Raw genomic sequence first — 115,343 nt, 5'->3', positions numbered from 1 at the left:
ATATAATAATCATAGATAGTCCCGGTAACCAAGCCGGAAATGACGATTGAGTTTGTATCACTAGTGACAATCGTTCCTGTTCCTTGAGTAAATCCTGTCACACCATATTCAACTTGATAAGAAGCCGGATTACTTAGTGAGGCATCCCAATTTAAAGTAGCAGAAGTATCCGTTAAATTAGAAGGTTGATTGATAGTGTAAATCTTCAGGCAAGAAATAGGAGTAAAAGTAAAATCGAAGTCGGGGCCAGAATTATCCCAGTAACTATCCCATTGAATATAGTAAGTCACCCCTGCCAGTACCGGAAAGGTTAATGTAGACAAATAAACCGAAGTGGAAGTATCGTCATTACTTTTATAACAAACTAAATTGGAGCAATCACCGGTAAAAACCGAAAGCCTACTATCAATATTAAGTGTTACGTTTTGGGGTAAATTGGAATTAATTTTAACTTCGCCATTAGTATCCGGTGTGAAAGTATACCAAATTCCATAAATAGGATCTCCGTTACTGTCAACCGTATCGTTGAAACAACCTATGGCATAATTTCCGTCAATAGTATTTGGGGTAGAAATAATTCCGTTATCCATAATTTCAACAGCGTCGGTCGCACAGTCAAATTGAGCTTCGGCAGTAAAATACCCTAAAAAAAGAAATAAAAATAGTAATGTTTTTTTCATAAAATACCAACTTAATATTTTGCTATTGACGGCAAATTTAAAGTAGTATTTGAAATATCAAAATTTTTCAACTGTCTTTTTCCCAGCTACCTACAACCGAAGTGGCTAAAGCATTTCCTAAAACATTGGTCGCGCTTCGGAACATATCACAAAAATGATCTATCGGTAAAATCAAAGCAATACCCTCAATTGGGATTTTAAACATTCCACAAGTTGCTGCTACCACTACTAAACTGGCTCTTGGCACCCCTGCAATTCCTTTGCTGGTTAACATCAAAACAAATAACATGGTCATCTGTGTTCCGGTGTCTAAATGAACGCCATACACCTGCGCAATAAAAATACTGGCAAAGGTCATATACATCATACTGCCATCCAAATTGAAAGAATATCCTAGCGGTAACATAAAAGAAACTATTTTATCTTTCACCCCAAAACGTTCCAACTCTTCTGTCAATTTAGGGAATACGGCTTCGCTACTCGTAGTGCCAAATGCAATTACCAATGGACTGACGATTCTTTTGAGCAAAGTGGTCATATGGCTTTTCAGAAAAATATACCCAATCACTAATAAAAACAGCCATAACGAGCCAATTCCAACTAAGAAAGAACTGAAAAATTTAGCATACGTGACCAACAATTCATTAACATCTTTAATGGCAAAAACGCCGGCAATAGCACCAAAAACACCAATCGGAGCAAACTTCATCACGTAGTTTACCATTTTCAAAACAATGTGCGATGTTTTATCCAAAGCGTTTACCACCGGCTTGGCATTGGCTCCAATAGAAGCAGCCGCTAATCCGAAAAAGATAGAAAAAATAACAATTTGGAGGATTTCATTGGTGGCCATCGCCTCTACTATACTTTTTGGAATAATGTGCTCCACAAAGTTTTGTGCCGAAAAACCTTCTGTCTTTTGGGCAACTTCGGTAGCAGTGGTCAAATCAACATTACCTAATTTTAATCCGACACCGGGTTGCAATGTATTGACCCAAAACATTCCTATTAACAAGGAAACCAATGAGGCTGAAAAGAACCAAAGTAAAGCCTTCCCTCCTATTCGTCCGACCGCTTTTATATCGCCAAGCTTAGCAATACCGACCACTAACGTAGTAAACACTAAAGGCGAGATAATCATTTGTACCAATCGAATGAAAATAGTCGCCAGCATTTTTATTTTATCGCTAAAACTTTTGGCATCTTCTTCTATGTAATTGTTATGGATAAAAATTCCCAAAAAAGCCCCGCAGAGCATGGCAATTATAATTTGTACCGTAAGATTGGAAAGAAATGATTTTTTTTGGGTTTCAGTTGTACTCATTTAGTGTTGGTATGTTTTGTTGATCAAATAAAAATCGGCTAGTACTAAAGCTGCCATAGCTTCCACTATGGGAACCGCTCTCGGAACGACACAAGGATCATGGCGCCCTTTGCCTTGTTGCTCTATGATTGTATTTTGGTTGGTTAAAACTTCTTGCTTTTGAATTAAAGTGGCTACCGGTTTGAAAGCCACTCGGAAATAAATATCCATCCCATTAGAAATACCGCCTTGAATTCCTCCGGAAAGATTGGTTTGGGTAGTACCGTCTTCATTATACAAATCGTTATGCTCGCTTCCTTTCATTTTGGCTCCACAAAATCCGCTGCCCAATTCAAAACCTTTTACCGCATTAATGGATAACATGGCTTTTCCTAGCTCTGCATGGAGTTTATCAAAAACCGGTTCGCCTAATCCGATTGGCACATTTTGCAGTACACACGTAATAGTACCCCCAACAGTATCACCTTGTTTTCGAATTTCTTTAATGTAATCTTCCATTCTTTCGGCAGTAGCCAAGTCAGGGCAACGCACCGCATTGGTTTCAGTCAACGAAAAATCCAAAGCCTGATAAGGTTTATCAATAAAAATATCACCTACCGATGAAACAAAAGCATTGATTGTAATATTGGGCAAAACTTGTTTAGCTACCGCTCCGGCTACAACTCTACAGGCCGTTTCTCGGGCTGAACTCCTTCCGCCACCACGATAATCGCGAATGCCGTATTTTTTTTCATAAACATAATCGGCATGACTTGGTCGATAGCTATCCTTAATATGGGAGTAATCATCTGATTTTTGATTCGTATTCGGGATGATAAAGCCTATGGGAGTTCCGGTAGTTTTGCCTTCAAATATTCCGGAAAGAAACTGTACTTCATCTTCTTCCTTTCTTTGGGTAACTATGCTCGACTGTCCCGGTTTTCTGCGTTGCATTTCCTTTTGGATAGCTTGCATATCGATCGACAATCCGGCAGGACAACCATCAATAACTCCGCCCAATGCTTCTCCGTGAGATTCGCCAAAAGTGGTCAGTCTGAAAAGTGTTCCATAGCTATTTCCGGCCATTGTATATTGTTTTAAACAAATATAGTTTTTTGAAATTATTTAGCGAAATTTGTTTTGAGATTATTTATTTTGGGTAAAATTGAAATTCTGTAACTTTTAACAAAGATTATGTAAAAACCTATCAAAGTTATCACCTAACTTTGTTTTAATAAAATTGATACTACAAATTCAATTTTATAACATTCATTTTTAAACAAAAATTAATTCAAGAATTATGAAAAAATTATTTCTAAGTGCCTTTATGCTACTAGGATTAGCAACGGCAACACAAGCACAGGACATTTCAAAGAACGCTTTAGGTTTGCGTTTAGGGGACAATGATGGCTTTGGTGGAGAAATATCGTACCAAAGAGGATTGTCTAAAAACAACCGATTGGAATTTGATTTAGGGTGGAGAAACAGCAAGCACGTTGACGCGATGAAATTGGTTGGTTTGTACCAATGGGTTTGGGACATTGACAAAGGTTTCAATTGGTATGCCGGAGTAGGTGCCGGTATCGGAAGCTGGAGATATGACTACAACGGTGTTAACGAAAACGGTTCCATAATTCTGGCAGCAGGTGATATTGGAATTGAGTACAACTTTGCTGAAGCACCAATACAATTGTCATTAGATTTCAGACCTGAATTTTACTTAAACAACAGTGGTGATAATCAATTCCGTGAAGATAATTTCGGTCCGGACATCGCGTTGGGTATCCGTTACCGATTCTAATCTGAATACCTATAAAACTAAAAATCCCGTCATCAGACGGGATTTTTTTATTTAATAACAATGGGCTTCTTTGAATTGATTTTGACAATAGTATAAGGAAATAAAGTGTCATCATCAGAAAGATCAATAGCGGTATTTTTTTGAGAATCTTTAATATACAGCTCTATTTGCGTTGCCGTTTCTACTACTTTTTCAATCTTTATACGGTTGTACGTTTCCTTCGTTGGTCCGGCATTAAGGATAATAAAACTGCTGTTGGTCGTGTCTGAAGACTTTATTTTTTTCTTCAACGTTTCATCACCCAACAACATCATGATTTCTTTGGGTTCGGTCAGAATTTCATAAAACTTAATATTTGCTCCGCCATCATTATTTACAGTCAGCACTTCATACAAAGGCTTACTGGCTGCATGTTTAGTAGAAGAACAGGAGTATAAAAAAACTAAGGCTAGTACAGGGAGGATTCTTTTCATTTTTTGGCTTTTTGGTTGATGGCTTCATGATACAATTCTTCATAAAGCGGCAGTATATTTTTAATATCAAATTGTTTAGCAACAGTTAAAGCATTACTTTTAAATTCAGCCAATGTTGCTTCATCAGATAAAATTTTCAACGCATTTTGAGCCATACTGTCCACATCGCCTACATTGCTCAAATAGCCTGAAACGCCGTCAAAATTCACTTCGGGCAAACCACCTGAGTTGCTGGAAATCACCGGTACACTCCAAGCCATAGCTTCTAAAGCAGCCAATCCGAAACTTTCGGTTTCTGAAGGCAACAAGAACAAATCCGAGTAGGACAAAATTTGGTCTATTTCATGACTGTTACCAAAGAAAATGACTTTATCCTGAATGCCTAATTCAGCACACAATTGCTCCGCTTTAGCTTTTTCGGGCCCATCACCTACCATCATTAATTTGGCCGGAATATGCTCCTGAATTTTATAGAAAATCTTAATAATATCCGGAATGCGTTTTACCCTGCGGAAGTTACTGATGTGCGTAACAATGCGCTCTTCCCGCTTAGCCATAACCGAACGTTGACAGGAAATCAAAGTCTCATTGCGATGTTTATCTAACTCGATAAAGTTGGGAATTACATGAATATCCTTTTTTATATTGAAATGCTTATAAGTGTCGTCTTTTAAACTTTGGGAAACCGAAGTGACTATATCCGATTTGTTGATGCTGAAGGTAACGGCTGTTTTATAAACCGGATGATTCCCCACTAAGGTAATATCCGTTCCGTGAAGCGTTGTGACCATCGGAATATGGATACCTTCACTTTTCAACATTTGCTTGGCCATATACCCGGCATACGCATGAGGAATAGCATAATGCACATGCAACAATTCTATTTTATAGAGTTTTACCGTATCCACCAATTTACTGGACAAGGCCAACTCATAGGGTTGATAATGAAACAAAGGATATTCGGGAACATTAACCTCGTGGTAATGCACATTAGGATTCAATAGTGCTAAACGAACGGGCTGACGATAAGTAATAAAATGAATTTCGTGACCGCGATGGGCTAATTCGAGTCCCAACTCTGTGGCTACTACACCACTTCCCCCAAAGGTAGGATAGCAAACAATGGCTATTTTCATATTGCTTTTTTAGTGCTACGAATTTATAAAAAATAGGAACGCTAAATGGTAAAAAAGCGTTAAAGATTATTTGTCGATGATGGCATCCTGAATGACTTTCTGAATGTCTTCACGAATGTTTTCTTTGGAAAGGGTGTTAGGCAAATTCGAATCCGGATACGTTCGGTTGGATAAGAAAACATAAATAATACCGGTTGACGGGTCAGCCCACGCAATCGTTCCGGTAAATCCGGTATGCCCAAAACTCGACGACGATACACAACCACAAGTTGGCCCACCCCCACTAATTTGAGGTTTGTCAAATCCAAGGCCTCGGCGATTACCTTGTGTACAATACCAACAAGTATTGAAATCAGTAAAAGTAGCTTCTGAAAAATAATGTTGCCCACCGTAATTTCCTTTTTGAAGGTACATTTGCATCATCTTCGCTATATCCATCGCATTCGAAAAAATGCCGGCATGACCGCCAACGCCATCTTCCATAGCGGCTTCCATATCGTGTACATACCCTTGCACGGTGGTGTGACGGAAATACGTATCAATCTCAGTCGGAACAATTACACTTTTATCAAACTTTCGCAACGGATTGTATAGTGTATTGTTCATCCCTAATGTCTTGTAAAAATTGTCATCAGCCAATTCGTCTAACTTTTTACCGGTGATTTTCTCTAAGTATTGTTTCAAAATGATGAAAGTAAAATCGCTGTATCGGTATTCTTTTTTATCAATCAACGGGCTGTTGATGATTTGCTTCATGATGGTATCGTGGTAATCATCGCGAAGGAACAAACTGTCAGACACTCGTTTGGTAAAGCCTTCGGTGTATACCTTGCGATAGTATTTTTCCATTGGCATTTTAGCCGAATCTAAAGTGGCTTTATAAAACGGAATCCATGCCTGCATTCTGCCGTAATGCGACAACAATTCTTTGAAAGTCATTTGTTGTTTATTAGACCCTTTAAACATGGGCAACATTTCTCCTAAAGTAGTTTCGAGCGAAACTTTCTTTTGGTCGTAAACCTGCATTACGTTGGGCAAAGTCGCTACCATTTTGGTCAGGGAAGCCACATCGTATAAATCGGTATTCTTTACTTTATCAGTACTGCCATACGTTTTAGTCCCGAACGATTTTTGGTAAATCACTTTGCCTTTTCGGGCGACTAAAACTTGCATGCCCGGGGCCATCATTCTGTCGATAGCCTTCTGCGCATAGGTCTCAATCTGCTTTAGTTTTTCAGAACTCATCCCAACATTTTCGGGCTTGGCAAATCCTAATCGGTCTAATTTTTCTGTAGCTATACCGTCACCGGCTTTATAAGTACTGTTGATAGAAACCGGTAATTTTCCTTTGGCCGCAATAGCTCCGAATAATAATTCGGCTGAAACTTCCTGCGCGATATCACCGTTTTGATAGGAAACCACCATGCCTTCAATAGCATCAAAATTCAAAATTCGGGAAAGAGAATACGGCTTGGCAAAACAATCTAAAATAACTTTCTTTTTAGCGGCAACCGAATCTATCAACTGCAACTCCGAAACCATAAGCTCCGGTGCTTTCCACCAGCTTTTATCCGATTTGTGGTAACCAATGATTACCGTTTCATAATCGGCTAATTTGACTAACAAAGAATCAATATTAGCATCAGCAATTTCAGTTACTTCAGTGTATTTTTTTAAAGTCGAAACAAAAGTGCTGTTAATGTCATCGCCTATTTTGACATAGGCAATTTTTTGATTAAGGTTTTTAATCGGCAACACATTATCATTCTTGACCACCGTAAGGGCGTTTTCATACAACTCATATTGCAACGCTTCATTGCTGGCGGGGTTCAAATCGTTATACAAATTGATGCCTTCAATGGGTTGGTATTTATACAATCCGGCTTTGAATTTGTAGCGCAAAATTTTCTTTACCGACTCCGCTAATCGCTCATCAGAAATCAAACCGTCTTGATAGGCTACGCAAATTTTTTCGGCAGCCAACGGTACATTTTCAGCAAAAAGCAAAATATCATTTCCGGCTAAAAAGGCTTCTAAATCTATATCACCCGGTTTTTTAAAATTACTGGCACCTTTCATATTAAGGGCATCGGTAAAAATCAAACCGTCAAAGCCTAATTCATTTTTAAGCACATCGGTAACCACATGATGCGAAATTGAAGTGGGATACCCTTCTCTGGGTTCTAAACTCGGCACGCTCAAATGCGCCACCATTACTGAAACCAAGCCTTCGTCAAACATACGTTTATAAGGATACATTTCTACCTTTTCCAAATGGTCCAAAGAGGCTGTTACCAGAGGCAGTGTGCTGTGTGAGTCTGTTGAAGTATCACCATGACCCGGAAAATGCTTCCCGGTTGAAAAAACACCCTGACTTTGAACGCCATCCATTAAGGCAATGGCATGTTCAGTAACATTAACTTTATTTTCACCAAAAGAACGATAACCGATAATTGGATTTTTCGGGTTGGTATTAATATCTAAAACCGGAGCGAAATTGAAATGCACGCCCATTCTTTTGCTTTCTTTAGCCATGCTAGTGCCCACTTTTTCTATCAATTTTAAATCTCTGATAGCGCCCAAAGTCATATTAAAAGGATAGCGGAAAGTAGAATCTAAACGCATGCTCATCCCCCATTCGGCATCAATCCCAATAAACAAAGGCACTTTAGCTTTTGATTGGTATAAATTGGTTAAACGTGCCTGACGCATAGGCCCTCCTTGAAAGAAAATTAAGCCTCCAATTTTGTAATCGCGTACCAATTTTTGAATCGCGTTGGTGTGAATGGTATCTTTATTGGAATAAGCAGCCACCATGAATAGTTGCCCTACTTTTTCATCAAAAGTCATTTGGTTGTAAATACTGTCTACCCAGCGGGTTTCGGTAGTGGTTTCCGGGAAAAAGTTTTTTCTTTCGGATTTGATAAGAGGCACATACATTTCCTCCTCTGCTGCAATTTCAGCTTTGGGTAAAATTACATTGTATGACGTATTCTTGACTGACGAACAATTCGTCACCAAAACTATCAATGCTGTGAATAATCCTATTCTGAATAAAAAACTTTTCATTTACTGTAAATTAAAAGAAACGACTGTGCAAGCTTTCTCCGGCAGGTACTTCCCAGTTTTCGTTAAACTCTTCGATGGTATTTACCAAGTTATTGAAAACTATGGTGTTGGCCGTTACCGCTTTTTCTTTAGCCATACGTTTAAAATCAATCAACGATTTATGGGCTATGTGCTCGCCATTTTTGAAAGTAACATTCATTTTATCCAATAAATCAACTTGGTATTTTTGTTCCAAATCTTGAATAAACGCCACCGAGGAATCGATAGAACACCCGGTTGCTTGTTGCACTTCTTGATTTACGGCCAAGATGATAAACCGACTGTATTTCAACAAGTAAGAAGCTTCTAATCCGGTACCGTGTGCTGACCAATTTTCGATAAACACTTTTAAATCATTTTCAATTTCGGCCAGTTCATCATCAGAAAACTTGCGATTGGATTGGTAGATCCAAATTTTGGAATCTTCGGGTAAATTTTCAAAAGGAACAAACATTTTTATTTTATTTTCAGTTATTATTAAAAAAACACTTAACGGCTTAATAGCCTCTCGTTAGTAATGTGTTGGTACAATTCTTCAGATACCAAGGCTGTTGCATTCGAATTCCAATGCGTATCGTCTAAATGATATAAATAGTGCGTATGCTTTTTACGGTATTCATTGTACAGTTTTACCGTATTGATTGCATCAATATTTTTGGCTTTCAAAACAGTGTCCAATTTAGCTAAATAATTTGGTTGTTTTGCAAAAGGAACCTTTTCAAAATAAATTGTTTCCTTATTGGGCATCGGCAAAAACAAAAACCGTATCCCACGTTTCTCACAATATTTTTTATACGAAAGAATAATATCAGCTTCGTTGTTCAAATCTTCGGGCTTATGTCCGTCTTTAACACCATTAAAAAAGAACATATTTGAGTCATCAACCGCAGGAATGCCTTGGCCCTTTGCATGACTGATACGGGATTGAATCCACTTGATAGAATACTGCTTGAAAGCTTTATCTAAATAGACATTGATATTACCCCAACCACAGATTGACTTTATGATATGCTTCAACTTTGTATTTTTTTTAGGGTCAAACGGTTCAATTTTGGGCGGAATGTTTCGCTCTACAACAGAAAAAATAAGAAGTTTTGGTTTTTTGATGATGCCTAAGGCAAGATAACGGTCAAGCTCTGACATCGAACTGGGAGCCATATTGTATACTTTTATGCTATCGCCAAATTTTGCCTTCAGCTTATTGGTAATGGTTTGATTTTGGCTCAAACTGGTGCCCTGAGTAAACGAATCACCTATAATCAAGATATCGGGATTGGCTATGAATTCATTGTTACGGAATCCTAAGTCATCGGTCTTCCAAATTTCTTCTTTATATACCTGATATTTTGTATGGTGACACATATCGCCTACAGCAATCATTTTTGAATCAATATTAGGGTAATAACTGGCTTCGTGTGGAATTTTGGTAACAAAACAAATGGCTTCACTAGTCCTGTGGGTAAAAGTCGTAATAGGCAGAACGGCTTCGATTATTCCCCATAAGAGTATGGGCAACAGCAAGAATAAAAATATTTTGGTTAAAAACTGCTTCATTCCTAAAATTGAAAATAAATAAACTGTTGACTATTCCCATTAAAAACAACAATCATCAAAATCAGCAAATAATAAAATGCATAACGCACTACTTTGGGTTTTTGATTGCCCAACGTTGCAATGGCATACTGGTTTTGCCTTCCCATCCACTCAATACCAATAAAAAATAGGAGTAACAGCAGCTGTAATTTTGGAAAAACCAAAGGAAAGGTAAACAGTGATTTTGAGAAAATGATTCCGATATATTCAAAAGCTCCGGCAACAGTTTCTGACCTGAAAAATATCCAAGCCAAAACCGTTAGACTAAACGTGAGTACCATTGAGGCAAAATCTTTAAGACTCGGCAGTAGTCTACCTGTTGCTACTATATCTAAATTATTACGGTTTGTATTGAAGAGTATAGATGGCATGATGTACAAGGCGTTTAAGAGTCCCCAAATGATGAATGTCCAGTTAGCCCCGTGCCAAAACCCACTGACCAAAAAAATGATAAATGTATTTCTAACTTTCATCCAGACTCCGCCTCTACTGCCTCCTAACGGCACATATAAATAATCTCTGAACCAGGTTGAAAGTGATATATGCCAACGACGCCAGAATTCGGCAATATCTCTGGAGAAGTAAGGAAAGGCAAAATTGCGGAGCAAGTCAATTCCAAACAAGCGTGCCGTTCCCAAAGCGATATCAGAGTAGCCTGAAAAATCACCATAAATCTGGAAAGCAAACAAAACAGCTCCAACGACTAAGGTACTTCCTGAGTAATCGGTGGCATGGTCAAAGATTAGGTTTACGTATTTGGCACACTGATCGGCAATGACAATTTTTTTGAACAATCCCCATAAAATTTGCTTAACACCATCAGCGGCTACAGCAAAATTAAATGTTCGCTTCTTTTGAATTTGAGGTAACAAATGGGTAGCTCTTTCTATCGGCCCAGCTACCAATAAAGGAAAAAAACTAACGAAAACGGAATAATCAATAAAGTTCTTTTCCGCTTTGATTTTGTCATTATAAATATCAATTACATAAGACAATCCGTGGAAAGTGTAAAATGAAATCCCTACCGGAAGAATTATCTTTAATGTCCAGGTATCGATATGAAACCCTAAATTGGAGACTCCTTCGGCAAACGATTCCGCAAAAAAGTTGTAGTATTTGAAGAATCCTAAAAAACCCAGATTGATGGAAACACTCAACCACAGCCAGAACTTTTTAGCCCCGCTGCTTTGGGCATCAGACATCTTCAAACCGGTATAATAGTCTAGTAAGGTGGAAAAAATCAGTAAAAACAGAAAACGCCAATCCCAACAAGCATAGAAAAAGTAACTCGAAAGCAGCAGTAAAATGTTTTGATTTCTGAGAGATTTATTGGTTACAAACCAATACAGAAAGAATACTATCGGTAAAAACAGGGCAAAACTAATCGAGTTAAAAAGCATTCTTAATTTATTTTTTTAGCATTTCAAAAACTACTTTGTCAAAACAGCTTTTAAACCCATTCTTATTTTTTACTACTCTTATACTTATACCTTTAATGGCAACCCTTACAAGGCTAAAAGGTTTTTATAAAACCAATTCCGGTGTTTCGTCCATCGTGAAACGGAGCCATAACCGTTTTTATTTTTGTTGCATTCTTTTTGGTAAACCACTTGCTCGCTATCGGGTACAACCAATAGCCTGCTTTGGCACTCAATATACCTATTCCTGCTCCGGCAACTACATCGGTAAACCAATGGCGATTGTTGTACATTCGGAATATTCCGGTTCCGGTGGCTACCAAATAACCTGATACGCCGTACCAAACCGATACGTCTTTGTATTCCTGATACATTAACTCTGCTCCCATAAAAGCGGTAGCAGTATGCCCTGATGGAAACGAATTATAACTTGTTCCGTCAGGCCGTTTAACGGAGGCTGTTTGCTTAAAAGCATTAACGGTCAGCCCCATTAAAAGATAAGACGTTGCCAGTATAATGGTTTTGTCTTTGGTATTGTTTTTACCTTTTACGCCCAATGCGGATAATCCGTATAGTGAAGCCATGGGGAGGTATTGGGAAAAATCATCTACTGTAATTTTTTTATCAATATGCTCTGTCACTTCTTCATTAATGCCCGCATTAAATCCTTTAATCTGACCGCTTTCTAATCCTATAATTCCGTAACCGATAAAAACAGTAGGAATAATGAATTGTTGGTATTTTAAATCTAATTTAATATTCGTCTTGGGTTGTATGGAATCTGCGCTGACAGCATTAGGTTGTTGTGCCTTCAGTTGAAAAACAAAAAAAAGAAAGCAAACAACCAGACGATTCATTTGAATTGATTATAAATCCTGTGCATTGGCAATTAACTCAGCCACGTCCATCACTTTTACAGCCCCTTCTTTTTCTTTGGCTTTGACTCCATCCGTCATCATGGTATTACAGAACGGACAACCGGCTGCAATGATTTCGGGTTGGGTTTCCAAAGCATCTTCGGTTCTTTCTACGTTGATGTCTTTGTTACCCGGCTCCGGCTCTTTGAACATTTGGGCTCCGCCGGCACCACAGCACAAACCATTAGCGCGCGAGCGTTTCATTTCTACTAACTCAGCATCCAATTTCTGAATCAACGCTCTTGGTGCTTCATAAACATTATTAGCTCTGCCTAAATAGCAAGGGTCATGAAATGTAATGCGTTTTCCTTTGAATTGTCCGCCTTCAATGGTTAGTCTTCCGGCATCCAACAGCGATTTCAAAAATTCTGTATGATGCACTACTTCATAGGTACCGCCCAATTCAGGGTATTCATTTTTCAGTGTATTAAAACAATGCGGGCAAGCGGTTACGATTTTTTTGGCTTCGTAGGCATTCAAAACTTCTATGTTCATCATGGCCTGCATTTGGAACAAAAATTCGTTACCGGCTCGTTTGGCCGGATCCCCGGTACAACTTTCTTCGGTACCCAATACGGCAAACTCTACATTGGCGCGATTTAAAATACGCACAAACGCTTTGGTAATTTTTTTTGCTCTGTCATCAAAACTGCCGGCACAGCCTACCCAAAATAACACTTCGGGTTGCTTGCCTTGGGCCATCATTTCTGCCATGGTTGGCACATTTAATACTTCTGACATATTTTTTATTTTTTATTGGTAACTCGTAATGACAACTCGCGAGTTGTCATTACTCGTGGTGCTCGTCGTCGAATACCTGAATGGTTACTTCTTTTTCCACTAAATCGGTGAACTTTCCTCTGTAACGGGTGGCTTTTACCAAGTGATTGTCAATCCAGTGGTAGTTTCCTCCTCGTGGTTTTCCAAAAAGGATTCCGTGGTATTTGAAACCGTGTTTTTTTAACCAAATCTCAGTATACTCTCTGTGTGCTTCTGTTCTTGATGTGAAGAAAAATATAATATGCCCTTCATCATACCATTTGTTTAAGGTTACTAATGCATCAGGGTAAACCTCAGCCGTTAGCATTCGTTCCGGTTCTTCATTGGGGATATCGTCACAAACGGTTCCGTCAATATCGATTAGATAATTCTTAATACCTTCCGGTAAAATCGGACTTAAATGCTGTCCGTTTTGCGTGATGCTTTGCAAGTTTTTGTCAATGTCTTCCGCTTTCATTTTGTTACTTTTTATAGTGTTCAAATTCATTCGACAAATCCTCAAGCCTCACAATTATGAGAATTTATCAGTTTATATACTTAGTTTTCGTCTTTCCAGTTTAATCGGTCTTGTTGGTTGTATTGCCAAGGGGCACCATTGTTTTCAATATTGGTCATCATCGCATTTAACGATTGTGGTGCGGCACTTTGTTCCATAACCAAATAACGTCTCATGTCCATAATGATGGATAACGGACTGATGTTTACCGGACATTCTTCTACACAAGCGTTGCACGAAGTACATGCCCAAAGCTCTTCAGCCGTGATGTAATCGTTTAGCAATGTTTTATTATCCGGTACAAAAACGCCTTTATTAGCATCTATATTTTTTCCCACTTCTTCTAAACGATCACGGGTGTCCATCATAATTTTACGAGGAGACAGTTTCTTACCGGTTTGATTGGCCGGACAAGAAGACGTACAACGACCACATTCGGTACAAGTGTAAGCGTTTAGTAATTGTACCCAATTTAAATCCTGCACATCGCTGGCGCCAAACTTGGCCGGAGCCGCCTCAGCATCTACCGGTGGAGCTGCAAACGGATCAGCATTAGGATCCATCATCAGTTTTACTTCTTTGGTAACACTTTCCAGATTATCAAATTTACCTTTGGCATTCAAATCGGCAAAATAAGTGTTTGGAAAGGCTAACAGAATATGTAAGTGCTTTGAATAATATAAATAATTCAAGAACAATAAGATTCCGATAATATGGAACCACCACGCTCCTCTTTCAATGATTTCAACGGTTGTGATGTCCATGTTGTAAAACAAAGGCGTAATGTATTGTGAAATCACATTTCCTGAATTCATCATTTGGAAATGCAAATCGGTAGCATTCATTACTAAGAATAAGGACATCAAGACCATTTCGAAATACAAAATCGTATCGGCGTCTTTCTTTGGAGCCCCTTTTAAATCGGAGCTGGCAAAACGTTTTAAGCGAATGACATTTCTTCTAATCCAAAAGACGATAACGGCAACTAAAACCAATACCGCTAATACCTCAAACGAACCGATTAAGAAGCTGTAAAAGCCCCCCAAGAAAGAAAAGATTCTGTGCGTTCCGAAAAGTCCATCAATGATAATTTCCAGTACTTCGAGGTTGATGATAATAAAACCGGCGTACACTATGATATGTAAAAAACCGGCAACAGGTCTTTTCACCATTTTAGACTGCCCTAAAGCAATCATCGCCATGTTTTTCCATCGGGCTGCGGAGTTATCAGAGCGGTTTACGTCATGCCCCAATTTGATGTTGCGCGTCAGCTTTCTGACGTTTTGGGCAAAGAAACCAATTCCCGCAAGGAGAAGGATAGCAAATAGTATGTTGTCGATATACATCATGGCTAAGATTTTACTTTTTTATGGAATCGTTTACAGGTGCTTTATAAGGTTTGTTCTTCTTTCCGAAAAGCGAAACGTTGATGTAACGTGTCGGATTCAGGCGTAAATCCTGTAACAGTAATTCTAATTCTTTAGACGTTTTAGTGAAATTGGTATAGAGCGCATCGTCTTTGGCCAATTTGCCTAAGGTTCCTTTACCGGCCTGTACATCGGCCATTATTTTATCCACGCTGGCTAATGTCTTTTCTAATTTCTTAACGGTAGCTCCGATATTTACTTTGGCAATTGAATCCGAGATTTTGGCAAAATTCCCTGAAGCTTTATCAAAGTTGGTCATCGTGTTATTGATTTTACCTTTGTTTTCTGCCAACATTACGTTAACGTTTTCAGAAGCTACTTTGAACTCAGCTAAAGTAGCGTCTAAATTGGTAATGCTGCTTTTCAAATGGTCTCTGGTTTTAGCATCTAAAACCGAGTTTACATTCTTCAATAAATTATCTGCAGACACTACCATCTTTTCTACTTTTTCCTGTAATGGCGTTAAGCGTTGTGCCACCAAAGCGGTTAGTCCCGGTATGTTGCCTCCTTTTAAGGTCATTCCTGATTCCGCTACCGATTTATCTTCAAAGTTAGGCGTAATCATAATCTGCTTGCCTCCAATTAAGCCCGGTTCGTAGATGTAAGCGACACTGGTTTTTGAAAAAGGGAAATCCGATTTGATTTGGAGTTCAACCTGAATTTTACCGGAATGGTTTAAGAAGTTAATCTTATTCACCTTGCCTACTACCAGTCCGTTAATGGTTATAGGGGCCGAGTTTTGCAACCCTTCTACATTGTCATATTGTACATAGAATGTTTTGTAGTCATTAAATAAGTCTCTTCCTTTTAAGAAGCTGTAACCCCAAATAAATAATAAAATAGAAGCAATAACTAGTATGGCCGTCTTAATTTCTCTAGTGATTTTCAATGGTTAATCGTTTTTTTGGCAAAGTTAAAATAAAATCCTATAACTCCTTGTTATTATTGCTTTAATGCTTCCTGAACCGAAACTTTCTTACCGTTTTTGAAAGCAATCACAAAAGCGGAAGCATATCCTTTAGCTTTGGCTTCAGCTAATAATCGTTTAGCTTCTTCATAATTAGACGTTTCGCCGTACATGTATTTGTATAAGGCTCCTTCTGATGCTATGGAGATATTGCCTAATCCTTTGAAGTTACTCGGAATCGGTTCCAGTTTGTTGCCACTGGCTGACAATTGCACTTTAAAGGTCGCTACGCCGCCGGTTACTTCAGATTTGATTTCTTCTTTGGGTTCCGGTTTCTTAGCCTCTGGCTTTTTCACTTCCGGTAGCTTAACGGTTGTTTTTGGAGTTGATGGGGTATCAATAACCTTAACACCACCGTCTTTTTCCATTTTTTGAGATGGTTTGACATCGTCATCACCGGCACCGGCACCAAAATATTCTTTTTTATAACTTAGGATAGCATTGGCAATCGCTTCGGCAATTCCCTGTTGCCCTTCTTCCGAATCTAACAAAGCACCTTCAGCAGGATTGGAAATGAAGCCCATTTCAATCAGCACTCTAGGCATATAGGCTTTGTGTAACACCATATAAGGCGCCTGTTTTACCCCTCGGCTTTTTCTATTTAAATCATCGATGAAGTGGTTTTGAATTTTCCCGGCTAATGCGATACTCTGATCAAGGTATAATTCCTGCGACATTACCATAGTCCCATAAGATTCAGGCGATTTTGGATCAAACCCTTCGTACTTTTGTTTATAATCTTTTTCGAGGGTGATTACCGAGTTCTCTCGTTTCGCCGCTTCCAGGTTAGAAGCGTTTTTAGACATACCCATTACATAGGTTTCTGAACCACAGGCGGCAGTATTGTTATTGGCATTACAGTGAATGGAAACAAATATATTGGCATCAGCTCTGTTGGCAATGTTGGCGCGTTCCACTAAGTCAATAAACTGATCTGATTTTCTGGTGTAAATGACTTCAACTCCGGAACTTTTCTCTAAAATTTTACCCACTTTTAAAACCACTGCCAAAGTAATATTCTTTTCGATATAAGGCATTCTGATGGCTCCATAATCATGGTCACCGTGCCCTGCATCGAGCGCTACTTTAAATTTCTGAGCATGAATTGTATTGGAAAACAATAAAGCAGCAAAGGCTATTATTGTTAGTACTCTTGTTTGTTGTATTACTTTCAAAATTTACTTAATTAATTATTTTATTGCAGAGGCTTTACCGTTAGAGAACTGTACCATAAATGCATCTGTAAAACCATGGCTTTTTGCTTCATTATTCAACTTTTTGGCACTATTTAAATCCGTCGCTTTTCCGTAATAATACCGGTAGAGATTGTTTTCAAAAGTAAATGAAATGTCCTTTAACCCCTTAAAATCGGCTGAATTGACATTTTTTTTCTTTGAACTGGCAAAAAGTTGAATTTTATAAAAATCCTGACCGGATTCATCAGTCATGGTACTGATAGAATTTATGGCATCATTAGATTTTGCAATGGTTGAATCTATAGGTTCTGTAGGCTCCGGTTTGTACTTTTTCTCAACCATTTTGACATCCTCATCATTCAGCGGTTCATTGAAATACATTTTCTTATAATGAATGATGGCATTGGCAATCTGTCTGGCCATTTCGGTTTGTCCTTCTTCAGAATTCAAGTATTCCCCTTCTTCCTTGTTGGATAAAAAGCCTAACTCTATCAGAACACCCGGCATTTTAGCGGCATCCAAAACCCATAAAGGCTGTTGTTTTACGCCTCTTGTTTTTCGATTCAACTTACCTGTAAAATTTTCCTGAATAGTGGTAGCCAAACTAATACTACTGTATAAATTTTCCTCCTGAATGATTTTTAAACCTATGAGGTTTTCAGGCTTATTCGGATCAAACCCCTGATAGTTCTTTTTGTAATTATCCTCCAGTAATATTACCGAGTTTTCGTTTTTGGCCACTTCCATATTCATATTAGCTCTTGAAAGCCCCATTACAAAGGTTTCTGTTCCTGACGGTTCAAAGTTTTTAACCGAATTACAATGTATGGAAACAAACAAATGAGCATCAATTTTATTGGCTATTTTAGGACGGTTCACCAATTCTATAAATTCATCCGTTTTACGCGTGAAAGTCACTTCAAAATCTTTTTCTTTTTCAAGAAATTTGCCCACTTTTAGAGTAGTTTTCAATGCAATATCCTTTTCAACATAGCCGTGATAGGAGTTCCCGGGATCTTTACCTCCATGCCCGGCATCTAAAACCAATACAAACCTATTTCCAGATGACTGCCCTGCGACATTAAGTATGTTTAGCAATAAAAGTATCGAAAAGCAGGTTTTTAAATTCGTTAAAAATCTCATTGCTCAAAAGTTAATTTTAATTAAAACCAAAAGGTTATAAATCTAATATTTCGTTATTTTTGACCGAAAATATTGTTTAAGTTTGCCACGTCAAAAATCAAGCCATACTTCTACAAAAATAGTATTAAACCTTTGCAAAGAAACTTATTTTATATCGTTTTTTAACAATCTTCCTAACACTGGGGAACGCAAAAACCTACGCACAAGAAGGCAAACCCAAAGAAAAATCCTTTCCTGCTAAAAATCAACCAGATACTGCTCAACCGGAACCTGAAGTAGTCATCAAAGTGAATGACACCAATCTTAAAAAGAAAAAACCTTTACTGGACGGCAAAGTAAAATACAAAGCCGAGAAGTATGCCAAAATTGACCAAAAGAAAAAACTGGTTACTTTATACGACAAAGCCGAATTGTATTATCAGGATATTGAACTGAAAGCGGGGATTATTGTTTTTGACTACCAAAAGAATGAAGTGTATGCCGGAAGAATAAAAGATTCTACCGGAGCCTATACCCAATCGCCTATTTTCAAACAGGGAGGCCAGCAAGTAGAACCGGATTCAATTCGCTTTAATTATAAAACCAAAAAGGCTTTAGTTTGGAACTCCAGAACCAAGCAGGGGGAGATGAATGTAAAAGCCGAAATCTCTAAGAAAGAAAACGACTCGGTGTATTTTTTAAAGAAAGCCCGTTTTACTACTGCTAAGGATGTAGATAATCCTGAATATTATTTTCAGGCCAGCCGTGTAAAGTTGGTCCCCGGTAAAAAAGTAGTCGTTGGACTAACCAATATGGTGATTGCCGATGTGCCTACCCCTTTGGCTTTGCCATTTGCTTTCTTTCCAATGACGGAGAAAAGTCGCTCCGGGTTAATCATTCCTTCCTATAACGACAGTAATACCCGTGGCTTTTCGTTGCAAAACGGAGGGTATTATTTTGCTTTGAGTGACAACTATGACCTAGCCGTTTTGGGTGATTATTATACCAACGGTAGTTATGCCATGCGCTTTGAATCGTCGTATGCCAAGCGGTATAAGTTTCAGGGGAATGTTAATGTGCGTTTTGAAAACCTCATCACCAGCGAACGCGGGTATCCTGATTATGCTCGAACCAATATTTACAACATCCAGTGGACCCACTCCAAAGACGGCAAATCGAACCCGAATTCTCGTTTCTCCGCTTCGGTCAATTTGGGAAGTAGTAAATACTATGTCAGCTCTATCAACCAGGTCAATGTAGGGTCAAGATTAAACAACACTTTGAGTTCTTCGATTTCGTATTCTAAGACCTTTAACTCGGTGCCGCAAGTGAACCTGTCGTTAACGGCTACCCATTCGCAGAACACCAATACCGAGGACATTAGCATGACCTTACCTACGCTTCAAGTGAGTGTAGACCGGATTTATCCGTTTGCCCCTAAGGATGGTATTAAAAAAGGGATGTTGAAAAACATTAACCTGCAATATACTGTCAGAGGAGAGAACCGCATCGCTACCAAAGATTCGCTATTCTTTAAACCTCAAATGTTCCGTGATGCCAAGATTGGTTTTCAACACACCATACCATTGAGCACCAACTTTAAAGTTTTTAAATACTTCAGTGCTACCACCTCGGTAAATTATAATGAAGTTTGGTATTTAAAAACTATCAAGAAACAATTTAATGTAGCGCAAAACAAAATAATTGATACCGACGTACAAGGTTTTGATGCCTTCAGAACTTACTCCTTCAACGCCAGTTTGGGGACTACTATTTACGGTACGTTTAATTTTGGCGACAAGAAACGAATTCAAGCCATACGTCATTTGGTTCGACCTACGGTTTCTTATAGCTACACTCCTAGTTTTGCTCAGTATTATGATACCTATGACCCTGACGGCAGTGGTACCATGCTAAAAGAATACACTCGCTTTGACAATGGTATTTTCGGGGCACCGGGGAAAACTATGTCAAACAATATCGGATTTAATTTGAGTAACTCCTTTGAAGCCAAAGTAACCGATAAAGATTCGACCAAAACCGAACCTAAAAAAGTCATGCTGCTCAACAGTTTGAACTTTGCTGCCAGCTACGATGTTACAGCCGATTCATTACGATGGTCGCCTATGCGTGTTAGTGGTGGAACGGCCTTTTTTAATCAAAAAATGAATGTCAATTTTGCTACGACACTCGACCCCTACGCCATCAATAATGCCGGAAAAAGAATTAATACCTGGAATATTGACAATGGTGGCAGTTTGTTTAGAATGACCAGTGCTAATATGACGGTGAACTATTCCTTCTCGAGCCGAGGGGTGAAGACAAAGAAAAAGCGAACACCCAAGGAAAAAGAAACGGAGGTCGTGAAGACGACTTGTTTGGTACTAATACCGATTTGAGTGACCGTCGTCAGAGTCAGTTTGGAGAAGACAAGGAAGGCGAAGAAGGAGCCACTGAAACCGCCTCGGAGTTTTTCAAATACAAGCTGCCTTTTGATATGACACTGGCTTACTCCCTAACCTATAGCAACAATAACCGCGAAAAGAAGGTTTCAGGCAACTCGTTGATGGTATCTATGAATACTGATTTGGCTCCCAAGTGGAAAGCCGGTGTTTCTACCGGGTATGACTTTGTGCAGAAGGGCGTCACCTTCACCCAGTTTAGGTTTGAACGGGATTTAGACAGTTGGCGTATGGACTTCAGCTGGGTGCCGTTTGGGCAATCGTATTGGAGTTTCTTTATCGGTATCAAATCGGGTGTGCTTAGTGATATTAAGTGGGATAAGCGCAGTCAGGCGGATAGAAGCCTTAGATAATTATGAATTATGAGTTATGAGTTATGAATTATGAATTATGAATTATGAGTTATGAGTGATAAAAAAATAATCTTTACAGAGAAGGCTCCGGCTCCTATTGGGCCTTATAATCAAGCGGTGTTGATTGGGGAAACCCTTTATACTTCGGGGCAAATTGCTTTGGATCCGGTTACTATGGCATTGGTTTTAGACGATATTGAAACTGAGACCCAACAAGTGATGGAAAACATGAAAGCCGTATTGGACGCGGCCGATATGACTTTTGAGCACGTGGTTAAAACCACCATCTTTATTATGGATATGGGTAATTTTGCTCGTATCAATGCTGTTTACGGGCGTTACTTTGATGAAAAAACAGCTCCGGCCCGTGAGACCGTGCAAGTAGCCGGTTTGCCTAAGGGCGTGAATGTTGAGATTTCGATGGTGGCGGTAAAGTAATTCCTCTTTTTATATAAAAGGTTCTGTAAGTCGGTATTTAAACGAAAACAGTACCAGACCTACTTTTGATTTAATGCCATAACGTTCAAAAAGGGTCGCTCGGTAGGCCTCTATCGACTTTACCGATAGGTTCATACTGTCAGCCATTTGCTCATACGTAAGTTCTCTTTCATCGCATACCAAGGTTAAAAAATGCATTTCGCGTTCTGACAGTACTATGTCGGTAGGCTTCTTCTCCCCGGTCATCTCGTAGTTTCGGATGCGTTTTAGGATTTCGGATACGTTATTGTAGCCAATTTTAATAATGTTATCTATGGCAAATTTTAAGTCATGCGCCGTACAGTTTTTATGCAAAAACCCTCTGGCTCCGTGGTGATATGCTTCGTTGATTATTTGTTCATCAAAATGTTGGGTCAGGAGTAGCACCTTAATTTCTTCTTCTCTGGCTTCAAGTGCTTTTAGTACTTCAATACCGTTCATATGGGGCATCGAATAATCTAAAATATACATTTGCGGGGCAGGTTCTAAAGGCAGTGCCGCCAAAAAATCTTCTCCGTTATCAAATTCCTGAATGACTTTATAGTTTCCCAGTTTGTGCAATAACTCTTTTAAACCGTGACGCACTATAGCGTGATCATCAATAATTCCTATAGTAATTTGTTCCATGATTAGTCCGTTTTGGTATTTTCGGTTAAGGTTATTGTAGTGCCCAGCCCCGGGTTAGAAGTTAGTACTAATTGGTAGTTAATACTTTGGGCTCTGGCTTTCATATTGGTTAAACCCAATGATGTTTTGACCGCTGTTTTATCCTGATTAAATCCCTGACCGTTATCTTCGATCTTCATCTCAAATTGTGGTCTGATGGAGATACTTATCTTTATTTCACTCGCTTTAGCGTGCTTAAAGCAATTGTTCATACACTCCTGAAAAATACGGTAAATAAATATTTTTTCATTGACCGTAAATTCCTTTTTTCCCAATTCCTCAAAAGAATAGCTTAAAGAAGTCTTAGTGTTTTTTTGTAAACGCTTAACTTCAGCAGCTATCGCTTTGATTACATCCTGTTGCATCACCAACTGATTGTTCAGCCCATGACTAATGCCTCTTATCGTTTGCGATAATTGGTTTACCGATTGCGATAAAGGCTCAAGCGTATTCTTCAATTCAGGCGAGTCGAGTTTGAGGTTCTCCAGTTGAAAATTAATGTAGGTCAATTGCTGCCCGGCATCGTCGTGCAAGTCTTGTGATATGTTTTGGAGTACCTGTTCTTGAGTTTCAATAATGGTTTGACTAACCGTTTTTTGAAAAGCTACTTCTTTAGCGTTATACTCTTTTATTTTTTTGATATAGAGTTTGATAAGAAGCACACAGAAAAGTACTGCCAGACAAATGAAAAGCAACCCAATTACAATACCTATGGCAATTCTATAATTTGTCATCTTTTCTTTTTTCAGTATAAATGTACAACAGTATAAGAAGATAGTATATAATATTAGAAAGATAGCTAACAAAATCATACAACAGTGTATCCCTAAACAGCACCTCTCCTGTTAAAACATGGTCTCCAAATCCGAACATTATACTATACCCAAAAAAGAAAATTAGAGGAGAGCACAACAGCAAATACCGGTTGGATTGAAAAAAAACAATATTCTCAGCTTTAAGTTCTTTAAAACTTAAGGTTAAGAATGTAAATAAATATATAAAAGCTCCAATAATAAAATTATCAGTATTCAATGGTGTATCTACCTCTTTATAAAGGAAATAGAACACGCAAAAAACGACATAAGCTATAATGATTTTTTTTAAGAACCGGGTGTTTTTAAAGAGAAACAGCATACTCAGCCAAAGCGTATTATGAACAATAAAAGCTATGGAATACAGCAGTGACAAGTTGGTTAAAATAGCCCCTCCCATTTCGGTTACCACGGAAACAAACAAAACACAAAGCAATACTTTATGCCTTGTGTTTTGTTTATTGAGGTATAAAAGTCCTAAAATGAAAGTCAACAAGACCAATATTTTAATAGGTGTGAAAATATGGGGTATCCATTCACTCATTACCAAGTATAATTAATTAGGGCTTTACTTATTTTTTGTTTTTGTTTTCATTACCAAATAAACCAAATCCCGGGCGGGTTGAGAAATCATAATATTTTTTTGATAGATCAAGACCCGGATAAGTTACATTAAAAGCATAAGCATCAACACCATCTATTCTAACTTTTACAAAGGTGAAAACTAAGTCATTGTAATTTGTTATCTTAAGGTCTTTAACAATACTAATAATGAAAGGAATAGAATAACATGTTTTATTTTCTTCAAATCCGTCTGAGACTTGTAATACTGCGGTACCGCTACTATCATCTATTTTTACGAATTGTCTGTAATTAGGTCTGTTTAAATCTAGACCTAAATCGATCATCTGTCGTAAAGTAAATGTTTTTTTTTGTTCTTCGGCAGCATCCCTAACATGATCATCAATTGTTGATCTTGGAATATTAATGAGCCTAGACTGCTCTAAAAAAGCATAGGATTCATCATAACAGATATAATCAGAATTCGTATTTAACCATGTAAATTCAGCTATTCTATCATCAAAAACTAACAGATTAACGGCTAAGCTTTCATACTCACATTTTGCAGATTTAAAATTACTGTTACAGATTAAATCTTGATTATTCCTTGTCCAAGTATCATAAACCCCATCTCTTTTGAGCTTTGATACATTAATGATAATGATATTAACCGGGCAATCAAAAACTGTTGTCAAGACAGGATTACCCAATACTTTCTTTGGAGTTTCGGTTTTGGCAAAACAGTGCAGACTACCTACAATAGCTGCTAATGCTAAAATTCTTTTCATGATTTCTAAATTTTAAGGTTAGTATTTATTGCTCCAAAGCTCTTAATAACCAAAACAGATAGACTGGGGTATAACACTAATCAGCTTAGGTATTTCCCCTAAGAACTAGTAGTTTAACGAAAATAACGATTTTTTTCTTACAGGTACTATTCTTGTTAACAACTAAAGCTATTAGGTAAAAAAACATTGTCACTTAGGGGTTTACCCCAGAGAGGGATAAATCATTGAAAGTAGTTTTGGAATAACAAACAGGGAAGCCGAAAACTGAACAGAGTAGGCAAAAAAATTAAAATAAGGAACAATTATGAATAAAACAGTTTCAATAAAAGTAAAAGTAGACACTATATACATAGCGCAAACTTTAGTATACAAAATCAAAGATGATGCCTACGAACTGTTAGCATCTTCCCCAAAAGTATTTGATGGCAATATTGATTTAGACCAATTCGGTAACCTAATTTTTAGAAAAATAGGTGATACCGATAGTTTAAAAGGATGGACTCTCTTAGTCGTGACATTCCTAAACCACCTACCCGATGATATAAAAACCGGGGAAGATTTAAAAACATTTGTTTTAGACCCCAATAATGCAACTTCGCTTGACTATTGGGTTAAGAAAGATGATGATATTATGAATTTTCAATTAACTGAAGATGATACATTTTCGATGAAAATTAACAACGAAGGTCGAATACTTAAAAAACTATTAATATGAAAACATTGTACTACCAAATAGGGCTACTGTTGATGCTCTCTGTAAATTCCTATTCTCAATTTTCAACTTCACTTGAACACCTGGAAATACCAAATACTCCTGCAACGGTACTTTTAGACCAAAGTATTTCTAATGTAGAAAACCCAAAAAGTGTAAAAGCTTTTACGTCAAACCTTATTAATACTTTCACAAAAGATTATAAAGTGCCTAATAACTATGCTGTAAGTTTCACCCCTTATTTTTTGTTTACTAAAAATAAAACTTTTGCGAAACATCACGGATACGATTTAGCCGGAAACTATAATCCATTCCATTCATTATACTCTAGTCTAAACCTGTCTTTTGCTTTGGTAAACAATGATACTTTGCGAAACATCTCTTTTGGTATAACCACTAGCATCCTAAAAATAAACGGGAAAAATAAAAACACAAAATATGGCTTGGCTAAACAAAGTTTTGCTGCAGTTGAAACATACAGAGTTAATAATTACAATCCATTAACCGATAATTTCAATAATGAAGGTACCTATAAGACTATGATATCCAATTTTGATAAAGAACTTGAAAATTTTGAAAATACCAAGTATTTATTTTCAATCGATCTTGCTGCAGGCTATAGTCAATTTGCAGATGAACAAACTAAATCAGGTAAGTTTGGCCGATTAGGCATTTGGTCAACCATGAATTATAATATTTTATTAAACCCTAATAAAACTACACCACAGTATATAAGTCTTTATTTCTACAACCGTTTTTTGGAAGATGAAACCCAATATGATGTTGCTAGTTCCGACTATATAAAAAACAGTTACTTTGATACAGGTGGTAAAATTGAACTCGATTTCAATAAAATATCATTTGCTTATGAATATATAAAAAGAACAGACAATGAAGAATACCGTTCAATTGGTTCTTTAAAATATAAAATCTCTAACAAAATTGCTTTGAATGGTGGATTTGGCAAAAATTTTGAGAAAAGCAATAATCAAATTGGATTTCTGGGAATAAACTGGGGGCTTGATTTTGGCACCACGCTACAACAATAACATGACTACCCTTTATGAAATAACCTCAAGCGAAACTTGAGGTTATTTTTTTTTATCAAGTTCCCTTTATGCACCAGAAGAAAATATTTTATAGAATCCTAATCTAATTTCTGTCATTTGGAGAGTCTTTATCGTTTCGGTATTCATAACGAAATCAATTAATCCAAGTCTCTAACCAAAATTAGCAAAGCTAATCGATAACCCACAAAAAAAAAGACCATCCCAACAGATAGTCTCTTTCACCTTATAAACCCAATCTTTATTTATCCCCTTTGAACCCATCCCAATTCCAAGACCTGAATTTCAGGTAACGCATACGTTCTTTTACCAGAGCTTCTATAACCGTTTTGGGATAAAAAAACTTGCCGCCAAACTTTAAAAAGGGCACTATATCCTTATGGCGCCAGCGTGACAAGGTTTTATCACATACTTTAAAAATGCGTTTCATATCCGCATTGTCATAATAGTGGTCTTCTATACGAAGGCCCTGAGTAAAATCTTCCATAATCTGTTTTTTAGGATGTTATCATATTTTTTAATTTTATAGGGTTAGTAAAGAGATAAAAAAAATGTAGCAAATTACGTGCCAAAATTTACGATAGCACCCTAAGGGTCAGCAGGCTGCGGGAACCACACCCTGCTCCTTCCCTTACCCTTAGGCCAACACCGTTACTGCTCCCATAGGAATGCTGGTGGCATTGCTCTTGTGGTCGGCTGCCGTTACGCCTATCCAACTTTGTACTTCCAACCCGTTAAAAAAAGCGGGTAAGGTTATCCCCAAAGTGTTGCCTGAACGGGTCGCCGTTTCCAATTGGGTGTAATACAAGCCTGCCGCCGGGGCATACACAACCACAATAACCGCATCGTCCGCTTTCGCTTCTCCTTGGCCACTATTGTCTTCCCAGGTAAATCCGAGCTTACCACCGGCTATAGCCACTACTTCCGGGTTTTGCAAGCCCGGCAAATCCCCTTTGCTAATGGTAACTTTGGTATAGTCTATCACAAAGTCGGGGTCCTGAAACACCACCGCTTCCTTCAAGTGGTAAGACATAGCCTGATTCAGGCGGGTTTTTTCTCCGCTTTTAGCCCCAAAATACTTACCCAATACCGGGTTAATAGGGGTTAAAAACTCGGTAGCCGTCAAAAAGCGCTCCCGTTGCAAACGTTGTGTTTCACTTGGAGTTCTTTTGGTTTTTTTGGGTAAAGAGCGTAAAACGTCTTTACCGCGCCAGTTAGCGCCAACCACCGTTCCTACTTTGCCCGTAAAAGGGCCTAAAATTCCTTTGTTGTACGTTGCCATAACAATAAAATTTAAAATTATTTTTTGATCCCCGGTGCCTCCTCCTGAAGCCCATCGTCACTACGAAGGTACCCCAACCAAACACCGGCCTGTCAGCCGTGTCCGTATTTGTCCGCCTTTGTCCGTAAATGTCCTGAATTGTCCTAAAATGTCCGGTTTGAAGTGTTTTTTAGGGGGTTTTGTTCGGTATTGGTTCGATAGCGCTTCGGTAACGCTTCGGTAAAGTACCCTATTTACCGAACAAACACCGAACAAAGACCGACTAAAACCCCTTGTAAAGCAATTTACGGTAAGCGTATAGCTTGCTAAAAGAATAAAAAATACCTATTGATGTGGGTAGTGTATGTGTTAAAAATTGGCTAAGTTTGTGTTAGCCAAAGACTTGTAACCCCATGAAACAAATCACAAAATTCTGGAATTGGTTTCACGCCAATGAGGAAGCTGTTAAAAATGCCTTGCTCTTAGGAATGAATACGGAAGAGGTATTCCTGGAATTGCATAGGCACTATCAAAGTATTTCCAAAAGAATTGGTTTTCAATTGATCGCTTCGTCAGCAGAGGAAGGGAAATTCATTTTCATTTTTTCGGCAGGAGGCTACCCCAAACTGTTTGCTAAAATCCTGGCCTTAGAAGCGCAAGCTCCTCCTTTGCAGTATTTTATACCTCAAGCCTTTATAAAGCCCATAGCTGATACCACACCGCATATTAAGGGGGAAGACAATGCTTATGGCTTTGAAGACTATGAAATCAAAATTAGTCAGGTGTATTTTTCTATAACCGATTATGATATCACTACCAAACGACTAAAAATCATGCTTCATGTTCCCCACTACGTTCCTCTTGAAGATCATGAAGCTGTAGTATTTAACATGGGTCACTTGGTCATAGATGTACTTGGCGAAATAGCGTTCCGAAAACATATTAGGTATTTTGAAGTAAGCCAATGGCCCGAAGACCGCAGTGGCCTTTTGAAACTAATCACCCTTCAAGAGCAGATTGATTATTTGTATAAAGTGAATACCAGAGGAAAAACGCGACTGATTTAGGCTTGTTATAGCCTAGCCAATATTATACCCTACTGCTCTTACTCTTGTAAGACTATTTCTTGCGATTAAACCGAAAAATACCCCTTGTTGGGGATTGCCTATGTGTGGGATTTTGTTTATGTTTGGTAACTCCTAGCTTATCAATAATTATGTCCTTATTTCAGAAGACCGTAGTACAAAAATATAGCAACACCCTTACCAAAAGTACTGTGGAGCAGCAATGGCAACTGTATAGTACCATCTTTCACAATGTCACTAAACAAGACAACATCAGGAACAGTAAGGAAGAACAATACCAGGAAGGTTTTCTGCGCGAGCTGTTTGTACAGGTGCTTGGGTATACACTAAACCCCGACCCTGACTATAACCTGATTACGGAACAGAAAAACGAAACCAACAGCAAGAAAGCGGATGGTGCTATTATTTTGAACGACAATGTGCACGCTGTGATAGAGCTTAAAGGTACTGACACTACAGACTTAGGAAAAATAGAGTCGCAGGCTTTCGGGTATAAAAACAATCAAAAGAATTGCACTTATGTGATTATATCCAACTTTGAAAAGTTGCGCTTTTATATTGATAACGCTACCGAGTTTTTAGAGTTTAACCTATTTAAGCTGAGCCGTGAGGAGTTTAATACGCTTTGGCTATGTCTTTCGTTGGAAAGCATACAAAACGACTTGCCTAAGAAGATAAAAAATGAAAGTGTATCAAATGAGGATAAGATAACGAAGGATTTGTATAAGGACTACTCCGCCTTTAGAACGGAGTTGTTTGCTGATATTGAACAATTGAACCCACAGTATGACCGGTTGGTATTGTTTAAAAAAACCCAGAAACTGCTCGACCGGTTTTTGTTTATCTTTTTTGCAGAAGACCGACAACTGTTGCCCACCAACCTTATTTTCAGTATTAATTTAGAATGGGAAAAACTGCGGGAGGCCCGTGTGACGGTATCGTTGTATGACCGTTACAAAATGTATTTTAATGATTTGAATACCGGAGCGCGTGTATCGTTGCCTGCTTTTGGAAAACACACCAACGAGATAGTCACAGCACAATACGATATTTATGCCTATAACGGTGGCTTGTTTCAAACGGATGCCCTACTTGATGCTATTGCCATTACTGACGACCTACTGTATAAACACACCCGAAAGCTGAGCGACTATGATTTTGAAAGCGAAGTGGATGTGAATATCTTAGGGCATATTTTTGAAAACTCACTCAACGAGATTGATGAAATTACCAATGCCGCCAAAGGAGAAGTTACCGACAAGACCAAAACCAAACGCAAAAAAGACGGAGTTTTTTATACGCCAAAGTATATTACCAAATACATTGTAGACAACACCATTGGCAAACTGTGTGAGGAGAAGAAAGCTGAAATAGCCCTTGACGAAACCAAATATACCACTGACAAGCGCATCACTGTTACTACCAAAAAGAAACTGATAGAAACGCTTGACCACTACCGAAAATGGTTGTTGCAATTGACTATTGTTGACCCGGCCTGTGGTAGTGGTGCTTTTTTGAACCAAGCCCTTGAGTTTCTTATAGCCGAACACCGCTATGTAGATGAACTGCAAGCTAAATTATTTGGTGACACCTTGGTATTGAGTGATGTAGAAGGCAGTATCTTAGAGAACAATCTTTTTGGCGTGGATTTGAATGAAGAGAGTGTAGAAATAGCCAAACTCTCGTTGTGGTTGCGTACCGCACAACGCCACAGAAAACTGAACAGCCTGAATAATAATATTAAGTGTGGTAACTCGCTGATAGAAGACCCTGCCGTTGCAGGAGACAAAGCTTTTAGTTGGGAAAAAGAATTTCCACAGGTATTTGCCAAAGGAGGCTTTGATGTAGTGATTGGGAATCCGCCTTATGTAAATGCAAATGATATTAAGAAGAATTCAACATCTGAAGAATATAAATATTTGAAATCTAAATTCAGAACAGCAAAAGGCACTGTTGATTTATATATATATTTTTTTGAAAAAGGATTGAAAATTACTAAGAAAAGTGGATTACTTGCTTATATAACTCCAAACAGATTTTTATCTGCTAGCTATGGCAAAGCTTTTAGAGAAATACTTTTAAAAGATTATAAACTAATTTCATTAATTGACTATAGTGATAAAAATGTTTTTATCGATGCAAGTACATATCCCGTGATTACTTTTATCAAAAATGATATAGCTTTAAAAAAGTACGATTTATTAACAGGTAAATTTGATGAAACCTCAAAAGAATTAATATCAAATTACTACCCCTCTGATAAATTAAATATTTTGGATGAATCAATTTTAGGTTTTCTATTAAATAATAAAATTAGCCTAACGTTGAAAGTATTTTCACAATCTGAACCTTTAGACAATTGTGGAAAAATAAACGCTACATCAACAGCAAGTGAAGCTGAATCATACTCTGAATTAATCAATGAAGAAATAGGTTATAAACTTATTAACACAGGAACAATTGATCCTTATTTTTCATTTTGGGGATTTAATTATTTGACTGATAAAGGTAAAAAGTATTTATTCCCATATTTACCGAAAGATTCTACAACTATATCTAAAAATAGACATAATCTTTATAGCTCAAAAAAAATAGTTATATCTAAAATTGGATTACAATGCGAAGCATTTTATGATAAAAATGGTGAATTTGCTTCAATAAACACAAATTGCATTTACAATTTTTCAGATTCATATTTACCCGAATATTTATTATGTTGGTTAAATTCAAAACTATATAATTTTACTTTTGAATGTCTATTCGACGGATTAAGGATGTCAGGAGGATACTTATTATTCTCTGCTCCAAACTTAAAAAACACAAAAATTAAGAAGATTTCTAAAACTGAACAACTCACCTTTATTGAGAAAGCTGATTTGATGTTGACCTTAAATAAATCGCTGCAGGAGGTAAGTGGTAAATTCAGTAAATACCTCAGCGGGCAGTTTAAATTGGAGAAGCTAAGCGGTAAGTTGGAGAAATGGTATGAGCAGTCGTTTGAAGACTTTATCAAAGAAATCAGTAAGGCAGTTAAAGCCAACGGAGGGACTCCTCTAACCAAGAAAGACGAATTTGAGTGGATGGAATTGTTTGAAGACAAAAAGAAAGAAGCACAAAGCCTCAAAACCCAAATAGACAAAACCGATAAGGAGATAGACCAAATGGTGTATGCGTTGTATGGGTTAACGGAGGAAGAAATTAAGATAGTGGAGCAAAGTTAGGCAACCTTCTTTCTTTGCTTATCACGGAGCTATGACCTAGCTAAAAGAATTATAATTTACTATATACCCATGGGCTGTAACATCTCCATACTAAGTCGGCATACCTTAGACCTGTCCAGTTTGGAGCGCTTGGCTATGGATTTGGCGGAGCGGTTGAATATCCATCGTCAGTCTGAGCCTGTCGAAGACCTTGGTTGGTGTTACCGGGTGAGAGAGCCCTTCGACAAGCTCAGGGTGACAGTTACTTGTTAATTGTATTTGTGATAAAATAGAAAGACTTCATACTTTAAGTAGCTTACAATTAAATATACTGTTGTCAGGCTGAGCTTGTCGAAGACCTTTTTTGGTGTGTCGGTTGAAAGAGGCCCTTCGACCCTTCGACAGGCTCAGGACAAGCTCGCTCAGGGTGACAGTGAGGTGTTGATTGTATTTGTGCAAGCTGACACTATTCGGCATATTACAGCCTTACCGATATTTTATTTTACCTCATCTAATCCTAACAATAACAACTGGGCGGTGGCTTCGTTAGTGGCCAATGGTACATTGTGTACGTCGCAGATGCGGATGAGCATATTGATATCGGGTTCGTGGGGATGGCTGGAGTTGGGGTCTTTGAAGAAAAGGACCATTTTGGTTTTGCCTTCGGCCACGCGAGCGGCTATTTGGGCATCCCCTCCCATTGGACCTGAGAGCATCTTTTTGACTTTGATGCCCACTGCCTCTACCTTCCCTCCTGTGGTTCCGGTGGCTATGAGTTTGATGTTCTCTTTCTCGAGTATGTGTTTGTTTTTATTGATAAACTGAACCATGTCAGCTTTCTTTCCGTCGTGAGCAATGATAGCAATTTCCATAAAATATATTTTGGTAAAAATAAAAAAATCCCGAGCAATCGGGACTTTATACTGTTATTTATTTAAAACGTGGTAAGCGATTAATCCGTCTATAGGTCTGCGAAGTACGTTACCTATAGTAATACCGTGTTTGACTAAAACCGCTTCGAGTTCTTCTTTCAGGTAAAAAGCAATGGAGCCTATAAAATGCACCGGAACTGTTTTGTAATTGTCAAATTGTTTAATATAGTTGTCTACAAACTCTTCCATTTCAAAGCGGATAAGTTCCTGGCAAAAAGGGTTGTCCTTGTGCTTGATGATGAACTTGGCAAACGTAGCCAAATAGGCATTAGGGTTGGGTTCTTTATACAGATTGTGTTTGATGTAATCGGGGTCTACATTGTACTCTTCTTCAAATTCTTTGGCCAACTCAGCCGGCATTTTACCAAAATAATACCCGCGCAATAAATGACGTCCAAAACGATTGCCCGAGCAGTCATCCATAGCAATATAACCTAAGGATTGTACTTTTTGGTGCAACACTTTACCGTCAAAATAACTGCAATTAGAACCCGTTCCTAAGATGCAAACGATGGCTTCTTCGTCTTTGGGTGTAGTGGCATAAACCGCGGCATAGGTATCTTCGTGTACCGAAACGGCGGCATGGGCAAAGTATTCTTTGAACACATCCGTCAGGAAGTTTTTCATACGGTCGGTTCCGCAGCCGGCACCGTAAAAGAACAAATGAGTGGCTTTGTCTTTGTTGTGTTCTATATCGAATTTGTCATTCAAGCGGTTGATGATTTCTTCTTTGTTCAGCACTTCAGGGTTCAATCCGAGGGTTTGCGTGGTAAAAAGCACTTTACCGTTATCATCAATGGCAATCCAATCGGCTTTGGTAGAACCACTGTCAACTAATAATTTCATGGTTAATTTGGAATTACGAATTAGGAATTACGAATTAAGCACCCCTATTTCTTTATTGTTTTGGTTTAGTTAGTTTGTTTGTAAAAATAAAATCCCGTCACAGTTCATGCAACGGGATTTTATTTCATTATTTTAAACCGGCGATGTGTACCGATAAATCAATTAATTTGCTGGAATAGCCGTATTCGTTGTCGTACCAAGAAACCAATTTGAAGAAGGTGGAGTTTAACCCGATTCCGGCTTTAGCATCAACAATAGAAGTTCTGGAATCGCCTACAAAATCTTGTGATACCACATCGTCTTCGGTGTAGCCCAAGATACCTTTCATTTCGTTCTCAGAAGCTTTTTTCAACACAGCCATGATTTCGTCATACGAAGTTTCTTTGGCCACTTTAACGGTTAAATCAACCACAGAAACGTCAACCGTTGGTACACGGAAAGACATCCCGGTTAATTTGCCGTTAAGCGAAGGGATAACTTTCCCCACCGCTTTGGCTGCACCTGTTGAAGAAGGTATGATATTTACGCTAGCAGCACGTCCGCCTCTCCAGTCTTTTCGAGATGGTCCGTCAGCCGTCATCTGCGTAGAGGTGGTAGCGTGAACGGTTGTCATTAACCCTTCTACTATACCGAAATTATCGTTGATTACTTTGGCTAAAGGCGCTAAACAGTTGGTCGTACAAGAAGCATTTGACACTACTAAATCGGTAGCTTTAGCCTCTAAGTGATTTACTCCCATTACGAACATCGGAGCGTCAGCAGACGGAGCTGAGATGATTACTTTTTTGGCACCACCGTCAATGTGTGCTTTAGCGGTTTCTATAGTGGTGAAGAACCCGGTACATTCGGCTACTACGTCAACATCAACCGTGGCGTCATCCCATTTTACTAATTTCGGGTCTCTTTCGGCGGTTACTCTGATGAACTTGTCGTTTACATATAACTTTCCTTCTTTTACTTCTACTTTTCCGTTGAAACGACCGTGTACCGAATCGTATTTTAATAAGTAAGCCAAGTGCTCTACATCTAACAAATCATTGATGGCTACTACTTCTACATTATCTCTGTTAAAGGTTTCTCTGAACACTATTCTTCCGATTCTTCCGAAACCGTTAATTCCTAATTTTACTTTTGACATTTTCTTTATTTTAAATTGCTGTATTTTATTTATAGGGCTTGCTTGGTATTATGTTGACATGATATCTGAAACGCGAAGTAATTCTCTATCAATTTCAGAATGGCCCTTGATGGCTTGTTCTAATGGGGTTAATTCGATTTTATCAGCTAATAAGCCTACCATAAAATTGGTTTTGCCTTCAATTAAAGACTCCACGGCTTTTACTCCCAATCGTGAGGCCAATACTCGGTCAAAGCAGGATGGTGATCCGCCGCGTTGCATGTGACCCAGTACCGAAACACGGATATCGTATTCGGGTAAATGTTCTTCAATATAATCTTTGAGTTGGAACACGTTCTTTCCCATTTTCTCGCCTTCGGCCACCACCACTATACTGGATGATTTTCCAGAAGCTTTACTTTTTTGCAGGGATTCTAATAATCGTTCTAATCCTAAATCTTCTTCGGGAATCAGGATTTCCTCTGCTCCTGCTCCGATACCGGCATTCAGGGCAATGTGACCGGCGTCTCTTCCCATCACCTCAACAAAGAACAATCGGTTGTGGGAGCTGGCGGTATCTCTGATTTTATCGATACATTCCACCACGGTATTCAAAGCAGTATCGTAACCCAAGGTGTGGCTGGTGCCAAAAATATCATTGTCGATAGTACCCGGAATTCCCATTACGGAAAAGCCATACTCTTCGTTAAAAACTTCAGCGCCTGTAAACGATCCGTCACCACCAATGACCACTAAGGCATCTACTCCGGCATTCACTAAGTTTTGATAGGCTTTTTGACGGCCTTCTTTGGTCATGAATTCTTTCGAACGGGCCGACTTTAAAATGGTACCGCCTTTGTTTACAATATTGTTTACGCTACGGGGACCCATCTCTTTGAAATCTCCTTCTATCATCCCTTGGTAGCCTCTGTAAATACCAATACATTCGATGTTATTATAGGCACACGTTCTGACTACGGCACGGATGGCTGCATTCATTCCCGGAGAATCGCCTCCGGAAGTTAAGACACCTATCTTTTTTATGTTTTTTGACATATTTTCAGGATTAAAATGTAAAATTAGCAAACCAAATGCATTATTACGCCCATATTTTTACTATATTAATAAAATAAGGGAAATTCAAACGTTTTCGTTGATAAGTTTTTAGTTTAGGAAAGGCAAAAAAGATTTTGAAGCTTAATCATCCGTCGGAATAGCTTCTTTATTTTGAGTAGGTTGTGGTTTTTTCTTGTCTTCCTTTTTGTCTACAATATGCAAGTAATCCGGAAGCGGACTGGAATCATGTATTTCTTCTGTCTTAGTCTTGATTTTGTTCAGCTTGGCATTTTTGAAAATTCGGTTCACCAATTCTTTGAAGGTATCAAAATCAACTTCATACGAAAGCCCTAATCCTTGTGTATAGCCAATACCCTGACCTATATAAGTAATATCGTTTTCTTTGTTAAACACTCTGAGATTCAACGTTCCGTCTTCGTTAACTCTGTATTGCACTTCTACATCTCCCACTACGGTAGATTCGTTAAGGCCTCCCACCGGAACCCCAACTTTTCCGTTAACGGTAATTCGGTCGTTTATTTTGGAAGAAACAGAAACCCCAAAGCGTCCGTCAGTCTCTAACCCCGGCGTTTTGTCTGCGGTCACATAGTCGATACCCAAATTAAGTTTGCCGTTTTCATCAGAGAAAATATCATTAAAAACGCTGCTCACCTTTTCAAAAGCAATGTTAGAGGTTTGGGATTGGTTTATCCCTTCCGGACTCAAGAAACCACCAAAGGCCAATAAGTACAACGCTTGCTTTTGACGGGTGTCCTTGTCATTTAGTTTGTATTGTATCTCCGATTTAAGGGTGCTTCCTACCGTAGGGAAGTTGATGTTGAAATCCGGTTCCGGGCTGGCTAAATTACCTCTGACTTCTATCGAAACTTCTACATCTACTTTCTTATTAAAAGATGGATTATCAATTAATACGGCCGGGTTTGCAGAGGTTTTATATATGGCTTCCAGGTTTAAAGTCGCTGCCATTGGGTCACCCGACCAAATGATGGAACCTCCTTTTTTTACATCAAACTTTTTATCAATTAAGCCCCCATATTTGAAATTATACGTCCCCGACATAGCGAGGAAATCGCCCCACATTTCAAACTTACCAAGCGTATTGATTCTGAAAAGTAAGGTACCGAAGCCTTTGCCCTTCATACCGTGTCCTGACTCTCGGTTCAGAATCACTTCGATGTTGGCGTTATCGGTAATCTCAAAATTGAATTCAAGCTCGAGGCCGTTGTAGTTTTTATTTTGTACTATACTTTCTTTATTCTTTTTCTTTTTCTCCTGTGGACTCAGGATGTGGATATAGCTGTTTTCTTCAACGGCTTCGGCATCATTAATCGGGACTTTAATATCGGTGCCTTTGGCTGATTCCGCATTTACCCGAATCATTAACCCACTGGTAGGTCCTTTGATGGTGGCCGAACCATCCATAAAAGCTTTTCCGTAATAAGCAGCGTCTTCGTGGTCTGTCGTATTGAGCGCCAAAAGCCTGTCAGAGTTAATGGCCAAATCCAATTGCCAATCGCCAAACTGCTTGTGCTTGATAAAACCGTTGATGGTACCTTTGGTATTAAACTTAGTGTCGGTAATATTGGTTTCCCGAATGATAAACTTGTTTTCGGTCACATCCACAATCGAATTATCGTCGAAAGCATAATCGGTGTTGAGATACGGAATCGTTAAGCCGGCATCCTTAACAAACAGCCTTCCGTTATAATCTAAATCATTAAAATTACCATCAATTCGGGCATTCCCTGAGGCAAATCCGCGGATATTGGTAATGACATCGCCGCCAATTTTTCCTAAGATGCCTAAATTGAATTTGTCAAAATTCAAGTCAATATCCAATAAGGTTTGATTGTCAACAATCTGAATGTCCCCATTGGCACTGAAGGCTTCCATGTTTTGGTTTTCTAAAGTAGAATTCAAGTAAAATTTACTAAGCGTTTCATCGCCTTTGATATCCAGATTCATTCGACCTAAATCAATCCCATTGACTTGTAAGCTATCTATACTCAAGGTGGATGTTGGTTGGAAAATCGTATTGGTTTGCTTGAAGTTGACCTTCCCATTGAGTTTTCCGTCAAAGCGGAATTTCTCGACATCGGGCGTGACTTTATTCAGGTTGACATTAGCAAAGGTGAGTTCTAAATCTTTTGTTTTTTTACCATTCCAAGAACCTATAAAGTTCATTTTTTGATCGCCGTGAGAGACTATTATATTGTCGAAGAAAAAATTACTCAGCTTCTTATCAAAGACGATTTTGCTGTTTTCAGGATCTTCATTTTCATTTAAAAACCACAGATAGTCTTTGAATTGCAACTCCGATTTGTTGAAACCAATTACGTTCTTGTTGTCGTTATTGATGGTGTGATAAAAATTCAGATTGTAAAAGTCATTACCCTCTTTGCCTCCTTTAAACTCGGTTCTGAACTGCAAGGTATCATTGGCAAAGGTGTTAATCATACTGAAATCCCTAACCTTATAATGCTTCGTTTTGATGGAATCCATTTGGATATAAGCATTGTACAGCGGATTTTTATTATCAACCTGAATCAACACCTTATCAAACGTATTGTTGTAAGCCGTGACTTGGGGCGAATCAAAACTCAGGTTGAAATTCTTGGTATCTGAGCCTATGTTCCCTTTCAAATTGGTGTTGGGTGCCAAGGAAATCTCCGGATTAAAAATCTCAATAATTTTACTGTGCAGGGCAAAGTTGAATTTCAGGTATTGATTCGGCAACACTTTATTTTGCTTGTAATTGGAGTAGAAACTACCCAGCGAGTTCTCTACTATTTTCTGCAGTTGGTTGAATTTGTATTTCCCCACCACTGATCCTTCTATAGCTTCGGGCGAATTGATGGTGATAGCACGCTCTCCGGCAGCATCAAATTTAGACGTAACGGTAAGTGTATCTAAGAAATACTGGTCTTTTTTATTTTGATAAGAAGCATTGGTCAACAACAAATCACCTTGCAGGTTGTCAAAGGAATTCCCATTAGCTTTCACCACTATATCCCCTTTAAATACCGCTATGGAGTCTTGAATGAAATTCAGCTTGGCTAAGTTGGCATAATCAATTTTGGAATGGAAATCGTAAACATTCTCCTTTTTGGATAAATCCACCGTTCCATTGAAATCCATGAACAAGTTAGGATCGTTTATATAGAATTTCCCTTTGAAAATAGGCTCCTTGAAGCTTCCGTCTACTATGATTTTGGTGTAAGTATAGCCGTTGTATCTCACTTCAGCAATATCACCGACAAAAGAAGTGTTCAAATATTTTCGGGTAAAGCCTTTGCCTTCCACATCAAGATTCAGCGACACTTTACCAATGGTTTTATCGTTAATCAAAGCACCAACATCAAAATGATCTAAAATAACATTTCCGCTGTATTTGGCGTTGTCAATGGTATTCAGATTCGACATGTGCAAATCGGATTCGACTAACCCTAAATCCGTATTCATTACAAAATCGGTATTGATATAGGTTTGGGTCACTTCGGCTTTCCCTACGTAATAAAACTGTCCTAATTTGGCCAAAGAAGAAGGCAGTTTTTTTCCTAAAATGTTAGGCAAAAGCTTAGTTAAATCGGAGTAATTAGACGATATTTTAGAAAAATCACCTTTCATGTAAAAGTCGCCCGGCGCTCGCGGAAACAGGTTTTTGAAATTGACGTCTCCTCTGATAATAGAATTCTTTTGATCGCGCAAATACAGTTTGGTCGCATAAAAATTGTTCAGCGTTCCTTTGATTTTAGAATTCAAATAAAACTTCTGGTTCTTATCCAATTCGATGTAAAAATGGCGGATATCGTTGGTAGATAAAGTGGCACTATCGACCGTCACGTCAAACTTAACTTTATTATTAAAATCGCTGAAATCGTGATTGTCTTTATTGTAATTTAAGACCACTTGTCCTTTCAAAAACGACTCAGCTGTTTTTACTGCCAGGTTTTCGAGCCTAATATTTTTTTTGGTATAGCTAAAATCAGCCACCAAATTATCTACCGTTACCCCCCGATGATCGTGGAAAGTCATCGAAGCTACTTGAGCCGTAACATCCGGCCCTTTGATTTTAAACTCTTTCAGATGAGCATTGAGTTTGGTGAAATCAACATCTTTAGGTTCTACACGATTTTCATCAATCATGGCAAACCGGCTATTTTTGAGATAAATGTTTTTGGAGGTCATCAAAAATTTACCGCTGCCTTTCTGCCCGTCATCAAAGGCATCAATAAACACATCTAAACTGGTGTCCTTTTCTTTTTTGTAAGTCTTAATCTGAAGGTAGAAATTATCGAAACGCAAATCGCCAAACAGCAACTTGCCATTCATTAGTTTCCCTAAATCCAAAATGCTGGTTTTAATACGTTGGGAATAAATCAGTGTATCGTTATGGTGATCTAAAATCAGTACCTGCTTGAGCTTAACACCGCCAAAAACGGTGATGGCTACCTGACCTACATTAATTTTGGTATGATAATCCTTGTTGATTCTATCGGTGGCATAATGGGCAATTTTGGTTTGCACCACCGGTAAGGAAAGCGCAATACTGGTAATCAGTAACAGGAGTAACAACGCCACTAGGGTGCGAATCACTATCTTCCTGAACTTTATTAAACCTGTATTTGTCTTATTTTTTTCCAACTTAGTATAATGACTTGGGAAAGAAAATTACCTTTGCAAAAATGTTTACATTTGATTTTCCTGATGGAATGTCAAATATAACTCAAATTTTGTGCCTTTTATGCATCCCAAAGAAGTTTTTATTCTGGCCATTGAAAGTTCGTGTGACGATACTGCTGCCGCTGTTTTGAGAAATGATAAAGTGCTTTCCAATGTAGTAGCCCGACAAAGTATTCATGAAGAGTATGGCGGAGTGGTTCCTGAATTGGCCTCGCGTGCCCACCAACAACATATTGTTCCGGTGATTGATGTAGCATTGAAAAAAGCTAATATTACCAAAGAAATGCTTTCAGCTATTGCTTTTACCCAAGGTCCCGGATTGATGGGGTCGCTTTTGGTAGGCACCTCATTTGCTAAATCACTGGCCATGGCTTTGGACATACCGTTGATTGCCGTGAATCACATGCATGCTCATATTTTGGCCCATTTTATAGATGAAGAAGGTTTTGATAAACCGACCTTTCCGTTTTTGGCCCTGACCATTTCGGGCGGACATACCCAAATTGTCAAAGTAAATGACTTTTTCAATATGGAAATCATTGGTGAAACTACTGATGATGCCGTGGGAGAAGCCTTTGATAAAACAGCCAAAATACTGGGGCTTCCCTACCCGGGTGGTCCTTTGATTGACCAGTTTGCCAAAGAAGGAAATCCGAAGAAATTCCCTTTTACCAAACCAAAAGTAGACGGATTGGATTTTAGTTTTTCAGGATTGAAAACACAAATTCTGTATTTTGTTCAAAAAAATGTAGTGGAGAATCCTAATTTCATTGAAGAAAACAAAGCCGACATCTGTGCCTCGGTACAACATACCATCATTGAAATTTTGATGGATAAAGTAAAAATGGCCGTAGCCGAAACGGGGATTCAACAAATTGCCATAGGCGGTGGCGTTTCAGCTAATTCCGGCATTCGTCAAACCTTAAAAGATGCCGAAGGAAAATACGGCTGGAAAACTTTTGTTCCAAAATTCGAATACACTACTGATAATGCCGCGATGATAGGTATTGTTGGGTATCAGAAGTTTTTACACGATAAATTCACCGATGCCGGTGTGGTTTCTAAAGCCCGAATTGAGTTTTAATATGAAGATGAAATTCTTTTTTTTACTGCTACCCTTAATCGCTTTTTCTCAAAAAACCCCGGAAGATTTTGGACTTCGACATTTGGTTTTTACCTATAAGAATGACACCGTTGATGTTATCATTGAATCAAAAAAAGGGGAAGAAACCAAAGCAAAGCCTTTATTTTTTTGGTGTCAAGGTAGCCTTCCGCAACCGATCATAAAATACGACGAGCGAGGATTGTTTCCTGTCTTTCCGTTTGACAGTAAGGATTTTTTAAACGATTTTCATTTGGTCATCATTGCAAAACCTGCTATTCCCGTAATTGCTGATGTAAAAAATCTTAAAAAAAACTACTGCGTTTTAGATGAAAAGGGAAATGTTCCTTTAGCTTATTCCGATAGAAATTACTTAGACTATTATGCTGATCGCAACAATTTTATCATTTCAAAATTGCTCTCCAATCCTATCTTCTTGAAGAAAAACCTCATCGTGGCCGGACATTCGGAAGGAAGTCATATAGCGGCAAGAATGGCTTGTACGAACAAAAAAATAGCTGGTTTAATTTATTCAGGTGGAAATCCCTATGGGCGTTTTTTGAACATAGTAGCTCAATCGAGAATGGAAGAAAACGACAATACAATATTTGACTATTGGAGCGATGTGGTGGTCAACAAAAATGACAAAACATACAATGGCGGCGACACCTACAATTGCACTTATGGGTTTTCAGAGCCATTGGTTGACAAAATAGAAAAACTAAAAATCCCGGTTTATGTTGCTTATGGCACCAAAGATTACAATGTTGCTTACATGGATTTATTTTATACTGATGTGTTGAGAAAAAATTAAATAACTTTACAGTCAATCCATACCTAGGCTTGGATCACAATTACTTTCCGCTTAACGAAAAACGTGAACCGAATTACGATAGTTACAACTGGGATAATGTGGGTAAAGACTGGATGAATTGGATACACCAAAATCTGAAATAAATGCAATTATTCTATACTGCTTTAATCACGCAAGCTGCTAGTTTCTTTGTTTTTGACAAAGAAGAGAGCAAACACATCATCAAAGTATTGCGCAAAAAAGAAGGTGATGTTTTGCATGTTACCAATGGTTTAGGCTATTTGTTTACTACCGAAATCACTGTGGCTTCGGATACTAAATGCACGGTTAAAATCAATGCGTTTGAAAAACAGGAAGCTCCATTGTTCCATTTGCATTTGGCGGTGGCACCTACTAAGATGAACGAACGCTTCGAATGGTTTTTGGAAAAAGCTACCGAAATCGGCATACAGGAAATCACGCCCATTATTTGTGAACATTCAGAACGCAAAGTGATTAAGACCGATAGGTTTCAAAAGATTTTGGAAAGTGCCATGAAGCAATCCCTACATTACTATTTGCCAAAACTTAACGAACCCATAGCTTTTAAAGCGTTTTTGAAAAAAGAATGCAAAGGGCAAAAATTCATTGCTCATTGTGAAGCAACCGATAAAAAGTCGTTAAAGAACGAACTGAAAGCCAAAGAAGATGTCACGCTCTTAATAGGTCCGGAAGGCGATTTTTCTGTTAATGAAATTCAAATGGCGCTTGACCATAACTTTATTCCTGTATCTTTGGGAGCTACTCGTTTGCGAACTGAAACCGCTGCTATTGTAGCTTGTCACTCGGTAGTTTTTAAGAATGAAGCATAACGATTTATGAGAACCAACTTTATGAAAAGAGTATTTTTTCTGTTTTTATTGCTTACCTCTTTAGCTAATGCACAAGAAATAGCTTTATTAAAATACAATGGCGGCGGCGATTGGTATGCCAATCCGACTTCATTACCCAATTTGATTAAATACGCCAATCAAACCATAAACACCAACATCAAGGCAAAACCGGCGACTGTTGAACCGGGAAGTCCTGAAATTTTTTCTTATCCGTTTGTACACATGACCGGTCATGGCAATGTGGTTTTTAGCGATGCTGAAATTATAAATTTGAGAAATTATTTGCTCTCCGGCGGGTTTCTGCATGCTGATGACAATTACGGCATGGACCAATACATTCGCAGAGAAATTAAACGCATTTTTCCGAACAATGATTTAGTTGAAATCCCGGGCAATCATCCTATTTTTCAAAAACCCAATGTCTTTGCTAACGGGTTGCCTAAAATTCACGAACATGACGGCAAACGTCCGCAGGCTTTTGGTATTTTTATTGACAATCGTCTGGTATTGCTATATACTTTTGAATGCGATTTAGGAGATGGCTGGGAAGATCCCGAAGTACATAACGACCCTAAAGAAGTGCGCGAAAAAGCCTTGAAAATGGGCGCTAACATCCTGAATTATATTTTCAAAAACTAAAATGTTGTAGTTTTTCCCTTTCTTAAAAAACCCGAGCTTTCGTTAAGCAGTAAAATTTGATGCTGTTCATCGATTTGTTGAAAAGATGTTTTACATTTTTGTCAAGTTGTTTCAATATTCCTTAAAATTGTATCAACCATTTAACCATAAATTTAAATTAAAATGAAAAAAATCTGTTTATCATTAGCAGCTATGTTAGTGTTGTTTTCTTGTCAAAAAGAAGACAATGCCGCCAGCACTGAAGCCAAAACACTGAAAAGAGCTTGTGCTTCTCAGGAAGTATTAGAAAGACAATTGCGTGAAAACCCTGAATTGGCAGCCAAAATGAGCCAAATTGAAGCCTTTACCGAGAATGCTATGCTACATCATGAAAGACTGGTTAACGGCAAAATCGAAATTCCGGTAGTAGTGAATGTACTTTACAGAACAGCTGCAGAGAACATATCGCTAACACAAATCCAATCGCAAATTGATGTTTTGAATAAAGATTTTAACGCGCTTAACACAGACTACAATCAAGTTCCTGCTTTATTTTCAGGAGTAAAAGCGAATGTGGGCATTTCATTTGTACTAGACCAAGTCATTAGAAAATCTACTTCAAAATCATCTTGGGGAACCCGAGATGCTATCAAAAAAACCAAACAAGGAGGATTAGATCCAACCAGCCCAACTACGAAATTAAATCTTTGGGTAGGAACCATTGGAGGAGGAATTTTAGGATATGCTCAATTCCCTGGAGGTTCTTCAGCCACTGATGGTGTGGTTATTGACCCATTGTATTTTGGTGTGACCAGCAACACAGGCTCCGCTTACCCATACAATTTAGGAAGAACAGCTACACACGAGGTGGGACACTGGTTAAATTTACGTCACATTTGGGGCGATGCAACTTGCGGTAACGACTTAGTGGCCGATACTCCATCTCACAATGCCGCTAATTATGGTGTTCCGACCTATCCTCACTACAGCACTTGTACAGGAACTCCGGTTGAAATGACTATGAATTATATGGATTATACTGATGACCGAGGAATGTACATGTTCTCATTAGGACAAAAAGCCAGAATAGATGCTATCTTCACTTCAGGCGGACCTAGAGTATCTTTTGCACAGCCATAATATTTATTTTATATTTTTGTTTAAAACTCGCTACTTTGTGGCGGGTTTTTTTTATACTTGTTACCACCAAAAATCTATTTGCAATGCAAACAACAGCTTTGTTGACAAAAGAAATTCAAGATTTTATCACACAACATGTTGAAGCGGATGTGGCTGTTTTGGCTTTGCAGAAAAACAAGTTTCCCAATGCAGATTGGACTGCTATTTTAAACCAAATAGCAGCAAAACAAAAAGCAAAAACTAAATTACCTACTTGGTTTACTACAGAACATATTCTATATCCGTCAAAAATATCAGTTGAGCAAACTTCATCTGAGAAAACGGCAGCCTACAAAGCAGGATTGGTTTCAGGCCAAAAGTTGATTGATTTAACCGGTGGTTTTGGCGTTGATGATTTTTATTTTGCTAAAAAAATAGCCCAAGTCATTCATTGTGAAATCAACGAAGAGCTTTCTGCTCTGGTAGCGCATAATTTTGAAAAGCTTCAAGTCCGAAACATCCAGTGTATTGCCAAGGACAGTTCGACTGTTTTAAAAGATTTAGCGCAACCCTTTGATTGGATTTACATTGACCCTTCAAGGCGAAACGAACAGAAAGGCAAGGTTTTTATGCTGAAAGACTGTTTGCCCAATGTTCCTGAAATGCTCGATTTTTATTGGGGGTTTGCGTCCAACATCATGATAAAAACAGCGCCCATTTTGGACATCACGGCCGGATTATCGGAGCTGAAAAACGTTAGAGAAATTCACGTGGTGGCTGTTGACAATGAAGTCAAAGAGTTACTTTGGATTTTAGAAAAAGACTATTCACAGTCAATAAAAATGGTAACGGTTAATTTAGTAAAAGAAAAAACGGAGACTTTCGCTTTTGAACTGAATTCCACTGAAAAAACAGTTGGCTATCATTTGCCGAAAAAATATTTATACGAACCGAATGCCACTATCATGAAATCAGGTGGTTTCGATGAGATTCCAGCAGCATTCAGAGTTGAAAAACTACACCGGCATTCGCATTTGTATACTTCAGAGCGTTTGATCGAATTCCCGGGAAGAACTTTTGAAATCGAGCATTGTATTCCGTACCACAAAACGGATATGAAGCAATTACTAGAAAACAAAAAAGCCAATATTACCGCTAGAAACTTTCCGGATTCAGTGGAAACCATTCGCAAAAAATGGAAAATTAAAGACGGTGGCTCGCTGTATTGTTTTTTTACAACCGATGCAACTAATACCAAAATAGTTTTACTTTGCAGCAAAATTGAATAACCCTATGAAGAAGCTTTTATTATGCTTATTGCTCCTACTTACCGGAGCTGCTTTTGCCCAAAAACCATGCGAAATTGACACCAATGTCAGCGATAGTTTAGGCACCTATAAATCAACCAAACAGCAACTGATTTTTGAAAGAAGTTTTGCCGGTAACGTAACTAACATATTCTTTGCTTTATCGAGCAGCAATGGTATTTTAGCGGTGGAAGCTCAATTTTTACAGAAGAGTAATGAGTTTATTAAAGCCAATTGTTTTGATGCCGGTAGTAAAATTTATCTGCAACTTAACAATGGTAAAATTGTCACTCTATTATATTCGGGGAATGACACTTGCGGGACTTTGATTCGGGATGATAAAAATGGGAATAACCGAATTATGGGGGGAACGTTTTTATTTTCTAAAGAGAACTTTGAAGATTTAAAAACCTCTCCGGTAACGTTCATGAGAGTAAAATTTGCAGGTGAAACCATTGATTATCCGTTTAAAACAGAATTTATTTCCGAATTAGACAAAATCAAATACCAGCCCGAAAATTACTTTATTAATTATTTAAAGTGTTTGGAAAACTAGTGGTCGCATTTCCATTTTAAATTTGACACCTCATCTTTCGAACTATTGTTTAAATTGTAATGCCACCATTCGGAATCAAAGGATTTGAAGTTGTGTTGCAACATGATTTCCTTTAAAAATTTCCGATTGTTTAAAATTTCTTCGGACAGCTTTTGATAGTTATGGCCGGCTTCTTCGCCAAAAAAATCAAATTTGGTGCCCATATTCAATTCCACACCAAGCGAATCAACGAGGGAAATATCCACTGCTCCGCCTTTATTATGAATGGAACCTTTCTTAGGATTGGCTACATAATTGGCATCGGGAACAATTTTCCACATCTTCTTTTGAATGTCGCGCGGGCGGTAGCAATCGTATAACTTAATGCGATATCCTTTTTCTAAAAATGCCTTATTAGCTTCTAAAAGTGATTTAATCGTTTTTACTTTAAGGAAACACTCGTCACACGGATAGACTTTTTCTTTGAGAAAATTATCGGCCGTGGCATATTTCATATCAAAGACAAAATCGTTGCTGTAGTTTTTCAGATTGACAAAAGCATTCTCATCCGATTCTTGGGTAATATCCAATAATACAGGGGATTTCTTGGAATCAAGATAAGTAGATTTGCAGGAAAGAACAGTAGACACCATAATAACCAACACTATACTTTTACAAGCCTTATATACTTTACTCCAGCTCATATCAAATCTAGAACAGATTATATCCTAAAGTTAGAGAATAATTTTTAAAATTTGTATCCCAACCCTTATCTTCCATCAGATTTCTTTTAGTCATGCTATTAATTGCCAAACTGAATTTATTATTGAAATTAAAACCAATACCATAGTGGAAATTGAAAGGATAATTAAAATTACCATAAACATCCTGAAACTGATCCATTTTAAAGTCTGACTTTAACGGAATTGCAAATTGTGGTCCAAGGTTAATAAATAGTTTTGATTTATCATTTAGCGAAAAATAATACCTCACGCCAAGAGGAATTTCAATAGTTTGATATTCAAAAACAACTTTACCAAAGCTTCTTGTTAGTTCATCCTTGTATGTTATCGTATAAGCATCAACAAAAATAGACCAGCTCTTATTACTAACAGGAAGTATCATTTCAAATTCAACCTCATATCTTAAATCTGTAGCGTCCTTAAATTTAAAATCTCCTATGTAACTATTATGAGAATTGGCAGAAAATGATGATTTTTGAATACCTGCTTTTACATATAAATTATAATCCACTTTCCCTTTAAATACTTTTTTATTACTGTTTGCCTGATTTTTATCTAAGCCATTATACTTTATAAAGAAAGCTATTAAACTCGAACTTTTATATTCCAAATTGGCAATGTCACTTTCGGTTACAGTCCCATTTTTTAACGAATTAAAAAGCTGTTGCTTGTAATTGTTATTCGTTAAAATCTCATTATAAAATTTAAATTCTTTATATTCAAGCTGAATTGGCAACTTATTATCATACGAAAAGAAAAATTTCAACCTACCATCCTGAAAGTATGAATATAAGGTGGCATTACCTGTAATTATTTCTTTCAGATAAACCGTTTTCCTCTCATAAATAAAATTTCTATCATCAGTCAAAACTTTTGCTTGAGACTTTGAAATATCAACATCAAATCTTTTAAAACTATACTCATTTTCAGCACCTACTTCTTTAACCTCTAAAATGGTTGCTTTTTTAATTATATCCGATTCAGTTAATTTATATTCAATTTCGTCAGGGTTTGAATCCCAATTCGCATTATTAATCAGGCATTCTGTTCTTTTTCCTCCGTTATCAATAAAATAACCTTTAACAAAATTCTTTTGAGCAAAAAGTTGGAAAGAAAAAAATAACAATAGTAGTCCGAAATATTTTTTCATAATGGTTTAGGTTTATATCTATGCAATTTAAAAATAAAAACTAAACCTACAAATATTATTTAAACCTCATCACTGGTAAACGTTATAAAACTTTTCTTTTTATACGGGCGGATAATCAAACGTCCTTCGCGGTCAAACCGAATGTAATTGTAAACCCAATTTAAGAACACTACGGCTTTATTTTTAAACCCGATAAGAGAAAACAAATGCACAAACATCCAAACAAACCAAGCAAAAACACCGCTGAAATGATAGTGTGGCAAATCGACTACCGCCAAATTTCGGCCAATGGTAGCCATAGATCCTTTGTCTTTGTATTTAAAAGGAATCATCATTCTTCCGTTTAATAGTTTGACCAAATTATCCCCTAATAATTTCCCTTGTTGCAGGGCCGGTTGCGCCATCATGGGGTGTCCTTGCGGGTATTCGGCGGTTTCCATGGAAGCAATATCGCCAATAGCAAAAATGTTCTCAAAGCCTTTCACTTGATTGAATTCATTTACCCTAATACGAGCTACTTTATCAACCAAGCTACTTGCCGGTAATCCGAAAACAACAGCCCCTTGTACTCCGGCTGTCCAGATAACGGTTGCGGTTTCAAAGGTTAAATCAGAATTAGTGGTAATAGTTCTTCCGTCATAATTGGTCACACGAACGTTTTTCCAAATTTTAACTCCTAAATCCAGCAAAAACTTTTCGGCTTCTTGTGAAGACTTCTCACTCATGGTATTGAGGACTCGGTCGTTGCTTTGAATCAAATTGATTTGCATTTTGGAAATATCCAAATCCGGATAGTCTTTTTGCAGTATAGCTTTTTTCATTTCGGCCAAAGCTCCGGCGAGTTCTACTCCTGTTGGCCCCGCTCCTACCAAAACAAAATTGGTCAAAGCATTGCTTTCGTTCATCTCTTTGGTTAAGACCGCTTGCTCAAAATTCTCCAAAATCAAACTGCGAATGTTGAGCGATTGCGGAATGGTTTTCATTGACATCGAGTTGCGCTCAATTTCCTTGTTACCAAAATAGTTGGTTTTAGAACCAGTGGCCATGACTAAGTAATCATAATATAAATCGCCAATTTCAGAAATGATTTTTTGATTAACCGTATCAATTTCTTTTACAGAAGTTAATCGAAAGTAAAAATCTTTGTATTCCTGAATGACTTTACGAATAGGATAAGCTATTGAACCTGCCTCCAATCCGCCGGTGGCCACTTGGTATAATAAAGGTTGAAAAGTGTGGTAATTGTGTTTGTCTATCAACACCACTTGAACATTTTTGTTCCTAAGCTTTTTGGCTAATGCAATACCGGCAAAACCACCTCCTAAAATAACGATACGTTTTTTGCTTGATTGAGGTATGTTCATGATATTGTATATTACTTATTTATTCTTTCGGAAAAGCAACTTCACCTTGCCAATTCATAAAACCACCCTCCAAGTTGTAAGTGTGTTCAAAACCCATTTGGCTCATAATATTACAAGCTTGAGCGCTGCGGCTTCCGGCACGGCAATACACATAATAATTTTTGGTTTTATCTAAAGCATCTACTTCATAAATAAACCCTTGCCCTTTATAAATATCAATATTAATCGAATCAGGGATAATCCCTTCATTGCATTCGTCTTCTGTTCTAACGTCAAGAATGATCGCATTGGAATCAGCTGCTAATTGTGAAGTCCAGTCGTGTTGTGATAAATTCATAGTGTTTCTTTTGGAGTAACAAATATAATCGATTTACCCTTTTAAATACCAATAAGAAAATGGCAATCTTAAAGGGCTTTTAAAACATTAACAAAAAAATAACATAACATTTGTATATACAAATATAAAATGTTTTACATTTGTACCTACAAATATTGTAATGGTAATTATGAAAATCGAAGCAATAATAAAATCGACCGTAGCTATGGATGATGCTAAGAAAGTTATCTTGAATATTATCTATACACAAAATGTGATTAGTGACAAGTTTAGCGAAATTCTAAAGCCTTATGATTTATCAACGGAACAATATAATGTTTTAAGAATTCTTCGCGGTCAAAAAGGATGTCCAGCAAATATGTGCATCATTCAGGAGCGCATGCTGGCTAAAAACAGTAACACTACCCGACTCATTGATAAATTACTGCTGAAAGACTTTGTTACCCGAGAAGTATGCCCTGACAACAGACGAAAAATTGAAGTATTGATTACTCAAAAAGGATTGGATGTGTTAGCTGAACTTGATCCAAAAGTAAATGAGCACGAGCAGTTTTTTGCGGCCAATTTAAACCCAGAAGAATTAAAACAATTGAATACCTTATTAGAAAAATACAGAACCTTTTAATTAAATAACTATATGAGCAATTTTATAAAAAACGCCAACTGGCGTTATGCCACCAAAAAATTTGATACCACTAAAAAAGTATCGAATGAAGATTTAGAAACACTAAAAGAAGCTATCCGCTTAAGTGCTTCATCGTACGGTTTACAACCTTACAAAGTAATTTTAGTCGAAAACCCTGAAATTAGAGCTCAATTACAGCCTGCCGCTTGGGGACAATCTCAAATTGTTGATGCTTCTCATTTGTTAGTATTTGCCAACATTACTGATTTTGGCGACAAGCAAATAGACACTTATATCAACAATGTTGCTACAACAAGAGGGTTGCCTACTGATGCTTTACAAGGGTATAGTGATTTTATGAAATCTAAAATCTCTACTTTACCTTTAGAAAACAGAAATATCTGGACGGCTAAACAAACCTACATCGCATTAAGTAATTTGCTGAATGCTGCTGCAGAACTTAACATTGATGTTACACCAATGGAAGGCTTCGAACCGGCTAAATTCAATGAAATACTCGGACTTGACGCTTTAGGATTAAATGCCTCTTTAGTCGCAACCATTGGGTACCGCCATTCAGAAGATGACACTCAAAACTATGTTAAAGTGCGCAAATCAAACGAAGAATTATTTATAAATTTATAATCAATAACTAAAAACAATTAAAAAAATGAAAAACTTAAAAACAATTGCCATTGCCTTACTAGTAGCTTTCGGAACGACAGTAGCTACTGCACAAACTAAAAAAATAAACACTGAAAGAAGTACTATCAACTGGGTGGGTAAAAAAGTAACCGGTGAACACAGTGGTACAGTAAACTTCAAAGAAGGAATGTTAATTTTCAAAAGTGGCAAAGTTGCCGGTGGAAATTTCACAGTAGACATGACTTCTTTGACTTCAACTGACTTATCAGGTGAATGGAAAGATAAATTAGACGGGCACTTAAAATCAGAAGATTTCTTTGGAACTGAAAAAAATCCAACTTCTACATTAAAATTCACTAAAATCGCAGCCAAAACTAATGGAGTATACACTGTAACAGCTGATTTAACTATAAAAGGCATCACTAATCCGATAACTTTTGACTTAGCAACTAAAGGAAATACAGCCACAACAACATTGAAAATCAACAGAACTAAATACGGAATTAAATACGGTTCAGGTAGTTTTTTTGATAACCTTGGTGACAAAACCATCAATGATGATTTCGATTTAACCGTTGCCTTACAATACTAATTACAAAGAACAATTGCTATGAAAACAGAAACCTCGAAAAGAAATTTTCGGGGTTTTTTATTTTTTTGTTTGTTAATTAAAAACACTTAGCTACATTTGTTTCATATAAAAAGAAAATGAATACAATTTTAAACAATACTTGGTGGTGGAACAATTTACGTCAAACGTCGTGAAGCGGTCTACTATAGGTATATTTAAAATCAAAATATCAAAAAGGGCTTGTCAATCACGACAAGCCTTTTTTTTATGTAAAAAACTCAGCTTATGAAAACCTTTCCATTACAAACACACTTCAAGCAAATTCTAGCCGATACTATTACGCCGGTGAGCATTTACTTGAAAATCAGAGATAAATTCCCGAACAGCATTTTGCTTGAAAGCAGCGATTATCACACATCAGACAACAGTTTTTCCTATATCTGCTGCAATCCTATAGCTTCCATCCAAATAGAAAACGATAGCATTATCAAAACTTTCCCTGATGGCACTGTTAAAGAAACCATTATCACATCGGAAACTAATGTTCCTAAAGAAATTGAAAGCTTCGCCTCGCGATTCCAACCCGAGAAAACCAATTTTAAGTTCATCAACAACGGCCTTTTTGGCTATATGAGTTACGATGCTGTACACTATTTTGAAAAAATTGAAATCTGCAAAAAACAAAACAACTTGGCTATTCCGGAACTTTTTTATGCGATTTACCAAAATATCATTGCCATAAATCATTTCAAAAACGAAGCCTATATCTTTTGCCACAGCATTGACAACAGGAATAACATTACGGAAATGGAGCAGTTACTACAAACCAAAACCTTTGCGAGTTATAGTTTTTCCAAAGAAGGAACGGTAGTTTCCAATTTGACTGATGATGAATTTAAAACCAATGTAGTCCTGGCTAAAAAACACTGCCAACGAGGAGATGTATTTCAGCTGGTTTTGTCACGACGATTTTCACAAGCCTTTAAAGGGGATGAATTCAATGTATATAGAGCTTTGCGTAATATCAATCCGTCTCCTTATTTGTTCTTTTTTGATTATGGCAGTTTCAAAATTTTTGGCTCTTCTCCCGAAGCACAGTTGGTTATCAAAAATCATCATGCCGAAATTTACCCGATTGCCGGCACTTTCAAACGAACAGGAAATGATGAACAAGATGCCGAATTAGCCAAAAAACTCTCTGAAGACCAAAAGGAAAACAGCGAGCATGTGATGTTAGTCGATTTGGCTCGAAATGATTTAAGTCGAAATTGTACCGAAGTGAAAGTCGAAAAGTATAAAGAAGTCCAATTCTTTTCACACGTCATTCATTTGGTTTCCAAAGTCACCGGAAAATTAAACGGTAGTGCAATGCAATTGGTTGCCAACACCTTCCCTGCCGGAACTTTAAGTGGGGCTCCGAAGCACAAAGCTATGCAATTAATAGATAATATTGAAAATACTAACCGAACCTTTTACGGAGGCGCCATAGGTTTCATGGACTTCGAAGGCAACTTTAATCATGCGATTATGATTCGAACTTTTTTAAGCAAAAATCATCAGTTACATTACCAAGCCGGTGCCGGAATCGTGGAAAGTTCAACCGAAGAAAACGAAATGCAGGAAGTCTATAATAAATTAGGCGCCCTGAATAAAGCATTAGAATTAGCTGAAACTATTTAAATTTACACTATGAAAATAGCCGTTATCGACAACTACGACAGTTTTACCTACAACTTGGTTCACTATTTAGAGGATTTGGATGCTGAAGTAACCGTATTCAGAAACGATGAATTGGAGTTAACCGAGTTAGAAAAATTTGACAAAATCCTATTATCACCGGGCCCCGGAATTCCTGATGAAGCCGGATTGTTGAAAGCCATTATTGTTCAATACGCCAGCAGTAAAAGTATTTTGGGAGTTTGTTTGGGGCAGCAAGCCATCGGAGAAGTGTTTGGAGGACAGCTAATCAACTTAGACAAAGTATTTCATGGTGTCGCTACAAAAGTAGCGCCAACGGTTACTGATGAAACTTTATTCTACAATTTACCCAACGAATTTGAAGTCGGGCGCTACCATTCATGGGTAGTCAATTCGGAAGGATTTCCGGAAGTTTTAGAAATTACCTCGGTAGATGAAACCGGGCAAATCATGTCTTTACGTCACAAAACACTTGATATCAAAGGCGTACAATTCCATCCCGAAAGTGTCCTCACGCCCCACGGAAAAACTATTTTAAAAAACTGGCTTACCTCTTAGTTTACTGTCTGCTCAACGTCGACGGTAAACTTTTACGCTGTCGATTTTCGGCAGTACACTAAAACTAAGTATCATGAAAACCATTTTAAACCGATTAATCAATCACGAAACCCTGACTAAAGAAGAAGCCAAAGCCGTTTTGGTTACTATCTCTTCCGGGCAATTCAATCCCAGTCAAATAGCATCATTCCTCACGGTATATATGATGCGAAACATCACTATTGAAGAACTTTCCGGTTTTCGCGAAGCCCTTTTAGAACTTTGCATTCCCATCGATTTTTCTGCTTACAACACTATCGATTTATGCGGAACCGGTGGCGATGGTAAAGACACTTTTAATATTTCAACATTAGCCTCGTTTGTAACGGCCGGTGCCGGAATACATGTCGCCAAACACGGCAACTATGGTGTTTCTTCTATATCCGGTTCGAGCAATGTGATGGAAACTTTGGGCGTAAAATTCAGCAATGACAAAGATTTTTTAATCAAATGTCTGGAAGAAGCCAACATTGCCATACTCCACGCACCGCTCTTTCATCCTGCTATGAAAAATGTAGGTCCAATTCGAAAAGAACTGGGTGTTAAAACTTTTTTCAACATGCTGGGGCCTATGGTAAATCCCTCCTTTCCGAAGAACCAGTTAGTTGGTGTTTTTAGTTTGGAGTTGGCACGGATGTATGCCTATTTATACCAAAATACCGAAGTAAACTATTCTATTCTGCATGCTTTAGACGGTTATGATGAAATATCCTTGACCGCAGATGCCAAAATCATTACTAAATCTTCGGAAAGTATTGTTAAGGCCTCTGATTTCAACCTTTCCAAATTGCACTCTAAAGATATTAAAGGCGGAAGCACCATAGAAGAATCGGCAGCGCTATTTATGAAAATCATTTCCGGCAATGGCTCCGAAGCACAGCAAAATGTAGTTTGTGCCAATGCCGCTTTAGCTATTGCAACGGTAGAAAATAGCTCTATTTTAAATGCTTTTGCAAAAGCCAAAGAAAGTCTACAATCAGGAAAAGCATTAGAAAAATTACAAAAACTACAACAAATCAGTCAAGCATCATGAATATTTTAGATCAAATTATAGCCAGCAAAAAACGGGAAGTGGATTTGAAGAAAAGTGTGATTTCCATAAATCAATGGGAAAACGCCGATTTATTCAACGCAAAAACCATTTCCCTGAGCAAATCGATTATCAATTCGCCTTTCGGAATTATTGCCGAACACAAGCGCCGTTCACCTTCTAAAGCCACAATAAACCTTGGCTTATCCGTAGAAGATGTCGTCAAAGGTTATGAAAATGCGGGTGCCAGCGGTATTTCAGTATTAACTGACAATCACTATTTTGGCGGTTCTTTAGACGATTTAGTTTTGGCCAGAGCTGCCGTCAGAACACCACTTTTACGAAAGGAATTCATCATTGATGAGTATCAGATAATGGAAGCAAAAGCCAACGGTGCCGATGCAATTTTACTGATAGCTGTTGTTTTGACTCGAGACGAAATCAAATCACTTTCAGCGTTTGCTCATTCCATTGCATTAGAAGTTGTGTTGGAAGTTCATAATCAAGAGGAACTAGAAAAAAGTATTATGCCAAGCCTTGATATCATTGGTGTGAACAACAGAAATCTAAAAACATTTGAAGTGAGTTTGTTGAACAGCGTGGATTTAGTCACGCAAATTCCGGAAGATTTTGTCAAGATTTCCGAAAGCGGATTAAGTAATACAGATGATCTTAAACTATTGAAAAGCATAGGATATCAAGGGTTTCTTATTGGAGAAAACTTTATGAAAACGGATAATCCCGGAGCAAGTTTAGAAGAATTCATCAATCAACTCAAAATATAATGGCACCCAAAATTAAAATATGCGGAATGAAATTCCATGAAAACATAGCGGAAACAGCAGCGTTGTCACCGGATTATTTGGGCTTTATTTTCTATGATAAATCAGCGAGGTATTTTGAAAATGATATTCCTTCTATGGCTACTTCAATTCAAAAAACGGGTGTTTTTGTCAATGCCTCTTTTGACGAAATAGCAGCAAAAGTAAAACAGCACAAATTAGATTTAGTACAATTACACGGAGAAGAAAGCCCTGAATTCTGTCAAACAATCGAAGAGAAATTAGTTAAAGTCATCAAAACGTTTAACATTAATAAACAATTTAATTTTAGACATTTAGAAAATTATTTCAATTTCTGTTCCTTTTATTTATTTGACACAAAAGGCAACCAATACGGCGGTAACGGAATTGCTTTCGATTGGACGCTTTTAGAAAACTATCATCTTCCCAAACCTTATTTCCTAAGTGGCGGCATTGGGCCAGAAAAACTAAAGGAATTGCAATTGTTTTTACAAAATGACACTGCTAAAAATTGTCACGCCATCGACCTCAACAGCAAGTTTGAAACTAAACCCGGATGGAAAAACCAGGAAACCTTAAAAACATTTATTCAAAATTTAAAACAACAGCTATGAATTCAAAATACAATGTCAACGAAAATGGCTTTTACGGCAACTTTGGCGGCTCTTTCATTCCGGAAATGCTTTACCCGAATGTAGAGGCTTTGCGACAATGCTACTTGACAATCTCATCTGAACCTTCGTTTCAAAACGAATTTAAAGCACTTTTAAAGGATTATGTCGGCCGACCGACGCCATTATATTTTGCCAGGCGTCTATCGAAGCAATTCAAGACTAAAATCTATTTGAAGCGGGAAGATCTGTGTCATACGGGAGCACACAAAATAAACAACACTATCGGACAAATCCTTTTGGCTAAAAGACTTGGCAAAACCCGAATCATAGCCGAAACCGGCGCCGGGCAACATGGTGTAGCTACTGCCACCGTCTGCGCGCTTATGGGACTACAATGCATAGTTTACATGGGAGAAGTAGATATGGAACGCCAAGCTCCTAACGTGGCTCGCATGAAAATGCTTGGCGCCGAAGTTCGTCCAGCAAGCTCAGGTTCTAAAACGCTCAAAGACGCTACCAATGAAGCTATTCGCGACTGGATTAGCCATCCCGAAAACACTTTTTACATCATTGGCTCAGTGGTTGGTCCACATCCTTATCCTGATATGGTCGCGCGATTTCAAAGTGTGATTTCGGAGGAAATTAAGAGTCAATTACTCGAAAAAGAAAAGCGTGACAATCCCGATTACATTATCGCTTGTGTTGGAGGAGGAAGCAATGCCGCCGGGGCTTTCTATCATTTTTTGGATAACCAAAACGTAAAACTAATTGCTGTAGAAGCGGCCGGAAAAGGAATAACTTCAGGAGAAAGCGCTGCTACTTCTGTCTTGGGCAAAATTGGAATCATCCACGGAAGTAAAACATTACTAATGCAAACCGATGACGGTCAAATTACAGAACCCTACTCTATTTCTGCGGGATTGGATTATCCCGGTGTAGGTCCGATGCATGCCAATTTACACCAAACCCAAAGAGCCGAATTTATGGCTATTACTGACGATGAAGCTATGCAATTCGGAATTGAATTAGCCCAAACCGAAGGCATCATTCCCGCTATAGAAAGTGCACATGCTTTTGCTGTTTTGAAACATAAAAAATTCCAACCAAACGATATTGTTGTCATCAATTTATCAGGTCGTGGCGACAAAGATTTAACCACTTACACTAATTATTTTAATTTGTAAAAATGAATCGAATCCAACATAAAGTATCAGAAAACAAAAAATACTATCTATTTATTTTTCAGCAGGTTTTCCTAATTTAAACGACACTAATAGTTTAATAAAAAAATTAACTGAAAACGAGGTTGACATGATAGAAATCGGACTGCCTTTTAGCGACCCATTGGCTGACGGACCGACCATACAAGCAAGTTCTACTCAAGCACTCAAAAACGGGATGACAACCGCAATTCTTTTCGAACAATTAAAAGACATCCGACAAACCGTTTCTATCCCGTTACTCATTATGGGTTATTTCAATCCGATGTTGCAATTTGGAATGGAAAACTTTCTAAAGAAATGCGCAGCAACAGGCATTGACGGCTTAATCATTCCTGATTTACCGATAGAAGTTTACTTATCTGAGTACAAAGAACTGTTTGAGAACTATGGTATTTCGTTAATTTTCATGATAACACCACAAACCCCTGAAGAAAGAATCAGACTGATTGATGCCAACTCAACGGCTTTTATATATATGGTCAGCAGTGCTGGCGTAACCGGAAGCAAAGCAAATTTTGATGAAAATCAAGTAGCTTATTTCAAAAGAATCGCCGCTATGAATTTGAAAAATCCACAACTAATCGGCTTCGGAATCAGCAACAAAACTACATTTCAGCAAGCAACAAAACACCAAAAAGGAGTCATTATAGGCAGCAGTTTTATTCAATTCATCACCAACAACCCAATTTCTTCTATTCATAATTTTATTCAAAATATACTTTAAGTATATAAATTTAAACAAATGAAAAACAAAAACATAAATATTAACTATAGGATTTATCTATGATGCCTTTTTGGATTAAATAAATGTTAAAATTAATTTAAACAAACGTTTAATTTAAACAAACGTTTAACTTTGCACTCGATTTAATTCAAAACGATTATGACTGAACTTAATGAAAAGCAAATTGAAATCCTTCAGGTAGCGGAACAACTTTTCGCTGAAGAAGGTTTTGATGGAACTTCGGTTAGGGATATTGCTAAAAAAGCCAATGTCAATATTGCAATGATATCCTATTACTTCGGTTCAAAAGAAAAAATGTTGGAAGCTTTAGTGCTTAATAGGATTTCTGATATGCGACTGCAACTGGAAAGTCTTTATAACGAAAACATCCCTCCTTTTGCTAAGGTGGACAAGATGGTTGAACTTTACATCAGCCGTATCAACAAAAACAAATGCATTTATCAAATTCTCCACTTTGAGTTTTCTACCAAAAAAAGAGAACTAAATTTTGACGGTTTTACCGAAATGAAGAAAAACAACCTAGAAACCTTTAAGAACATTATCAAAGAAGGACAAGATTCGGGCGAATTTCAAAAAGACATCAATGTTGACCTGCTCCCTCCGATTATCATGGGAACTTATTTTCAGTTTCACATGAACAAACCTTTATACTTAAAGATTCTGAATTTGAATACGGAAGAAGCCTACAATCATTACATCGCCACTACACTAACACAACACATTCAAAAAACCATTAAAGCCCTACTTGTATATGAAAATAAATAAAATGGTTCTCCTCGCCTTTCTGCTTTTGGCTTATACCAAAAACCAAGCGCAAGAAAAAAAACTGCTCACTTTGAAAGAAGCAGTACAAATAGCGGTAACCAACAGTGATGCAGCTACTCTTGCCAAAACCAAAGTAGAAACCTCTAAACTGGAATTAGACAATACCAAAAACAATCGCTATCCCAGCGTTAAGGCTTCGGGACAATACCTGCGATTGTCAAGTGCTCATGTTGATTCTAATTTGCAATCAAACAGCAGCTCTTCATCCGAATCTTCAGCTCCGTTGAAAATCGATCAGCTGATGTTGGGTCAGGTTAATGTAGCTATGCCACTTTTTAACGGGTTTAAACTAAAGAACAGCATCAAGGAGTCTGAAAGTATGTATAAAGCCGAAACCTTCTCGGAGAAGCATTCTAAAGAGCAAATCGGATTGGAAGTGGTAGAATTGTTTGCCAATCTTTACAAAGCACAACAAATGACCACGCTCATCGAAGACAATTTGAAAACCGCCGAGCAGCGAGTAAAAGACTTTACCGCCATGGAAGAAAACGGATTGATTGCCCGCAACGATTTGTTGAAAGCGCAACTGCAACAATCAAACGTACAGTTGTCTTTGGATAATGCGAAGAAAAATACTGCCATTGCCAATTACAAATTGAATACTCTTTTAAAACTTCCTGAAAACACTGAAGTTGCCATTGATATTGAAGCGGTAAAAAGAGATATGCAAAGTAATCAGGTTATCACAACACTAGGAGAAAGAAACGATTTAAAATCGTTGGAACTAAAAAAATCAGCAGCCGAAAGCGCAATCAAAATTGCCAAAGGAAATTATTATCCTTCGCTATCCTTAACCGGTGGTTATATTGCTTTCGATTTGAATAATGTGCTTACCGTTACCAATGCGATGAACGTGGGTATTGGCGTTTCTTATGATTTATCCAATATCTTCAAAAACAGTAAACAGGTAAAATTGGCTCAAAGCAAAGCTAAAGAAACTCAGGTAGAAGTCAGTTTAATGACCGAACAAATCAAAGAAGAGACTTTCCAAGCGCAACAAAATTATAACCTGTCACTGAAACAAAGTTTGGTGTATGACAAAGCTGTAGAACAAGCTTCAGAAAACTATCGCATCGTAAAAGACAAATACGATAACAGTCTGTCGGATACAAATGATTTACTGGAAGCCGATTACCAACAGTTACAGGCCAAAATCAATCAAGCACTTTCCAAAGCCGATGTGGCTCAGAAATATTATGAATTGCAATTCGCCTCAGGAAAACTAACCTCATCTTTAAACATCAATCAAAACTAAAATTTTCAAAACCATGGAAAATAAAAAAACAAATAAAAAATTCACCCTGATATTCATCGCTTTTTTGGTGTTAGGCATCAGTTATGGTGGCTATAAATACATTCACTCTTTATCACACGAAACCACGGATGATGCCCAGTTAGCCAAAAAAATGAACCCAATTATCCCTAGAGTCGGAGGTTACATCACTAAGGTTTTAGTTAAAGATAATGATATAGTTAAAAAAGGTGACACACTTTTTATCATTGACAACAGTGATTATATTGTAAAAGCCGAAGAAGCTAAAGCGGCATTATTGGCTGCAGAAAGTAATCTGGAAGTAGCCAAAGCCGATATCGGTTCAGCCGAAGCCGGAGTTTCGGTATCTAATGCCAATGTACAATCGGCTTACGGAAACATTGAAACGGCCAAAATCCGATTGAGAAGAGCTACGGCCGACTTTGAACGCTACAGCAATTTGTATAAAAACCATTCGATTACCAAACAACAATTTGAGCAAGCGGAAGCTGCCAAACAAGAAGCTGAAAGTCAGGTTCGCATTTTACAAGAACAACAAAAGGCCTCTTCGTTTCAAAAATCGGTGGCTGCCTCTAAATCAAATGTGAGTTCTAAACAAGTTTTAGTGGCTGCGGCCAATGTTAAAAAAGCCCAAGCCGCTCTTGAATCCGCAAATTTAAACTTGGGTTATACTGTGGTGACCGCATCAATTGACGGACAAGTATCTACCATTGATATTCAACCCGGACAATTGGTACAACCGGGACAATCTTTGTTTTATATCGTTAATACCAATGAAACATGGGTAGTAGCTAATTTCAAAGAAACCCAATTAGACAAAATGCGTCAAGGCCAAAAAGTAAAACTGAAAATTGATGCCTTCCCGGGTACCGAATTTGAAGGTGAAGTAGCTTCATTCTCTCCGGCTACCGGTTCTAAATTCTCCCTTTTGCCCCCAGACAATGCCAGCGGAAACTTTGTAAAAACCGTACAACGATTACCGGTTCGAATCAATTTTACCCAAAACAATGATAAAGAAAAACTACAATTACTCCGTTCCGGAATGAATGTGGATGTAGATGTAATCTTAAAGTAAAATTCACAACTCACCATTCACAATTAAAAAATGGCAACAGCAGCAGTAGTTCAGGATGATTTAGTAGAATACGGTTTCCGACGTACCATTATTACCATTACAGCAGTGCTTTGTGCTTTGCTTGAAATTGTTGACACTACCATTGTAAACGTAGCGTTAAACAACATGCGTGGTAGTTTAGGAGCTTCGCTTACCGATGTGGCTTGGGTAATTACCGCTTATGCCATTGCCAATGTAATTGTGATTCCGATGACGAGTTGGCTGTCACAACAATTTGGTCGCAGAAACTATTTTGCTGCCTCTATCATCATATTCACCGTAGCCTCATTCATGTGTGGTAATGCCGACAATATATGGGAATTAGTCGCTTTTAGGTTTATACAAGGATTGGGTGGTGGTGCCTTATTGGTAACCGCTCAAACCATCATTACCGAAAGTTATCCTTTAGAGAAACGAAGCATGGCACAAGCTATTTACGGAATGGGCGTTATTGTGGGACCTACCTTAGGGCCACCTTTAGGAGGGTATTTAGTGGATCACTTTTCCTGGCCGTATATTTTTTACATCAATGTGCCTATCGGAATTATCGCTACTTTGTTGACATTAACTTTTGTCCGAAGTCCGAAATATGGCGAAAAACTAAAGGCCAATCAGGTAGACTGGATTGGAATTGTATTGCTTTCCGCTTTCATTGGTTCGCTGCAATATATTTTAGAACACGGACAGCAAGACGATTGGTACAATGATGCCACAATTACCGCATTAACCGTTGTTAGTGGCTTGGGATTATTTTTCTTTATTTGGCGACAGCTCACATATAAATTCCCTATTGTAAACCTGAAAGTACTCAAAGACAGCAATCTACGAGTAGGTGTTGTGATGAGTTTTATCATGGGATTCGGATTGTATGGTTCTACCTTTATCATTCCTATTTACACCCAGTCTATTTTGGGTTGGACAGCCACAGATGCCGGTTTATTATTAGTGCCAAGTTCGATTACAGTTGCTTTTATGATGCCAATGATTGGAAAACTGATACAACGTGGTGTGCCGCAAACTTATTTGGTAGCCATGGGTTTTCTGGCATTCTTTATTTTTACGTATTGGATGCAAAACATGATGACTCCTGATACCGGCGAAGAGCATATGTTTTGGCCGCTAATCATTCGTGGTTTAGGTTTGGGATTGCTTTTTGTACCAATCACTACCCTTTCGCTTTCGGCGTTAAAAGGAAAAAGTATAGGCGAAGGAGCTGCTTTTACCGGAATGATGCGTCAATTGGGCGGTTCGTTTGGGATTGCTATTATCACTACATTCTTGGCTCGTTTTGGGCAGGAACACCGCGTGAATTTGATTGCCCATTTAGACATGACGAAAGTAAACGTACAAGACAGAATACATGCTTTGCAACGAGGTTTTATGGCCAAAGGATTCAGTCCCGAGGTTGCCTTACAAAAAGCCTACAAGGTATTAGATTTTGGTGTAACCAAGCAAAGCACCGTGCTCTCTTATATGGATGTGTTTCTCTATTTAGGGGTCTTGTTCCTCATTTGTATTCCGTTTATCCTTTTGATTAAGAAAGGAAAAAACAAAGTTGACGTAAGCGAAGCCATGCATTAACCCGCTAACTTACAATTTATTAACAATTTATATCTTTTCTGAAAACTATTTGCTAAATTTGGTTTAGAGCAGTCAAAACAACAACCTTTAAATCAAATCATCATGGGCATTTTTGGTAATAAAGAAAAGAAAATCATCGAAGAGCTTCACAAGAAAAGTGAAGACCACTGCAAAGAAATCAGCAAAGAAATCGATGAATTGTTAGACGAATTAAAAACCGATTACGATGAAAATCGGGAAGTAGTTAAAGAGTTCTCCTCTTTTGTAGATGAACTGAAAACAAAACTAAGTCCGGAAGACGCCAACAAACTACTCGACTTTTCCAAACGACTAAGCAAAGTAAAACGGTGTGCTAAAAAAGGGGTCGAAGCCATGAGAGAATTAGCCCGTGACCAACGCAAAGTAACCAGAGAAACCAGCATGGAGTATGAAGAATACTTCTATATGAAATAGTAAAAGCTCCCAATAGGGAGCTTTTTTTATGCTTTCTTTTTAAATTATCTTGTAAATACCAAAGTATTCCCTTTACTCAAATTGGCATCAAAAGCATATCCTTCATAATTGAATCCTTTGATATCCTCCAACGTTTCAGCATTGGTATCAATGATATATCGCACCATCATACCCCTCGCCTTTTTGGCAAAAAAACTAATCATCTTGAGTTTCCCATCCTTGTAATCTTTGAACTCGGGTGTAATGACCGGCACTTTGAGTTTTTTGGTATCGATGACGTCAAAATATTCATTACTGGCTAAGTTTAGGAATAATTCTCCTTTGACCATTTCGGCATTTAGCGATTTGGTAACGGTTGTTTTCCAAAATTCATATAGATTCTTGTTTTTACCGACAGGCAACTTGGTTCCCATTTCCAAACGGTAAGGCTGAATTAAATCTAAAGGCTTCAAAATACCATACAGCCCCGAAAGAATACGCAATTTGTTTTGCAATACTTCAATCTTTTCCGGTGGTAAAGTATAAGCATCTAACCCGATATAAACATCACCATTAAAACCATAAATAGCTTGGCGTGCATTTTCAGGTGCAAAGGGCGTTTGCCAATCCTGATTGCGTTGCCAGTTCAATTCGGCCAGCTTATCTGAAATATCCATCAGCGCCGACAATTGTTTGGGCTTTTTCTTTTTCAGTACTTTTTGAATCGAATTGGATTGCTTCAAAAAAGCAGATTCAGTATATAAAGTGGTGGGAACAGTAGTTTCAAAATCTAAGGATTTGGCAGGCGATATAACTATTTTCATTTGGTGACTTCTTTAGTGGTTCAAAAATACAAATTCAATACTGAAAACCCTATACGGCAAAATGAATTGTTTGGATGTAGTGATGTTATAACTCTTTTTAAAAATTCTGTAACAATATAACAACAGAGCAATAGTAGCTTTGTTTTATCTTTTCACAGATACAGTACCGTTTAAACTCTTTGTTTTATGAAAAAATTATTTTATTGTTCGGCATCATACTATTAGTTTCCTGTAAAAGCAAAAACCCGGCTGTAGATAAGACCATCGAAGTGCTGAAAATAGAGGAAGTGGAAACTGTTAAAAAAGACAGGGCTTATGAATTGGGCAAAAGAGTATTAGAAGCCTGCAACACCTCTCGTTTTAAAGCTTTCAGCAGTAGCGAAGCCACCGAAAAAGTGCGTCAGAACGCTACCAAAGAAAAAATATCCGGCACTTGCCAAAAGATTAATCAACGTTATGGAAGATACAAAGGACTTACTTTACTTGAAGTTACTCACAACAAAGTAACTGATGAATATGTCTTCCGCTACAGCATTGATTATGAAAAGAAATATTTTAAAAAGGAATTGAAAGTCACTATTAATGCCGAGAATAAAGTAGCAGCCATTGCCACTAATGAAATTCCGACCAAACCAATGTAACTTGCCCTAGCCTTTTAATTTACAAGTAAACAACTTTGGGTTTTCAAACTTGGTCAATTCTAAATTGCCATTCTTATCATATGCATTCCAAGGCGAATTGGCAAAAAAGTATAAGCTATCTCCTACCAGTATGGCTTGCGCCGGTTCATTAAATTCGGAGCGATTGTTGTCTACCACTTTATAACTTTCAATAGCGTTTTGTGCTTTGTTGAGTTGAAATTGCACTACTCGTATGGGTTTCACTCCATTCTGAATAACCACTAAACTATTGGCATAAAATACCATCCCGTCTATACCTTTAGCACTGGTATCTTCAGGAAAGCCAAGCCATGTTTTATTTTTGTCTGACACTGAAACCATCAAAATTCCTTTCAAATAATCGGCAACAAACATTTTACTTTCATCATGGTTTAAGGTAATACCCTGCAGATTATAGCCCTCATTTTCCAGGGAAAGCCATTCCGAAAGCATATCATTTTCAATTTTATAAATCATGGCAGTACCGCTATCAGATACATAAACCGTATTGTTTTGGGTTACGACTAAATCGCCAAACACATGGTTGCCTTGCATCGGAAATCGTTTTACAATTTGCTTGGTTTTAATATCCACTTTCAAGATTTCAGCCATGCCTGATTGTTCTTTGGTGTATCGCTCCATTTCGGGTAAAGCCGTTGTGGCTACCCACAAATACTGTTCTTTACTATCGGCTTTGGCGGCAAAAACCGCTAACATTCCGGCATCAGTCAACCAATCTGAACATTGTCCGGTTTTAAGATTGAAAGTGGCAATTTTTCTTTTTCGAATACTGGTTACCAACCATGTTTTTGATTTTGGCAAATAAGTAAGTCCTTCCGGATGCAGATCTTTTTCAGTCAAGGAAACTACTTTTTGTGATGTTGCTATTGTAGCGTTTTGACGGGCTTTTAATTGGATAAGTTTATCATAGCCCGGGGAATCTTTCAGTCCGTTGAAATCGGAATCTTGTTCAAATTCGGTCCCGCTATTCATTAGAAGAACTTGTTTTAAAACGGCCAACCATTTATCATTGTTGCCATTCAAGGCATAAGCCGAAGCCAAATTATAAGTATAAGTAGGATGATAAGGCCGCAGACTGTCTAATTTTTGAGTCAGTTTCAAGTAGGTGGCATAGTCTTTAGCTTCGTAAGCTTTGATACTGTTATTGTACAACTCTCTTTGTGACTGAGCCTTGCTGTTGCTTCCCATTAACAAAAGAAAGCCGACCAAATAGATTGTCAACTGTTTCATCTTTACCGTTTTTAAAAGTTTGAAGGTTAGTCGTATAAAAAAATCATTTATTACAACTATGAGAAATATGCGCTTTAAAAAAGGCAAACACTTCTACAATCAATTGCAATAATTCATATAAAAATGTAAGATTTTAGATAATTTTTTCTTACTTTTATCAAAAGTTAATCCAAATGGAATGGAGTGCTAAAATCATTATTCACCATGCCGAGTCAAAAATTGCCGTTTCATTCGAAAAGAATGCAGCGCTAATTGACCGTATTAAACAATTCAAAGGTCGGTATTGGAGTTCAACCATGAAAGCATGGCTCTTACCCGATACCGAAGAGAACCGAAAACATTTTGGTTTGCCCCTCGTGACCGATTTATTGCCAAATGAAGACGGCATAAAAGCGCTGTACAATTATAAAAACTGGATGCGTTCTAAAAGATATAGCGAAAGCACCATTAAAACTTATATGGAAGCTGTAAAATCTTTTCTAACGTTTTTCAACAAAAAAGCCACAAGCGATATTTCTAACCAGGACGTAATTATTTATAACAATAACTACATTTTAAAGAATAATTTATCCGCTTCATACCAAAATCAGATTGTGAGCGCTATCAAGTTGTTTTTTATTACCGTTCAAGACCGAAAAATAGAAATAGAGAGTATACATCGACCAAAGCGGGCCAAAGTGCTACCTAATGTTTTGAGTAAAGAAGAAGTAAAAAAGATTTTAGAAGCACATAGCAATATCAAGCACCGAGCTATGTTAAGTTTAATATACAGCTGTGGACTTCGTGCCGGCGAGTTGTTGGCATTAAAACCATATCATATTGATTCAAACCGACAGATCATTTTGCTAAAAAACTCAAAAGGAAAAAAAGACAGAATAGCCCCTTTGAGTCCTAAAATCCTTGTACTTCTTCGTGATTATTATAAAGATTACAAGCCCAAAACATATTTATTTGAAGGTCAAACAGAAGGCAAGCCCTATGATGCGCGCAGTTTGCAAGTTATTTTAAAACAAGCATTAACAAAAGCAAAGATAGATAAGCCGGTTACTTTGCATTGGCTGCGTCACAGTTATGCCACCCATTTATTGGAAAGCGGCACTGATATACGCTACATTCAAGAGTTATTAGGACACAGCGCCAGTAAAACAACAGAAATCTACACCCATGTAAGCACCAAAAAAATACAACAAATTAAAAGTCCGTTTGATGATTTGTAAAAAAAAGTACCTATTTTTGAAAAACAATAATACGAACAAAACCTTCGGCTATCCACCCACATTATGTCTTATACCCGAAGTTTCATTTCGCATATAAACTAGTTATAGCCAATTATTTATGCACGTTAAATACAACTTTTCACTTTCTTTAGTTCTTATGTTGAATATAAGCCTATATTCTCAGAAATCTTTCATTAGTTATGACAAAGTTAAGGTTGAAAATATAACTTCAATCGAAGAAAGTTTTAATTCTGTAACATATCAATCAAAACATGAATATGTACAATCGAAAGAGGATTCAATAATTCGCTATGGAAAACTCAAAATTTACGCACGCCCTGAAAATAGATATTTTGGCAAAGTTAATGTCACCTATTTTTATTTAAAAAAAGATAGTCTCGTTAGAGAAATAAATTATACATGGAAAAATCCAGAGAAAGCAAAACTGAAAGATTTTAGCAACCAATTCGATAGAATGGTAACGAAGGTTTCGGAAGATTTAAATTTACCTGTTGGAGACCAGGGTAAGCTAACAAAAATAATGGATAGTTCTGTCGGCGATATACCAACTGAAATTACTCAAAGAAAAGTGACTTGGAAATACAAAGATGCAGAAATTAAAATCATAATGATTTGGAGCGAAAAGCATGGCGCATATTTGGATACGGAAATAGAATGGGAAAAATAACTGGCTATAACAGCGGTTTCGCGCAATAGCTGCAATCGATTTTCCTTAAACGGAAAATCGAAAGGAAATTTACATATCTTTACAGCTAACCGCTTACCTTCCCGCCACAGACGCGAAGCCGCGGTACGTTATGTGTGATTTTTGCCACCTTAAAAAAGACCATTTATGAAAATAATAATCAAACTTACTATTCTACTCATTTCTCTTAATTTATTTTCACAGGAAAACAAACCGAAAATTGATTACATCAACCAAGAATCAATTATAAAGGTAAGACTTAACGGAAGAGCAGATTTAAAGATTACAGATTGGATTAACAATGTGCCCGAAGACAAAAAATTGGACGATAAATTTATAGTTGTCAATTTTTGGAAGTCAGGATTTAATTCTGGTTCTTTTAGTATTGAGCATATGAACGATTTACAAGCTAAATTCACTAACAAGAATTTATATTTTATTACATTAACAAATGAAAAGCCTGATTTGATAAAAAAAGCTCTAAAAAATTACCATTTAAAATTTAATTCAATGATAGCTTCAGACCAAAGAAAATTAAATTCATTCTGGACTGGTGGTATTAATACCTTATCATTACCAATAGCAATATTAATTGACAATAAAGGAATAGTGAAATGGATTGGAATGCCACAAAACTTGGATGAAAAAATTATAAATGATTTTGTAAATAACAGATTAGAGCCTTACGATGTTTACAGTAAAATAAGAAAATAAAAACCACACATAACAGCGGTTTGCAGCAATAACTGGTTTACTTTCTTACTTCACTCCTATTCCTCACGAAAAATATTTATCTTTAACAGAAAATAATCGGTTCGCTGGCTTCGTTACTGCTTCAAGCCGCGAAACGTTAGCTGTAATGTTAAAAAAACAGAACGTAATAAGATGATATTAAGCAATTTAAAAAATAAAATTTACAATTTTTTCAACATACCAAAAGACGAATTTAATCTAAATGAGTTAAATGATTATTCTCTAAAAGTTTATAAATATTTAAAAAAACATCATAAAGAATTATTAAAAAATATAACATTAGAAAAATCGAATTTTGGAAAAAAGTATATTTTACTTGAACTAAAAACAAAAAATGAAAATGCGGCTGGTAATTTATTCTTTGAAACTGAAAATAACGAATTAACTGTTGGCTTCGATAGTTTTCACAGCCATTATGATAGTTTTGCAGAACTGAATATCGAAAATGAACTGAAAAATGCGCTGGAAAATTTTCATAAAATATTAAAAGACGAATTGTTTGTTGTTTCTGCTGGTGGCGGAGCTTCAACTCTTTTGACAAAAGAAGAAATAGAAATTATTGAAAGTGGGAAAAAACTTGAACATTTCAATTATGATTGTATTACTTATTATATAACTTCGTGGAGCGGAAAACACGACAGAACTTTTAAAAACCCAAATTGAAAAAGAAACATTGAAAAATAAAAACACTACAGCTAACAGCGGTTTCACGAGATTGCGAAAAATGTAGTCTATCGACGTACATCTTTCGCAATTATTTTCTACTTTAGTAGAAAATACGCAGTCACGAACTTCGCAACCTCGTGAAGCCGCAAAACGTTAGTGGCAAGTTAACCTGAAAATCGTAAATTCAATAACTTAATGCAACACTTTTAATTTTTTAAATTTGTTGTATATGAAAGCAAAACGTAATCGCTTAACCCTTGCTGAACGTGTCGTTATTCAGACATTACTACAGGAAAACAAATCAATATCATACATCGCTAAACGACTCTCAAGAGACAGATCTTCTATTCACAGAGAAATCAAAAAATGGGTAATCAAACCAACTGATAAATACAATGCAGAGCTAGCTCAGTTTTGCGCAAAAGAAGACTATCTCAACAAAAGAAATCTGGATAAAATAAACACGCATTTTAAACTAAAAGTATTTGTTTATAAAGGATTATTAAGTGACTTCTCGCCCGAACAGATTGCCGGAAGTATTAAAGATATTTATCCTAATGATCCTGTAATGTCAATATCACACGAAGCTATTTATCAACACATTTACAGACATCGTCAATCAAGGTTAGGAAGAAAATTAATAGCACTTCTACCCTACAATCATTCTAAAAGAAGAAAGCACAGAAAGTACGGAACTAAAAGAGTTCGAATTCATGATGCTGTTTCAATTGAACAAAGACCATTACACGTAGAAAATAGAATCGAGATTGGCCACTGGGAAGGTGATACAATTGTTGGACTTGGACAAAAAAGTGCCATTGCAACTGTTGTGGAAAGAAAAACCAGATATACACTTATTCTGTATCTAAAAGACAGAAAATCAGAAACTGTAACGCAACAAATGGCTGTACATTTAAACAGCTTAAACCCCGAGATTAGAAAATCAATGACCTATGACAACGGAATGGAAATGGCAAATCATAAATGGCTCACATCACAAACCGGAATGGATATCTATTTTGCACATCCTTACTCGCCCTGGGAAAGAGGAACCAACGAAAATACTAACGGGCTTATTAGACGCTATTTCCCAAAGAAAACAGACTTTAACAACATAACTGAACAACAACTCAAAAACGTGCAGGAAAAGCTTAATAACAGACCTAGAAAAGTGCTTAATTATAAAACTCCAAACTATATGATGGAAATTGAAATAAGCAAAATAAAATATCAGAATTATAAACTAAATTAATAACTTTGAACATAACCAAAATGACCTGATGTTGCATTAAGGTCTTGAATCCACCAATCGTACATAAATGACAAAATTTAAGATTTTTTTTCTCACAATAATCACTATGATTATGTGTAATTGTACCAAAAAAAAAGATTCTGAAATTAGTCTTAATGGAATCTACGGAATGACTAAATATTTTGAATCAAAAAATACAAACTCTGATTATGTAGAAACTTTTTTATTGCAAATTAAAAATAATAAAATAAAAATATTCGGAACTGTTCAAACTTGGGGAAACGATTACAATTACAAGTTGAATAGAACAAAGGATACAATTTTAGCAGAAAATAATATTAAAATATTTAGAAAAGGAAATGATAATAACGTTATCTACGTTGAAACTCGAATTGACAACAAAACTGAACAAATTGAATATCAAAAAATTCCAAATATTGAAAAAGTTATTGATGAAAAAGGAATAAATAGTAATCAATTATCCAAAACACTTAACAAAATAATGATTGTTGGAAAATATAAATTTGATGGAAAAATTATCGATTTCAAAGAAAACGGAAAAGTTGACAACCTAAAATATTTCCATAATTTTATAATTAAACCAAGATTAGGAACAAATACTTATTTTGATGATAGAATAATCGAAACTGAAAATGGAATGTGGAAATATGAAAAGAAAAATGACAATTTAATTTTGACTAAATACTCAAGCAAAAGAGACGAATATGAAATGTACATTTTAGGAGAACCGAAAATTGAACTTGAAAAAATAACCAGCCACTAACAGCCGTTTTGCGCTATTGCGAGAAAAGTGCAAAATTGACGTTTATCTTTCGCAAGAAGTTGTATCTTGGCAGAAAATACGCGGTTCCGAAGCTCGCAACAGACGCAAAGCGGCGAAACGTTACAAGCAATATTCACACACGATGGGCATATTCGACATATTTAGAAGAAAAAAAGTAGAAAAGATACAAGAGAACGTAATCGAAGAAAATGAAACTGGAATTTATTTTCACGAAGACACTTTTAACCAAGTTGAGTTTCTGCCTCGTGAAAATAAAGAATATCTTGAAAGCGAAAATGAGAAAATTGAAAATTTTGCTGTAGAAAATTTTGATGGTCATGGATTCAAAGATATTTATGTGCGAGATGAAAGTCCAAAAACAATTGCTGACAAAAAAATAGATTTTGAAGAGCTTGATAGAATTCTGTTATCACTCGGGCTTGAAAAGGTATCGGAAGTTTATGAGGGTTATGGTTCCGCAAAATGGAAGTGTGAAAACACTTTCGCTTATATTTTTGACGGAGCAGAAATATTTGTTTCTTTAGAGGACAATTTTGTTCATGATTTTTGGGTTGATGGATTTAGATTTCATGAAAATGATGAAACTAAAAGCAAGCTGAAAAGTATACTGTTTAAAATCGGTAATGAAATGGATTTAATATTAAACGATTGGGATTTAACAGTCGTAATAGATTTAAAAGATGAAAGTGAAATTGAAAAATATTTAAACGAAGAATTCTAAAATACTGCTTGTAACAGCGGTTTCGCGCAATAGCTGCAATCGATTTTCCTTAAACGGAAAATCGAAAGGAAATTTACATATCTTTACAGCTAACCGCTTAACCTTCCCGCTACGGACGCGAAGCCGCGGTACGTTATAAGCAACCTTTTAAAACCCTGCAATGATAAAATATCTATTTATTCTCTTATTAAGCTGGACAACTTTTTCACAGAAAAAAGATCAAATAGAGATTGACGGTTTAACTATTGATCCAAAAATTGAACAGCAAGTAAAAGATCACATTAAGGAATCAAAAGAATATGGAGAAATGAATTCAATAATTCAAATTTATGAAAATCCACTTTTAGGCGAATTCTTTGAAAATGACACTTTAAGTTTTAGTAATAACGATATCGATAAAAAGTTAATATTTAAGTCATTTTATTACTGGAGAAATGGAAAGTTAGGAATAGATGGAGCATTTGGCATTTTTGGTGGAAATGGATTTCATATAAGTTTTACAAATAACGAAGCTAAAGTTTATCATATGCTGAGTTCAGACGATTTTCCAACTTATGCATACAATGAAAAAGATAGTTTAATCGATCGATTAGAAGTTCCGTGTACTGAAACAAAAATTATATTATCTGAAATCCCAGACAAACAAAAAAAACAGATAATTTACGGTTATGTAGAGTTTAAAAGTGATAATTATTACTCTGTTAGTGGTGGTTACATAGAGGGAGAAACACCTCCAAAAAAGAAGTACAGAAATAACATGAGAATATATTTTAAATCTGGATATTTAGAACTTTAAAAAAAGGCTGCTTATAACAGCGGTTTCGCGCAATAGCTGGTCAGCATTACGCCGGAATCCTAACGGATTCCTGAAACCTTGTCTTCCGCATACTATTTTTTCTTAACTTGCCGCTACTGCGCAAAGCCGCGGAACGTTACCGGCAACCAATAATCACGAATCAATAAATGAGTAAAACCGAAGATAAATCAGATAAGCTTAGCCTATTAAATTTAATTGTTTTAATACTTTCAATATATGTTTTGGGAGCATTAATTGTAGATTCTGTTTATGTTCTTCCTAAAGAGACTTCTCTCCTACTGAATTATATCGATAATGGAATTTGCGCTTTTTTCTTCATTGAATTTTGTATCCGTTTTAAACAAGCTAAAAACAAGATTAAATTTATGCGTTGGGGTTGGATTGATTTAGTTTCCTGTATTCCAATGATTGAGTATTTACGTGCCGGAAGAATATTGAGACTTATTCGTTTACTGAGAATTGTTAGAGCATTTAGAACTACAAAAAATGTAGTAGATCATATTTTTGCAAACAAAGCAAAAGGTGCTTTTACTTCAATTTCTATTATAGCAGTACTATTGGTGATATTTTCTGCAATCGCTATTCTTCAAGTTGAAAACGACCCAAATAGCAATATTAAAACTGCAGAAGATGCTATTTGGTGGGCTTACGTGACGATTACAACTGTTGGCTATGGAGATAAATTTCCAGTCACAACAGAAGGCAGAGTAATTGCAGCCATTTTAATGACAGCTGGAGTTGGTTTATTCGGTACATTCACAGCATATGTTGCGTCATGGTTTGTTACAGAGAATAAACAAAACGAAGAAATTAAAAACAATTAAGCAATTGGCAGCCGGTAACAGCGGTTTCGCGCAATAGCTGCAATCGATTTTCCTTAAGCGGAAAATCGAAAGGAAATTTACATATCTTTACAACTAACCGCTTACCTTCCCGCTACGGACGCGAAGCCGCGGTACGTTAGTAGCCATTTTAGAACACGTATAATGAAAAATACAACATTGAAAATACTACTTCTATTGATTTTCAGCATGACAAATACTTATGCTGGATGGTATAAATGTTATAATTATGAAGGTACAATTGACAAATATCCAATATCCTTCTCTATTCAAATCACAGAAGATTATTTTGGAGAAAAAGGAAAAAAAGATTTTAATATCAATGGAATATATAAATACGACAAACACAACAATCCAATAAAACTTGAAGGTAAAATAGATTTTAAAACCAACAAAGCATGTATATATGAAGTCATAAATAATAAAAATACTGCTGCTTTTGAATTTTACTTTTCTGAAAACACTTTGAATGGAACTTGGACAAATCTAAGTACCAAAAAGATATTGCCTTTACATTTAAACTTTCTTTCAAAACTCGTTGATACTTCTGAAGAAGATAAATTTGAGAATATTGAAATTATACAATTAAATTCTTTGCCTGATTATTATTTTATTGGTATTTATTCAAAAGTAAATGGAGAAAGTAGGGCAAAAATGGATAGACTAAAAATTATCAGAAAAAATGACAATTCCATTTTTCAAATTTTAGATTTTTCAAGTATCGAAACCGAGACAGGCAATGTGAGAACAATCATATATGACAATGTTGAAGTAGTAGACGTTAAAACCAAAGAATTAAGTATATGGAATAATATAGGAAGAATGGGAGGTTATTTAACTGTGAAATATAATTTTAAGAAAAACAAGTTTAAAGTAAATCCTAAACCGACAATTGATGGCACAGAATGAAAAACGGCTACTAACAGCGGTTTCTCGCTATTGCTGGTTTTTATTAAATTGAACTTCTTTCTTCACGAAAAACTTTTATCTTAGCAGAAAGTACGCAGTTCGCTGGAATCGCAACAGACGAGAAGCCGCGAAACGTTATAGGATAGTTTAACACATACTCAAAAATATTACGGAACAAATGAAAAAAATAATTATAAAATCGACTTTAATTGTTATACTCTTAAGTTTTGTTGGGTTTCATAATACCATGAATGCGCAATCCATCGCTGCCAGTGGCTACCGTTCCGTGTTCCTGTGCTCAACCGGCACTGTAAAAGCGGTAGGGAGTAATGCTTACGGCCAGCTTGGCGCCGGGGTTACCACTAACCAAACCACTGCAGTAGATGTACTGGGAGTATCAGGTATTACCCAAGTTTCAGGAATGGGTTTCCATACCATTTTCCTTAAGAATGATGGCACTGTTTGGGTCACCGGTAATAATAGCTATGGGCAACTTGGCGATGGTACCAATGTGCATAAAAACATCCCGGTGCAAATTCCCGTGCTTAGCGGAATCATAGCGATAGCCGGAGGCGGGTATCATTCTCTTTTTCTCAAGAACGACGGTACTGTCTGGGCTGCAGGGTACAATATTTCCGGACAGCTGGGCGACGGTACCACCGTGTCAAAAAATACACCGGTGCAGGTAGTGGGGCTTAGCGGAATTACAGCCATAGCGGCAGGATTTTACCATTCGCTTTTTTTGAAGAACGACGGTACCGTATGGACCGCGGGTGGAAATTATTCGGGAGCGCTTGGCGATGGGACCGTAGTGTCCAAATCTACCCCGGTACAGGTTTTGGGGCTCACGGGAATAATTGGAATAGCCGGGGCAATGAGCACTCTGTTTTCGTAAAGGATGACGGTACTGCCTGGGCAACAGGCTACAATTATTTTGGCGGGCTGGGTGACGGCACCACCGTTGATAAGAGTACTCCGGTACAAGTACAAGGGCTTTCCGGTATTACCGCTGTTGCAGCCGGAAGGAGTCACTCGCTTTTCCTTAAGAGTGATGGGACCGCCTGGGCAGTAGGATATAATGGCAATGGGCAACTTGGTGACGGTACCACCGTGAACAAGATCACGGCAGTACAGGTACCCAATCAGACCGGTATAGTTGCGATAGCCTCAGGCGAATACCATTGCCTTTTTCTGAAAAACGACAACACCGTTTGGGGCGTGGGCCTGAATGACCCGGGGCAACTTGGAGATGGCACCATAACCACCAGAATCAATCCTATCCAGATACCAAACATTTGCAGTGTATCTTTAGGCGTAGCAGAAAATCCTGAGGACAATACAGTTGCGGTTTACCCGGTTCCCTGTACTGATCGGCTGTTTATATACGCCGAAGAATATCAGGATACAACAGCAGAAATATTCAATTTACAAGGGCAGTTAATACAAAGTATGTCGTTGAAAACAAATAAAACGGAATTACAAATTATCGATTTTAAAAGTGGAATTTATTTTGTTCAAGTAAAAAATTCAAAAGGAATGATAGTAAAAAAAATACTTAAGAATTAGTCTTTAACATAAGCTAAACCATCCTATAACAGCGGTTTCGCGCAATAGCTGCAATCGATTTTCCTTAAACGGAAAATCGAAAAGGAAATTTACATATCTTTACAGCTAACCGCCTACCTTCCCGCTACGGACGCGAAGCCGCGGTACGTTATGTGTAATGCCCAGAAACCAATATGAAGTCTAGAATATTCCCTAAAGAAAGTTCAAATTTTAAATCAGAATTTGATTTTAACCAATTAATAGAAATACTAAAAGAAAATACTCTTGATGGAAGTTTGAGCAGTACTGCTTATAACACAAGTAAAAAGTTTATCGGAAGTGTGGAAGAAAGAAGTTTTAAAATAATTTCATCATCAAACCGAACATCAATGTTTTGTATTTTTGAAGGACAGTTGTTAAATGAAAGTAAAGAAATTTTAATTATTAAAAAGTTTCATCCTACTTTCAGAAACTTATTTATTTTCTGGGCAATAGCAATGCTTTCAATACTGATTTTTCTACCAGGAAGATCAAATCCAGTAGTATCACTGATAATGTTTTTCGCATTTGTTTTATTTCTTAGATATTTGCTAATAACAGTATTATACAGAAAATCTCTAGAAGAAGGAATGGAAAAGTTAACTGATACTCTAAAGTTAACTGAAAAATGCTAAGCACTACACATAACAGCGGTTTCGCGCAATAGCTGCAATCGATTTTCCTTAAACGGAAAATCGAAAGAAAATTTACATATCTTTACAGCTAACCGCTTACCTTCCCGCTACGGACGCGAAGCCGCGGTACGTTATAGGCAATGCTAAACCAACTTTTAATTCGAGATTATGTCTATTAAGCAATTTTTGATTCTTGGCTTTTCACTTTTACTTTCATTGGCAATCTTTTTAAACATTCAATATTCGAAAAGTACTGAATTTCAAAAAAACAATAAGCCAATTGAAAACTACAGCATTGTAAATCTACGCCACTCATATTCTAGTAAAATGTCTAGCCACATAGACATAAATTATAATGGAAAAGTATATAACGTTGAAGTTAATAAATCAAAAGAATTCTATGCAGATGTAGAAAAAGGTATAATTAAGCCAAAGTTTTATTATGTAAAAGATAAAGACAAAGTTTTTTTTGAAAATCAATTTGTTCCTTTTCCATTTGTTTATCTCACTTACATTGCGGCATTTATTTTACCAATAATAGGTTTTATAGTTTATAGAAAAGAATTAAATAATAAATATTCAACAATGTAGTTGAATTTAGAAAGCACTGCCTATAACAGCGGTTTCACGCAATGGCTGGTTTTTCTATCTCGGAAAATACTCAGCAGATTGAAATTTTGATTATCTTTCGACTTAAATATAAACGTCGCCGCCACTGCGTGAAGCCGCGGCACGTTATGGGCTATGTCCCCACACAAACTAAACAGAAATGAATCAGAAGCTAATAATAATTTACAGCACAATATTAATCTTAATTGTTGCCCTCTTTACTGGCTTTCCATTTGAATTTTTTGATATAAACATCGACAGAATTGCAAATATCATAGCTATTATTATCGTTTTATTTACTTTTTATAAACTCATAAAATTATCAAAAGCTTTAAGTGGAAAAGCAATAAAATTGACAACCCGAATAATATTATTTTTAGTGTTTGCTTTATATTTTTTGAATGGTATTTGGACAGTTTTCTTTATTACATCTAACTACTATCCAATGTGGCAAGATTTAGAAATAAATACAAACTCAAATAACGAAAAAATAATAAGTGAGTGGAGAGAAACGAGCGGTTCGCTTTATGATTGGAGATACAGAAAAGTATATTTTGAAAACAAAATCTTTAGAATTTCTGTAGATTATGATAAGGAAAAAATGAATGGAGAATGGAATGTTTATGATGTCAGAAAAAAAACAACGACAAAAAAGAAGTTGAACTGAATAAACACAGCCCATAACAGCGGTTTGGCGCTATGGCTGCACCCGATTTTCCGTAGCCGGAAAATCGAAAGCCGGAAATTTTCATATCTTTACAATTAATCGTTAGGCTTGCCGCCACAGACGCCAAGCCGCGAAACGTTATAAGCCATTTAAAGCTTCTCTATAAAAATCACATTATGGATAAAACCGAAATAAACCTTAATATTCTGAATCAAATTTCAAATGAAAACCTTGAAATTATTCGTCAAGATGCGGAAAAGAGATTTGACAATATTGATAAAGCAAATGACACTCTCATTTCAAAATGTAATGCTCTTTTTCAAGTTGTACTTGCTTTGTTAATTTCTTTGATTGCTTATCTAGCAAATAAGTTCATAGGAAATTCGCTCCTAGATAACTTTATAATTCAGATATCCTTACTAATTTTAAGTTTTAGCTTCGTAACATTAATAATGACTTATAAAGTCCTTTTCCCCGAAGCATACAGAATGAAAGGAGCAAAACCATCTTTTCATATTCAAGAAGATATCGAATGCGAGGATAAGAAGAAGCAAACTCAAATAATTTTAAAAAACAGTATTGAAACTTTAGAAGGCTCAATTATGCATAATTTGTCACTACATAAAAAACAAGCAAGCAATTATAAAGCAGCTTGTCAAATTTTTATGCTTGGAATTGGAGCAACAATACTTTATACTATTATTTATAGTTTTATTTAAGTTTCTGTTTTAACCACAGTATCAGTATCCTGTCTAGGTTGTGGCGGTGGCGGTGGTGCTGGATTAGGCTTATCCGCTTCGTGTAAATTATACATATCATCTAAATTTAATTAGTAAAGATAAAAATTATTACATAACTTAAGTAAGAATTTAAACGGCTTATAACAGCGGTTTCGCGCAATAGCTGCAATCGATTTTCCTTAAACGGAAAATCGAAAGGAAATTTACATATCTTTACATCTAACCACTAAACTTCCCGCCACTACGCGAAGCCGCGGTACGTTAGCAGTAACCATAAACAACATTTGCTTTAAATGAACTTTTTAAAAAAAATATTCAACACAAAACAAACTCAAAGTTCAGAAAATATTAATCTAACTGAAAAAGAGATTTTGCAAATGCTAGGAGATGCTATATGTGATGTTGGATATTGGAGTTGGTGGACAAGTGACTTGCCAAATATTGTCCAAATTGAATTTGGAGGAACTCAACTATATTTTCCGCCTAAAGACAATTCAGAACCACCAAACTCACAAATTGCAATTCAATTTATAAATCCTAAATCTATTAGCTTTCTTTCTCTAAGCAAAGTCGGGGAAAACAATTCTGAAAAATGGTTTAATCTTTTGCACGAGGACAAAATGGAATCCCAAGTATGCAGTTATGACAGTTTTACATTTGTTGATGAAAGTGAAATGAAACGGATAATATCACACGCAAAAATTACAGATACTATACTAGGTTATCCGCCAACTGAGGAATCATTTTTCAAGGAAAATTTTAAACTTACTTTTTGGGCTGGTGAGTTTGGATTTGCAGTTTCATCTGAAAATATTAAACTTTTGACACAAGATGGCGAGATAAAAATGGAAGAAATTCCAAGTATAAACTCTAACTGGTGGAAATATTGGAGAGAATATTGGGATTTAAAGAAAACCGAAAAGCCTTTACCCAAAAATTACGTATGCGAAGTTACAATACCAATGAAAAATTAATAATGGCTACTGCTAACAGCGGTTTCGCGCAATAGCTGCAATCGATTTTCCTTAACGGAAAATCGAAAGGAAATTTACATATCTTTACAACTAACTACTAACCTTCCCGCTACGGACGCGAAGCCGCGGTACGTTATATGCCATTTTAAAACACGTAATTACTAAATTAGAAACCATGAATAAAATCTATTTAATTTCATTATTACTTATTTTGATTTCATGTAAAAATTAAGATGAAGGAATTGAACGTTACGAGGCTGAAATTAGAAAATTTGAAACTCAATTAAATGGTTTATATGATGATTCTAAAAAGAATCCTGATAAAGTAATTTTTAAAGCAGATAGTTTACTCTTAAAAAACGAAACAGAAACTGACATTAAAAAAAGGGTTTCAGAAGATTTACATTATCTGAAAGCTGAATTATATTACAGACTTGGGAAGTATGACAAATCACTAAACGAATTAAAATTTGAAAAAGGCGGCAATGAAACAGCATTCATTTGTAATTATGTAAAGCTTAAGAAATTCGACAAAGCCAAAGCAATTTTGGATAGTATTCCAAATTATACGTTTAATACTTTTATCTACGCCAACTTTTATGAAACTGTTGGTAAAAAGAAAGAAGCTTTAGAAATTTATAAAAACATTCAGAAACAAACAGAAATCAGTCATTTTGTTTATTATAAATTGGCTGTTAAAAGGATAACAGAACTTGAAAAGCAAAACCCAACTTTATTAGACAGTGTTTATTTCGAAACAGGAAGACCTGACTTTAAAGTTTGTGAAGTAGATAATGAAAAAAGAATACGAGAAATCAAACGTGATAGCTTAAGAAAGCTAAAAAACAAAAACGGCATATAACAGCGGTTTCTCGCTATTGCTGGTTTTTCTTGAATTGTTCTTCTTTCTTCACGAAAAACTTTTATCTTAGCAGAAAGTACGCAGTTCGCTGGATTCGCAACAGACGAGAAGCCGCGGCACGTTATGGGCAATAATTCAGGACGTATATCTTAAACAAATGGAATATAAAAAATATTGGTCAATAGCAGATTTGGGAACCAATTCATTGAAAACAGACGAAGTTTGTTTATACATCGCAATCTTCTTCATTCTCGCTTTCATTTTAATCAAGAAGTTTAAAAAAGCTGATGACGATTATGAAAAAACAATCTTGCTTTGGGCTACTGGAATTATTGGAGTTGGAGCATTTTTGGGGTTTATTTATTTGAAGTTCTTTACAATTGATTATTCTGACCAAAGAGTCCAAAAATTACTGAACTCAAATAACGTAGGCAGAGTTGAAGGAGTTATTAGCAATTTTAAAAGATTTAGACCTTTGTCACAAAAAGGAGTTGTAACACACGAGAGTTTTGTTGTTGATTCGGTTGAGTTCTCTTATTCAGACGAAGTTCTTGGGAGATTTAACCGTTTTAGTGAAACTAACAATGGTGTTTTTAGGAATGGCTTGCCAGTAAAAATAACTTATGGAAAAGTAAAACATGAAATTTTGATGGTTGAAATTGGTGAAGGTAATTACAGCCCATAACAGCGGTTTCGCGCAATAGCTGCAATCGATTTTCCTTAAACGGAAAATCGAAAGGAAATTTACATATCTTTACATCTATACGCTAACCTTCCCGCCACTGACGCAAAGCCGCGGTACGTTATAAGCAAGCATAAAACCCAAAACTCAAAAAAGAACTTCAACTATATGAAAAAATTAAAAATAGTCATCACGTTTCTTTTAGTTATAAATTCTGTTCATACATTTTCCCAACAAACAAACAAAAGCATAAATTATATTTGTTATAGATATTCTCATTCGATGAGAATTCCATATAGCGAAGTAACTATAGAAATTTTCAAAAAACAGAAATATGCAATAGTTAAAGTACGCTCAAAAGCTGCGAACAATGATAAGCAATGGGAATATTCAAAAATTAAAAATGAATTTAAAGTTGACTTAAAAACATTTGAAAAATTAACTAAGAAGTTAGTACCATTACAAACTATTGAATTAGACAAAGGAATGGGATTTGATGGTACCAACAGCGAAATTGAGTTCGGAAATGGAAACAAAAACTTTAAATATAATGCTTGGACACCTGAATTGAATACAGATAAAAGAGGTCTAAACTATTTTCTAGACTGTTGTAAAGAGTTGATACTTTTAGGAAAGTTAGACCCAAAAGAAATTTTCAGGGAAAAAGGAACATAATGCCTGCTTATAACAGCGGTTTCGCGCAATAGCTGCAATCGATTTTCCTTAACGGAAAATCGAAAGGAAATTTGCATATCTTTACAACTAACCGCTTACCTTCCCGCTACGGACGCGAAGCCGCGGTACGTTACCACTCAGTTTTCCCGAACTTAACAAAACAAGTATATGCTGAGAATATAAAGATTTTCAAAATAGAAGTTTCACGACGGAAATAGGAAAAGTCAAGGCCTCAGAAAGAATATAGCATCCACGAAAAGAATTATTGAAACCGTAGAAAGAAATATAGCATCTGCAAAAAGAATTATTGTAACCGCAGAAAAAAATATAGCATCCGCGAAAAGAATTATTGTAACCGCAGAAAGAAATATAGTTACCACAAAAAGAATTATTATAACCGCAGAAAGAAATATAGCAACCGCAAAAAGAATTATTGTAACCGCAGAAAGAAATATAGCATCCGTAAAAAGAATTATTGTAACCGCAGAAAGAAATATAGCATCCGCAAAAAGAAATATGACATCCACGAAAAGAAAATGACAAAGTTTATGTGCTTATGTTAGTAGGAAAACCGAAGTGGTAACAGCGGTTTCGCGCAATAGCTGCAATCGATTTTCCTTAAACGGAAAATCGAAAGGAAATTTATATATCTTTACATCTAACCGCTTACCTTCCCGCTACGGACGCGAAGCCGCGGTACGTTAGTAGCAATTAATCCGTCATCCAAAAAATAGAACTATGAAAAAATTAATTTCGATTATGATAATTTTTATTACAGTATTGTCATGTAGCTCTGATGATGGAAATAATTCAAAACTTATTGGGAAATGGGAATTTGATAAGACCATTGAAAATGGTGTGGAATATGATGACGCTGCATTACCTGGTTGTGATAGAAATTATTTCGAATTGAAAGATTCAGGAATAAAATTAGAAATTCATCATACAGGTTTTCCAGAAGCATGTAGTTTTGATACATACACAAATAACTATTTTTTAGAAAATAATATTATCAAGATTATTAATTCACCTGAGAGCACCTTTGAGATGAAAATTTTGTTACTTACTTCTACTACGCTAAAAGTAAGCATATATGATGGCGAAATGATTAAAACTTTTAAACGAATTGAATAATTTTAACTGCTACTAACAGCGGTTTCGCGCAATAGCTTCAATCGATTTTCCTTAAACGGAAAATCGAAAGGAAATTTACATATCTTTACAACTAACCGCTAACCTTCCCGCCACTACGCGAAGCCGCGGTACGTTACCGGCAACCAATAATCACGAATCAATAAATGAGTAAAACCGAAGATAAATCAGATAAGCTTAGCCTATTAAATTTAATTGTTTTAATACTTTCAATATATGTTTTGGGAGCATTAATTGTAGATTCTGTTTATGTTCTTCCTAAAGAGACTTCTCTCCTACTGAATTATATCGATAATGGAATTTGCGCTTTTTTCTTCATTGAATTTTGTATCCGTTTTAAACAAGCTAAAAACAAGATTAAATTTATGCGTTGGGGTTGGATTGATTTAGTTTCCTGTATTCCAATGATTGAGTATTTACGTGCCGGAAGAATATTGAGACTTATTCGTTTACTGAGAATTGTTAGAGCATTTAGAACTACAAAAAATGTAGTAGATCATATTTTTGCAAACAAAGCAAAAGGTGCTTTTACTTCAATTTCTATTATAGCAGTACTATTGGTGATATTTTCTGCAATCGCTATTCTTCAAGTTGAAAACGACCCAAATAGCAATATTAAAACTGCAGAAGATGCTATTTGGTGGGCTTACGTGACGATTACAACTGTTGGCTATGGAGATAAATTTCCAGTCACAACAGAAGGCAGAGTAATTGCAGCCATTTTAATGACAGCTGGAGTTGGTTTATTCGGTACATTCACAGCATATGTTGCGTCATGGTTTGTTACAGAGAATAAACAAAACGAAGAAATTAAAAACAATTAAGCAATTGGCAGCCGGTAACAGCGGTTTCGCGCAATAGCTGCAATCGATTTTCCTTAAGCGGAAAATCGAAAGGAAATTTACATATCTTTACAACTAACCGCTTACCTTCCCGCTACGGACGCGAAGCCGCGGTACGTTAGTGGCAAGATTTCGACACCCGTTTTCCAAAGATGAAAAACTTAATAATCATATTTCTATTTCTTTCAACCGAATTTGGATTTTCTCAATCGGGGAAATATGTCATGTGGGAATTTTATAATCCTTATGACGGCAGAAATTGCACTTCACAGTTTTCCAATTTGAACTTGAAGGAAAACAACACTTTCGTTTTGAACTTGTTTTACTGGAAAGAAGAAAAAGAAGAATGCAAAAAGATAACTGGAAAGTGGAAAATTGAAAATGAAACTTTGAGCTTAATTGAGGATAAAGTAATCCGTTATTATTTGATTAAAAATAACGCAATTGTTGCTCAAAAACCTGAAGGAGAAAAACTAGATTATTATTTTGAAAACTTAATAAACTTGAATTTTCTTTTGAAATCAAATGATGGCTCAATTGAAGAACATACAAAACAAAGTTGGTTAAAACAGAGTAAAAAATCCTGCCACTAACAGCGGTTTCACGAAACTGCTGGTTCACGTTAGTTTGTACTTGTTTTTTCCTTAAATTCGTTTTTTCCTAGCGGAAAAAACGCAGTTCCGAAGCCGCAGCCTCGTGAAGCCGCGGAACGTTAGCGGCAAGCTCACAAAAAATGCATAAATCTGGAAACATAATTCAATAGAAAAATGAAAAATTTAGTGACTTTTATCTCGATAATATACAGTATGAATTGTTTCTCCCAAACACCAAATCCAGATTTATTTCAGACTTGGTATTTATACGATTATTACTCTACTGATGATAATATACATCATCCTGTTTCCGCAATAACTCCTACTATATCTCCTGATATTACCTTCACAGAAACTTTAAATTTTAATGGTATAGGAGCATGTAATTCATTCAATGGAACTTTTAGTTCTCCATTTGATGATGTTTTATTATTCGAAAATTTTTCAGGAACCTTGTTGATTTGTAGTCCTTCTGAACATATGTCACTTGAAGGCTCATTTTTTTCTCTTTTACAATCTGGTGGACAATATTTCATTTCTGGAGAAGGTAATAATATGAGTTTGCTTATTTCTACACCAATTTTTAATAATTATGTATTTGGAAATTCTCAACTTAATTCTCCAAATTTTGATTTAAAGCAAACTGTAATATACCCAAATCCAACTGACTCCAAACTATTTGTCAATTTTCAGAATAATGTGATTAACAAAATCGAAATCTTAAATTCCCTCGGTCAAAATATCAAAACTATTAATGCTGGTTTCGACGTTATTAATATTTCTGATTTTGCTTCTGGATTTATTTGATGAAACTATATTCTGAAGGTAAAACAGTTACCAAAAAATTTACAAAGATTTAATTACCATAAAAATTGAGACAGCCAGCCGCTAACAGCGGTTTCACGAAACTGCTGGTTCACGGTAATTTGAACTTCTTTTTTTCTTAAATTCGTTTTTTCCTAGCGGAAAAAACACAGTTCCAAAGTCGCAGCTTCGTGAAGCCGCGGAACGTTAGCAGTTATTTTTGAGCGACCAAGAACTAAAAAGAAGCTTTAATGGAATTTAGAATTATTGAAACTTACCGAAGACATAATTTTTTAGATTTTTCCAAGCAAATAGTTGCTAATATTTTTCTATTTCTATTTGCAATGATTGTAATTCCAACTGTCTTAATCATCAACTTATTTAAGAAAAAAAGAATAAGGAAGTTGAAGAAAATAATGTTGAAACAGATAAATGGCTTGACTACATAAAAACTGAAAAAATAACATTATTTAGAAGATATATTAATGAAAAAGATTTGCCGAATGATTTAGATTTACCAGAAGAATGTTGTGATATTTATGCGTTTGAAATTAAATCTGAACCAAACTTAAAAGAATTGGAAAATGTAGTTTTTAATTTTGCAGAACTAGAAACAGAAAAAGGAATTTATCTAATATCATTTAATAAAATTGGAGAAGAAATGTCGTTATGGAATATTAATAAAATGAACAATGAAATTAAAATAGTTACTAAGTTAAAATCTCTTTGGTGGCAACTATCGCAAGCAGAAGACAAAATTATTTTAAAAGCAACAGAACAAAAGCAAGATTTCATAATTGAAATTCAGGAAAAATAAAAAACAACTGCTAACAGCGGTTTCGCGCAATAGCTGCAATCGATTTTCCTTTAACGGAAAATCGAAAGGAAATTTGCATATCTTTACATCTAACCGCTAACCTTCCCGCCACTACGCGAAGCCGCGGAACGTTAGCAGTAATGTTTCCCAAACAAGGACGAAAAGCTTAAAAGACAACAAATGAAAAATATCTTTATACTGTTTCTTGCATTTATTCTAATAAGTTCTGATAAAAATAAAGACTTAAATGATAATTTCAGAAAAGCAATTATTGATTATCAAATAGCATATCCTATACCTACTTCTAAACAAACAAAAAAAAGAAAATACGCTTACTCAGTAGTATTCTATCAAAAAAATAATGATACATGTTTTTATGTTGTAAGATCATCAACTGGTACCGATAGAGAATTTAATTTTTGGGGAATGTATCTTGACGAAGAATTAAAATCAACTATTGTTGGAGATGATGAAAATTTAAGCTCCAAAATGGTTTACAATAAGAAGAGAAATAAAGAACTTGAAAAGTTTTATTTCTTCGACAAAGATGGTCCAGAAATGTTTCCACCAATGTATCGTTATTTAGTAAAAAACAGAGATGTTGAATTAATTAAGATTGATACTATCTCAGAAAACTGGGAAAGATAAAAACACTACTGCTAACAGCCGTTTCTCGCAATTGCGAATTTTGTAGTAAGTTCACGTTCAGTTTTCGCAATAATATCTATCTTAGCCGAAAGTACGCAGTTCCGTAGTTCGCAACTGACGAGAAGCGGCGAAACGTTAGCAGTAATAATTCAGGACGAAAATCTTAAAAAGAACTTATGAATAAGAAAGCCAAAAGATGGTTATTAATTTTATGCTTTTTGGCAGTTTCAGTTTTCTTGTTTTTTAAATTTAATGAAAGAATTAAATTAATCGAATTGACTTCAATTCAAGTTGAAACGGAAAATCAACTCGACGTTGAAAAAGTAATAGTTTATCAAGGTTATTACACAATAAATAGAAAAAGTGACGCAGAAATGTTTGGTAATAAGTTTGACAAAATTGTATTTAAGGGAAATGAAACTGGAAAAATCAAAACGGAATATGGCGAAAATGATTTTTTAGTAACATATGACAATAAGTATTATTATCAATTTAGGCAGATTTGCACAAACGACAATGACCATTACAAATACAAACTCAAAATTTTTAAGAAAGCCGGCAGAATTTATTTGAAAGCTGACATTGATGGCGGAATGAAATTCGAAAGAGAAATGAACTTAATAAGTGATGCTGGAAAATTGAGATGTAATAAAATCATTGATGATGAAAAAGGTCATTATAATGGTTTGGAATTAGATTAAAATTACTACTGCTAACAGCGGTTTCGCGCAATAGCTGCAATCGATTTTCCTTAACGGAAAATCGAAAGGAAATTTACATATCTTTACAGCTAACCACTTACCTTCCCGCTACGGACGCGAAGCCGCGGTACGTTATAGCGCATTTTTCAAACCCTGCGTAAATTCAATAACTTAATGCAACACTTTTAATTTTTTAAATTTGTTGTATATGAAAGCAAAACGTAATCGCTTAACCCTTGCTGAACGTGTCGTTATTCAGACATTACTACAGGAAAACAAATCAATATCATACATCGCTAAACGACTCTCAAGAGACAGATCTTCTATTCACAGAGAAATCAAAAAATGGGTAATCAAACCAACTGATAAATACAATGCAGAGCTAGCTCAGTTTTGCGCAAAAGAAGACTATCTCAACAAAAGAAATCTGGATAAAATAAACACGCATTTTAAACTAAAAGTATTTGTTTATAAAGGATTATTAAGTGACTTCTCGCCCGAACAGATTGCCGGAAGTATTAAAGATATTTATCCTAATGATCCTGTAATGTCAATATCACACGAAGCTATTTATCAACACATTTACAGACATCGTCAATCAAGGTTAGGAAGAAAATTAATAGCACTTCTACCCTACAATCATTCTAAAAGAAGAAAGCACAGAAAGTACGGAACTAAAAGAGTTCGAATTCATGATGCTGTTTCAATTGAACAAAGACCATTACACGTAGAAAATAGAATCGAGATTGGCCACTGGGAAGGTGATACAATTGTTGGACTTGGACAAAAAAGTGCCATTGCAACTGTTGTGGAAAGAAAAACCAGATATACACTTATTCTGTATCTAAAAGACAGAAAATCAGAAACTGTAACGCAACAAATGGCTGTACATTTAAACAGCTTAAACCCCGAGATTAGAAAATCAATGACCTATGACAACGGAATGGAAATGGCAAATCATAAATGGCTCACATCACAAACCGGAATGGATATCTATTTTGCACATCCTTACTCGCCCTGGGAAAGAGGAACCAACGAAAATACTAACGGGCTTATTAGACGCTATTTCCCAAAGAAAACAGACTTTAACAACATAACTGAACAACAACTCAAAAACGTGCAGGAAAAGCTTAATAACAGACCTAGAAAAGTGCTTAATTATAAAACTCCAAACTATATGATGGAAATTGAAATAAGCAAAATAAAATATCAGAATTATAAACTAAATTAATAACTTTGAACATAACCAAAATGACCTGATGTTGCATTAAGGTCTTGAATCCACCCTGCAAAATACAACTAACAGAATAATGAAAGGACGAATTTATATAGATGATTCAGAAATTGGAAACGTAGATTTTAAAATCATCGACGAAAGTATGGGCGCAATTGGTGGAGATTTTGTTGAAGCAGAAGATTATGGAAAATTTAAACATGAAATCCAAAATCTAACTGAAAAGAACGGCAACGCAAACTCACAGAATTTTAATTTTAGAATTGTTGTGAAAAATGTTGAGTTCAACCCAGTTGGCGGAATTTGCCTAATTGACTCAAAAGAGTTTGCCGAAATGTATTTAGATGCAGCTGGAATAAATCAAAGTGAACTGGAAAAAATTAAAGTTTAAAAATAAAATATGGCAGCAGGCGGACCTGGAGATCATCCATTAACAGACATTGTAAATTTCAATCTTAAAGTTTATAACTCAGAATGTGATGAATTAGTTAGGGAAATTTCAAAGTTAGTTTCAAGACATGAACTTTATGAAATGTTTGATTGGTTTGATAATTTTTCCGCAACAGAAATCCAACTTGAGAAGTTTAAAATTGAACTGAAAGATAAACTGGAAAAGTTAAAAGAAAAAGCGAAAAGTAACGGTTGGGAAGTTTAAAAAAAACGCGCTATAACAGCGGTTTCGCGCAATAGCTGCAATCGATTTTCCTTAACGGAAAATCGAAAGGAAATTTGCATATCTTTACAACTAACCGCTTACCTTCCCGCTACGGACGCGAAGCCGCGGTACGTTATAAGCAACCTTTAACCACTCATGTAAAATGAAGTTATATTTGATTTTTATTATGGCTCTAATTTTATCAGGTTGTAAAAAAGAAGCTAAAAACAATAACATCCGAAGTGGAGAAAAAGAGATATTAAATGGTTTTGGTAAAGCTAAAATTGGTATGTCAATATCTGAATTTAATAAAACCTTCCAAGGGAAAAAGGAAATTATAGAGGAAACAAACGATATAGAAGGATACGCGGAATTTCAATACTTAAATCTTAAAATAAACGACACAATAATTTTAGACAAAGCGAGATTAAGTTTTCGGAAAAATAGACTTGTTAGTATTGGTTGTCAAAAGACAGAGATTTTTTTTGAATACTTAAAAAAGAAGTTTGGAATAAAATCAAAAGAAGATAAAGTAGATTTGAAAATTATTTCATTCAATACAAATAACAAAGATATATATTGTGGTGTTGAATGTTACAGAGAAAGCTGTGCTATTGGAATTTTTGAAATTGGTTTTACTCCAAATTACTAAGGCTGCTTATAACAGCGGTTTCGCGCAATAGCTGCAATCGATTTTCCTTAACGGAAAATCGAAAGGAAATTTACATATCTTTACAGCTAACCGCTTACCTTCCCGCCACCGACGCGAAGCCGCGGTACGTTAGCAGTAAGCCATATAAAACCCCTGCAAATGAATCACAAAAAAATTGCCTGGATATCGGCTGGTTTATCAGCTCTAATAACAATTATTCTTTTGGGGAGGACATGGTATGATGGAATTACTTTTTGGAATCCATTACCGATTAAATATGATGTTACTGGGCAGATTGGTGATTTTATTGGCGGTGTTATTGGTACACTAATTTCTGCAGTAGGTTTTTATTATTTATATCTAACATTTACCGAACAAAAAAATTCTTTTGAAAGAGAACGTTTAGAAAGCAACTTTTTTGACTTGATAAAGTTACATCGTGAAAATGTATCTGAATTGGAATTTGACGGAAAAAAATTAGTTGAAAATGATGACTCTTTACATATTGGTAAATCAAAATTTACCGGAAAGTCCGTTTTTAAAGTGTTTTTTAATCAAATAATTATTTGCAAGACTGAATTACAGCCAGTATTTCGAAGCCCTCAAATATATTTAAGAGAATATGAAGAAAAAATGTTGAACCATCCCTATGTAGTAAAAAATAAAATTGACATTTATCAGCTTGCAAGAATAGACATTTGTTATAACATCGTATTCTATGGACTAAGTGCTGAAGGTGTACTTATCTTGAAACATATGTTCAAAGATAAATACAGAGATACAATAATTGACTATGTAATAAACTATCTTAGATTAAAACCTGCATATGATGAGGATATTTTTGAAAAATGGTCAATGATTCCACATCATAGCACAAGAGCAAGACGACGACAAGCGATACAAGAAATTTATAGATGGAGAGAAACAAGAATTTTAGATGGAGATTTTCCGGAGATTGCCGAAAACTATCATAATAAGTTCATAAAATATTATGGTGGACATCAATTTAGATTTGGGCATTATTTCAGACACTTATTCCAAACAGTGAAATTTATAAATAACCAAGAAACAATTTCATATAAAGCTAAATATAATTACATAAAGACACTTCGTGCTCAATTGTCAACATACGAGCAGGCCATTTTGTTTTTCAATAGTCTTTCATCTTTAGGACGCGCTTGGGAAATTGATCCTGAAATCGACTCATCTTTATCAAAATTCCAAACACATGATTTTGAATTGATAACTAAATACAATTTGATTAAAAATATTTCAGGTGAATTTCTATATGGCTTGAGCTTTAAAGATTATTTCCCATTAGTAGAATATGAAAATGACAACATTAAAAAGAATCGACCTACTTATAAATAAAACATGGCCTACTGCTAACAGCGGTTTCGCGCAATAGCTCGTCAGCATTGCGCCGGAATCCTAGCGGATTCCTGAAACCTTGTCTTCCGCATAACATTTTTTCTTAACTTGCCGCTACTGCGCGAAGCCGCGGAACGTTGTGTGCAAGTTTACGGAACATTAGCTAAAAACAGAACTAATGAAAAAAGTAATTCTATCCTTTACAATTCTGATTACCATCATTGTTTTTGGCCAAAAACTCCCTGTTTTAAAACTTTCAAATTTATCAGATTCTAAAATCGAAATCAAATCTCCAACAGAGTTGAAGAAAGGTGAAATATGTATTACTCTTATTACAGGTGCAGGCATGAGTGCATACGATTATTACACGCATTATATATTTACAAATGATGGAGACATAAAATCCTTTAAAGAAGAAGTTCCCAAAACATATTTAAAAAATCCAAAACTAAAAAGAACAACAACTAAAATTGAAATAGACGAACAAACAAAACTAAAATTGTGGAATAATCTCAATTCAAAATCTACAACAGAATTCACCGGGTTTTCTCAAAAGGATTTCTTTAAGCCCATAAAGATTAAAACAATTCAACCACCTTGTATTAATGATGCCAGCGGATATTCGATTTCATTTATCCAGGACAATAAGCAGAAAATTTATTCGTTCTATGCACCTGAATATTATTATGACGGAAAATGCAAAAACGAAAATATAAATAGAAAAATGTTAGAGAAATTTGTCAAACTGTTAAAGCTGTGGGAAGTTATATAAAACCTGCACACAACAGTGATTTCGCGCAATAGTTGCAATCGATTTTCCTTAAACGGAAAATCGAAAGGAAATTTACATACCTTTACAACTAACCACTAACGTTCCCGCTACTGCGCTAAGCCGTGGTACGTTATGGGTTATTAGCTCTCAGACTAAAGAACCTAACGCAACTTTTAAGACAAAAAAATGATTTCAGATAAAAATTTAGCTCGTATAGCAGGCTTATGCTATTTAATTGTAATTGCAACCGGATTATTTTCCGAAGTGTTTGTAAGACAAGAATTAAGAGTACCGAATGATGCTTTGGCTACTGCTCAAAACATTCAGACACACGAAATGCTATACCGTTGGGGTTTCGCAGCAGACATTATCAACTTTGTAGTCGGTTTACCAACCATACTAATCATTTATTATTTTTTCAAACGGGTAAATAAATTATTGGTCCAAATGGCATTGGCTTTTGTAATTATCCAAACTGCAATCATTGCGGTTAATCTTCTAAATCAAATTTCTCCACTTTTAATTTTAAGCAACGAAACTTATCTTAACACATTCCAACCTAATCAACTGGCTACACTTTCTTTGTTATCTTTAAATATTCAAGCGCAAGGTTACGGAATTGGATTAGTCTTTTTTGGCTTTTACTGTTTGATAATCGGTTTTTTAATTTTCAAATCAAATTTGCTTCCCAAACTATTGGGAATACTTTATGCTATAGCTGGTTTGTGTTACTTAATTAATAGTTTCACCATGTTTCTTTCCAAAGGATTTGAAAATCCAATGTTTGTATACCTTGCCATCCCCATTTTTATTGGCGAATTGTCATTGTGTTTGTGGTTACTAATAAAAGGTATAGATACTTCAAAATATAAGATGTTGAATGAAAATTAAACTAAAAATCGAATGAAAATTTACTTAACTTTATCTCTATCACTTAACCTCCTGCGGTATCTAGTGTAGCATATTTAAAAGAAAGTATACATCTTAAGACAATAGCTATGGGCAAAACGATTAAAATTGTAATGTTAGTATTGTGTATCCATTTAACCTCATGCAGCAAAACTGATGATACCCATATTTGCAATGGCGATTGCAACCAGTTCAAAGGACGGGTATATACTGAAGATAATGTCGGCATTCCCAATGTTGAAATAACAGTATCCTTCAGCTCCTCCTATAATCCGTGGGGAACAAGTTATACCAGAATTATAGCAAAATCAACAACCGACAGCGAGGGCAATTATGTGATTGAAGGATATATAAAAGATAAAGAGTTTAGTAGCGGTCATTTTTTCTTAACCATAGACGAAAACAAAATTGAAAACTCAATTTCAACTAACTTTCTAAAACCATCCGATATCTATCAAGGCGATTATGAAGATAATAACATTCATTTTATACCGTATTTAACGAACAGAACACAAATTATAACTACTGATTACAAAATCCCGTACAAAACTAATTTAACGGTAAACCTTAATGATTTTATTCCCACTACATCAAATGATTTGTTCGGTGTCGGAAATGCCATCCGATATGGTTTTGAAAACGAATACAGATTCTTGACTAAACAAGCTAACAATCAGGGCTATGGTTTTAGTAACGGTACTAATGCCACTTTCCTCGTTCCGGCTGTTTATGGTGAAAATCATTTAAAAGTTTATAAATTCAAAAATGGTTTACAAGAATATATTGACGACATCATAATGGTAACTAATCCTAATACCTCTCCGCCCTTAAATTATTCCTTTTAATGCATCGCCAAACGGTACAAAGTTGCGATACAATAAGCTAACGCAACTTTTAGTTCGTTGTAACGAAAAACGGCCATAGCGATGACCTCAAATAAAAAGCAACTGAAACCATAACAGCCTAAGACAATGGAACTAAAAAAAGAGTTATCTCCCGAACAACGTCAAACACTGCTCAAAACACTGAAAGACCGATTTGAAAAAAACACTAGCCGTCACAAAGGATTGGAATGGTCTAAAGTGCAAGCAAAATTGGAGAACACTGAAAAACTATGGTCGCTTAATGCTATGGAAAGTACAGGAGGCGAACCGGATGTTATTGGTTATGATAAAGTAACTGATGAGTATCTCTTTTGCGATTGTTCGGCAGAAAGTCCTAAAGGACGCCGAAGTTTTTGTTATGATCGGCAGGCGCTGGAGTCAAGAAAAGAACACAAACCGCAAAACAGCGTTATGGATAGTGCCACCGCTATGGGAATTGATCTGTTGAACGAAGAACAGTATCGCGAATTGCAACAACTTGGAACCTTTGACAGTAAAAGCTCAAGCTGGATAAAAACCCCGGACGAAATCAGGAAATTGGGAGGGGCTTTGTTTTGTGATTTCCGGTATAATACTGTTTTTGTATATCACAACGGAGCCGAATCATACTATGCCATAAGAGGGTTTCGGGGATTGCTTAAAATTTAAAAAAAGACGAACAGAGGAACGCTAAAAGTAAAGCGATCATCCATTCGTCTAGTATAGTGTAAGCTATTGGCTTATTGTTATAAAGAAGCCATATCAATTACAAAACGGTAACGCACATCACTCTTGAGCATTCTTTCGTAAGCGTGGTTGATGTCTTGCATTTTGATGATTTCAATTTCGGAAACGATATTGTGTTTTCCGCAAAAGTCGAGCATTTCTTGGGTTTCGGCTATTCCGCCTATTAAAGATGCCGCTACTGATTTTCGACCCATAATCATAGGAACGGTATTCAATATCGGGTCTAACCCGCCTAAGTACCCTACTAAAACTAAAGTGCCGCTGATGCCTAACGTGGTTACATACGGATTAACATCGTGCACATAAGGCACCGTATCAATAATCACGTCAAACTTGCCGGCTACGGTAGCCATTTGCGCTTCATCGGTTGAGATGATTACGGCATCCGCTCCCAAGTCGAGGGCATCTTTTTCTTTACCGGGTGTTCTGGAGAACAAGGTTACCTCTGCTCCCAACCCTTTGGCTAGTTTGATGGCCATGTGTCCTAAACCACCCAGACCTACTACAGCTACTTTACTGCCTTTGGTTACGTTCCAATGGCGCAACGGAGACCAAGTGGTGATTCCGGCGCACAATAAAGGAGCAACAGCGGCCAAGTCTAAGTTATCGGGTACGGTTAGCACATACTTTTCATCTACGACTATCTTTTCCGAATAGCCTCCGTAGGTCATACCGCCAAGGTGTTTATCGGCACTGTTGTAGGTGCCTACCCAGCCGTTCAAGCAGTATTGTTCAAGGTCTTTTTCACAGCTACTGCAGGTGCGACACGAATCGACCAAGCAGCCCACTGCAGCTACGTCGCCTACTTTTAGTTTGCTGACAGCGCTACCTACGCGGGTTACTTTACCCACAATTTCGTGACCGGGCACAGCAGGGTAAGTGGTAAAACCCCAATCGTTTCGGGCTGTGTGTAAATCCGAATGGCATACGCCACAGTACAGGATTTCGATTTCAATATCATGAGCTAAAACGTCTCGGCGTTCTATGTTCATTTGGGCTAAGGGAGCATCCGGTGCTCCGGTACCATAAGCTTTTACGTTTGATGTCATTTTATTTAGTTATGAGTTATGAGTTATGAATTATGAATTGTTTTGCCTCTGTACTTTACTTGGATTTCATTCCTTTTTGATAAAGGTAATAAGAGGTATTTTGAGTTGTATAAAGGTAAGGTTATTTTTGATGAAGAAAAAGAATTTAACCTTTTGCTAAAGGTTGCATAACCTTATGCTCATTTTCTCTATGATTACCATAGTTAATCACTCTTGAATCGCTTTGATTTGAATCCTTTGAGCTATAAAATTGACTTCCTTCAACAAAAATGGCATAAACTTTGCATATTTAGTTTCAGACAGCAGCTCCTAATAAAAACTAGTTAAACCATTTATCTTTTTTTGACCTATGACTACCAAAACCTCAAACAGCACTATACAACACTATGATTCGATGCCTGAATGTATCGTAACATCATATAGAGAAAGCAAGAGTCTCTGCCCGTAACCTCTGCAAATTTTGAGTAATTCATAAGTTCAAGCCCCGGAAAGCACTGCATTTCGGGGCTTGTTTTTGGTTTGACTTTTACGAAACTTTTCGTCAATTCGTCCTGATGAGTTTTCCAACTCGTCCTGATGAGTTTGAAAACCGGTCCTGATGAGTTCAAAAAGTCATCAGGACAAACTGAAAACAACGTCCTTATCAGACAAAAAAAGGCTTTTCAACAGCCAAAAAAATCACTTTTAATCGTTTTTTTACTCGTTTTGCTGCAGTAAAAAACCGTTTTTGAGCTGTTTTTAAACTACCTTTCTTCATTTACCATTCACAATTCTTCTCTATATTTGCTTTAACTAAATCGATAAAGTACCTATGGAAGAATGCATTTCCGTTTTTGATATGCTTAAAATTGGGGTTGGACCGTCCAGCTCGCACACTTTGGGGCCTTGGCGTGCCGCAGAACGCTTTTTGAATGAACTGAAAGAAGAAAACACCTTAGACAAAACCACTAAGATTAAGGTTGATTTATACGGTTCGCTCTCCTTAACCGGTAAAGGCCACGCTACTGATTATGCCGTAATGCTTGGCTTAAGCGGTCAGGACCCTGAGTATATTCCGGTACAAAACATAGACAAGATTATCACTACTATAAAAACGACGCACCAAATCAATTTAGCCGATCAGTTGCTGATTGCTTTTGATGCGAAAACCGACATTGTTTTCAATAAAAACTTCCTGCCTTTTCATGCCAACGGGCTAACCTTTACGGCTACCTTGTTGGATGGCAGCAGCTATTCGTCGACCTTCTACTCTATTGGTGGCGGATTTGTGGTGAAAGAAGAACGCGTCAATGCTAAAAAGAAACTGGCTATCAAGTGTGCCTTTCCGTTCCCTATTCAAAATGCTGCGGAGCTTTTGGAGTACACCATTAAAGAAAACAAATCGATTTCCGAGATTGTTTATGCCAATGAAATCTCGATGCGTCCTGAAGCCGAAGTGCACAGCGAACTATTGCGCATTTGGAACACCATGTTGGAGTGCATGTATATAGGTTGTCACTCCGAAGGCATCCTACCGGGCGGACTAAACGTACGTCGTCGTGCTTTTGACATGCATCAAAATTTGATTGGATTATCGAATTATAATTCGCCTCAAGAATGGCTGCAATGCATCAGAAAAACCGAAGTAAAGTTTCGCCAAATCCTGAAATGGGTTAGTTGTTTTGCCCTTGCCGTGAATGAAGTGAATGCCGCTTTGGGCCGAGTAGTAACCGCGCCTACCAATGGCAGTGCCGGAGTTATCCCGGCTGTGTTGATGTATTATATGGTGATTGAAAACCACGAAGCCGACGAAAAACAAATCAAACAATTCCTGATGGTAGCCGGCGAAATAGGCAGTATCTTCAAGAAAGGGTCGACTATATCCGCTGCTATGGGTGGTTGTCAAGCCGAAATTGGCGTTTCCTCAGCTATGGCTGCCGGAGCTTTGTGTGAAGTCATGGGCGGTACACCGGACCAGGTTTTAATGGCGGCCGAAATTGCCATGGAACACCACTTGGGGCTGACTTGCGACCCTATAGGCGGACTGGTTCAAATTCCGTGTATAGAGCGCAATACCATGGGGGCTATCAAAGCCATCAACGCGGCTGAACTCGCTATGGAAACCGATGCTAAAAACGCCAAAGTTCCTTTAGATAAAGTGATTGATACCATGTGGCAAACCGCCAAAGACATGAACTCTAAATACAAGGAAACCTCCGAAGGAGGTCTCGCTGTAGCTGTTAATATGGCCGATTGTTAGATTCTGAATAATACGGCAAAGATAATTCTGTTTTCCATTTTCACTAAATCGGGTTGCCAGTCACCGGGTAAGGGTGTTGTGGTATAGCCTGTTGGTGAAGTAACGCCGCCGCTTCCGGCAAAATAAGGCACGCTGGCTTCACGGTGCACGAATTCCAAACGAAAGGTAATGCTTTGATTGGGCATAAAATCGAAATTGGTTGAACAGTCCCAACCTTTGAATTCATCGCCGGGATTGGCAGAGAACGGATGGGTTCCTGCGGTTTGCGTCGGGTCATTCGGATTGGGCAACGGACTCGCATCACCTGTTGGATACAATACCAAATAGCGACCGGGATTGGTCATATAGCCACCGCCCAGCGTCCACGCCATCTTATTTTGATTAAACCAAATACGGTTGTACACCATACCACTCAAGAAGTACTGCGACGGTGTTTCGGAATTGCCGTTGAACCCGCCAACGCCATCCCCACTTTCAAAACCTATATCAAAGGTACTAGAGAAAGCCGCTCTGCTGATGCCTTTGGCTTTAGGTTGGTTGTAATACCTCACTAACAAACTATTATCCGAATGAAAACGGATTCGGTTTTTTAAACCCGCCGCATCGGTTCCGTAGTAATCATTGGTCAATACTTTTACGGCTTCGTTCGGACACCACGTAACATTACCTCCCAAGCCGGGCATGCTGTTGAACTTGCCGTAGCTTTGCCAACCGTTAATCAGCCAGCCTTCTATTTTCAGATGTTTAGTCGGAAAGACTTGTACCCGCAATCCGTTGAAAAACCAAGGGGTATTATCCGAAGTAAACGACGCTTGGTATTCCCAATTCTCCACCTGATAATAGGAATTCAAACCGATATAAGACATGAACATCCCGGCATCAACATTGATACCGTACCACTTATCAAAATGGTATCCGGCGTAGGCTTCAGACAAATAGCGGTAGACATTATCCAGCTGGTATTGGCCTCTGTACACACTGTAATCGTTACGCGGCACCACTGTAGAACGGGTCCCGAACTGCATCATGATTCGGCCACGGGCGTTTTCATAGTTAAAGTCTCCTCCTAAATTGGCACTAGAAACCTGAAATTCATTATTTCGAGCGAGAGCCGTAGACCCTACTACGGTATTATCTATCGGGTTATTAAACGAATGCGTATAATTGATATCGAGCATGACACTCCCGGTAAAATACTTGGTGGCCAATACGGGTGGCGATGTTCTGCGGTCGGAACCATTTTGCCAAGTCATGTCCATGCCGTCAAACGGAATCTTTGTTGTGATGGTATCTTGTTGAGCAAAGCCGCTAAAAGCTGATACCAGAGCTATTGTAATCAGGAAGTGTTTCATCTTATTTTCGGTTTAATTCTAAATTGGTTACGGGAGAATACACCATAGGATATTCTTCTATTTGTACATCGCTTTTATCTAAGCCAAAGGCTTTTTCATCAGAAAGCGACAGTTTTTTGAGCCAGAAATAGGTGGTCATCATCCAGCCTTCTTTGAAAGCAAATTGATTTTCTACGGAAATGTATTTCTCAATGATGACAAATTTATAGTCGGGCTCAGCGTTGTATTTGGTAGAGCCATCAGGGCGGATGTGGAGATTGAGTTCTTTTTGGTTAACCAAATCCTGTACAATTTTCTTGAAATACAGCTCGACTTTAGGCTGCACACGGAAACCGATGTTGAGGATTATCTTGATGACTTTGTCGTCTAACAATTCCACTACCTCGTAATTGAGCGTAAACGGCTCGTTGGTTCTGTTGATGTGGAAGAACCAGTACACGTCGGCTCTTTTGGGTTGTTTGGCAAAGATGGATTTGATAATCTTTTCCTCTATTTCATAGGTTTTGTCGGCTTTGGATAGATAAATCAAATGCGTGGCATATTTCGGAATAGCGTCGTCTTCGCTCAGGGTGGCTAAGCTTTGCGTTTGTTCCATCAGGTTGGTAAATCGCAAGAAACGATTGTTGATTTTTCGGGAATAGTACCAAACATACATGACCATAAAGATGAACAACTCGAAAAATAAGAACATCCATCGTTCTTTGATTTTAGAGACATTGGCAATAAAAAAAGACACTTCGATAATAGAGAAAACGATTAGGATTATTGTTACCCAGCCTTTATTTATCTTTTTGATAAAAACCAAATAATACATCAGCAGCAACGTGGTCATCATCATGGCAATGGTAATCGAAAAGCCATAGGCCGCTTCCATGTGGGTGGATGTTTTGAAGTACAAAATCATCATGATACACCCAATCCAAAGTATCGTATTCACAGACGGAATGTAGATTTGTCCTTTTAAGTTGGTTGGGTTTTTCAGCGTCACTCTGGGCCAAAAGTTCAGGGAGATGGCTTCGTTAATCAAAGTAAACGAACCGCTAATCAAGGCTTGAGAGGCAATAATGGTAGCCAAAGTGGCAATAACAATCCCGATAAGTAAAAACCAATGCGGCATAATGCTGTAAAACGGATTGCGGTCGCCTAACAAAGGGTTCCCTTGATTCATCAGCCAAGCCGCTTGTCCTAAATAGTTTACGATCAAACAAATTTTGACGAAAACCCAAGTGATGCGAATGTTCTTTTTACCGCAATGCCCCAAATCAGAATACAAAGCTTCGGCACCGGTGGTACAAAGGAATACGGCTCCGAGTAACCAAAACCCTTTGGGGTAAGTAACCAATAATTCGTAGGCATAAACAGGATTCAATGCTTTTAAGATGTTAGGGTGGTGAAGGATTTGAGCAAAGCCCAATACGAACAACATGGTAAACCAAATGACCATGGCCGGCCCAAAGATGAAACCTACCTTTTGCGTTCCGAAGCGCTGAAAAATAAATAAGCCCGACAGTATAGCAATCACGATAGGAATGGTTGGAATATTGGGTATGATGACTTCCAGTCCTTCTACCGCTGAGGCTACCGATATTGGTGGAGTGATGATACCATCGGCCAATAATGTTGTGGCTCCCAATATGGTTGGGATGACTAATTTCCCTTTGCCGAAACGTTTGACCAGTGCATACAACGAAAAGACACCCCCTTCGCCATGATTATCAGCCGAGAGTGTGAGGAAAATGTATTTAAAGGTGGTTTGGAAAGTCAGTGTCCAAAAGACACAAGAGATACCGCCATAGACCAGAAGTTCCGAAATTTGTCGGGTGCCAATGATGGCTTTCATAACATATAACGGACTGGTACCGATATCGCCATAGATGATGCCTAGGGCGACAAGTAGTGTTACTGCAGTGACTTTTTGAGGAGTTGAAAGATTCATTTTTTTGAGATTATTAGATTATTAGACTTTTGGATTGTTAGATTTTTAGGCATGCGAGGGACCATGCGGGGTTCTACAGGAGAATCCACAAAGTGATTTTTAAACGAAATGTTATTGGTTTTTAGCCGGAGTTGAAGCGATAGCCCACACCCGATTCGGTTAGGATGTATTTCGGCCGATTGGGATCTTCTTCCATTTTTTTGCGAAGCTGGGCTACAAAAACCCGTAAGTATTGGGTTTGCTCGGCATAAGCATTACCCCAGATTTCTTTCAGTATGTATTGATGAGTCAACACCCGACCGTCGTTTTTCAGCAACAACGTAAACAAGTTGTATTCGGTGGCGGTGAGTTTCAACACTTCTTCTTTAACCTTGATAACTCGGGAAACGAAATCTACCGTAATGGCACCAAACGTAATTACCGGTTCCTGACTTTGATTAAAATTGCCGCGCAAAGCCGTTCTGATTCGGGCTAAAAGCTCCTGAGTTCGGAAAGGTTTGGTCAGATAATCATTGGCTCCGCTGTCTAAGGCTTTGACGATTTCTTCTTCGGTGCTTTTGACGGAGAGGATGATAATCGGGTTTTTAAACCAATCGCGCAATTGTTTTAAGACCACTTGTCCGTCTTCATCGGGTAAACCTAAATCGAGTAAAATCAAATCGGGTTGGTGACTGGCTGCCATGGTGATGCCTTCCTTGGCATTGACCGCAAAGAGCAGTTTGTATCCATTGGCTTCCAAAGTAATTTCTAGAAGCTTTCTGATTTGACTTTCGTCGTCAATGACTAATATGGAAAAACCGTTACTCATTTTCAACTGAATTAGTAGCTAAACAATCAACGGCAAAAGTCATTTCGAAGACCGCCCCACCTTCTTCAGCATTGCTCAATCGTATGGTTCCGTTTTGCGCTTCAACGAATCCTTTTACGATAGAAAGACCCAATCCTGTTCCTCCGGTTTTGGAACTTTGCAAGCGATAGAATTTGTCGAACGCCCTGTCAATTTCCGCTTCGGGAAAACCGTAACCGTCATCCGCAATGGTGATGATGCATTTTTTGATAACGTTCATGTGGGCTTCATAATCTGTATCAACATCGTATTTGATTTCAATTTGAATTCTGGCGCCTTTGGGAGTGTATTGTGAAGCGTTGTAAATGAGGTTGTACAGAATTTGCTCCATCAAACCATAATCGAGTTTGAACAAAGGCAAATTGTCATCGGCAGTGATACTCCATTTGTGATCTTTCAATTCTTCGGTTAAGCGATTGCAGGCATTATAGGCCAACTCTTTTACATCGCACCAATCTGATTTAGGCAAAATATAGCCAGACTCTAAGCGAGACATATTAAGTAAGTTCTCTACTTGGTAATTCAGTTTCATCGAGGCCTTTTCGATTTCATTGAATAAATTGTCTTTGCTGTCAGCAGACAAATTCACATTCTTTTGCTGCAGCGTATCAATAGACCCTATGATAGTGGCTATGGGTGTGCGTAATTCGTGGGATAAAGAATCCAGCAGCGTATTGTATAATTTCATGGTATTTACCCGGGCCTCTTTCATGTGAATGGCTTTTTGCATGCGTTTGATTTTATAGGTCAACACGGCATTAATCAAAGCAATGATAAAGAACAATAAGAGCAATAAAGCATCTTGGGCATTATCGATGTGTAAGGTGTAATAAGGTTTTATGAAGAGAAAATCTAAAGCTAATGCGCTCAAGATAGCGGCCAGCAAGACCGGTTTTATCTCTAAAAAAATGGCGAGGATAGACACCAAGAACAGCAGTAAATAGCCAATGATTTTGTAATCTATCACCTCTCTTACCGCCAATCCCAATAAGGAAACCGTAGCTACTGAAAGTATACTGATAAGGTATTGATTGGCTTGGTTTTTTATGGCTACCATTTTCTTTGCTTCTGATTATGGGACAAAGTTACGGCATTCATTATAAGTAGAATATAAGGGAAGCGGTAGAAAGTATAAAGATTTTATAAAGATTATACTTTACAAAATCTTTATACCATTCAAACTAGTATTTAAGCCACTTGATGAGTTCTTTCCAACTTGGTTTTTTGCCGTACATTAGTATTCCTACACGGTAAATTTTGGCAGCAAACCATACTACGCCTAGGAAGGTTCCGAAAAGCAATACCATAGACACAATGATTTGCCAAAGCGGCACGCCAAACGGTATACGCATCATCATTACAATTGGCGATGTCAGCGGAATCATAGAAAAGACGGTAGCAATCGTTCCGTGAGGATCGTTGATTACCGTAAAGAAACCTATGTAAACCCCTAAAATCAAAGGCATGATAATAGGTAACAGGAATTGTTGTGAATCGGTTTCGTTGTCTACCGCTGCGCCAATTGAGGCATAGAACGAACTGTAGAGAAAGTAACCTCCAATGAAATAAATGATAAAAGATATTAAAATAGTGGCTATAGGCAAGTTCCACAATTCTTTGATATACATTTGAATCTGGCTTCCTGAGGCGTGTTGTGCTGCCTCAACAGCTTGTTGCTGAACTCCGGCCGTAGCTCCCATGTGCACGCCGAGCATACTCGACACTACAAACATGGCTGTTAAACCCAATAAAGCCCATATAAGGAACTGTAAAATACCGGCAAGGGAAGTTCCGATAATTTTACCCATCATCAGTTGGAATGGCTTTACCGAGGAGATGATTACTTCAATAATGCGGGACGTTTTTTCTTCGATGACGCTTCGCATTACCATATTACCATACAGAATAATGAACATCATGATAAGATAGCCAAAAGCTCCTCCTATGATGATTTTGATTTCGTTTAGTCCTTTGAGTGCTTCCTCTCCGGTGGCTTTGGCTAAATTGATAGAAACATCTGCTTTAGCATGGTTGATAGCCAGTGTATCTAAATGGGCATTTTGAAAGTTCTCGGCGGTGATTTTTTTGGCAATAACCTCTTCTAAATCTTCAATAAAACTAACGCCCGGACTGTCATTGGAAATGTATTGAATACTTTTTTGCAGTGTAGTATTATCGGCTGCTTTCGGGATTAGCAAAAGACCTTCATAGCTTTCGGAAACAATGCTGTCTTTCAATATTTTGGTATCTACCAAAGAAAGGTCAACGTATTTGTATTCGTCATCGCTTTTAAATTCTTTGGCAAAGCGGCCCGTTTCATCGTGGATCGCTATGGTTTTTAAATCGGCTTTCATAGAACTCAGATAGCCTACAAAAACACCGATACCCACAAACAGTAAAGGGCTTAAGAAAGTCATGACTATAAAAGATTTGTTGCGCACTTTGGCAATAAATTCTCTTTTGATGATAAGTAGTAGTTTGCTCATTTTATTATTTGTGATTAAGGATTTGGGAATCAGGAATTATAAATCCTGCTTCTCAACATCCAAATGCCTTACTTTATTAGTTGCTTACCGTTTGAATGAAGATATCATTTACACTTGGAATTTTCTCTACAAAATGCGTTACCTGTCCTCGTTGCACCAACGTATTCAGTAATTCATTTGGAGTAGCATTTCCAAGATTGATTTGCAGTTTGAGCTCGTCGTTCAACGATTTGAAATCGGTTTGTGACAGCGTAAACTTTTGCGATAGGTCGTACATCAAACCTTCAACGTTATTGGTCAAAATCCCTACTTCATAATCGTTGGTTCGGTATTGCTTTTTGACATCGGTCAGTTTGCCTTCAATGAGTTTGTTTGATTTGTGGATTAAGGCGATGTGGTCACACATTTCTTCGACACTTTCCATACGGTGTGTTGAAAAGATTACCGAAGTTCCTTTTCGGTTCAATTCGATGATTTCGTCTTTGATCAAATTGGCATTCACCGGATCAAAACCTGAGAAGGGTTCGTCAAGAATCAGCAATTTGGGTTTGTGCAACACGGTCACTACGAACTGAATTTTTTGCGCCATCCCTTTAGAGAGCTCTTGTATCTTCTTGTTCCACCAACCTTGAATTTCCAAACGTTCAAACCAATAGTCTAATTCCTTTTTGGCTTCAGCTTTTGACAGGCCTTTTAACTGTGCCAAATACAAGCACTGCTCGCCCACTTTCATGGTTTTGTACAAACCGCGTTCTTCGGGCATATAGCCAATTACGCTGACGTCTTCCGGCTTTAGTTTTTCGCCATCTAAAATAACTTCGCCACTATCGGGCATCGTAATTTGGTTGATGATTCGGATAAGGGAAGTTTTACCGGCGCCATTGGGACCAAGCAGTCCGTAGATACTGCCTTTGGGAACGGTTAAAGAAACTTCGTTAAGCGCGGTATAATCACCGTATTGCTTTACGACTTGGTTTACTTCGAGGATGTTGCTCATACCTGTTTTTTGTTTGTGTAAAAATAGGGATTTGCACTAAAAAGAATGTTAAAGAAAACAAAAAACCCACCCTTATTGTAACACAAGGATGGGAAAAATTGCTATGAAAAAGAAATTACTTGTTTCCAAGTAATACCCAAATATAAAACTATTTTTTATATTATGAAAACATATCTTTTACTTTTTCAAAAAAAGATTTGTCGCTTTTTTCAGGTTTTGGGATGAAGTTTTCATCGGTTTGTGCTTTCTCAAAAAACTGTCTTTGTTCTTTGCTTAGGTTTTTAGGTGTCCAAACATTTACATGGACTAATAAATCGCCATTTCCGTAGCTGTTGAGGCTTGGAATTCCTTTGCCTTTCAGTCTCAATATTTTACCGGATTGAATACCTTCTTCGAGTTTGATTCGCACCTTTCCGTTAACGGCTTCAATTTCTTTGGAAACACCGAGAGCGGCTTCAGGAAAACTGATGTACAAATCATAATGAAGATTTTCCCCTTCTCGTTTTAAGAATTCGTGTTCCAGTTCTTCGATAACCACAATTAAATCACCCGGAATGCCATTGCCTGGAGCGTCATTCCCTTTTCCGGAAACTTTTAATTGCATACCGTCTACTACGCCTGCCGGAATTTTGATAGAAACAGTTTCGTCTTCCAAAATCATACCGTGTGCATCAGCATTGTTCGGTTTACTTTCGATAGTTTGTCCGGTACCGCCACAAACGTGACAAGTTGTTGCTGATTGCATTCGGCCCAAAATAGTATTGGTTACACGCAATACCTGCCCTTGTCCGTTACAAGTAGAACAAGTTTTATATTTTACGCCCGGTGCTTGTACCTTGCGTTTTACTTTTACTTTTTTCTCAACGCCATTGGCAATTTCTTCCAAAGTCATTTTAACTTTGATACGAAGATTGCTTCCTTTCACACGACGCTGTCCTCCTGAACTACCGCCGAATCCACCGAATCCTCCTCCGCCAAAAGCGCCACCGAAAATATCACCAAACTGACTGAAAATATCATCCATGTTCATGTGGTGTCCTCCGCCAAACCCTCCTGCTCCGTCAAAGGCAGCATGACCGTACTGATCGTATTTGGCTTTCTTATCCGGGTCGCTTAATACTTCGTAAGCTTCAGCCGCGGTTTTGAAGTTTTCTTCGGCTTCTTTGTTTCCGGGGTTTTTATCGGGATGGAACTCAATGGCTTTCTTTCGATAGGCCTTTTTGATTTCTTCAGCTGAGGCACTTTTGGAAACCCCTAATATTTCGTAAAAATCTTTTTTGCTCATAGTATGCTTATTGACCGATTACCACTTTTGGGAAACGAATAATTTTGTCGCCCAATTTATATCCTTTTTCTACTACATCTACAATTTTTCCTTTCAAATCATCGGTTGGAGCCGGAATTTGAGTGATAGCCTCAGCAAAATCAGCGTTGAAATCATCGCCGGTTTTGATATCTACCTGCTCCAAACCTTTAGAAACTAAAGTGCTTTTTAGTTTTTCGTGAATTAATTCCACGCCTTTCAATAGCACTTCGTCTTCTGATTTAGCAATTTGTGCCATAGCTCTGTCAAAATCATCTAAAACAGGCAACATGGCTTGTAATACTTCCTGATTGGCAGTTTTGAATAAATCAATACGCTCTTTAGCAGTTCTTTTCTTGAAATTTTCAAACTCAGCAAAAAGACGCAAAAACTTATCCTTTTCTTTGGCTATTTCTTCCTGCAATTGTGCTTCAACACTAAGTTCTTCAGCAGTTTCCACTTCATTAATCACGTTTTCTGTTTCGTTCTCAATTGGGTCTTTATCCGTGTTTTCCGTTTTCATTTCGGTTTTATTTTTAAAAATATTTTTGATTTTCATTTTCTCGCTTTGGATTGCAAAAGTACTGCCAATTCTTTAAAAATGTCAAATTGTCACAGTTTTTTGTTTGTGGAAAGAGGTAGCCGAATGTTGAATCAAACCATTACCTTAACCAAACTTTAATATAATTTTAAGACTATTACGTTTTTGTTTTGATTAAGTTTGTTGAATATCAAGGTTAGTTTACGCTGTAATAATTATTAATTCAACAATCTTTATAGTAAAAAAAAGTGCTGTTATATAAACAGCACTTTTTTTATGCGTATAAATCAGCTATAGCCTGCTCTATTTTTGGGAATTGAAACCGGAAGCCGGTCTTTATTACTTTTTCAGCGCTAAGATTTTTGCCGGAAAAAAGAAGATAACTCATTTCTCCTAAAATCAATTGCATGATAAATTTCGGGATATTTGGCAAGAACAAAGGTTTCTTGAGTGTCTTAGCAATGACTTTGGTTAATTGTTGATTGCTGATAGGATTGGGTGTTACTGCATTATAAACGCCTTCTAATTGCTTTTCGATTGCCAAATAATATAGGGAAACTAAATCTGTAATGTGAATCCAGGATTGCATTTGTTTTCCTGAACCCATTCCGGCACCAAAACCAAACTTAATAGGTTTGACCATTTCGGGCAATGCACCACCTTTATTAGAGAGTACAATTCCGGTTCTTAATTTGCAGACTTTTAATCCCAGCACTTGAAATCGGTCTGCAGCTTCCTCCCATTTTTTGACTACATGAGAAAGGAAACTATCTTCGGTTTCAGTGGTGGTTTCATCATATATAGTGGAAAGACTTTCAGGATAAATGGCAGTACCTGAAGCAGAAATGATTTGTTTTACTTGATTGGGATACTTTTTAACCAAATTAAACAACAACTCCCCCGAAAGTGTTCGGCTTTCTATAATTTCCTGTTTATATGCATTGGTCCAGCGATTGGCAATATTAGCTCCGGCCAAATGAACAATTACATCTACGCCATAAAGGCAATTTTCATCTATCTTTCCTTCTTGTGGATTCCAGTAAAAACCTATGTAATTAGATTGCTCTTCAATCTTAGTTTTTGAAGTCGTTAAATAGTGAACGGTGTGATTATTTGCTAATAACAGTTGAGTTAATTCTTTTCCTATTAAACCTGTTGCACCTGTAATTAGAATTTTCATCATTAATAATTTTACCCAAAGTTACTATCAAAAGCTATTAAAACAATCACAATTATAAAGGGTTTAACGTTTGTCTACGGCTTAAGTTTGATGCTCCATTCGAAGTTTAATTCAGAAACTTGTTCCCCCATTTCATTTGTACCGATGGATTGCATCCATATGGTTTGTCCTTCTCCGGTGGCTATAGTTTTTTGAATAGCATCTTCTATTAGATGACCATCACGGCAAGTGAATGTTATTCTTCCTGTGGCTTTTTTGGTGAAGTTTCCATTATTATTGGCCACCAACATGGAGATTTTCTTTCCGGATTTCTTGATTTGTATCATTACCAAAGCCCCGGTAGTCAATTCAGCCGCCATAGCCTGCACCGCGAAATACATAGAGTTAAACGGATTTTGATTAAACCAACGATGCTTAACGGTAGCCACACATTCATGCTCAGAAACCGATTTAACCCTAACACCACACCAAAAAGCGGAAGGTAATTTAAAAAATAAAAAAGTATTCAATCTTGAAGGCGAAAGTTTCATAAAGCATTGATTTTGCTATAAAAGTACTAAAAAAAGAGCAGTAAATTCCTTTTTATCAATTGTTAATATTTTGTTAAATTTAAGTACTTTGCATTGCATAATACCTTTTTTTAACCTTATCTTTGTATAAGAAATTAATAGTCTATCTATAGTATTCTAAAAAAGTTTCAATCATCAATCAAAACGAATTAAAATCATGACACCAACTAACGAAAAAAAACTGCTACCTTCCTCCACTTGAGCGCCTTGTCACAATATGTGTTTCCATTTGGGAATTATATTTTCCCGATTGTGATTTGGAGTTCAAAGAAAAACGAATCTGAATTTGTGGATTATAGCGGAAAACAGGTTCTTAATTTTCAACTGAGTATCTTTTTATACTCTATGATATTGTGTTTAATTGCCATACCCATTTTTATATATGCCATTTTTAAGAACATTCCGTTTGACAAAATTATTGGCAACGACGATTTTTTAATCGAAAATCTGACTGCCGGTAATATCACGGGGCTTACCATTTTGGGCTTGATGGCCGTAATGATGTTCTTGTTCCTAAAGGTAATCGAATTCATTTTAATCATTTATGCCGCAGTCAAATCATCAAACGGCGAAAAGTACAACTACCCATTAAGCATACCGTTTTTTAAGTAATCAATAAAAAACAAAAAATAATCATCAATCATTAAAATCAAATCAAAATGAAACAATTAATCTTAATTACAGCAATGTTAGTTGCTATGACAACTAAACTTTTGGCACAAGACAAAAATGCCATTGAAATCAAAAATTCGGTAACACAAAATGAAAGTAATCAATTCGAAATTGTGGCCAACGAAGAAGTGGACGTTAATTTAAAATTCAATCTGAAGTTAGACGACAAAATCAAGGTTTTGGTAACTAACCAACAAAACGAAGTGGTTTATGCAAAAGTATATCACAAACAAGGCGAAAACAGATTGGCTTTTACCATGGCAGAAAACGAAAAGTATACCGTATTGTTAAACGGAAGCGAACATTCGAATTTGAAAGTTCATTTTTCCGAAAATTAAACCATCAATAATCATCAATCAAAAAACGAAGCAGTAATCGAAAAAAATTAAATCATGCATTATGAATATTGAAAACACAAAAGCCCAAATGCGTAAAGGTGTTTTAGAATTTTGTATCTTGTCTGTCCTAAAAGAAAAAGATGCCTACACCTCTGAAATATTAGACACTTTAAAAAACGCCAAATTGCTTGTAGTAGAGGGAACTGTTTATCCGCTGCTGACAAGACTTAAAAACGACGGATTACTCAACTACCGTTGGGAAGAATCAACCTCGGGACCACCACGAAAATATTATGGTTTGACCGAATTAGGAAAAACATTTTTAACTGAATTGAACGGCACTTGGACAGAACTGTCAGACGCTGTGAACATCATAACCAATCAAAAATAAGAATCATGAACAAAACAGTAAATATTAATATAGGTGGTTTATTTTTTCACATAGATGAAGATGCATACCAAAAACTAACTCGATATTTCGAGGCTATAAAACGCTCGCTTTCCAATTCTTCCGGTAAGGACGAAATCATGAAAGACATTGAAATGCGCGTGGCTGAATTGTTGACTGAAAAGCAAAAAAGCGACAAGCACGTTATCAATAACAAAGATGTTGATGAAGTAATCGTAATCATGGGACAACCCGAAGATTACCGAATTGATGATGACGGAGCCGACACGCCCGCTGAAACTTATTACCCAAAAAGAAAAAATTGTACCGCGATAAAGACCGTGGTTTAATTGGTGGTGTTGCTACAGGTTTAAGTCACTACTTAGGAATTGATGCCGTTTGGATTAAAATTATATTCTTATTTTTCACCTTCGTGGGAGGTTCAGGACTAATTGCCTATTTCATTTTCTGGATTGCTACACCAAAAGCGGTTACTACTTCTGAAAAACTAGAAATGACAGGCGAACCGGTAACCATTTCCAATATCGAAAAAAAGGTCAGAGAAGAATTTGACAGTGTTTCTAACAAATTCAAAAATGCTGATTACGGACAGGTAAAAAGTGGTGCCGAAAGAGTAGCTAACGGAATCGGAGATGTAATCACAAAAATATTTGGAATTTTTGCCAAAGTATTGGGCGCTATCATCTTGGTTTTCTCTTCTGTAACCTTAGCCGGATTGTTTATCGGGTTGTTCACTTTCGGAACTACTTCGTTTATCGATACGCCTTGGCAACGTTATATTGATGCTGTAAACTATACTGATATTCCTCTTTGGTTGTTTGGCATTCTTACTTTCTTAGCTATTGGAATCCCATTTTTCTTCTTCCTTTTATTAGGATTGAAATTATTGGTAACCAATATGAAATCAATAGGAAACATAGCCCGTTACAGCTTATTAGCTATTTGGATTTTTGCTGTCGGAGCTTTAATTTTCATTGGTATCAAACAATCAACAGAAAGAGCTTATGACGGTAAAGTGGTTCAGAAAGAAACCTTACAATTGAAACCAACGGATACATTACACATCAAATTTGTAAACAACGACTTCTTCTCAAAAAGCATTTATGAAAACGAAGATTTCTTATTCACTCAAGATTCAACCAAACATGAGGTAATTTATTCTAACGATATTCGTTTCGAATTGAAAGCTACGGATAAATTGTTGCCTTATTTACAAATTGAAAAACTGGCGGAAGGCAAATCATTCAACGAAGCCAATATCAGAGCCGAAAAAATCAAATACGGTTTCAAAATGGTTGGAAACGAATTGATATTAGACAATTATTTATTGACCGAAATGGCCAGCAAATACAGAAACCAGCACGTAGAATTGTTTTTATACTTACCAAAAGGAACCTTATTCAAAATGGATAAAAGTTTACAGCAATACGATCGTACCAACGATGAGTTCTTCAACTTACACTACAGCTCCGACGACTATTTGTACAAAGTTGACAGCAATCAGGTAAAATGTTTGACCTGTCCACCCGATGAAAATGAATTTCAGGATGTAGAAGGAGAAGAAATTAACATCAGCAGTAAAAATGATTCAACTGATGTTACAACAGTAAAAATCAACGGAAAAGTTGTTAGCGAAACAAAGTCAGGCAAAAAAACAAGCCTTACAGTAGATAAAAACGGAGTAATCATTAAAACCAATTAATCATGGTAAAAATCATCACACTAGGTACCAAGCTAATAGCAGCTGCTTTAGCCACCATCCTTTTTGCCTCATGCCACACTAAAATTGATTGGAATAACGGTATCGATGGCAATGGCAATGTTACCAAACAAACCCGCAACGTTGAAAATAATTTTTCTAAAGTGGATATAAGCCGCGGCTTAAATGTAACCTTGGAACAAGCCGACACTTATTTTGTTGAAGTTGAAGCCGATGACAATTTACAAAATCACATTTCAGTTAGAGTAGAAAACGGCACCTTAGTCATTACCTCTGATGACAATATTGATGTAGCTACTGCTAAAAATGTCCATGTAAAAATGCCCAGCTTAACCGGAGTTGAAGTTACCAGTGGTGCTTCTGTATCAACCAACAAAGTATTTACAGGAACCGATATTTTGGTAAAAACCAGCAGTGGCAGTGAAGCCGAACTGGCCTTAGAGTATGATAACATCAAATGTGAATCAACCAGCGGAAGCTCACAGGAAATCAAAGGAAAAGCATTAACATTAAAAACCGCCTCCTCCAGTGGCAGTACTATTGACGCCAAAGGATTATTGGTAAATGATGTCATTGCCGAATCCACCAGTGGCAGTGACACCAATGTCCATCCGATTGTGAGTTTGAAAGCTCATGCCTCCAGCGGAAGCTCGATAGATTATGATACGAACCCCAAAACGATTTCCAAAGAAGAAAATTCAGGCGGAAGTGTTTCGAAAGAATAAGTTAATAAAACATCTCAATTTTCATTGGGATGTTTTTTTTTCTATTTTTGACACTCGAGACCAATAGGTCAAATTGTGCGAAGTAAAAACTAACTGTGCCGACATCCATGAAAAAAATTATCCTGCTGAGTTTTATTTTCCTTACTATGGCTTCTTTTGGTCAAAAAAAAGAAAAGGTAAAAGGATCCAAAATCGTAAAGCTAGAACAAAAAGAAGTCAGTGACTTTCAAAGCCTGGAAGTAGAAGACAACCTGGAAGTCTTTTTAGTAAAAGGGAACGAATGTGCTTTAGAAATTGAAGCCGATGATAATTTGATTCCGTTGGTTGAATATAAAATTGCAGGTAACAACCTCAGAATATCTACTTCAAAAGATTTATCAAGTTATAAAAAGTTGAGCGTTCGTGTAACCTATACCGACAAATTCAATATGGTTATTGCCAAAGATGAAACCAACGTAACAGCTCTTTCCGATGTAGTTTTAGACAACATCACTTTCAAAAGTTATGATTACGCCAAGCTTTTTCTGAACGCCAAAACCAAGAATTTCACATTGATGGCCAACGACAAATCAAAAATAGAACTGAATTTAAAGTCCGATAAAACCGCAATAGACATTAGCAAAAGTGCTTATGTAAAAGCCTTAATTTCCTCAGGCGAAATGCGATTCGACATGTATCAAAAATCCTCAGCCGAAGTAGAAGGCGATGTCATTGATTTAAAACTACGCTTAGACAACAACACCGATTTCACCGGGAAAAAACTAACCGCCAAAAACGGTTTGCTTGAAACCGCCGGTTATGCCAAAGGCAGTATTACCGTAAGCAATATTGCTACGTTTGATGCATCAGGTAACAGCGAAATCGAATTGTATGGCGAACCGGTAAAAATGGAAGTAAAACGCTTCGCCGACAGTGCCGAATTACACAAAAAACCAACCACCAAATAAAACAAAAAATCCCGCCTGACTCAGACGGGATTTTTTTATACTGAAAACAGACTCTTTATTATAAAGCGGCCAAATATCTTTCGGCATCCAAAGCAGCCATACAACCCGTTCCCGCAGCCGTAATAGCCTGACGATAAACGTGATCAGCTGCATCTCCGGCAACAAAAACT

The 115,343-nt window shown here is 36.9% G+C and carries 118 protein-coding genes and 2 pseudogenes (2 of these 120 cut by a window edge); 75 read left to right on the top strand and 45 right to left on the bottom strand.

Going from position 1 to position 115,343, the window contains the following annotated elements; all coding sequences use genetic code 11:
* The 3 genes from GUU89_RS09870 to aroC all read right to left on the bottom strand — a co-directional run.
* Positions 1 to 680, bottom strand: the start of a protein-coding gene (locus GUU89_RS09870) for a T9SS-dependent choice-of-anchor J family protein (RefSeq protein ID WP_162127755.1). 793 nt of this gene lie to the left of the window's left edge; 680 of the gene's 1,473 nt are visible here — the first part of the coding sequence; the start codon lies at positions 678 to 680; its stop codon lies beyond the left edge, outside the window.
* Between the two features lie 67 nt (positions 681 to 747).
* Entirely contained in the window at positions 748 to 2,004 is a 1,257-nt protein-coding gene (locus GUU89_RS09865) for a dicarboxylate/amino acid:cation symporter (RefSeq protein ID WP_162127754.1), read from the bottom strand.
* The gene (gene aroC, locus GUU89_RS09860) at positions 2,005 to 3,069 is read right to left on the bottom strand and encodes a chorismate synthase (protein WP_162127753.1); all 1,065 of its coding nucleotides are present in this window, start codon (positions 3,067 to 3,069) and stop codon (positions 2,005 to 2,007) included.
* 214 nt (positions 3,070 to 3,283) lie between these two features.
* Between aroC and GUU89_RS09855 the strand changes: the two genes are divergently transcribed.
* The gene (locus tag GUU89_RS09855) at positions 3,284 to 3,784 is read left to right on the top strand and encodes a hypothetical protein (protein ID WP_162127752.1); all 501 of its coding nucleotides are present in this window, start codon (positions 3,284 to 3,286) and stop codon (positions 3,782 to 3,784) included.
* Positions 3,785 to 3,831: 47 nt separating this feature from the next.
* Here GUU89_RS09855 and GUU89_RS09850 read toward each other — a convergent pair whose 3' ends face one another.
* The 13 genes from GUU89_RS09850 to GUU89_RS09790 form a co-directional block, all read right to left on the bottom strand.
* Positions 3,832 to 4,257 (bottom strand): hypothetical protein, encoded by a 426-nt coding sequence (locus tag GUU89_RS09850; protein WP_162127751.1) that lies wholly within the window; start codon positions 4,255 to 4,257, stop codon positions 3,832 to 3,834.
* The gene (bshA, locus tag GUU89_RS09845; RefSeq protein ID WP_162127750.1) at positions 4,254 to 5,393 is read right to left on the bottom strand and encodes an N-acetyl-alpha-D-glucosaminyl L-malate synthase BshA; all 1,140 of its coding nucleotides are present in this window, start codon (positions 5,391 to 5,393) and stop codon (positions 4,254 to 4,256) included. Before bshA ends, GUU89_RS09850 begins: the two co-directional genes overlap by 4 nt.
* 66 nt (positions 5,394 to 5,459) lie before the next feature.
* Positions 5,460 to 8,462, bottom strand: a complete 3,003-nt coding sequence (locus tag GUU89_RS09840; RefSeq protein ID WP_162127749.1) for a glycoside hydrolase family 3 N-terminal domain-containing protein — start codon at positions 8,460 to 8,462, stop codon at positions 5,460 to 5,462.
* Positions 8,463 to 8,472: 10 nt separating this feature from the next.
* Positions 8,473 to 8,955 (bottom strand): ABC transporter ATPase, encoded by a 483-nt coding sequence (locus GUU89_RS09835; RefSeq protein ID WP_162127748.1) that lies wholly within the window; start codon positions 8,953 to 8,955, stop codon positions 8,473 to 8,475.
* Between the two features lie 35 nt (positions 8,956 to 8,990).
* Positions 8,991 to 10,055 carry an alginate O-acetyltransferase AlgX-related protein gene (locus tag GUU89_RS09830; RefSeq protein WP_162127747.1) on the bottom strand — a complete coding sequence of 355 codons (1,065 nt, stop codon included), beginning with the start codon at positions 10,053 to 10,055 and terminating at the stop codon, positions 8,991 to 8,993.
* 2 nt (positions 10,056 to 10,057) lie between these two features.
* Positions 10,058 to 11,494, bottom strand: coding sequence for an MBOAT family O-acyltransferase (locus GUU89_RS09825; RefSeq protein WP_162127746.1), 1,437 nt, complete (start codon positions 11,492 to 11,494; stop codon positions 10,058 to 10,060).
* Between the two features lie 113 nt (positions 11,495 to 11,607).
* Positions 11,608 to 12,369, bottom strand: a complete 762-nt coding sequence (locus tag GUU89_RS09820) for a phosphatase PAP2 family protein (RefSeq protein ID WP_162127745.1) — start codon at positions 12,367 to 12,369, stop codon at positions 11,608 to 11,610.
* A 9-nt stretch (positions 12,370 to 12,378) separates the two neighbouring features.
* Entirely contained in the window at positions 12,379 to 13,170 is a 792-nt protein-coding gene (locus GUU89_RS09815; protein WP_162127744.1) for a (Fe-S)-binding protein, read from the bottom strand.
* A 49-nt stretch (positions 13,171 to 13,219) separates the two neighbouring features.
* Positions 13,220 to 13,666, bottom strand: coding sequence for an LNS2 domain-containing protein (locus GUU89_RS09810; RefSeq protein WP_162127743.1), 447 nt, complete (start codon positions 13,664 to 13,666; stop codon positions 13,220 to 13,222).
* An 80-nt stretch (positions 13,667 to 13,746) separates the two neighbouring features.
* Positions 13,747 to 15,054, bottom strand: coding sequence for a (Fe-S)-binding protein (locus GUU89_RS09805; protein WP_162127742.1), 1,308 nt, complete (start codon positions 15,052 to 15,054; stop codon positions 13,747 to 13,749).
* Positions 15,055 to 15,064: 10 nt separating this feature from the next.
* On the bottom strand, positions 15,065 to 16,021 hold the full coding sequence (locus GUU89_RS09800; RefSeq protein ID WP_162127741.1) for an MlaD family protein: 957 nt from the start codon (positions 16,019 to 16,021) through the stop codon (positions 15,065 to 15,067).
* A 53-nt stretch (positions 16,022 to 16,074) separates the two neighbouring features.
* Complete coding sequence (locus tag GUU89_RS09795) at positions 16,075 to 17,274, bottom strand: N-acetylmuramoyl-L-alanine amidase family protein (protein ID WP_162127740.1); 1,200 nt, start codon at positions 17,272 to 17,274, stop codon at positions 16,075 to 16,077.
* Positions 17,275 to 17,289: 15 nt separating this feature from the next.
* Positions 17,290 to 18,438: an N-acetylmuramoyl-L-alanine amidase family protein gene (locus tag GUU89_RS09790; protein WP_162127739.1), complete on the bottom strand. Its 1,149-nt coding sequence runs from the start codon at positions 18,436 to 18,438 to the stop codon at positions 17,290 to 17,292.
* Positions 18,439 to 18,725: 287 nt separating this feature from the next.
* Between GUU89_RS09790 and GUU89_RS09785 the strand changes: the two genes are divergently transcribed.
* The 3 genes from GUU89_RS09785 to GUU89_RS09780 are packed head-to-tail and all read left to right on the top strand — an operon-like array spanning position 18,726 to position 21,670.
* Positions 18,726 to 20,816, top strand: coding sequence for a putative LPS assembly protein LptD (locus tag GUU89_RS09785; RefSeq protein WP_394350910.1), 2,091 nt, complete (start codon positions 18,726 to 18,728; stop codon positions 20,814 to 20,816).
* Positions 20,813 to 21,232, top strand: a complete 420-nt coding sequence (locus GUU89_RS15415) for a hypothetical protein (RefSeq protein ID WP_394350909.1) — start codon at positions 20,813 to 20,815, stop codon at positions 21,230 to 21,232. The genes GUU89_RS09785 and GUU89_RS15415 overlap by 4 nt, the downstream gene beginning before the upstream one ends.
* A gap of 51 nt (positions 21,233 to 21,283) precedes the next feature.
* Entirely contained in the window at positions 21,284 to 21,670 is a 387-nt protein-coding gene (locus GUU89_RS09780; protein WP_162127738.1) for a RidA family protein, read from the top strand.
* A 9-nt stretch (positions 21,671 to 21,679) separates the two neighbouring features.
* On the opposite strand, the gene GUU89_RS09775 is transcribed toward GUU89_RS09780, so the two are convergent.
* From GUU89_RS09775 to GUU89_RS09760, 4 genes are read right to left on the bottom strand one after another with little or no spacing between them, the layout of a single operon-like run.
* Positions 21,680 to 22,336: a response regulator gene (locus GUU89_RS09775; RefSeq protein WP_162127737.1), complete on the bottom strand. Its 657-nt coding sequence runs from the start codon at positions 22,334 to 22,336 to the stop codon at positions 21,680 to 21,682.
* Positions 22,337 to 22,338: 2 nt separating this feature from the next.
* The gene (locus tag GUU89_RS09770; RefSeq protein ID WP_162127736.1) at positions 22,339 to 23,109 is read right to left on the bottom strand and encodes a sensor histidine kinase; all 771 of its coding nucleotides are present in this window, start codon (positions 23,107 to 23,109) and stop codon (positions 22,339 to 22,341) included.
* Positions 23,096 to 23,731 carry a hypothetical protein gene (locus GUU89_RS09765; RefSeq protein WP_162127735.1) on the bottom strand — a complete coding sequence of 212 codons (636 nt, stop codon included), beginning with the start codon at positions 23,729 to 23,731 and terminating at the stop codon, positions 23,096 to 23,098. Before GUU89_RS09765 ends, GUU89_RS09770 begins: the two co-directional genes overlap by 14 nt.
* A 28-nt stretch (positions 23,732 to 23,759) precedes the next feature.
* The gene (locus tag GUU89_RS09760; RefSeq protein WP_162127734.1) at positions 23,760 to 24,536 is read right to left on the bottom strand and encodes a hypothetical protein; all 777 of its coding nucleotides are present in this window, start codon (positions 24,534 to 24,536) and stop codon (positions 23,760 to 23,762) included.
* Positions 24,537 to 24,840: 304 nt separating this feature from the next.
* Here GUU89_RS09760 and GUU89_RS09755 point away from each other — a divergent pair, with 304 nt between their 5' ends.
* Both GUU89_RS09755 and GUU89_RS09750 read left to right on the top strand, forming a co-directional pair.
* Positions 24,841 to 25,251, top strand: coding sequence for a hypothetical protein (locus GUU89_RS09755; protein WP_162127733.1), 411 nt, complete (start codon positions 24,841 to 24,843; stop codon positions 25,249 to 25,251).
* Positions 25,248 to 26,297, top strand: coding sequence for a hypothetical protein (locus tag GUU89_RS09750; protein ID WP_162127732.1), 1,050 nt, complete (start codon positions 25,248 to 25,250; stop codon positions 26,295 to 26,297). Before GUU89_RS09755 ends, GUU89_RS09750 begins: the two co-directional genes overlap by 4 nt.
* Before the next feature lie 259 nt (positions 26,298 to 26,556).
* On the opposite strand, the gene GUU89_RS09745 is transcribed toward GUU89_RS09750, so the two are convergent.
* Together GUU89_RS09745 and GUU89_RS09740 are read right to left on the bottom strand one after the other, a co-directional pair.
* On the bottom strand, positions 26,557 to 26,802 hold the full coding sequence (locus tag GUU89_RS09745) for a helix-turn-helix domain-containing protein (RefSeq protein ID WP_162127731.1): 246 nt from the start codon (positions 26,800 to 26,802) through the stop codon (positions 26,557 to 26,559).
* Positions 26,803 to 26,952: 150 nt separating this feature from the next.
* The gene (locus GUU89_RS09740; RefSeq protein ID WP_162127730.1) at positions 26,953 to 27,597 is read right to left on the bottom strand and encodes a DUF6266 family protein; all 645 of its coding nucleotides are present in this window, start codon (positions 27,595 to 27,597) and stop codon (positions 26,953 to 26,955) included.
* Between the two features lie 392 nt (positions 27,598 to 27,989).
* Here GUU89_RS09740 and GUU89_RS09735 point away from each other — a divergent pair, with 392 nt between their 5' ends.
* Complete coding sequence (locus GUU89_RS09735; RefSeq protein WP_162127729.1) at positions 27,990 to 28,643, top strand: hypothetical protein; 654 nt, start codon at positions 27,990 to 27,992, stop codon at positions 28,641 to 28,643.
* A gap of 149 nt (positions 28,644 to 28,792) precedes the next feature.
* On the top strand, positions 28,793 to 31,882 hold the full coding sequence (locus tag GUU89_RS09730; protein ID WP_162127728.1) for an Eco57I restriction-modification methylase domain-containing protein: 3,090 nt from the start codon (positions 28,793 to 28,795) through the stop codon (positions 31,880 to 31,882).
* A 476-nt stretch (positions 31,883 to 32,358) separates the two neighbouring features.
* Here GUU89_RS09730 and GUU89_RS09725 read toward each other — a convergent pair whose 3' ends face one another.
* The 5 genes from GUU89_RS09725 to GUU89_RS09705 all read right to left on the bottom strand — a co-directional run bounded on the left by GUU89_RS09725 (position 32,359) and on the right by GUU89_RS09705 (position 40,429).
* Positions 32,359 to 32,733, bottom strand: a complete 375-nt coding sequence (locus tag GUU89_RS09725) for a methylglyoxal synthase (RefSeq protein WP_162127727.1) — start codon at positions 32,731 to 32,733, stop codon at positions 32,359 to 32,361.
* Between the two features lie 54 nt (positions 32,734 to 32,787).
* Positions 32,788 to 33,639, bottom strand: a complete 852-nt coding sequence (locus GUU89_RS09720; RefSeq protein ID WP_162127726.1) for a BadF/BadG/BcrA/BcrD ATPase family protein — start codon at positions 33,637 to 33,639, stop codon at positions 32,788 to 32,790.
* 127 nt (positions 33,640 to 33,766) lie between these two features.
* Positions 33,767 to 34,777: a type I glyceraldehyde-3-phosphate dehydrogenase gene (gene gap, locus GUU89_RS09715; protein WP_162127725.1), complete on the bottom strand. Its 1,011-nt coding sequence runs from the start codon at positions 34,775 to 34,777 to the stop codon at positions 33,767 to 33,769.
* Positions 34,778 to 34,825: 48 nt separating this feature from the next.
* Positions 34,826 to 35,812: a 6-phosphofructokinase gene (gene pfkA / locus GUU89_RS09710; RefSeq protein ID WP_162127724.1), complete on the bottom strand. Its 987-nt coding sequence runs from the start codon at positions 35,810 to 35,812 to the stop codon at positions 34,826 to 34,828.
* Positions 35,813 to 35,953: 141 nt separating this feature from the next.
* Positions 35,954 to 40,429 (bottom strand): translocation/assembly module TamB domain-containing protein, encoded by a 4,476-nt coding sequence (locus GUU89_RS09705; RefSeq protein WP_235922019.1) that lies wholly within the window; start codon positions 40,427 to 40,429, stop codon positions 35,954 to 35,956.
* Positions 40,430 to 40,577: 148 nt separating this feature from the next.
* Here GUU89_RS09705 and tsaD point away from each other — a divergent pair, with 148 nt between their 5' ends.
* From tsaD to GUU89_RS09670, 7 genes are all read left to right on the top strand, one after another.
* The gene (tsaD, locus tag GUU89_RS09700; RefSeq protein WP_162127723.1) at positions 40,578 to 41,600 is read left to right on the top strand and encodes a tRNA (adenosine(37)-N6)-threonylcarbamoyltransferase complex transferase subunit TsaD; all 1,023 of its coding nucleotides are present in this window, start codon (positions 40,578 to 40,580) and stop codon (positions 41,598 to 41,600) included.
* Between the two features lie 7 nt (positions 41,601 to 41,607).
* Positions 41,608 to 42,432, top strand: a complete 825-nt coding sequence (locus GUU89_RS09695; RefSeq protein ID WP_162127722.1) for an alpha/beta hydrolase — start codon at positions 41,608 to 41,610, stop codon at positions 42,430 to 42,432.
* 143 nt (positions 42,433 to 42,575) lie between these two features.
* A complete protein-coding gene (locus tag GUU89_RS09690; RefSeq protein ID WP_162127721.1) occupies positions 42,576 to 43,283 on the top strand; it encodes a 16S rRNA (uracil(1498)-N(3))-methyltransferase in 708 nt (235 codons plus the stop codon).
* 21 nt (positions 43,284 to 43,304) lie between these two features.
* Positions 43,305 to 43,943 (top strand): DUF4159 domain-containing protein, encoded by a 639-nt coding sequence (locus GUU89_RS09685; protein WP_162127720.1) that lies wholly within the window; start codon positions 43,305 to 43,307, stop codon positions 43,941 to 43,943.
* 162 nt (positions 43,944 to 44,105) lie between these two features.
* A complete protein-coding gene (locus GUU89_RS09680; RefSeq protein WP_162127719.1) occupies positions 44,106 to 45,062 on the top strand; it encodes a zinc metalloprotease in 957 nt (318 codons plus the stop codon).
* Between the two features lie 83 nt (positions 45,063 to 45,145).
* Positions 45,146 to 46,330: a class I SAM-dependent methyltransferase gene (locus GUU89_RS09675; protein ID WP_162127718.1), complete on the top strand. Its 1,185-nt coding sequence runs from the start codon at positions 45,146 to 45,148 to the stop codon at positions 46,328 to 46,330.
* Positions 46,331 to 46,334: 4 nt separating this feature from the next.
* A complete protein-coding gene (locus GUU89_RS09670) occupies positions 46,335 to 46,904 on the top strand; it encodes a hypothetical protein (RefSeq protein ID WP_162127717.1) in 570 nt (189 codons plus the stop codon).
* Here the strand turns inward: GUU89_RS09670 and GUU89_RS09665 are convergent.
* From GUU89_RS09665 to GUU89_RS09650, 4 genes are read right to left on the bottom strand one after another with little or no spacing between them, the layout of a single operon-like run.
* A complete protein-coding gene (locus GUU89_RS09665) occupies positions 46,901 to 47,587 on the bottom strand; it encodes a M15 family metallopeptidase (protein WP_235922018.1) in 687 nt (228 codons plus the stop codon). The genes GUU89_RS09670 and GUU89_RS09665 overlap by 4 nt on opposite strands.
* Positions 47,588 to 47,594: 7 nt before the next feature.
* A complete protein-coding gene (locus GUU89_RS09660) occupies positions 47,595 to 48,776 on the bottom strand; it encodes a PorT family protein (protein WP_162127716.1) in 1,182 nt (393 codons plus the stop codon).
* Positions 48,777 to 48,835: 59 nt separating this feature from the next.
* Positions 48,836 to 50,140: an NAD(P)/FAD-dependent oxidoreductase gene (locus GUU89_RS09655; RefSeq protein WP_202924444.1), complete on the bottom strand. Its 1,305-nt coding sequence runs from the start codon at positions 50,138 to 50,140 to the stop codon at positions 48,836 to 48,838.
* A gap of 19 nt (positions 50,141 to 50,159) precedes the next feature.
* Entirely contained in the window at positions 50,160 to 50,477 is a 318-nt protein-coding gene (locus GUU89_RS09650) for a rhodanese-like domain-containing protein (RefSeq protein WP_162127715.1), read from the bottom strand.
* Between the two features lie 169 nt (positions 50,478 to 50,646).
* Here GUU89_RS09650 and GUU89_RS09645 point away from each other — a divergent pair, with 169 nt between their 5' ends.
* The 15 genes and pseudogenes from GUU89_RS09645 to GUU89_RS09575 all read left to right on the top strand — a co-directional run bounded on the left by GUU89_RS09645 (position 50,647) and on the right by GUU89_RS09575 (position 64,274).
* Positions 50,647 to 51,102: a MarR family winged helix-turn-helix transcriptional regulator gene (locus tag GUU89_RS09645; RefSeq protein WP_162127714.1), complete on the top strand. Its 456-nt coding sequence runs from the start codon at positions 50,647 to 50,649 to the stop codon at positions 51,100 to 51,102.
* Between the two features lie 12 nt (positions 51,103 to 51,114).
* Complete coding sequence (locus GUU89_RS09640) at positions 51,115 to 51,747, top strand: NAD(P)H-dependent oxidoreductase (RefSeq protein ID WP_162127713.1); 633 nt, start codon at positions 51,115 to 51,117, stop codon at positions 51,745 to 51,747.
* A gap of 25 nt (positions 51,748 to 51,772) precedes the next feature.
* A complete protein-coding gene (locus GUU89_RS09635; RefSeq protein ID WP_162127712.1) occupies positions 51,773 to 52,339 on the top strand; it encodes a YceI family protein in 567 nt (188 codons plus the stop codon).
* A 264-nt stretch (positions 52,340 to 52,603) separates the two neighbouring features.
* The gene (locus GUU89_RS09630) at positions 52,604 to 53,998 is read left to right on the top strand and encodes an anthranilate synthase component I family protein (protein WP_162127711.1); all 1,395 of its coding nucleotides are present in this window, start codon (positions 52,604 to 52,606) and stop codon (positions 53,996 to 53,998) included.
* 9 nt (positions 53,999 to 54,007) lie between these two features.
* Positions 54,008 to 54,574, top strand: coding sequence for an anthranilate synthase component II (locus GUU89_RS09625; protein ID WP_162127710.1), 567 nt, complete (start codon positions 54,008 to 54,010; stop codon positions 54,572 to 54,574).
* Between the two features lie 73 nt (positions 54,575 to 54,647).
* Positions 54,648 to 55,646 carry an anthranilate phosphoribosyltransferase gene (trpD, locus tag GUU89_RS09620; protein WP_162127709.1) on the top strand — a complete coding sequence of 333 codons (999 nt, stop codon included), beginning with the start codon at positions 54,648 to 54,650 and terminating at the stop codon, positions 55,644 to 55,646.
* Positions 55,643 to 56,428 carry an indole-3-glycerol phosphate synthase TrpC gene (trpC, locus tag GUU89_RS09615; protein WP_162127708.1) on the top strand — a complete coding sequence of 262 codons (786 nt, stop codon included), beginning with the start codon at positions 55,643 to 55,645 and terminating at the stop codon, positions 56,426 to 56,428. Before trpD ends, trpC begins: the two co-directional genes overlap by 4 nt.
* Positions 56,429 to 56,454: 26 nt before the next feature.
* Positions 56,455 to 57,060 carry a phosphoribosylanthranilate isomerase gene (locus GUU89_RS09610; protein WP_235922017.1) on the top strand — a complete coding sequence of 202 codons (606 nt, stop codon included), beginning with the start codon at positions 56,455 to 56,457 and terminating at the stop codon, positions 57,058 to 57,060.
* Entirely contained in the window at positions 57,057 to 58,244 is a 1,188-nt protein-coding gene (trpB, locus tag GUU89_RS09605; protein ID WP_162127706.1) for a tryptophan synthase subunit beta, read from the top strand. Before GUU89_RS09610 ends, trpB begins: the two co-directional genes overlap by 4 nt.
* A 2-nt stretch (positions 58,245 to 58,246) precedes the next feature.
* Positions 58,247 to 59,007 (top strand): annotated as a pseudogene (gene trpA, locus GUU89_RS09600) (tryptophan synthase subunit alpha).
* A 159-nt stretch (positions 59,008 to 59,166) separates the two neighbouring features.
* Entirely contained in the window at positions 59,167 to 59,793 is a 627-nt protein-coding gene (locus GUU89_RS09595; protein ID WP_162127705.1) for a TetR/AcrR family transcriptional regulator, read from the top strand.
* A 1-nt stretch (position 59,794) separates the two neighbouring features.
* A complete protein-coding gene (locus tag GUU89_RS09590; RefSeq protein ID WP_235922015.1) occupies positions 59,795 to 61,108 on the top strand; it encodes a TolC family protein in 1,314 nt (437 codons plus the stop codon).
* 13 nt (positions 61,109 to 61,121) lie between these two features.
* Complete coding sequence (locus GUU89_RS09585; protein ID WP_162127703.1) at positions 61,122 to 62,201, top strand: HlyD family secretion protein; 1,080 nt, start codon at positions 61,122 to 61,124, stop codon at positions 62,199 to 62,201.
* Between the two features lie 30 nt (positions 62,202 to 62,231).
* Positions 62,232 to 63,821, top strand: coding sequence for an MDR family MFS transporter (locus GUU89_RS09580; RefSeq protein WP_162127702.1), 1,590 nt, complete (start codon positions 62,232 to 62,234; stop codon positions 63,819 to 63,821).
* Between the two features lie 102 nt (positions 63,822 to 63,923).
* The gene (locus GUU89_RS09575; protein WP_162127701.1) at positions 63,924 to 64,274 is read left to right on the top strand and encodes a hypothetical protein; all 351 of its coding nucleotides are present in this window, start codon (positions 63,924 to 63,926) and stop codon (positions 64,272 to 64,274) included.
* 44 nt (positions 64,275 to 64,318) lie between these two features.
* Here GUU89_RS09575 and yaaA read toward each other — a convergent pair whose 3' ends face one another.
* The gene (gene yaaA, locus GUU89_RS09570) at positions 64,319 to 65,077 is read right to left on the bottom strand and encodes a peroxide stress protein YaaA (protein ID WP_162127700.1); all 759 of its coding nucleotides are present in this window, start codon (positions 65,075 to 65,077) and stop codon (positions 64,319 to 64,321) included.
* Positions 65,078 to 65,256: 179 nt separating this feature from the next.
* Here yaaA and GUU89_RS09565 point away from each other — a divergent pair, with 179 nt between their 5' ends.
* Positions 65,257 to 65,718: a hypothetical protein gene (locus tag GUU89_RS09565; protein ID WP_162127699.1), complete on the top strand. Its 462-nt coding sequence runs from the start codon at positions 65,257 to 65,259 to the stop codon at positions 65,716 to 65,718.
* Positions 65,719 to 65,724: 6 nt separating this feature from the next.
* On the opposite strand, the gene GUU89_RS09560 is transcribed toward GUU89_RS09565, so the two are convergent.
* On the bottom strand, positions 65,725 to 66,987 hold the full coding sequence (locus tag GUU89_RS09560; protein ID WP_162127698.1) for a TPR end-of-group domain-containing protein: 1,263 nt from the start codon (positions 66,985 to 66,987) through the stop codon (positions 65,725 to 65,727).
* Between the two features lie 173 nt (positions 66,988 to 67,160).
* Between GUU89_RS09560 and xerA the strand changes: the two genes are divergently transcribed.
* The 36 genes from xerA (at position 67,161) to GUU89_RS09380 (ending at position 95,785) form a co-directional block, all read left to right on the top strand.
* On the top strand, positions 67,161 to 68,204 hold the full coding sequence (gene xerA / locus GUU89_RS09555; protein ID WP_162127697.1) for a site-specific tyrosine recombinase/integron integrase: 1,044 nt from the start codon (positions 67,161 to 67,163) through the stop codon (positions 68,202 to 68,204).
* Positions 68,205 to 68,322: 118 nt separating this feature from the next.
* A complete protein-coding gene (locus GUU89_RS09550; RefSeq protein ID WP_162127696.1) occupies positions 68,323 to 68,892 on the top strand; it encodes a hypothetical protein in 570 nt (189 codons plus the stop codon).
* Positions 68,893 to 69,057: 165 nt separating this feature from the next.
* The gene (locus tag GUU89_RS09545) at positions 69,058 to 69,624 is read left to right on the top strand and encodes a TlpA family protein disulfide reductase (RefSeq protein ID WP_162127695.1); all 567 of its coding nucleotides are present in this window, start codon (positions 69,058 to 69,060) and stop codon (positions 69,622 to 69,624) included.
* Between the two features lie 171 nt (positions 69,625 to 69,795).
* Positions 69,796 to 70,326 (top strand): hypothetical protein, encoded by a 531-nt coding sequence (locus GUU89_RS09540; protein WP_162127694.1) that lies wholly within the window; start codon positions 69,796 to 69,798, stop codon positions 70,324 to 70,326.
* A 232-nt stretch (positions 70,327 to 70,558) separates the two neighbouring features.
* Positions 70,559 to 71,581: an IS30 family transposase gene (locus GUU89_RS09535; protein WP_162127672.1), complete on the top strand. Its 1,023-nt coding sequence runs from the start codon at positions 70,559 to 70,561 to the stop codon at positions 71,579 to 71,581.
* Between the two features lie 67 nt (positions 71,582 to 71,648).
* Complete coding sequence (locus GUU89_RS09530; RefSeq protein ID WP_162127693.1) at positions 71,649 to 72,365, top strand: hypothetical protein; 717 nt, start codon at positions 71,649 to 71,651, stop codon at positions 72,363 to 72,365.
* Positions 72,366 to 72,507: 142 nt separating this feature from the next.
* Positions 72,508 to 73,107, top strand: a complete 600-nt coding sequence (locus tag GUU89_RS09525) for a hypothetical protein (protein WP_162127692.1) — start codon at positions 72,508 to 72,510, stop codon at positions 73,105 to 73,107.
* A gap of 160 nt (positions 73,108 to 73,267) precedes the next feature.
* Entirely contained in the window at positions 73,268 to 73,903 is a 636-nt protein-coding gene (locus GUU89_RS09520) for a hypothetical protein (RefSeq protein ID WP_162127691.1), read from the top strand.
* A 167-nt stretch (positions 73,904 to 74,070) separates the two neighbouring features.
* Positions 74,071 to 74,748, top strand: coding sequence for a potassium channel family protein (locus GUU89_RS09515; RefSeq protein ID WP_162127678.1), 678 nt, complete (start codon positions 74,071 to 74,073; stop codon positions 74,746 to 74,748).
* 162 nt (positions 74,749 to 74,910) lie between these two features.
* Positions 74,911 to 75,675: a hypothetical protein gene (locus tag GUU89_RS09510; RefSeq protein WP_162127690.1), complete on the top strand. Its 765-nt coding sequence runs from the start codon at positions 74,911 to 74,913 to the stop codon at positions 75,673 to 75,675.
* 178 nt (positions 75,676 to 75,853) lie between these two features.
* The gene (locus GUU89_RS15010) at positions 75,854 to 76,570 is read left to right on the top strand and encodes an RCC1 domain-containing protein (RefSeq protein WP_162127689.1); all 717 of its coding nucleotides are present in this window, start codon (positions 75,854 to 75,856) and stop codon (positions 76,568 to 76,570) included.
* Positions 76,495 to 77,241, top strand: coding sequence for a T9SS type A sorting domain-containing protein (locus tag GUU89_RS09500; protein ID WP_235922076.1), 747 nt, complete (start codon positions 76,495 to 76,497; stop codon positions 77,239 to 77,241). Before GUU89_RS15010 ends, GUU89_RS09500 begins: the two co-directional genes overlap by 76 nt.
* A gap of 173 nt (positions 77,242 to 77,414) precedes the next feature.
* A complete protein-coding gene (locus GUU89_RS09495; RefSeq protein ID WP_162127687.1) occupies positions 77,415 to 77,894 on the top strand; it encodes a hypothetical protein in 480 nt (159 codons plus the stop codon).
* 168 nt (positions 77,895 to 78,062) lie between these two features.
* Positions 78,063 to 78,485 (top strand): hypothetical protein, encoded by a 423-nt coding sequence (locus tag GUU89_RS09490; protein ID WP_162127686.1) that lies wholly within the window; start codon positions 78,063 to 78,065, stop codon positions 78,483 to 78,485.
* A gap of 178 nt (positions 78,486 to 78,663) precedes the next feature.
* Positions 78,664 to 79,170 carry a hypothetical protein gene (locus GUU89_RS09485; RefSeq protein ID WP_162127685.1) on the top strand — a complete coding sequence of 169 codons (507 nt, stop codon included), beginning with the start codon at positions 78,664 to 78,666 and terminating at the stop codon, positions 79,168 to 79,170.
* A gap of 176 nt (positions 79,171 to 79,346) precedes the next feature.
* Complete coding sequence (locus GUU89_RS09480) at positions 79,347 to 79,889, top strand: hypothetical protein (RefSeq protein ID WP_162127684.1); 543 nt, start codon at positions 79,347 to 79,349, stop codon at positions 79,887 to 79,889.
* 314 nt (positions 79,890 to 80,203) lie between these two features.
* Positions 80,204 to 80,884 carry a hypothetical protein gene (locus GUU89_RS09475; RefSeq protein ID WP_162127683.1) on the top strand — a complete coding sequence of 227 codons (681 nt, stop codon included), beginning with the start codon at positions 80,204 to 80,206 and terminating at the stop codon, positions 80,882 to 80,884.
* Positions 80,885 to 81,431: 547 nt separating this feature from the next.
* A complete protein-coding gene (locus tag GUU89_RS09470; protein WP_162127682.1) occupies positions 81,432 to 81,746 on the top strand; it encodes a hypothetical protein in 315 nt (104 codons plus the stop codon).
* Positions 81,747 to 81,903: 157 nt separating this feature from the next.
* Entirely contained in the window at positions 81,904 to 82,431 is a 528-nt protein-coding gene (locus tag GUU89_RS09465; protein WP_162127681.1) for a hypothetical protein, read from the top strand.
* A 165-nt stretch (positions 82,432 to 82,596) separates the two neighbouring features.
* The gene (locus GUU89_RS09460) at positions 82,597 to 83,103 is read left to right on the top strand and encodes a hypothetical protein (protein ID WP_162127680.1); all 507 of its coding nucleotides are present in this window, start codon (positions 82,597 to 82,599) and stop codon (positions 83,101 to 83,103) included.
* Between the two features lie 738 nt (positions 83,104 to 83,841).
* Entirely contained in the window at positions 83,842 to 84,237 is a 396-nt protein-coding gene (locus tag GUU89_RS09455; RefSeq protein ID WP_162127679.1) for a hypothetical protein, read from the top strand.
* Between the two features lie 164 nt (positions 84,238 to 84,401).
* Entirely contained in the window at positions 84,402 to 85,079 is a 678-nt protein-coding gene (locus tag GUU89_RS09450; RefSeq protein ID WP_162127678.1) for a potassium channel family protein, read from the top strand.
* A 170-nt stretch (positions 85,080 to 85,249) separates the two neighbouring features.
* Positions 85,250 to 85,690: a hypothetical protein gene (locus tag GUU89_RS09445; RefSeq protein ID WP_162127677.1), complete on the top strand. Its 441-nt coding sequence runs from the start codon at positions 85,250 to 85,252 to the stop codon at positions 85,688 to 85,690.
* 174 nt (positions 85,691 to 85,864) lie between these two features.
* Positions 85,865 to 86,497 carry an META domain-containing protein gene (locus GUU89_RS09440; RefSeq protein ID WP_162127676.1) on the top strand — a complete coding sequence of 211 codons (633 nt, stop codon included), beginning with the start codon at positions 85,865 to 85,867 and terminating at the stop codon, positions 86,495 to 86,497.
* Positions 86,498 to 86,990: 493 nt separating this feature from the next.
* Complete coding sequence (locus GUU89_RS09435) at positions 86,991 to 87,311, top strand: hypothetical protein (protein WP_162127675.1); 321 nt, start codon at positions 86,991 to 86,993, stop codon at positions 87,309 to 87,311.
* A 180-nt stretch (positions 87,312 to 87,491) separates the two neighbouring features.
* Positions 87,492 to 87,959: a hypothetical protein gene (locus GUU89_RS09430; protein ID WP_162127674.1), complete on the top strand. Its 468-nt coding sequence runs from the start codon at positions 87,492 to 87,494 to the stop codon at positions 87,957 to 87,959.
* Between the two features lie 176 nt (positions 87,960 to 88,135).
* Entirely contained in the window at positions 88,136 to 88,660 is a 525-nt protein-coding gene (locus GUU89_RS09425) for a hypothetical protein (protein WP_162127673.1), read from the top strand.
* Positions 88,661 to 88,868: 208 nt separating this feature from the next.
* Positions 88,869 to 89,891, top strand: a complete 1,023-nt coding sequence (locus GUU89_RS09420) for an IS30 family transposase (RefSeq protein WP_162127672.1) — start codon at positions 88,869 to 88,871, stop codon at positions 89,889 to 89,891.
* 79 nt (positions 89,892 to 89,970) lie between these two features.
* The gene (locus GUU89_RS09415; protein ID WP_162127671.1) at positions 89,971 to 90,285 is read left to right on the top strand and encodes a hypothetical protein; all 315 of its coding nucleotides are present in this window, start codon (positions 89,971 to 89,973) and stop codon (positions 90,283 to 90,285) included.
* 9 nt (positions 90,286 to 90,294) lie between these two features.
* Positions 90,295 to 90,549 carry a hypothetical protein gene (locus GUU89_RS09410; protein WP_162127670.1) on the top strand — a complete coding sequence of 85 codons (255 nt, stop codon included), beginning with the start codon at positions 90,295 to 90,297 and terminating at the stop codon, positions 90,547 to 90,549.
* 163 nt (positions 90,550 to 90,712) lie between these two features.
* On the top strand, positions 90,713 to 91,201 hold the full coding sequence (locus tag GUU89_RS09405; RefSeq protein WP_162127669.1) for a hypothetical protein: 489 nt from the start codon (positions 90,713 to 90,715) through the stop codon (positions 91,199 to 91,201).
* Positions 91,202 to 91,360: 159 nt separating this feature from the next.
* Positions 91,361 to 92,572, top strand: coding sequence for a putative phage abortive infection protein (locus GUU89_RS09400; protein WP_162127668.1), 1,212 nt, complete (start codon positions 91,361 to 91,363; stop codon positions 92,570 to 92,572).
* A gap of 178 nt (positions 92,573 to 92,750) precedes the next feature.
* The gene (locus GUU89_RS09395; RefSeq protein WP_162127667.1) at positions 92,751 to 93,344 is read left to right on the top strand and encodes a hypothetical protein; all 594 of its coding nucleotides are present in this window, start codon (positions 92,751 to 92,753) and stop codon (positions 93,342 to 93,344) included.
* A gap of 186 nt (positions 93,345 to 93,530) precedes the next feature.
* Positions 93,531 to 94,235, top strand: a complete 705-nt coding sequence (locus tag GUU89_RS09390; RefSeq protein ID WP_162127666.1) for a DUF4386 domain-containing protein — start codon at positions 93,531 to 93,533, stop codon at positions 94,233 to 94,235.
* A 107-nt stretch (positions 94,236 to 94,342) separates the two neighbouring features.
* Complete coding sequence (locus GUU89_RS09385; protein ID WP_162127665.1) at positions 94,343 to 95,098, top strand: carboxypeptidase-like regulatory domain-containing protein; 756 nt, start codon at positions 94,343 to 94,345, stop codon at positions 95,096 to 95,098.
* A gap of 126 nt (positions 95,099 to 95,224) precedes the next feature.
* Positions 95,225 to 95,785 carry a DUF4256 domain-containing protein gene (locus GUU89_RS09380; RefSeq protein ID WP_162127664.1) on the top strand — a complete coding sequence of 187 codons (561 nt, stop codon included), beginning with the start codon at positions 95,225 to 95,227 and terminating at the stop codon, positions 95,783 to 95,785.
* A gap of 77 nt (positions 95,786 to 95,862) precedes the next feature.
* Here the strand turns inward: GUU89_RS09380 and GUU89_RS09375 are convergent, their stop codons facing one another.
* Positions 95,863 to 96,912, bottom strand: a complete 1,050-nt coding sequence (locus tag GUU89_RS09375; RefSeq protein WP_162127663.1) for an NAD(P)-dependent alcohol dehydrogenase — start codon at positions 96,910 to 96,912, stop codon at positions 95,863 to 95,865.
* An 811-nt stretch (positions 96,913 to 97,723) separates the two neighbouring features.
* Between GUU89_RS09375 and GUU89_RS09370 the strand changes: the two genes are divergently transcribed.
* Positions 97,724 to 99,151, top strand: coding sequence for an L-serine ammonia-lyase (locus tag GUU89_RS09370; protein WP_162127662.1), 1,428 nt, complete (start codon positions 97,724 to 97,726; stop codon positions 99,149 to 99,151).
* On the opposite strand, the gene GUU89_RS09365 is transcribed toward GUU89_RS09370, so the two are convergent.
* The 10 genes from GUU89_RS09365 to GUU89_RS09320 all read right to left on the bottom strand — a co-directional run bounded on the left by GUU89_RS09365 (position 99,148) and on the right by GUU89_RS09320 (position 110,323).
* Complete coding sequence (locus GUU89_RS09365) at positions 99,148 to 100,503, bottom strand: outer membrane beta-barrel protein (RefSeq protein WP_162127661.1); 1,356 nt, start codon at positions 100,501 to 100,503, stop codon at positions 99,148 to 99,150. The genes GUU89_RS09370 and GUU89_RS09365 overlap by 4 nt on opposite strands.
* 1 nt (position 100,504) lies before the next feature.
* Entirely contained in the window at positions 100,505 to 102,439 is a 1,935-nt protein-coding gene (locus GUU89_RS09360; protein WP_162127660.1) for a KUP/HAK/KT family potassium transporter, read from the bottom strand.
* 121 nt (positions 102,440 to 102,560) lie between these two features.
* Positions 102,561 to 103,247 carry a response regulator gene (locus GUU89_RS09355; RefSeq protein ID WP_162127659.1) on the bottom strand — a complete coding sequence of 229 codons (687 nt, stop codon included), beginning with the start codon at positions 103,245 to 103,247 and terminating at the stop codon, positions 102,561 to 102,563.
* Positions 103,240 to 104,343, bottom strand: a complete 1,104-nt coding sequence (locus GUU89_RS09350; protein WP_162127658.1) for a sensor histidine kinase — start codon at positions 104,341 to 104,343, stop codon at positions 103,240 to 103,242. Before GUU89_RS09350 ends, GUU89_RS09355 begins: the two co-directional genes overlap by 8 nt.
* A 124-nt stretch (positions 104,344 to 104,467) precedes the next feature.
* Positions 104,468 to 105,772 (bottom strand): ABC transporter permease, encoded by a 1,305-nt coding sequence (locus tag GUU89_RS09345; protein WP_162127657.1) that lies wholly within the window; start codon positions 105,770 to 105,772, stop codon positions 104,468 to 104,470.
* Between the two features lie 76 nt (positions 105,773 to 105,848).
* Positions 105,849 to 106,769: an ABC transporter ATP-binding protein gene (locus GUU89_RS09340; RefSeq protein ID WP_162127656.1), complete on the bottom strand. Its 921-nt coding sequence runs from the start codon at positions 106,767 to 106,769 to the stop codon at positions 105,849 to 105,851.
* Positions 106,770 to 106,929: 160 nt separating this feature from the next.
* Positions 106,930 to 108,054, bottom strand: coding sequence for a molecular chaperone DnaJ (gene dnaJ, locus GUU89_RS09335; protein ID WP_162127655.1), 1,125 nt, complete (start codon positions 108,052 to 108,054; stop codon positions 106,930 to 106,932).
* Positions 108,055 to 108,061: 7 nt separating this feature from the next.
* Positions 108,062 to 108,631: a nucleotide exchange factor GrpE gene (locus tag GUU89_RS09330; protein ID WP_162127654.1), complete on the bottom strand. Its 570-nt coding sequence runs from the start codon at positions 108,629 to 108,631 to the stop codon at positions 108,062 to 108,064.
* Positions 108,632 to 108,887: 256 nt separating this feature from the next.
* Positions 108,888 to 109,796, bottom strand: a complete 909-nt coding sequence (locus GUU89_RS09325; protein ID WP_317163883.1) for a TIGR01777 family oxidoreductase — start codon at positions 109,794 to 109,796, stop codon at positions 108,888 to 108,890.
* 71 nt (positions 109,797 to 109,867) lie between these two features.
* Positions 109,868 to 110,323 (bottom strand): DUF4442 domain-containing protein, encoded by a 456-nt coding sequence (locus GUU89_RS09320; protein ID WP_162127653.1) that lies wholly within the window; start codon positions 110,321 to 110,323, stop codon positions 109,868 to 109,870.
* A gap of 225 nt (positions 110,324 to 110,548) precedes the next feature.
* Between GUU89_RS09320 and GUU89_RS09315 the strand changes: the two are divergent.
* The 7 genes and pseudogenes from GUU89_RS09315 to GUU89_RS09290 all read left to right on the top strand — a co-directional run.
* Positions 110,549 to 110,974: pseudogene (locus GUU89_RS09315) on the top strand (DUF4870 domain-containing protein); the annotation flags it as partial.
* Between the two features lie 47 nt (positions 110,975 to 111,021).
* Positions 111,022 to 111,372, top strand: coding sequence for a hypothetical protein (locus tag GUU89_RS09310; protein ID WP_162127651.1), 351 nt, complete (start codon positions 111,022 to 111,024; stop codon positions 111,370 to 111,372).
* A gap of 61 nt (positions 111,373 to 111,433) precedes the next feature.
* Positions 111,434 to 111,763, top strand: a complete 330-nt coding sequence (locus tag GUU89_RS09305) for a PadR family transcriptional regulator (protein WP_121314380.1) — start codon at positions 111,434 to 111,436, stop codon at positions 111,761 to 111,763.
* 5 nt (positions 111,764 to 111,768) lie between these two features.
* Positions 111,769 to 112,110, top strand: coding sequence for a hypothetical protein (locus tag GUU89_RS15340; RefSeq protein ID WP_317163881.1), 342 nt, complete (start codon positions 111,769 to 111,771; stop codon positions 112,108 to 112,110).
* Positions 112,083 to 113,483 carry a PspC domain-containing protein gene (locus GUU89_RS09300; protein ID WP_317163880.1) on the top strand — a complete coding sequence of 467 codons (1,401 nt, stop codon included), beginning with the start codon at positions 112,083 to 112,085 and terminating at the stop codon, positions 113,481 to 113,483. The genes GUU89_RS15340 and GUU89_RS09300 overlap by 28 nt, the downstream gene beginning before the upstream one ends.
* A gap of 2 nt (positions 113,484 to 113,485) precedes the next feature.
* A complete protein-coding gene (locus tag GUU89_RS09295; RefSeq protein WP_162127650.1) occupies positions 113,486 to 114,226 on the top strand; it encodes a head GIN domain-containing protein in 741 nt (246 codons plus the stop codon).
* Between the two features lie 107 nt (positions 114,227 to 114,333).
* Positions 114,334 to 115,173, top strand: coding sequence for a GIN domain-containing protein (locus tag GUU89_RS09290; protein ID WP_162127649.1), 840 nt, complete (start codon positions 114,334 to 114,336; stop codon positions 115,171 to 115,173).
* A gap of 58 nt (positions 115,174 to 115,231) precedes the next feature.
* Here GUU89_RS09290 and trxB read toward each other — a convergent pair whose 3' ends face one another.
* Positions 115,232 to 115,343, bottom strand: partial view of a thioredoxin-disulfide reductase gene (gene trxB, locus GUU89_RS09285; RefSeq protein ID WP_162127648.1) — the end only. It continues 833 nt past the right edge of the window; 112 of the gene's 945 nt are visible here — the last part of the coding sequence; its start codon lies beyond the right edge, outside the window; its stop codon occupies positions 115,232 to 115,234.

Source organism: Flavobacterium phycosphaerae, from assembly GCF_010119235.1.
Taxonomy (GTDB): domain Bacteria; phylum Bacteroidota; class Bacteroidia; order Flavobacteriales; family Flavobacteriaceae; genus Flavobacterium; species Flavobacterium phycosphaerae.
This window is presented reverse-complemented; position numbering and strand designations above follow the sequence as displayed.

Bases quoted from the DNA above. Each gene is read 5' to 3' on its own strand.
- GUU89_RS09675 (WP_162127718.1), top strand. From the start codon at position 45,146: ATGCAAACAACAGCTTTGTTGACAAAAGAAATTCAAGATTTTATCACA.
- GUU89_RS09750 (WP_162127732.1), top strand. From the start codon at position 25,248: ATGAAAACATTGTACTACCAAATAGGGCTACTGTTGATGCTCTCTGTA.
- GUU89_RS09610 (WP_235922017.1), top strand. From the start codon at position 56,455: ATGAAATTCCATGAAAACATAGCGGAAACAGCAGCGTTGTCACCGGAT.
- GUU89_RS09720 (WP_162127726.1), bottom strand. From the start codon at position 33,639: ATGAAATTATTAGTTGACAGTGGTTCTACCAAAGCCGATTGGATTGCC.
- GUU89_RS09725 (WP_162127727.1), bottom strand. From the start codon at position 32,733: ATGGAAATTGCTATCATTGCTCACGACGGAAAGAAAGCTGACATGGTT.
- GUU89_RS09735 (WP_162127729.1), top strand. From the start codon at position 27,990: ATGAAACAAATCACAAAATTCTGGAATTGGTTTCACGCCAATGAGGAA.
- GUU89_RS09815 (WP_162127744.1), bottom strand. From the start codon at position 13,170: ATGTCAGAAGTATTAAATGTGCCAACCATGGCAGAAATGATGGCCCAA.
- GUU89_RS09650 (WP_162127715.1), bottom strand. From the start codon at position 50,477: ATGAATTTATCACAACACGACTGGACTTCACAATTAGCAGCTGATTCC.
- GUU89_RS09820 (WP_162127745.1), bottom strand. From the start codon at position 12,369: ATGAATCGTCTGGTTGTTTGCTTTCTTTTTTTTGTTTTTCAACTGAAG.
- GUU89_RS09305 (WP_121314380.1), top strand. From the start codon at position 111,434: ATGAATATTGAAAACACAAAAGCCCAAATGCGTAAAGGTGTTTTAGAA.
- GUU89_RS09660 (WP_162127716.1), bottom strand. From the start codon at position 48,776: ATGAAAAAATATTTCGGACTACTATTGTTATTTTTTTCTTTCCAACTT.
- GUU89_RS09560 (WP_162127698.1), bottom strand. From the start codon at position 66,987: ATGAAACAGTTGACAATCTATTTGGTCGGCTTTCTTTTGTTAATGGGA.
- bshA (WP_162127750.1), bottom strand. From the start codon at position 5,393: ATGAAAATAGCCATTGTTTGCTATCCTACCTTTGGGGGAAGTGGTGTA.
- GUU89_RS09475 (WP_162127683.1), top strand. From the start codon at position 80,204: ATGAACTTTTTAAAAAAAATATTCAACACAAAACAAACTCAAAGTTCA.
- GUU89_RS09540 (WP_162127694.1), top strand. From the start codon at position 69,796: ATGATATTAAGCAATTTAAAAAATAAAATTTACAATTTTTTCAACATA.
- trpD (WP_162127709.1), top strand. From the start codon at position 54,648: ATGAAAACCATTTTAAACCGATTAATCAATCACGAAACCCTGACTAAA.
- aroC (WP_162127753.1), bottom strand. From the start codon at position 3,069: ATGGCCGGAAATAGCTATGGAACACTTTTCAGACTGACCACTTTTGGC.
- GUU89_RS09400 (WP_162127668.1), top strand. From the start codon at position 91,361: ATGAATCACAAAAAAATTGCCTGGATATCGGCTGGTTTATCAGCTCTA.
- tsaD (WP_162127723.1), top strand. From the start codon at position 40,578: ATGCATCCCAAAGAAGTTTTTATTCTGGCCATTGAAAGTTCGTGTGAC.
- GUU89_RS09385 (WP_162127665.1), top strand. From the start codon at position 94,343: ATGGGCAAAACGATTAAAATTGTAATGTTAGTATTGTGTATCCATTTA.
- GUU89_RS09740 (WP_162127730.1), bottom strand. From the start codon at position 27,597: ATGGCAACGTACAACAAAGGAATTTTAGGCCCTTTTACGGGCAAAGTA.
- GUU89_RS09480 (WP_162127684.1), top strand. From the start codon at position 79,347: ATGGATAAAACCGAAATAAACCTTAATATTCTGAATCAAATTTCAAAT.
- GUU89_RS09850 (WP_162127751.1), bottom strand. From the start codon at position 4,257: ATGAAAAGAATCCTCCCTGTACTAGCCTTAGTTTTTTTATACTCCTGT.
- GUU89_RS09340 (WP_162127656.1), bottom strand. From the start codon at position 106,769: ATGAGCAACATCCTCGAAGTAAACCAAGTCGTAAAGCAATACGGTGAT.
- GUU89_RS09490 (WP_162127686.1), top strand. From the start codon at position 78,063: ATGTCTATTAAGCAATTTTTGATTCTTGGCTTTTCACTTTTACTTTCA.
- GUU89_RS09645 (WP_162127714.1), top strand. From the start codon at position 50,647: ATGAAAATCGAAGCAATAATAAAATCGACCGTAGCTATGGATGATGCT.
- GUU89_RS09835 (WP_162127748.1), bottom strand. From the start codon at position 8,955: ATGTTTGTTCCTTTTGAAAATTTACCCGAAGATTCCAAAATTTGGATC.
- GUU89_RS09585 (WP_162127703.1), top strand. From the start codon at position 61,122: ATGGAAAATAAAAAAACAAATAAAAAATTCACCCTGATATTCATCGCT.
- GUU89_RS09730 (WP_162127728.1), top strand. From the start codon at position 28,793: ATGTCCTTATTTCAGAAGACCGTAGTACAAAAATATAGCAACACCCTT.
- GUU89_RS09410 (WP_162127670.1), top strand. From the start codon at position 90,295: ATGGCAGCAGGCGGACCTGGAGATCATCCATTAACAGACATTGTAAAT.
- GUU89_RS15010 (WP_162127689.1), top strand. From the start codon at position 75,854: ATGAAAAAAATAATTATAAAATCGACTTTAATTGTTATACTCTTAAGT.
- GUU89_RS09695 (WP_162127722.1), top strand. From the start codon at position 41,608: ATGAAATTCTTTTTTTTACTGCTACCCTTAATCGCTTTTTCTCAAAAA.
- GUU89_RS09775 (WP_162127737.1), bottom strand. From the start codon at position 22,336: ATGGAACAAATTACTATAGGAATTATTGATGATCACGCTATAGTGCGT.
- GUU89_RS09810 (WP_162127743.1), bottom strand. From the start codon at position 13,666: ATGAAAGCGGAAGACATTGACAAAAACTTGCAAAGCATCACGCAAAAC.
- GUU89_RS09830 (WP_162127747.1), bottom strand. From the start codon at position 10,055: ATGAAGCAGTTTTTAACCAAAATATTTTTATTCTTGCTGTTGCCCATA.
- GUU89_RS09685 (WP_162127720.1), top strand. From the start codon at position 43,305: ATGAAAAGAGTATTTTTTCTGTTTTTATTGCTTACCTCTTTAGCTAAT.
- GUU89_RS09755 (WP_162127733.1), top strand. From the start codon at position 24,841: ATGAATAAAACAGTTTCAATAAAAGTAAAAGTAGACACTATATACATA.
- GUU89_RS09310 (WP_162127651.1), top strand. From the start codon at position 111,022: ATGAAACAATTAATCTTAATTACAGCAATGTTAGTTGCTATGACAACT.
- GUU89_RS09365 (WP_162127661.1), bottom strand. From the start codon at position 100,503: ATGAAACACTTCCTGATTACAATAGCTCTGGTATCAGCTTTTAGCGGC.
- xerA (WP_162127697.1), top strand. From the start codon at position 67,161: ATGGAATGGAGTGCTAAAATCATTATTCACCATGCCGAGTCAAAAATT.
- GUU89_RS09640 (WP_162127713.1), top strand. From the start codon at position 51,115: ATGAGCAATTTTATAAAAAACGCCAACTGGCGTTATGCCACCAAAAAA.
- GUU89_RS09545 (WP_162127695.1), top strand. From the start codon at position 69,058: ATGAAAATAATAATCAAACTTACTATTCTACTCATTTCTCTTAATTTA.
- GUU89_RS09655 (WP_202924444.1), bottom strand. From the start codon at position 50,140: ATGAACATACCTCAATCAAGCAAAAAACGTATCGTTATTTTAGGAGGT.
- GUU89_RS09465 (WP_162127681.1), top strand. From the start codon at position 81,904: ATGGAATATAAAAAATATTGGTCAATAGCAGATTTGGGAACCAATTCA.
- GUU89_RS09415 (WP_162127671.1), top strand. From the start codon at position 89,971: ATGAAAGGACGAATTTATATAGATGATTCAGAAATTGGAAACGTAGAT.
- GUU89_RS09445 (WP_162127677.1), top strand. From the start codon at position 85,250: ATGAAAAACTTAATAATCATATTTCTATTTCTTTCAACCGAATTTGGA.
- GUU89_RS09290 (WP_162127649.1), top strand. From the start codon at position 114,334: ATGAAAAAAATTATCCTGCTGAGTTTTATTTTCCTTACTATGGCTTCT.
- GUU89_RS09760 (WP_162127734.1), bottom strand. From the start codon at position 24,536: ATGAAAAGAATTTTAGCATTAGCAGCTATTGTAGGTAGTCTGCACTGT.
- GUU89_RS09590 (WP_235922015.1), top strand. From the start codon at position 59,795: ATGGTTCTCCTCGCCTTTCTGCTTTTGGCTTATACCAAAAACCAAGCG.
- GUU89_RS09550 (WP_162127696.1), top strand. From the start codon at position 68,323: ATGCACGTTAAATACAACTTTTCACTTTCTTTAGTTCTTATGTTGAAT.
- GUU89_RS09320 (WP_162127653.1), bottom strand. From the start codon at position 110,323: ATGAAACTTTCGCCTTCAAGATTGAATACTTTTTTATTTTTTAAATTA.
- GUU89_RS09330 (WP_162127654.1), bottom strand. From the start codon at position 108,631: ATGAAAATCAAAAATATTTTTAAAAATAAAACCGAAATGAAAACGGAA.
- pfkA (WP_162127724.1), bottom strand. From the start codon at position 35,812: ATGTCAAAAAACATAAAAAAGATAGGTGTCTTAACTTCCGGAGGCGAT.
- GUU89_RS09370 (WP_162127662.1), top strand. From the start codon at position 97,724: ATGGAAGAATGCATTTCCGTTTTTGATATGCTTAAAATTGGGGTTGGA.
- GUU89_RS09345 (WP_162127657.1), bottom strand. From the start codon at position 105,772: ATGAGCAAACTACTACTTATCATCAAAAGAGAATTTATTGCCAAAGTG.
- GUU89_RS09745 (WP_162127731.1), bottom strand. From the start codon at position 26,802: ATGGAAGATTTTACTCAGGGCCTTCGTATAGAAGACCACTATTATGAC.
- GUU89_RS09635 (WP_162127712.1), top strand. From the start codon at position 51,773: ATGAAAAACTTAAAAACAATTGCCATTGCCTTACTAGTAGCTTTCGGA.
- GUU89_RS09405 (WP_162127669.1), top strand. From the start codon at position 90,713: ATGAAGTTATATTTGATTTTTATTATGGCTCTAATTTTATCAGGTTGT.
- GUU89_RS09525 (WP_162127692.1), top strand. From the start codon at position 72,508: ATGGGCATATTCGACATATTTAGAAGAAAAAAAGTAGAAAAGATACAA.
- GUU89_RS09430 (WP_162127674.1), top strand. From the start codon at position 87,492: ATGAAAAATATCTTTATACTGTTTCTTGCATTTATTCTAATAAGTTCT.
- GUU89_RS09350 (WP_162127658.1), bottom strand. From the start codon at position 104,343: ATGGTAGCCATAAAAAACCAAGCCAATCAATACCTTATCAGTATACTT.
- GUU89_RS09665 (WP_235922018.1), bottom strand. From the start codon at position 47,587: ATGAGCTGGAGTAAAGTATATAAGGCTTGTAAAAGTATAGTGTTGGTT.
- GUU89_RS09780 (WP_162127738.1), top strand. From the start codon at position 21,284: ATGAGTGATAAAAAAATAATCTTTACAGAGAAGGCTCCGGCTCCTATT.
- GUU89_RS09485 (WP_162127685.1), top strand. From the start codon at position 78,664: ATGAATCAGAAGCTAATAATAATTTACAGCACAATATTAATCTTAATT.
- GUU89_RS09865 (WP_162127754.1), bottom strand. From the start codon at position 2,004: ATGAGTACAACTGAAACCCAAAAAAAATCATTTCTTTCCAATCTTACG.
- GUU89_RS09510 (WP_162127690.1), top strand. From the start codon at position 74,911: ATGAAAAATACAACATTGAAAATACTACTTCTATTGATTTTCAGCATG.
- GUU89_RS09380 (WP_162127664.1), top strand. From the start codon at position 95,225: ATGGAACTAAAAAAAGAGTTATCTCCCGAACAACGTCAAACACTGCTC.
- GUU89_RS09855 (WP_162127752.1), top strand. From the start codon at position 3,284: ATGAAAAAATTATTTCTAAGTGCCTTTATGCTACTAGGATTAGCAACG.
- GUU89_RS09625 (WP_162127710.1), top strand. From the start codon at position 54,008: ATGAAAATAGCCGTTATCGACAACTACGACAGTTTTACCTACAACTTG.
- gap (WP_162127725.1), bottom strand. From the start codon at position 34,777: ATGTCAAAAGTAAAATTAGGAATTAACGGTTTCGGAAGAATCGGAAGA.
- GUU89_RS09690 (WP_162127721.1), top strand. From the start codon at position 42,576: ATGCAATTATTCTATACTGCTTTAATCACGCAAGCTGCTAGTTTCTTT.
- GUU89_RS09515 (WP_162127678.1), top strand. From the start codon at position 74,071: ATGAGTAAAACCGAAGATAAATCAGATAAGCTTAGCCTATTAAATTTA.
- GUU89_RS09450 (WP_162127678.1), top strand. From the start codon at position 84,402: ATGAGTAAAACCGAAGATAAATCAGATAAGCTTAGCCTATTAAATTTA.
- GUU89_RS09840 (WP_162127749.1), bottom strand. From the start codon at position 8,462: ATGAAAAGTTTTTTATTCAGAATAGGATTATTCACAGCATTGATAGTT.
- GUU89_RS09670 (WP_162127717.1), top strand. From the start codon at position 46,335: ATGAAGAAGCTTTTATTATGCTTATTGCTCCTACTTACCGGAGCTGCT.
- GUU89_RS09535 (WP_162127672.1), top strand. From the start codon at position 70,559: ATGAAAGCAAAACGTAATCGCTTAACCCTTGCTGAACGTGTCGTTATT.
- GUU89_RS09680 (WP_162127719.1), top strand. From the start codon at position 44,106: ATGAAAAAAATCTGTTTATCATTAGCAGCTATGTTAGTGTTGTTTTCT.
- GUU89_RS09530 (WP_162127693.1), top strand. From the start codon at position 71,649: ATGACAAAATTTAAGATTTTTTTTCTCACAATAATCACTATGATTATG.
- GUU89_RS09375 (WP_162127663.1), bottom strand. From the start codon at position 96,912: ATGACATCAAACGTAAAAGCTTATGGTACCGGAGCACCGGATGCTCCC.
- trpB (WP_162127706.1), top strand. From the start codon at position 57,057: ATGAATTCAAAATACAATGTCAACGAAAATGGCTTTTACGGCAACTTT.
- GUU89_RS09360 (WP_162127660.1), bottom strand. From the start codon at position 102,439: ATGAATCTTTCAACTCCTCAAAAAGTCACTGCAGTAACACTACTTGTC.
- GUU89_RS09295 (WP_162127650.1), top strand. From the start codon at position 113,486: ATGGTAAAAATCATCACACTAGGTACCAAGCTAATAGCAGCTGCTTTA.
- GUU89_RS09460 (WP_162127680.1), top strand. From the start codon at position 82,597: ATGAAAAAATTAAAAATAGTCATCACGTTTCTTTTAGTTATAAATTCT.
- GUU89_RS15340 (WP_317163881.1), top strand. From the start codon at position 111,769: ATGAACAAAACAGTAAATATTAATATAGGTGGTTTATTTTTTCACATA.
- GUU89_RS09325 (WP_317163883.1), bottom strand. From the start codon at position 109,796: ATGATGAAAATTCTAATTACAGGTGCAACAGGTTTAATAGGAAAAGAA.
- GUU89_RS09770 (WP_162127736.1), bottom strand. From the start codon at position 23,109: ATGACAAATTATAGAATTGCCATAGGTATTGTAATTGGGTTGCTTTTC.
- GUU89_RS09395 (WP_162127667.1), top strand. From the start codon at position 92,751: ATGAAAAAAGTAATTCTATCCTTTACAATTCTGATTACCATCATTGTT.
- yaaA (WP_162127700.1), bottom strand. From the start codon at position 65,077: ATGAAAATAGTTATATCGCCTGCCAAATCCTTAGATTTTGAAACTACT.
- GUU89_RS09440 (WP_162127676.1), top strand. From the start codon at position 85,865: ATGAAAAATTTAGTGACTTTTATCTCGATAATATACAGTATGAATTGT.
- GUU89_RS09495 (WP_162127687.1), top strand. From the start codon at position 77,415: ATGAAGTCTAGAATATTCCCTAAAGAAAGTTCAAATTTTAAATCAGAA.
- trpC (WP_162127708.1), top strand. From the start codon at position 55,643: ATGAATATTTTAGATCAAATTATAGCCAGCAAAAAACGGGAAGTGGAT.
- GUU89_RS09580 (WP_162127702.1), top strand. From the start codon at position 62,232: ATGGCAACAGCAGCAGTAGTTCAGGATGATTTAGTAGAATACGGTTTC.
- GUU89_RS09825 (WP_162127746.1), bottom strand. From the start codon at position 11,494: ATGCTTTTTAACTCGATTAGTTTTGCCCTGTTTTTACCGATAGTATTC.
- GUU89_RS09425 (WP_162127673.1), top strand. From the start codon at position 88,136: ATGAATAAGAAAGCCAAAAGATGGTTATTAATTTTATGCTTTTTGGCA.
- GUU89_RS09595 (WP_162127705.1), top strand. From the start codon at position 59,167: ATGACTGAACTTAATGAAAAGCAAATTGAAATCCTTCAGGTAGCGGAA.
- GUU89_RS09390 (WP_162127666.1), top strand. From the start codon at position 93,531: ATGATTTCAGATAAAAATTTAGCTCGTATAGCAGGCTTATGCTATTTA.
- GUU89_RS09420 (WP_162127672.1), top strand. From the start codon at position 88,869: ATGAAAGCAAAACGTAATCGCTTAACCCTTGCTGAACGTGTCGTTATT.
- GUU89_RS09520 (WP_162127691.1), top strand. From the start codon at position 73,268: ATGATAAAATATCTATTTATTCTCTTATTAAGCTGGACAACTTTTTCA.
- GUU89_RS09790 (WP_162127739.1), bottom strand. From the start codon at position 18,438: ATGAGATTTTTAACGAATTTAAAAACCTGCTTTTCGATACTTTTATTG.
- GUU89_RS09455 (WP_162127679.1), top strand. From the start codon at position 83,842: ATGAAAAAATTAATTTCGATTATGATAATTTTTATTACAGTATTGTCA.
- GUU89_RS09765 (WP_162127735.1), bottom strand. From the start codon at position 23,731: ATGAGTGAATGGATACCCCATATTTTCACACCTATTAAAATATTGGTC.
- GUU89_RS09355 (WP_162127659.1), bottom strand. From the start codon at position 103,247: ATGAGTAACGGTTTTTCCATATTAGTCATTGACGACGAAAGTCAAATC.
- GUU89_RS09630 (WP_162127711.1), top strand. From the start codon at position 52,604: ATGAAAACCTTTCCATTACAAACACACTTCAAGCAAATTCTAGCCGAT.
- GUU89_RS09575 (WP_162127701.1), top strand. From the start codon at position 63,924: ATGGGCATTTTTGGTAATAAAGAAAAGAAAATCATCGAAGAGCTTCAC.
- GUU89_RS09805 (WP_162127742.1), bottom strand. From the start codon at position 15,054: ATGATGTATATCGACAACATACTATTTGCTATCCTTCTCCTTGCGGGA.
- dnaJ (WP_162127655.1), bottom strand. From the start codon at position 108,054: ATGAGCAAAAAAGATTTTTACGAAATATTAGGGGTTTCCAAAAGTGCC.